This is a genomic window from Alkalicoccobacillus gibsonii (assembly GCF_016798245.1).
GTDB lineage: Bacteria > Bacillota > Bacilli > Bacillales > Bacillaceae_D > Alkalicoccobacillus > Alkalicoccobacillus gibsonii.
Genome location: NZ_JAEUZA010000002.1, coordinates 1 through 115,343, shown reverse-complemented (window position 1 = coordinate 115,343; position 115,343 = coordinate 1). Strand labels below are relative to the sequence as shown.

Below are 115,343 nucleotides of genomic sequence, written 5' to 3'. Positions count from 1 at the left end.
AGATTTTATAGGTTGATAGATGTTAAAAAAGAGGAGAATCCCCCTTGGGTCCACCAGAAAACAAATAGCTTAAAGACACAAAAAAGCCTTCCTATAAAAAGCTACTTACCGCCCTTTTTCTAGGAAAGCTCTCTGCAATTGTTTTTGTTCAATGTATGGTCTAATTCGCTATTCGTTGCTCACCCACTTCTTTTATCTCGCCTACTAGCTCCTGAAAATGCATAAATGGAGCGCCCATCCATAGATTGCGATGATACACAAAATAAATCTGCCTCTCAAGCTCTGGATTTTCAAATTCGATATAGGCTAGGTGGTCTTCCTTTTCAATTAACTTCTTAGAAATGAGAGCAACCGACTTACCATAAGAAAGCATGCGACTAATCGTTGAAACAGAATCAAGCTGGATCATTTCCATCTCTAAATTCTGTTCTCTGAGCCACGTTTCAGAGAAATGACCTGTGGAACTTGAGAGTCGATGGACGAGTAGAATCTGGCCCCTCATATCAACCTTCTCAAAGGCTCTAATGCTAGAAAAAGGATGGGATGTGCTGAATGCGAGCACAATCCTGTCATTTGCGATGGATTCATAGTGTAGCTCTGGTTCTTTTTTGCCTGTTTCCATGACTAAGCCACAATCAAGCTCCTGTAATAGGAGCTTTTTTTCAATTTCTGGTGCTGTTTGTACATCGAGTGATACTTTGATTTTAGGATAACGTTCTGCCAATTGATGAATCAGCTTAGGCATATAGATTTGTGCTGGTACACCACTTGCACCAAGCATAATTGAACCATGTCCCCCCTGCTTATAATCCTCCACACTTTTCTCCATCGCCTGATTTACCTGACGCAACTGCTGTGCGTAATGATAAAGCATTTCACCGACATCTGTTAGTTTGTAGCCGCCGGCATTGGTTCGAAAGAGTTTGACTCCGTATTCTTCTTCTAATGATTTGATGTGAAACGAGACCGTTGGAGTAGATAGTCCTAGTAGTCTTGCGGTTTGTGTCATTTTCTTCGTTTCAACTAATGAGAGAAAGACGTGCAGCTTTTGAATATTCACTAGATCCTCCTACAGTATTTTAGATATATTCTAACGATGTGTTGAGTTTATCAGAATCGTTTTAACGGATTGTTAACAATGCGTTAATCCTTTCTAAATATTTTGTCCCTAAACTATAGACGAAGAGAAAAATGAGGAGAGGGTCACATGATCATTCGTTTGAATGGGATCGAGAAACGCTTTGGCTCCGTACAAGCAGTCAAACCGATTGATCTCACAATTAAAGACAGCTTTGTCACCATCCTCGGTCAATCAGGTTGCGGAAAGACAACCTTACTTAAAATGTTGGCTGGCCTGACTGAACCAACTGCGGGCGACTTAACGTTTGATGAGCGTACAATCTTCTCTAAAACAAAGAAGATCAACGTTAAGCCAAATAAACGAGAGATCGCTATGGTCTTTCAGGACTTTGGATTGTGGCCACACATGAATGTGCTTGATAACATCGCATTTGGCCTTCGTGGCAAGGTATCTAAACGAGAGCGGCTGACTCTGGCACGTGAGGCACTGAGTCGGGTGAAGCTTGAAGCAAAAGCGAACATGTTGCCCGGTGATCTGTCTGGTGGTCAGCAACAACGTGTGGCCCTCGCGCGAGCCATTGCCATTCAGCCAAAATTGATTTTGTTTGATGAAGCATTAAGTGCCCTTGATGCGGTCCTACGTGATGAAATGCGGGAGGAAATTTTAACAATCCTTCAGTCCATCGGGTCTCAAGGGATTTTTGTTACACATGATCAATCAGAAGCAATGGCGATGTCCGATTCGATGATCGTGATGGACGCTGGTTCAGTTGTCCAAACCGGTTCTCCAGAAGAGATCTATCACACGCCAGCTAATTCCTATGTAGCAAATTTCATTGGGAAGACTAACTGGTTAGAAGGAGAAGATCAAATGATTCGCCCAGAGAATATTTCTCTACACCCTCGAAAGCACACCATTTTAAGATCGGGTATTGTGGCAAAAAGCATGTACGAGGGCGACCGCTATGTCATTTTTGTAAATACGCATGAACAGCTTTGGAAGGTTTATGATCATAAACCTCATGAAGAAGGTTCTGCGATCACACTTTATATTGACGAACAATCTATCCATTCACTAATGAAACGGGAGGCATAATGATATGAAAAAACGTAACCTATTAACTATTGCAGGGGTGTCAGCATCACTTTTCCTACTTGGAGCTTGTGGAGATAATGCGGAGGCGACAGAAAAGACAGAGAATACAAATACAGAAACAGCTTCAGCAGAAGCTGATTCAACAAGTGATACATTAACGGTTTACTCTGCAGGTCCTGAAGGATTAGCTGAGAACATTCAAGCTGCCTTTGAAGAAAAAACAGGCTTAAAGGTTGAAATGTTCCAAAGCACGACAGGGAAGATTCTTTCTCGTCTTGAAGCAGAATCGAATAACCCGATTGCTGATGTTGTTGTTCTAGCATCCATTCCTTCAATGGAAGGACTGAAATCTGAGGAGAAGCTTCAACCCTACGAGCCTGAGAATGCAGATAGTATGAATCCAGATTGGAATGATTCTGATCATTACTATTACGGCTACAGTGCCTCGGCTCTAGGTGTTGCCTACAACACAAACCAAGTTGAATCCCTTGATGCGGATTGGGAAGCATTTGGTGAAGCTGAGTGGGAAGGCCGCGTAACAATGCCAGACCCAACCTCGTCTGGCTCTGCTGTAGACTTTTTGTATGGATTAACGGATAGCGATGAAAAAGGCTGGGATGTTATTCAAAGCTGGAAGGATAATGGTCTTCTTGTTGCTGGAGCAAATAAGGAATCTCTTGATGCTGTGATTACCGGAGATAAAGACGTAGTTGTTGCAGCTGTAGACTACATGACGTACAAAGCGAAGGACAGTGGCGAACCGGTTGACATTTATTATCCTGAAAGTGGTACAGTCATCAGCCCACGTGCAGCTGGTATCATAGCTGATTCTAAAAATCTAGAAGGTGCGAAAGCCTACATGGACTTCCTTTTATCTGACGAGGCTCAGGAGCTTGTTGCCGATGCATACATCCTGCCAGGAAATGCGGATATCGAATTAAGCAATCGCGCACCTTTAGCTGATATTCCTACCCTGCCATTTGATTTTGAAGGAATTGAAGACAAGCAAGTTGAAACGCTGAATACCTTCCTATCTATGGAGTAATTCGGTACGACGCATATTGGAGGTATCCACGTGATTATACAAAAACACGCGCCTTATACGATTCTATTGATCATTGTTAGCTTGCTAGCGGTAGCACCTTTGTTTTCAGTCCTCATCTACACCTTTGTAGATGAGGGTTCTCTATCATTTGAATCTATGCAATATGTGCTATCTTCCAATCAAATTCTTCAAACGATGCAGAATTCCTTGTTGCTTGGGGTGTACGTTATTGCAGCAACAACGTTGATCGCCTTACCACTTGCTATTATTCGTACAAAAACATCCCTCGCGCGTCACAACTGGCTTGATCTAGTATTTGTGATTCCGTTTATGACCCCACCTTATATCGGGTCTATGGGATGGATCTTATTTATGCAGAACAATGGTTACTATGAGCAACTATTTGGCGGCAAATTTCCATTTACCTTTTTTAATGTTTCAGGAATGGTCTTTGTAATGAGTATGCATCTCTATCCATTTCTGTATCTGATGTTAAAAAATGCTCTTCTCAGAATGAACGGATCCTTCCTAGATGCAACCTTAATCTATGGACGTAATCCTGTCTGGAACTGGATTCGTGTGGTCATGCCTCTACTCATTTCAAGCTACGTCATGGCTAGCCTCCTTGTTTTTATTAAGACGTTAGGAGAGTTCGGCACACCAGCTACATTTGGTAAACGAATCGGCTACGACGTGCTTACAACAGATATTCATGCCTATCTATCTCGCTGGCCGATTAATATCTCAGCGGCTACCAGCCTATCACTTATTCTATTAAGTGTTTGTATGGTCATTTGGTATCTTCAAAATGTGATTAGTCGAAAGTATTCGTTCGGAATCCACTCAGGGAAATCAGGCAGTGGATCCAAGCCAAAAGACACAGGTCTTGTTCGAATACTCTCAAGTGGCTATGTTATTCTCATTCTCGCACTTTCCATTGGAATCCCTTATTTTTCAATCATTGCGACCTCATTATTAACGATTCGCGGAGACGGGCTAAGCTTAAGCAATCTGACGTTCACACATTATGCGGACCTATTTACCATTGGATCCTCGAGCTTTAAAGCATTGATGAATAGTATTAATTTTGCCTTTATCGCTGCTACCGTTGCAGCCGTAATTGGATTTTGTGCCGCACTTATTATTCGTGAAGGGCAAAAGAAATCACAGCAGGTGCTAGATTTTACAAGCATCCTGTCAAATATCGTTCCCGGCATCGTCTTTGTAGTAGGTCTCATTTTATTTTGGAACACCCCATGGTTTCCATCGACCATCTACAACACAACCTGGATGCCGATTGTCACGTACATTGTGCTCTTTCTGCCGTATTCTGTGCAATATACGAAGTCTGCCTTATCACAGCTTCATTCATCTATCCATCAATCAAATGCAGTCTTTGCCCACAACGAGTGGCTTGTCCTCATTCGAGTCTGGTTACCGCTTCTAGGGCAAGGTATTCTCGCAGGATGGGTGATGACCTTTATTATATCGATGCGTGAACTGGTTGGTTCCTTACTTATTCTTCCGCCTTCAGTTGAAACAAGTGCAACATTTATCTATAGCCAATTTGAACAAGGAGACGTCTCTAAAGGAATGGCCATGGCTGTAGTGACTGTTCTTCTGACCATCCTTTGTATCTTCGTAGTAGAGTCGCTTCAACGAAAGGCCATGAGAACAAAAACATGATGAATCTCACCACCCTTGGAGGCGTAAAAGAATACGGTCGAAATTGCTTTCTACTTACCAACCAAACAACCAACACACGCATCATGCTAGACTGCGGCGTCCGAAACGGAACACCCGAAGTGTACCCGCCGATAACTGAGGAGATCGCTCAGTCACTGCAAGCTGTTTTCATCTCGCATGTTCATAACGATCATATCGGAGCACTACCGTTACTAGCGGAAAAAGGATTCCATGGAGAGGTATGGATGTCAGAGGCAAGCCTTGCTCAGTTTCCCCATATTATCTCCTTGTCGCAGCAAAAGAACCCGGATGCTCCCCTTACTAACCTCCAGTTTCGTGCATTTCCTAAACAAACACGAGGCATGGAGGTTTCCTTAACGAAGAATTTACACGTAACCTGGGGCTATAGCGGACATATGTTAGGCAGTATCTGGTATAGCTTTCGAGTAAATGAGGAGACATTCTTTTATTCCGGTGATATGGCGCTTGATGCACCTTTGTTAGTTACAGATCGACCAGCCCTTCGTTTCTATGATCACGCATTAATTGATAGCGGTCATGCTGCCCATACCATGCCTTATAAGAAAAGTATCCGCAATATCATGGACGCACTTTCAGATCCACTCAAGCCGTACCACGTCCCGGTTAATCTCTCTGGCAAAGCATGTGACCTTTTGTTTTCACTCTATCACGCGCTACCTGATCAAATGTTCTTTATAGACCTAACGCTAAACGAACACCTTCGTGCCTATCTGCAGCACTCCGATCAAATGCGCAAAGAGCGAATGCACGAGTTTACGGACATGCTTCAAAGCGACCGATTGCAGCTCGCAACAGAAACTAAGCAGCCTGGAATCTATTTGACGAAACAAGCACCTTTTGAAATGACTAACATTCAGACGGGCATCTATCTTGATCAATCTTCTCCCTTTTATAAATCGCACCCAGATCGAGAGGACCTTTCAAGAATTCTCTCCTATATAAAGGCGACACAGATCACATTTTTTCATAGTAAAGAGCAGGACTTGGAAATCATCTTAAAAAACCAGACAAATGGAGGAATCATGTTATGAAAAAAGTGAGTTTCGTAGGCGCATTAACCCTTGCATTCTTTACAAGTTTCGCCCATCCCGCGCAAGCAGAAAGCCCCATTGAACCAGGGTATGAAGTGAAATTAAACCTAGATCTGGACTCATTCTCCAATCAAGAAGACGTTGTTCAAACGTTTAATGCTACACATGACGAAGATGTTAAAGTCTATTACTTTGATACTCCGGACCAACAATTCCGAGATCAGGGCTACATACACCGCCTCAGAATCTACGCGAGTGATAAAAAGACAAATATTACGTATAAGAAAGTCTTCCCTGGTGTTACTGTAAAAGACGCAATTGCAGAAGCAACAGCAAAAGGGTTCCACAACGACATGTCTAACTACAAATTTGAAAATGACCGCAAAGAAGGTATCGATACGTTCTCTATTAGCCGAAAAGAAACCTTTAAACAAAACAAAAAGCTAACATTTGATTCAATTGACGTAGATTATGCTATTAAGCTCTTTAAAGAAGAAGCTCCCAAGAAATATCGCACATGGGATCAAGAAGACTGGTATCAGGACACACTTAGCCAGACCATTCCATACGGACCTGCCCTTGCCGAAACCTTTGAAGGCGAATATCTAGGGGTGGACGCGGACCTTGAAATCTGGACATACAAAGGAGACACAATCGCCGAAATCTCAACAAAAGTTGCCGAAAAAGAGCAAGCTGATCAAATAGAAGAAAGCTGGTTAGACGGGTTAACTGAATCTGGTTGGTTAAGTGACGAACAAACATCGAAAACAGGATTTGTGATGGATAAATAAGAGAAAGGCTGTCTCACATACGAGGCAGCCTTTTTATGTCTTAATTGAGATCGGTTTAATGTCCCCAAATCTTGAGCTGTATTTGTGCCACCTGATTAGGAAAATTGCCGGTAATAATAAACTTAGAAAGCCAATAAATAAAGATACATAGGATGAGAGAAGCTCGGGAATCAGGCCAGCTAGAAATGTCCCCATCATTGCAAACAACCCACCAGTCACAAAGGTAGCGCTTCTAACTCTAGTTATATATTCATCTGGGGTGATCCCTTGATGTACTGAAATTTGAGCGACAAAAGCCATTGATAATGCACCATCAAAGAAGATCATCCCGGTTGATAAGATATATATATTTTCACTTACACAGATCAATAAAACTCCAAGTGAGGACGTGGCGAGTAACGAGCATAGGAGTGTAAGCCAGTTCATCGTTCTAAACCAATTCATAATCATAACACCTATTAAATTTCCAATGCCTGCACAGCTTAAAATGATTCCAATTTCACCTGCTGAAAACTGTAAGAGTGTATCTGCATGAAAAATAACCGTTAGCGGAATAAATACTGTTGCAAAACTTAAAACACAGTGGCTAAATGAGACCATTCTTTGAGTGGGGTTTGCCAAAAGGATGGTCAAGCCTACGACTGACTCCCTAGTAAACGTGTGTAGATTCACTCTTCTTTTCTCATGAGTTGGCTGGACGTTATTCACTCTTTTTATCAGAGAGAGGATCATCATTCCTGAGATCGATAATCCCCCACAAAGAACTAAAGTTGGGCTGGCACCTATCTGACTCAATAGGATTCCACCTAATATAGGGCCAATAATTGTACAAATTGCATCGGCACCTTCAAGACTCGTATGTGCTCTTAAAAGATTTTCTCTTCCTGACATTTCTGGGATCATGGCAGCAAAAGCTGTGCGACTGATTAAAGCTAACAGACCCATGATAAATAAAATCACCGCACTCAGTAAGGAATTCAGTACATCGAAGCTGAAAATATAGGCCAACAGAAATAAACAGATACCATAGAAAAAGTTACTTACAGAGGCACACAAAACTTTGTTCTTAGCTTCAAGCCAAGTACCAATTGGAATGGAGAAAAAAATAGCCCCTACCTGCTGGGAAAGTGCAACAAGAGCTGTAATGAAAGGGGACTGAGTAAATCCTAGAACAATTAGAGGGATGACTAACTCCCGAAATCGTCCATTTAAAATAGAGGTAAAGTTATAGAACCACATGAGGGAGAAATTCTTGTTTATAAACAAACTATTCACCTGCTTATCATTTCTATTTACTGGGAGCTAACATGTTATCATTGTTATAACATATAATTGTAAATAAAATGGAGGGTATGTTATGGATCTTACCAAAAGATTTGGCTTAGGAAGTTTTTCTTTGGTTCTTTTTTAGTTAGTTCCATTCTCTTATTCGCGAGCGATAAAGGCTACAACAGTGTAGGTGAGTACTTGCTTAAGCTAGTAGGTCTCAACTTGCACGAATTGGTCATTGTCGTTCCTCTTTTATTAGTAGCTGTATTCCTTGCAAGAAAGTACCCTACTCACTTATTCTCTAAGTCTGGACTGATCTCATCCTTGATTTTATTAGGTTTTATTTTAACCTTAGCTCTTATTGAGCTCATCTTAAGATTTATCGGTTTGTTTTGATTTAATAATTTGAAAGTATTCTCATTTTCTATATACGAGCATGAATTAAATTTCTAGACTCCATAAAAAGAACCCCAACATTTGCTGGAGTTCTTCTCTTTCATTCTATTCTTCCGTCTTAAATAAAATATCTCCATTGCTTTCAATTACGCTTTTATACCAGTAAAACGACTTTTTAGGGTATCTTTCTAATGTTCCGTTTCCATCTTTATCACGATCTACGTAAACAAAGCCATATCGTTTCTCCATTTGAGCTGAGGCGGCACTCACAAGGTCAATGCATCCCCATGAAGTGTATCCGATTACGTTGACACCATCTTCAATGGCATGTCCAACTTCTTTGAGATGGCCTTTGTGGAACTCAATTCGATAATCATCATTAATAATTAGTTTGCCGTCTTCCTCAATTGGCTCATCAATGGCACCCATTCCATTCTCTGAGACAAACATTGGTAGCTCATATCGTTCATAATAAAAATTTAAAATGTAACGTAAGCCTTGGGGATCGATTGGGTAATTCCACTCCGAATACGTAAGGTATGGATTACGAAGCCCTCGATAGAGATTTCCTTGTGCAAGCTCGTATTTTGATGGATCCTTGGCTACCGTTTTACTGTTGTAATAGCTGAACGAGATAAAGTCTACAGTGTGCTTTAGGTTCTGCTTATCCTCTTCTGTTATATCTAGTTTAATATTGTCACGATCAAACAAGCGTTTCGTGTAGTAAGGATACTCACCTTTTGCGTGAACGTGTACAAACAGAGTAAGCTCCTGCTGTTCTTCCATTGCATACGTAACATCATCGGGATGGCAGGTCATTGGATAGCGTGGTGCAGATGCAACCATGCAGCCTACTTGGAACTCAGGATTAATCGTTTTCGCAATCTTTGTCACAAGACCGCTCGCAACAAGCTGGTGGTGTGCTGCTTGGTACATATCTTGTTTAGTAAGCTGGTCTCTAGGCGTGAATACACCCCCTCCAAGTAAAGGAATATGAGAGGTCACGTTAACCTCATTAAAGGTCACCCAGTATTTCACTTTATCCTTGTAACGTTTAAATACAGTTTCTGCATATTTAGCAAATAAATCAATAAGCTTCCTGTTCATCCATCCATCATATTTCTTACTTAGATGGAGCGGTGATTCATAGTGTGATAACGTAACAAGCGGTTCAATATTGTGCGTGCGGCATGTATCAAATACACGATCGTAAAAGGCGAGTCCTGCTTCATTTGGTGCCTCTTCCTCACCCGTTGGGAAGATACGAGTCCAGGCAATGGACATTCGGAATACCTTAAAACCCATTTCAGCCAGTAGTTTAATATCTTCCTCGTAACGATGGTAAAAATCATTACCAACTAATTTTAAGTTGTCCTCTGTTGGTTCATCTGTAATCGGACCAAAGATGCCTTTAGGAAGGACATCCTGAACGGATAATCCCTTCCCGTCTTCATCATAAGCACCCTCGCATTGGTTAGCGGCGGTTGCACCGCCCCACAAAAAGTCCTTTGGGAATACGCTCAAGTCCTCAAATCCCTTCTTCTTTATTTTACAGCTGTTAGAATCACTGTATCATTTGTTGCTGTGTTTCCTTCTCCTTCAACTACATCAAGGTATTCGCTTGTATTTGTGACAATGACCGGTGTTGTTAATTCATACCCTTCAGCAGCAATCTTCTCTGCTTCAAACGACAGAAGAAGGTCTCCCTTGTTAACTTGATCTCCTTCTTGTACAAAGGATTTATAGTACTTCCCATCAAGCTTTACCGTATCAATCCCAACGTGAATTAATACTTCTAGTCCATCTTCACTAATAAGTCCAATGGCATGCTTTGTTTTAAAGACCATCGCCACTTTTCCATCAAATGGAGCAAATACGTTTCCATCTGATGGGGCAATCGCCATTCCTTTCCCCATTGCTTCTGTTGCAAAGGCATCATCGTTTACTTCAGATAAAGGAACAATACTTCCGTTTAGAGGACTGAACACTTCTGTACGATGATTCATCTTTTCATTAATCGTTACAGTTGATGTACCTTCTGATTTCTGGCCGTTGTCTTCAGACTTTTCTTTATCTGCCGGGTCCTTAAAGAGAACGATGGAAGCAATAAACCCAGAAACAATGGCAATAATTAATGTAATTACTGCATTATAGAAGTTCCACATGGTTTCTCCACCCATATAAATTGGTAAAGAAAAGACATTTGATGTGCCCGCAGAATACGTCTTGATTCCAGTAATACCTGCATAAAGTCCAGCAATACCGGCTCCAATCATTGTAGAAGCAAGTGTTCGTTTATGCTGCAACGTCACCCCATACAATGCTGGTTCTGTCACACCCATAAAGCAGGATAGACCTGTAGATGTTGCTAGTGATTTTAACTTTTTGTTCTTTGTGCGCAAAGCAACACCAATGACTGCTCCACCCTGTGCCATATTATAAGAAAGAGTAGCCGGTGTAAGAATGGAGCCATAACCCACGGCGGCGCGTTGAGTCGCTTGTACGGCACCTAAACTGTAGTGCATACCAGTCATGACAAGGAATGGACAGAAGGTTGCAACTAAAAACGGTACTAACCAGCTTGCTCTTTCATCTAAGAAGGTGAAGCCCTGTGCTAGATATTCACCAATAACAGCACCTATCGGACCTAACACTATAAGTCCAATTGGTCCGACGACCAAGATGACAACCATTGGCACAACAAAGATTTTAACAACGCTTGGTGTGATTTTTTGCATTAATTTTTCAACATAAGATTGAAGCAAGATAATTAAAATAATTGGTATAACGGATGATGAATAAACAGCTAATTTAATTGGAATCCCTAAAAATGAGGCATCTAATCCTTCTGTTCTAAGTGCTGTTAAATCAGGGTGAAGAAGAATACCTGCGAATACAAGTGCGAGTAATGGACTTGTATTGAACTTCTTCGCTGCGGTCGTCGCAATTAAGAAAGGTAGGAAATAAAAGACTGCATCACCCATTAAGTTTAAAATGTAATACGTATCTGATTCTGGCGACATCCACCCAAAGTTTGTACTTAATGCTAAAATCGCTTTTACCATCCCGGAACCGGCTAGAGCTCCAACAATTGGAATGAAGATGGCTGCAATGACATCAAGAAGTCTTGCAAATAAACCCTTCTTTTCTCCATCCTCTGGTTTTTCATTACTTGTCATATTTCCAAGCTTATTTACTTCATCAAACACATCTTTAACGTGAGGACCGATGATAACCTGCGTTTGTCCTCCCTTTTGAACGCAGCCAACGACTCCTTCTATTTGCTTAATTGTCTCAATATCAGCTAAGCTATCATTTTTTAAGTTAAAGCGTAAACGTGTCACACAATGAGTTAAGTTTGAAACGTTTTTCTCTCCACCAACCTGTACCAAAATCTCTTTTGCAAGATCTGTATACTTCATCGTATCCCTCCTAAAATGGTATAAAAAAACACCTAAATCATCATGCATGAAGAAGCATTACAAAATGCTCGTTTCATACAGATCATCTAGGTGTTGCCTGCTTAACAGTTACAATCCATGGTCAGATCTTATTTGGTTTTCTCTCATTGTTAATCGGTTAATATGCAGAATAAAATATAATTGCTCTTCTGTCGTCATTGATACATTCATCTTCGTCTTAAAGTAAGACTCAATCTTTACGACACACTGATAGGTTTTCGCATACTTTTTCTTTACCTGTAAAAAAAGCTGATTATCATCTTCAGAATCATAACGAACTTGACCTCGAATCCGCTGCAAGAAGTAACGGACATGGGTGACGAATCGACTATAGTTAATCGAGTCTTCCTCGATTTCAATGTTAAAATGAAATTTAATAATATTTAGGATGTCGAGAATCACTGCATTTTCGCTGCTTACTTTCATGTCTAAGGTAGAATCGAGATTTTGGCCATTCACAAAATGAAGGGCAATAAAGCTAGCTTCATCTTCTGTTAAGCGAACCTTTTCGTAATAAAAGATCGTATCAAGCGCTTTTAACGCCACCTTAAATTCTCTAGGATAAAACTTTTTAATTTCCCATAAGAATGCATTTCTCATATGTTCTCCTTGCCTGTGACGGTGGAGAGCATAATTAATGTGGTCCGTTAAGCCAATATAGATACTATCGTTGAAGGTTAGATCAAGCTCCTTCTCCGCTTCCTTTACAATATGATTCGTTAACTCCAGCTGGTTAATCGGAATCTCTCCAACTAAATGAACAAAGCTATCAACTAATTCCTTAGATTCTAGTGTAAAAATCTTGTCTATTTTCTCTTGATCGACCTCATCCCCTTCTTTCTTGCTAAAAGCTAACCCTCTTCCAAGTAACACTTTTTCAACATACTTTTCATCGTGAGCCAAAATAACATTGTTGTTAAAGATCTTTTTTATACGCACGATGTTCCCCCCTAAATAAAAAACACCCAAATAACCATAGAAGTATCCTGCGAATACTCACACTACTGGCTACTTAGGTGTTGCCTGCTCAATGCAGTTACAATCCTAATATTATTTGAGCTTATTGTAAACGCTATTATTTTATTTGTCAAACGTATTTCGACAAAATTTTTAATTACATATTACTACTGGTTAAGCCAATTTCCTAGTCACATCTATTATCATCAATAAAACCAGAAAAAAGGAAATAATGATAACGATTTCAATTGACAAACCCATTAAGAGAGAAATATAATGAAAGCGCTTCAAAAATAATGTAAAACTATGAAAAAAGGGGGAGCATTATGAAAAAGAACTTGTTTACTGCACTTATATCAGGTTTTATCATGCTTATTCTCGTTGCCTGTGGTGACTCGAGCGAGAGTGACACAGGTACGACGGATGAGAGCAATGGAAACGCTGATGGATTAGAGACGAACATTGTTACGATTGCTACTGGGGGAGCTTCTGGTCCGTACAACATCATTGGGACGACTCTAGCAGACAATTACTCTTCCATCTTTGATGTCAATTCACGAACTCAGACGACTGGAGCTTCTGCAGAGAACCTGAACTTACTGGCTGATCAAAAGGTAGAAATGGCTTTTGTTATGAGTGATGCCTTAAGTCAAGCATTGAATGGCGAAGCAAGCTTCTCAGAACCTCTAGAAGGCATCTCTCAAGTTGCCAATCTATATCCTAATGTCGTTCAAATCGTTGCAAGAGTGGATGCGGGAATTGAAACGCTCGAGGATTTAAAAGGAAAACGAATTGCCGTTGGAGATCAGGGATCTGGTGTTGAACTTAATGCTCGTGCTCTATTAAATGGGAATGATATTACGTATGACGATGTTCAAGTTGACTATCTTGGATACGCTGAAGCTGCAGATGGATTAAATGCCGGTAGAATTGATGCAGCATTTTTAACTAGTGGTTTACCTAATGCTTCTGTGTTGGAACTCTCTGAAACGTTGGATATTAATATTGTTAAGGTTCTCCCTGAACAAGTGGACGCGATCGTGGAGGAACATCCTTATTTTGTTTCTTTAGATATACCTTCTGGGACGTATGATAACGATGACGCTATTCCTACAGCAGCCGTTCCTAATGCTCTGGTTGTGCGTAGTGATCTAAGTGATGATGATGTATACAAACTAACAAAAGAGTTTTTTGAGAATTTAGATACATTAGCTAATTCACATCAAGCTGCTTCAGATATTTCGATTGATCATGCGCAGGATGGCTTAATTGCACCATTACACCCAGGTGCCGAAAAATACTTTGATGAACAATAAGAAATGGTTTATTGGGAGTGCGTTTTTACTCGCTCTCCTTTTTCTTGGTTTTTATCGTCTTCCTGTATTTGAAATTAAGGGAGAGAGCCATTCTTATTACGTTGATAAGGGTCATTTTGAACTTAAGTGGATTCATTCTATCGAAAAAGAAGAGTGGATTGAACGTTACGAGAGAAAAAATGATCAACTCATTCTTGTAGACACACATTTCAAAACATTTGGAGCGGGTACCCCCTATCAGGGCTTACGAACCTCAACAGAGGGAGGTTACATTCACGTTGAACTAAATATGGCCTACAACGAATTAAACGTAACGTCTTCCCAATCCGTACAAACCACTATTGTGTTAGAGGATCGTGATGTTCTTCTATATGAGTATTTTGATGACTATGAATTGATCACGATTAAGGCTGTTGAATTACCATTGTGGAAAATTAGAAAGGGGGATTTCTTGTGAGAAAGGAAGAAAAGCTTAAACCTACCGCGCTTGCTGAGACGGAGATTCCAGATCAAGCCGTTCAAAAAGTCTTAGAAAAATACGACATTGAGTCTAATACAAGAAATTGGAACAATAAAGGTCTTGTTTTGTTTTTTAGCCTTCTTACGATTGGATACGCACTTTTTCATTTATATGTCACTTTTTATCCATTACCTACTTTGTTACAACGCAGTTTTCACTTAACGTTTGGAATGGCACTAGTCTTCTTACTTTATCCAACGTATAAAAAACAAGATCGATCCAAAATCCCTTTTTACGATTGGTTATTATTTGCTTTGAGCATTACTTCTTGTCTCTATTTGTTCTCTATCTATCAAGAGATTGTCACGACCCGTGGTGGAGTAGCTACAACCACAGATATCATTATGGCTATTCTAACGGTTCTTCTTGTGTTCGAAGCTGCTCGTCGGGTAACGGGATGGATCCTTCCTATCTTAGCCTTTCTATTTTTAATGTACCCGTTCTTCAGTCATCAAGACTGGCTACCGAGAATGCTTTTAACAAGACCTTTTGATTTGGCAGATATTTTTGGACAAATGTACACAAAAACGGAGGGTCTATTCTCCACAGCAATTGGAGCATCCGTTCAATTTATATTCTTATTCATTTTGTTTGGAGCTTTTCTTGCAAAGTCGGGGATGGGGAAATTCTTTAATGATCTTGCTCTTGCCCTCGCTGGACATAAGCAAGGTGGACCAGCTAAAGTAGCCGTTATCTCTAGTGCTTTTATGGGATCTGTAAATGGTTCGGCCGTAGGTAACGTAGTAAGTACTGGTGCTTTTACAATTCCATTAATGAAGAAGATTGGTTATGACAAAAACTTCTCTGGGGCTGTTGAGGCTAGTTCTTCAATTGGGGGTCAAATTCTTCCACCGATCATGGGAGCCAGTGCCTTCATTATGGCAGAAACAACAGGCATTTCTTATGGAACGATCGCATTATCAGCCATCATTCCTGCTTTTCTCTTTTTCATAACAAGTATCATGCAGGTTCACTATCGAGCCGGTCGATCCAATCTTAGAGGTTTACCAAAAGCGGACCTTCCTGAAGTTAAGAAAGTCATGAAACAAGGCTGGCATCTTATGATTCCATTAATTACGTTAATTTTCATGTTGTTTGCCGGGGTACCTGTATCCTATGCTGCTTTTTACACGATCCTTGTCTCAATTGCTGCATCGTGGATTAGAAAGCACACGAGAATGTATCCTAAGGACATTATAAAAGCTTTAGAGACAGGAACAAGACAAGCGCTATCTACCATTATTGCCTGTGGTGTTGTGGGAATTGTTATTGGTGTTGTTAACTTAACGGGATTCGGCGCAACTCTTACTTCAGCAATAACGAGTTTAGGCCAGGGGTCTCTTCTTCTAACACTTCTCTTAACTATGCTCGCATCTATTGTATTAGGTATGGGATTACCTTCTATTCCAGCTTATATCATTACAGCAACTATGGCAGCACCTGCTCTAGCAACATTTGATGTTCCTATTCTAGTTGCACATCTATTCGTGTTCTACTTTGGTATCTTTGCTAATATTACACCTCCTGTTGCACTAGCATCATTCGCAGCATCTGGTCTAGCCGGTGGAGATCCAATGAGAACAAGTGTGATTTCTTTAAGGCTTTCCGTAGCTGGTTTTCTCGTACCATTCATATTCGTTTATGACCATGCAATGCTGTTAATCGATGCAACTGGACTTCCAGCTAACACAACCGAGTTTGCTTTTGCTTCTATACCTGATATAGCCATCGTGTTAGTGACTTCGACCATCGCAGTTATTGCTATAAGTGCCGCTGTTGAAGGATATATAAAAACAAACTTATCTATCTTTAATCGACTTCTTCTCGGTGCAGCTTCCATTATTGCAATCATTCCTGAAATGGTAACTAATTTTATAGGGATTGCATTAATTATTGTGATTTATGTCTTGAACTACATGCAAGCAAAGAAAAATCAGGATCCTCCTGTTAAGGCAAGTAGTACTCCCTCATTATAAATAAGAGAAAAAGCCAGATACCTTTGACGTGATCATTGGTAACTGGCTTTTTAAAATGAACTTACGGATTCGTCGACCACATACCGGCTGATTTAATGAAGATACGTGGGTGTAATTTCAGTTGCGACACGATGATTTCTGCTAAATCTTCTGGCTGCATGACTTTTTCAGGGTTGCCGTCAGTCAGGTTCTCTCTAACTGCAAGATCTGTTGCCACTGTACTTGGTGTAAGTGCTGTTACACGTACGTTATGCTTACGTACTTCAAGTGCAAGAGACTCGGTCAGACCAAGTAAGCCGAATTTAGATGCACTGTAAGCACTTGTTACAGGTGCACCTTTTTGTCCAGCTGTTGAAGAGATATTGATGATGTCTCCACCTTGTTTTTCGATCAGCTGTGGAAGCACCGCTCTTGTTACGTAGTATGTTCCTGTTAGGTTCACGTCTACGATCTTCTTCCACTCTTCTGGATCTAAGTCCATAAAGCCACCAAACTTACCGATTCCTGCATTGTTAATAAGGATATCAAATGTTCCGAGCTCGCTTGTAAGTGAGTCAACTGCTTTATTCACTTGCTCAAGTGAGGAGATATCAGCTGTAGCAATCGCTACCTTTACACCCGTTTCTTTAAGCTGCTCTGCAAGACCTGTTAAGTCTGCTTCTGTACGAGCAACAAGACCCACATTTACGCCTTCGTTTGCAAGTGCGATCGCTGTTGCTTTCCCGATTCCTTTACCAGCTCCTGTGATTAGGGCTGTTTTTCCTTTTATCGTTTGTGCCATGGAAATCCCTCTTTTCTGTATTGCTTTACTTACTTATTCTACCGAGTTTTAAAGGTGATGTGAAGCAATGACACCTATAGCTTGTGACGAAAAAACACCTTCAATTCCTGCCTTATACAGAAATCGAAGGTGCTTAAACTATTCAAGGTTGGCGTGTTTGCCATACATTTGCTTTGAATTCAGCTCTTTCTTTTCCATAAAACGCAGGATCACTGCATCGTAGAAAAGAAGCGAGGTTTGCTCAAATAATGAGCCCATTGGTTGAATGGTTTCGTATTCACTACCTTCTGCCCGATCCTTTGGTGCTCCCGGTAGGATAACGGTGTGATCTGCCAGCTTACCAATTGTAGAATCAGGAGAAAGCGTGACAGCAGCAACTGTGCCACCAAGAACTTTTGCCTTTTCAACGATTGGGATTAAGCTTTTTGTTTCACCTGACCCTGTTCCAACGATTAATAAATCATCTGGTTCAAGGTTAGCCGTAACGGTTTCCCCAACAGCATACGCATCAATACCCATATGCATCATCCGCATGACAAACGATTTACCCATGAATCCGGAACGTCCGGCTCCAACAACAAAGACTTTTTTTGCTCGAAGAATCGCTTCAACTAGCTTGTCTGCCTCTGTCTCGGAGATCGACTGTACCGTGCCTGCAAGCTCCTGAATAATCGTCTCAAGATACTCGGTTGTATTCATTGGTTACCCTTTGTTGATTAGTGCTTTGATTTCTTGTGCAGCAGTCTTTTTGTCGTCTTTAGACGTGATTCCGCCACCAACGATTACTAGGTCCGGCTTGGCTTCAATGACTTCTGGAAGCGTCTCAAGCTTGATACCGCCAGCGATCGCTGTTTTTGCATTTTTTACAACAGATTTGATCTTACGTAGATCTGCGAACGAATCTTTTCCTTCTGCTTGAAGGTCATAACCAGTGTGAACGCAGATGTAGTCTGCTCCAAGCTGATCTAATTCTTTTGCACGTGTTTCGATGTCTTTTACAGCGATCATATCAACAAGGATTTCTTTTCCTTCTTTTTTCGCTGCTTCAACCGCACCACGGATTGAGCTATCTTCAGCTGCACCAAGGATAGTGATGATGTCTGCTCCAGCATTAGAAGCTTGTTGTACTTCGTAGCCTGCAGCATCCATGATTTTAATATCAGCAAGAACGGTTAAGTTCGGGTATGCTTCTTTAACTGCACGAACAGCTTCGTGACCAAGGCTGTTAATGATTGGAGTACCAATTTCAACGATATCAATTGAATCTTGAACCTCTGCTACAAGCTCAATTGCTTCTGGAATATTGACTAAGTCTAATGCTAATTGTAATTTCATGATGAAAAAACTCCTAACTCGCTTTGGATTTGACAGTCACTATTTACGAATCTGTCTAGAACACACTATACTAAGTACGTCATCAAAATAAAAGTACGCACATTTAACACATATAGTGTGGAAAAGTATACTGTGGATGACGAAGGATGTGAACAGATGCCGAACTTAGGTGAACGGACATTTAACTGTGAGAAAGAACTAACATTGTCTGTCATAGGTGGGAAGTGGAAAATGCTCATCCTGTGGCATTTAGGAAAAGAAGGTACAAAACGATTCGGTGAACTAAAAACCCTCATGCCTGGAATCACGCAACGGATGCTCGTTAACCAATTACGTGAGCTGGAAGACCACGAGATTCTCCATCGTGAGGTCTACCCAGTGGTTCCACCCAAGGTTGAATATTCTCTAACAGAACATGGAAAAAGCCTCATGCCTATTCTAGATGCGATGTATGAATGGGGTAAGGATTATATCGAGAATGTATTAGAAAAAGAATAAGAAAGATAAAAAGCCGCGCTCGCATTGAATGTAGTCAATGCGAGCGTGGCTTTTTAATTGTATCTTTCATTCCATACTTTTCACTAAAAGCTTTATTCCTTCTTTTTTGATTGATTAAATTTAAAATACTCGTCTAATTCATTGTTCATACACTCGTATTTAGATTGATCTTGACGTTTAGGAACATCGAAGTGCTTATCGTATTTACACATCTTACACGAGCAATGTACTTTACCTTTTGAGAGTAAACCTGGTGTTTTGATAAGTGGATCATCGTTATCTGACTTCCTTACGTTTTTTAGAAAATCAAGTTTCTTCTTGATTATTCTGGAGCGATGGTGACGATAATAATTTTTATTTCTGTTTTTCATAGTGAACCCCCTTGAGAAAGAAGCCCGCCTGTAAGGGATCTCAAAGGGTAATGTTACTCCCTTACAAGCAAGCTATGATAGGGTTCACGTTCACTTGAATAAGCTGCATTTAAGCACCTCTCTGATCTGATTTTCATATATCATACAACTGATTTATTGGAATGTCACTTTAATCAGTTATTAGGACAAGTTAAAAGGCTAGAAGGGTTCCGCCACTTCTAACCTCTTATCATTATTTTACCTCGCGCGTCTCCCCACAACACTCTTCGTAATCCGCTTCTCAATCTCCACAATCACAAACACAGCTAGTCCCATTAATATCGGAATACCCCACTCTGGTAGGGTTAGTGGCGTGGTTTGGAAAATAGTATTCATGAAAGGCAGATACGTGATGGCTAGCTGCAAGACAATTAGAATGCCGGCAACTAGAAAGGCCATCCTGTTCGTAAAGAAGTCTTTGTTAAAGGCAAAACCAAGCTCACTCCGGCAGTTAAATAGATGGAATAGCTGAGCCATCACAAACATTTGCAGAATAATGGTTTGATGGGCCCCGTTGTGATAGCCTTGGTTTTGCAAAAAGGTGTTCATCCAGAGGGTTCCGATTCCAATTAATATAGAAACAAAAGCGATTCGGAATGCATAGTAAGGGGATAAAAGCCCAGCCTTTGGATCTCTTGGTGGCCGGTTCATTGCCCCTTCTTCAACTTTTTCAAAAGCAAGCCCCAGGGAGACCGTCACCGATACCACCATATTCACCCAAAGAATCTGTACGGGTGTGAGCGGCATGGTCATACCGAGAAATATACTTGCAATAATGAGTATGCCTCCTGCTCCGTTTGTCGGCAGGATAAACAGAATCGTCTTCTTAATGTTATCGTATACGCGTCGTCCTTCTTCAACTGCATGGACAATGGTCTGGAAGTTGTCGTCAGCGAGAACCATCTTCGCAGCGTCTTTCGTTACTTCAGTACCCTTAATCCCCATCGCTACACCAATATCCGCTCGTTTTAAGGCTGCTGCATCGTTCACGCCATCACCAGTCATGGCACAAATATGTCCAAGCTTCTGCAAGGCTTTTACTAGTCGTAGCTTGTTTTCTGGACTCGTTCTGGCAAACACATGGGTTGTTTCTGCTGCATGTTCCAGTTCTTCGTCAGTCATTTTATCTAATTCACGACCCGTTAAAGCGGTTTGACCATCGCCAATGCCTAATTGCTTCCCAATGGCTTTAGCTGTATCGGCATGGTCTCCCGTAATCATTTTTACTTGGATCCCTGCATTAAGACAGGTTTCCACGGCCTGCATTGCTTCCGTACGCGGCGGATCAATGATTCCTGCAATACCAAGAAAATATAACCCGTTATCTAAATCGTGATGTCCAAGCTTCTCAGTCTTAGAGTACACCTTCTTATACGCTGCACCAATGACACGTTCTCCAACACGAGCACGAAGCGACATTCGCTCCTCCCAATATGAGCGATCAAAGTCACTCTGACTATGTTTGGCTACCATCTCAAATACTCGGTCTGGCGCACCTTTTACAAAGATGTATCGTTCTTCGTTAATCTCTGCAAGCACAGCCATGTACTTATAGTCCGAATCGAATGGAATTTTAGAGATCATTTTGTAGCTTGGTAGCTCCATATCTGACTTTCGACCAAGCGTTAAAAAGCAGCCATCTGTTGGATCTCCATCAATGGTCCAATGGTTCGTTTCGTCCTGACGTAGATTTGCATCATTACATACCTGCACACATGTAAGAAAATGCTGCAGGATTTGGTCCGCATCCTCCGTCCGCTTTTGATCCTTCAGCTGAATCTCACCAGTTGGCGCATACCCTGTACCCGTTACCTTATAAAAGGCTGAGGTGGTTTCCACATTGGTTACCGTCATCTCATTTTTAGTGAGGGTACCCGTTTTGTCCGAACAGATGACTGAAACGGAGCCAAGTGTCTCTACAGAAGGAAGACTTCGAATAATGGCGTGTCTCTTCGCCATCCGCCTGACACCAATGGCGAGAATAATGGACAGAACAGCGGGCAGTCCTTCTGGTATCGCTGCAACTGCTAACGTAATAACCGATAACAACAGCTCTCCTGCCGGAAAAGACCGAACAAAGTAACCAAATAAAAACATAAGTACGGCTACACCGACCACAAAAAGGGCAATCGTGCGGCCAAACCCACCAATTTGACGCAGCAATGGGGTTTGTAGATCCTCTACCTCCGTCATGGCTTCGTTTATCTTTCCAAGCTCGGTTTTTGCACCAATGGCCGTGACAATGCCAACTCCGCTACCTGCCGCAACAGACGTACCTGAAAAGGCCATATTGATTCGGTCGTTAAGCACGGTATCTGGTTCAAGAACGGTGATCTGCTTATCTACAGCTGTTGATTCACCCGTTAAGGCAGATTCCTCTACTCGAAGGTTATGAACCTCTACAAGTCTTAGGTCAGCTGGTACCTTATCTCCAGCACTCAAGATCACAATATCTCCAACAGCTAACTCAACCCCGTCAACTTCTTGACGCTCGCCGTTACGTTTTACATTAGCCGTGGAACTAAGAAGCGCTTTAATTCCATTCAACGCTTTCTCCGCCTGATTTTCTTGAAAAAATCCAATAAATGCATTAATAATCGTTACAAGCACGATAACCGTTGTATCAATAAAGTGCCCTAAAATTGCTGTAATGACAGCCGCTGCAAGCAGCACATAGATAAGCACGTCATTAAATTGTCCCAGAAATTTTTTTAGGTTGGATTCCCTTTTCTTCTCAGGGAGCTCGTTTCGTCCTTCTGTCTCTAACCGCTTATTCGCTTCATCGCTCGTTAATCCTGATTGAACCTGAGTTTCGAGTTGACGTTCGATCTCGTCAACGTCCATGTTAAACCACTTATGTTCCATCTTCCTCACCTCTACTCGCTTCTTCTACGTTAGTATGCGCCTAGATAAAAGGAACATGCGAACAAAGAAAAGGCTGTCTCGATGGGGAGAACAGCCTTTTGGTTATTATTTGAATGCGGTGGTTTCAATGCCTTTTTCATCTAGGAACTCTTCAATTTTTGCTTGTTCTCTTCCACTAACATTGTCTGGAATGTTGAAAACGGCTGTCCAATCTTCCATTTCTTCAATCATAAATTCATTAGAACTTGATATATAAGAATACGTTCTTACCGTATCAACCTCGTACCCATCCGGTAACGTATTTTCATCAATGTAGTCAGAGAAATGGTCATCGTTTTTCTTTAGCTGGCGATTTACTTGCTTCATTAAGTCTTTTTCTTCCTTACCCGACTCCTCATACATTCTTTCCATTAATTCAAATTGAATATCCGATAACTCCCCGTATGTATCTAAATACGTTGCTAAGCTTTCCTTCATCTCATCCTCTGAAATCACTTCATCTTCTTTATCCGACTCAAACACGGTATCAGGGATCTCAACGTCTTCTAAATCAATTATTTCAATATCTTCAGCCTCAGCGTCTTCAATGGTTTCTTGATTACACCCTGTTAGAACGGCTATCCCCACAGCCAGACTAACCCACCACTTTTTCATATCACTCTCTCCCTTTTTAGTAAGGATACATTCCATTTAAGATGACGAATAAATAAGGACACCAGTGCTTTTGCGATGAGATATCCAACGACAGCAAGTGCAGAGCCTATAATCACAGCTCTGGTTACTTCTATGATTTCCTTTAACGTGATCATATCAAAGCCATAGACAAAGCCCATTACCAGTAAGATGACAGGAGAGGCAATCATGATTGGCACAGCAATGACAAATGCAAAGACAACGGGAGATACGAGCAGTAAAAGTCCAAAGCAAATAAACATCACAAATAAGTTCCACATACTCAATCCACCAATAGATACGACCGCGTTAAATAGATGAGAAAGGCTTTTCTTCTCTTCCACTCTCCGAACGGCGTGTACCGCATTTAACTCTTTGGCAAGCTCCTTTGGATCACCCAGCTGCCGGGATACTTGTTCAGCATTCTCGTTATCCTGTTCCCCTTCTTTAAAATGCATCGCATACTCACGGATAATCTCATTCTTCTCCTGCTCCGACATATACGTTAAATGCATTCGCAATGCTTTTAAAAACTCACTTTGCTTCAAATCTCCCCACTCTCCTTTATAAAAAAGTCGATAATTCCAGCAAACTCATGCCAATCACTCTTTAGTTGAATCAACTTCTCCTTACCTTCTTCCGTGATGTGATAATACTTTCGGATTGGCCCCTCCGCAGAAGGCTTTTGGTACGTCGAGACGTACTGATCCTGAACCAGTCGCTTTAAAATCGGGTATACCGTACCCTCCGAGATGCTCATTTGATTTGAAATTTTTTTGATAAGTGAATAGCCATATTCATCGTTCTGATTGATAATTAAGAGCACCAACAATTCCAGAACACCTTTTTTAAACTGTGCGTTCATTCCATACCACCAATAAGAATTTATCTTTATTTACAGTATATGGTACACTACTATATAATGCAAGGTAGTTAGGTGAATTTTCACTTAAAATGTAAAGTACGTTATCGTATAGGGGTAGTATTGATGAGAGTTAGAGGTACCCAAAGTGAAGAAGGGATCTATGCATTAGATAGGTAAAATAAGTATTTACTTTAATCGTTGTGAGGTGGTTCATATGATCAAAAGAAAACTAATCGCAGCTCTTATCACGATTGTCATATCGAATCTAATTATTTCAGTGACCCTTCCAATCTCAACACTTTTAGATGGTGAGGGAAAGTTCTTTGAAGATTTATATATAAGTGGATTTTATATATTAGGAGTTATGTTGTTTTACCTATTACCCCTCGCTTTTTTCATTGAATGGGTCACTCGCAGAGCTGGCTTTGCTCGGTTTGCTTTTGCCTTTTATCTTTACCTCTTCTTTGGCTTTATACCAATCTTTATCATTTTCTTTCTAGCTTTTTATGTCATGCTTGTGTTTATTCTTTTCTTTACGACAGATGAATGCCTAAGATGGCATCTTCAACGAACCCAAACGAGGACACCGATGATTGATTAAGAATGAAGAAGTGATTAATCAACCACCGTCTTCAACCCATCTATCATCCTCATCAAATAACTTTGATTGAGCTGGAATTCAAAGGTAAGCTTATTTTCTACACTGGGATGCTCTTGAATCGTTCCCTCTACCTGCAGCTGGCCGAGTGGGTGGAAGGTCATTTTAAGGAATAATGAATCATCGCGATTGGTCAAGACAACTGTTCCCTTTAATTCACGATGAATCTTTCTAATTTCTTTGTAAAATTGTTGAATGGCTAAAGTAGGAATAAATATCTGTGCATCTTGTACACTGTAGTGACCACTTTGGACCGAAACCACACATTCAACCTCTTCCTCCCCTTTTAAAAGCGAGATAACTAGTTCAATAAAATGATTACTGTCTCCGAGTAAAATCCGTTCTCTGTCTATGATTCATTCTCCGTTCTTTGCTTTAGTACTCCTCCAAGCTCAAGTGCTTGTTCTAATGCCATGTGATCCATTAAGATATCATTCGGTTTTGAGCCTTCACCTAAGAGAAATCCCTTGCAGTTTAACCCAATGAATCTGCAGGTGTATATGAATTATTGTACGAGTAGCATGCCTTTCTTTCGAGGGTGATCTCCGCCAACTGCGATGATATACGCATCCTTTTTGCTCATTTGCTCTTTGAATTTTGGATAGCGCTCGTCACGTACCGTTTGAGACCAACGATCAACAAATCGTTTCATCACACTGGTCATCCCGTACCAATAAATCGGCGTTGCAAACAGTAAAACGTCACACTCGAGCACTTGATCAATGATTTTGTTGTACTCATCCTCTACTGGTGAAAATCCTTTCGTATCGTGCCTTTGGTCAGTAATGTCTTTGTATTGATAGTCCAATAGATTGATTCTCGTTACATCCGGAAGCTCTTTAACAACCTCCTCCGCCAACCGTTCTGTATTTCCGTTTGCCCGCGTACTTCCATAAATAACGCCAATTTTCAACTTATCACCCCACGTATAATGTATTGTTTTTGTCGAAAAACGGAAGATAACCAGGTTTATCTAAATTTAATTACGATTTAATTGTAATAGTATGTGGGATTTAGTTCCAATGTTTTAACTTAAATATTGTTTTGGATTTTTACATTATATGTTTGGATTTTGTATTCCTTACAGAGGATTCTTCTTAGTAAAAGAGCAAATGTTCTTGATTAGCATGCCTTTCTTCTTGCTGCTCCCCTCCACGTTCTTGCTAACCGGGTGCGGTTCTTGGTGTCCCCTGCCTTCTCCTTGTTATCAGCTGCTGTTTCTTGATGGATCTCGCTCCAGGCTTGGTTCTTCTGCCGTTTTTCTTGCTAACGCTTCCGCTTTCTTGCTTAAATCCGCGAACTGCTTGATATATGGAGCTTTCTTCTTAGTAAAGGGATCTTTTGCTCTCACTCCAGCTTATATTCCTCGGTGAGTGGGTGCTTCTTGGTAAGGAGGCATAAGTTCTTGGTCAGCGTCCCTCTCTTCTTACTGCTCCCCTCCACGTTCTTGCTAACCGGGTGCGGTTCTTGGTGTGTCCCGCTTTCTCCTTGTTATCAGCTGCTGTTTCTTGATGGATCCCGCTCCAGGCTTGGTTCTTCTGCCGTTTTTCTTGCTAAGGCTTCTTTTTTCTTACTTAAATGTGCTTTTAGCTTGGTACGTGAGGCCTCCTTCTTACTAACCTCCATCCCCTCCACAAAAAAACTAGAAATCACCAAATGATCTCTAGTTTCATAAACTTATTTCGCTCCCTCAAACGTCATTTTTCCCTTAAACAGCGTCAGTACCGGCTTCACACGTCTTGCCACCATTTTGGCTGTGGACTCGGCTGGAACGAGGATCAAATTCGCTTCGTCTCCTGGTTTTAGCCACTCACCGCGGCCTTCTTCTTTTGTGATGGCTGCTCGTCGATCTGTAATGTAGTTCAAGCTTTGGGCAAGCTCCCATTCGTCTGTCCATTTTGAGGATTCGGCAAGTCGGCTGACTCTCTCAATTAGATCACCATTTCCAAACGGGGACCATAAGTCAAAGATGTTATCACACCCAACCGCCACCTTGACGCCATGCTCTTCTAAAAAGGCAACGGGTGGATAGGGTCTACTAATTGGAACACTGGTGATGATCGTGATACCAGCTCTTTTTAGCCACTCTGCTGTATCTTTTAATTGTGTTGTTGGAAGGTCTGCGAGCCCAAAGGCGTGACTAATGAATACGTCCTGTTCAAGCTCTGCTTCTAATACGAGCTGCGACAATCTTTTCATTGTAAAGGTTCCAAGGTAATCCGCGTCGTGAAGGTGCAGGTCAATCCCTACTTCGTAATCCTTTGCGAGTGTAACCATTGTCTGAAGTGATTTTTCGATATCGCCATCTACACTTGCTGGATCGACTCCACCTACATACTTTACCAGGTCATAGCTGAGTGCTTCTTTTAGGAGTTCAATCGTCTCATCTACTAAAAGTCCGTGCTGTGGAAAAGCCACGATCTCAACGTCTAATTTCCCCTTAAATGTTTCGATTGCTGCCAAGACTTCTTCCAAATTTTGAAGTCCGACCTCCGGGTAGATATCCACATGTGTACGAACATGTGTGACGCCTCCCTGCACATAGGTTTCAAGCAGTCGCTCTGCTCGCTCTTGGGTAGTAGTCTCAAGGTGCGGCAGGATGGTTTTCTCCATTTCAAATCGTTCAAATATAGATTTCACTTTTTTAACCGGACGCCATTTTTCTCCAAGTAATGTTTTATCGAGGTGGCAATGCTTCTCGATTAGTGAAGGTACTAACAGTTGCCCTCCTCCTTCTAAAATGAAATCTGTCTCATCTAGCTCCTCGTTAGCGGAGATGACCTCCTCCACCAATCCGTCTGCAATCTTCACATGAACTGCTTTTGTGTTTGTTCCGGCATAATGCGTGTCCTCTACATGAAAGCCCGTCTCAATCCTTACATCCTTTAACCACATTGGCTTCTCCCCCTAATCATTCATTGCGTTCACAGTCATATTGCCTTTAAACCAAACAGCCTTCCGCTTCGCTCGTCTTGCCACAGCTTCTGCAGTGCAGCTCGCATCTACTAAAACGATGTCAGCACGAGATCCAACATGCGGCCATACCTGATTTCCGTCTTGGTCAAGTGGGGTGATTCCACCAGTTATGAAAGTTAGTGCCTGATGCAATGACTCCTCTTCCTTGTGCCCAAATCGCTCAGCATACACTGCTGCTTTATCCAAGCTATCTCCTGTTCCAAACGGGGACCAGTGATCGGTAATACTATCCGCACCAAATGAAATGGACACACCCTCCTTATGTAAAAGGGGAATCGGAATGGTTTTTCCAGGTGAAACCGTTGAGGTCATATCAATATTCTGAGCACGTAGCATGTGAGCGGCTTCCACCACTTCCTCCGCACGTAAGTCGGCAAGCGTTAGTCCGTGACTGATCGTCACACGTCCTTGTAGCTTAGCTTCTTCGGTTAGAGCGGCCAGTCGCTTCATTGTAAATAATCCTAGATGACCACTGTCATGCAGATGCAGATCAATTCCGGCATTTGCACTGACAGCAAGCTCCACCATCGTTTGCAGCGACCGTTCAATATCGCCATCAATGCTCGCTGGATCAACGCCCCCTACATAGGCGGCACCATTATTTAACGCCTCTCTTACAAGACCTGTAGCCTCGTCTCGCAGCAAGCCCTGCTGCGGAAAGGCAACAATCTCAATGTCAGCCATCATTTGATAGGTTTCGCTTGCTGCAAGTGTCGCCTCAAGCTGATACAGTCCTTCAACCTGTCCGACATTACAATGGGTACGAATCTTTGTTGTGCCACGGCGCGCGAGCAAATCAATCAACCCCTCCGCTCGTTCCTGAGCTACTGGACGGAGTTGTGGCAGCAATACTTTTTCCTCTTCTAATCGTGTAAGGATGCCTTTCTTAGCTCGCGTCGGTGCCTTCCAAGATCCTCCGTAAAACGTTTTGTCTAAATGGATGTGCATATCTCTAAATGACGGTAGTAGTAAAAGCCCTTTTGCATCGAAAAGTGGCAGATCCTCATTTGGAGATTCCTCCTGAATGGCGACGATAGAGTCTAATTCAATTTTTACGTAAAATGATTTAGTCTCGGTACCAACTACCTCTTGATCTTCATAGATAAAACCTGTTTCAAGTGTGACTGGACCAATCCAATGTGCAGACATCTTCCGCGTCTCCCCCTTACAACTCTTTCTATAAATCGTAGCACACGTGTAAGAGATTTCATTATATGAATAAAATGGAGTAAAGTAAGGTTTAGCATATATGAAACGGTAAGGGTGATTTCATTTGGACCTTAAGCAATTACGTTACTTTAAAGAGATTGTTGAGCAAGGAAATATTTCCGCTGCCGCAGAGAAGCTATACATGTCACAGCCTCCACTCAGTCAGCAGCTGCGAGCTCTAGAGAAGGAGCTAGGTACGCTGTTATTTGACCGGAATGGCCGAAAGCTTGAACTCACAGAGGCAGGTCGCTCTCTGTACCAATATGCAGAAGAAATTTTGCAGCTTACAGAAGAGGCAAAGCAACATACGCGGGATGTGGGAGCGGGCTTAAAAGGCATATTGAGCGTGGGCGTTAATACCTTCTCGTCAAGTGAATTATTAGAGGGGCTTCAGCACTTTCACTCGCTTTATCCCAAGGTCCATTTAAAAATTCAGCAAAATGAATCTGGACACTTATGTCAGCTCGTCAAGGAACGAAAACTAGAGCTTGCGTTAATACGGCTACCACTTAACTTAAGTGAATTTGAAGTATTACATATAAAAGATGAACCGTTTTACTTTGTGACGTCGATGGACTCACCACTCGGAGAAACAACCACCTGGGACCAAATTTCGGAGTATCCATTCATGTTACCAAGCACAGAAGGACTAGGAGTCTATTCGCTTATACGTGAACGACTAGCTAAAAGAGGTGTGCACCAGCCAATTGGTGAATGCTCGGACATTCAGCTTTTAAGTCAAATGATCGCAAACAACATGACACATGCTATTGTTCCAGAGGCCTTTGTGAAACAAACTAAGGATGCGAGAATGAAGGCGGCTAGAATTGAAGATAAAGAACCGTTTCTCTCACCGATTGCGCTGATCTGGTTAAAGGGACATACGCTGTCAAAGCCTGCGGAGAGATTGGTGGAGGGACTAAAATAAAAGAAACCAAGCCCCCCTTCCTTCGTATAGTAGGTATAAGAGTTTCGTAAAGGGGCGGTTCTTACTTGGATACCTATTCATTGATTCGAAAAGGCCACGAATTTCTAGTACACGATTCAGAAGGCATTGAACTAGCAGATGTTCGCGTTTTAAAAGCAGATGCATTCGAAAAAGGACATGCATTCATTTACACACGACACTTGGACCAACAATCCATTCTTGTAGGAATCAAAAAAGGACGTCTATTGTTTGCTCAATATGACTATCAAATAGGGGACCAATCCTACTCTCTTCAGGACCATAAAGGAAAATCACTGATCTATTATGCTGTTTCAGGAATAGTAGATGGCAAGACGATATACATAGAGGAAGACTGGGATGGCGGCTTAGAGTTAAAGGTAGAGAAAGAAAAGATTGCTAAACTAAAGCCATATTCTGTGCGAAAAGGAGCAGAAATAACGTTCATATGTGGAAAAGAACAAGATCTCTATCTCCCACTCCTCTCTCTTTTTTACTTCATGTTTCAGATTTATAAGAAAGAAGTAGCATTTGTGGAGGATTTGATTGAAGAGGCGTTGCAGTAACTAAATGCTTGGAACATGCCAGGTGTTAAAGCCTTTTAAACACCTGATATGTTCCGGCATCTTTATACTATAGTAGACGCATAAATAAAAAGAGAAAAATAAATGGAGCAAGATACATTAATACAATTCCTATAATTAAGCATCGTTTAAAGCAGGCAATGACTACAAATAGTGCCCAAAATGGAATCATCCAAAAGAATTCGGGTGCTACGAACGTATCATCCGTATAATTTTCTGCAATGGTACCAGATGCAAAGAAGAGCGCGATGAGTAGCGTTAACAGACCACTGGGCACCGCATTAATTAATGCAATACTAATTCGTTTACCTTTAGTCATCTAAAGCCTCCCTTATCAAAATCATTTAAACACATCTATATTATGCATGAATTAGATAAATATTGAAATAAGTTTTCAAATAAAAACGCCCGGACCGACGTCCAAGCGTTTTTTCTTATTGTGCCAACCTGTTTGTTACACCCGCTAACGTCTCGGCATTGGCTGAGATTTCTTCCATGGATGCACTTAATTCTTCGGTTACGGCTGCTGCGTTTTGGACAGCACCATTTGATTGAACAGCGACAGAGGAGACATCCTTCATCGTGTTCGATACATTTTCCATGCTTTCTGTCAGCTCGCCGATGGAGTCGGATAGATCCTGGATGAATTCATCGACTTCTTGAGCGTTCTCATTAATCGTTTGAAAGACAGTACCAATCTCTTTGTTTAAGTTAATACCCACTTGAACAGAGCTTGCTCCTTGTTGGATCGCCTTAATAGCTTCGTGGCTTCCTTCTCTCATTTCAACGATTAGCTTTTGGACATTTTTGGTTGCTTCGTTCGTTTGCTCGGATAGCTTACGAACCTCGTCGGCTACGATTGAGAAGCCTCGACCGTGCTCTCCTGCTCGTGCTGCTTCAATGGCTGCGTTTAGCGCAAGAAGGTTTGTTTGATCGGAAATGCCTGTAATCAAGGAAAGGATTTTCTCGATTTCAGCGGTTTTTAGACCTAATGCTTCAATGCTTTCCTTAGAAGACGAAACATCCTTACCGATTTGATCCATTTGACTAATGGTCTGCTGGATCGCTGTGTTTCCTTGCTTTGCGTTGGTATATGTTGTGCTTGAAGCTTCGGCTACGAACTGCGTGCTCTCGCTAATTTCTTTTAAGTTAAAGAAGATGAACGAAATGGTTTCGTCAATCGACTTGATTGCATCCACCTGATCATTATTGTTTGTTGCTAGCTCCTGCATCATTTTCGCGATATCCTCTACACCTGCACTTGTTTCACTCGCAGATACTTGTAAAAGGTTCGCTGCCTCAGCTGATTGAGCCTTCCACTCTGCATCTTGTACGGCATCGTCCGTGATCTCCGAAGAAGGACGTTCTGGTGCTTCAGTAGTTGCAGCTATCTCAGCAAACATCTCGACCTGATCGCCATTTGACTTCGTATAAAGCTGATTTAAGAACTGAGCAAGCGCCGTGTTCTCGTTCTCTACAAGAATCGCTTCCCCAGCATGGTAATGTTCTTCTGCTTCGCGTAAAGGTTGGACAAGCTGTTTGATAAAAATAAATGCAGTTGCTAGGACAATAATCCATGTAAGAGCCAGTCCAGACCATAAGAAAACATTTCCTTCTAACCCGCCGCCAAGTATGACGGTGAGTAAAGAGATAACGAGAAGGCCGCTAGCGGCCCCGATCATTGTCCCTTGTAGCTTTTTATACACTCTATTATTCATTATATATAATCCTCCTAGCTAATCTTTGCGTCAGAGATTCCTACAAACTCAAGTGCTTGGTCCATATCTGTGAATGCACGAACGGTATCATACGTTCCAGCCGTTTTTGATAAACGGTTTAATTGCATCTTTAGTGAAGCACTTGGTGTGATTGTTGCGTTCTTCTCGATTTTAGTAGAAAGCCAGCCCATTAGTTCGCCCCAGATGGCACTTACTTCAGGATTTGCGACAGATGTTACATTACGGTTGTCATTCAAGAATTTCTTGATCCCTGGTTTGTCAATTTGACTACGTACAAAGTCAGCTTGATCCTGCGCTTCAGCTGCTGTACTTGCCATTTCTAGATATTTAAAATAAAACACGTCACCTTCAACCTTGTATTCGTACTTTGACATTGTTTATTCCCCCTGTTGTTGTTTGTTTTTCTAAATTCTCTAAGAAGTCTTTAAAAATGTGAACCGCGTGAATTGCTTTTGGAAAGCCGGCATACGCACTGCAATGGTTAATTAACTCTAGAATTTCTTCCTTTGTTACGCCAACACGTAGCGCCGCATTAAAATGGTACGTTAAGCCTCTACCAGCATCTCCTTGGGTGATAAGTGATGATAATGTGATTAATGCACGTTGCTTTAAATCAAGCGCATCATCTAAGTATACATCGCCATATCCGAACTCTACTGCAAGCTTCGCAAGTCTTGGAGAGAATTCATCTACTCCCTTCATTGCCTGAAGACCACGATCTCCACCTAACTGTTCAATCATCTTCCAACCAGCAGCTGCTTTCTCGCTCATCTGATCTCCTCCTCCTTTTTACCTGCCAATCGTTGGCGGCCATTCTTCTTTGTTGACGATGACTTCAATCACAACTGGACCTTCTACCTCTTTTGAGGCTTCGTATGCTTCGGTAATGTCCTCTTCCGTTCTGCAACGGAACCCAGTCGCACACATGGATTCGGCAAACATACTTACATTCATCCCTTGTGTATAACGAGACCCTGCTGAGTATCCAAGGTTATTCTTCATACCCTTGTCGACCATGTCGAGCATCTCATTATTAAAAACGACGAATAGTACATTCGCACCTGCATCAACAGCAGTCCCAATCTCTGTCCCATGCATAAAGAGACATCCATCACCAGTGAAGCAAACAATCGGTTCATTAGGTCTGGCAATTTTTGCGCCGATAGCGAGACCAATTCCATTTCCCATTGCGCCAAAGACATCATCAAAACGGAATGTTCCCGCAACCTGTGTGGTGAAGTGCTTAATCGTATAGAAGGAATGGCTTCCATCATCCCCGTAAACAATGGTTTCAGGTGGCAGTAAATCGCGAAGCACTTGAACAGTTCGCACTGCGGACATCCGACCAGGCTCTTCCTCTACCGGTGCTTCCACATCCTTTTTCTTGTACTCAGTAAGATCAAGAGATGGAACGTCCACATGATTCGCTTGTTTTAACACGTGTGCTAGGTTGGTTCTCGCATCCCCCTGCACTAAGATTGTATCACTTTCAAGCGTTTTTCCGACAAAATCCGCATGCCAGTCAAAATGAATAACCTTTTGTGGCTCACCGCCGGCTGTTAATCCCACGGTTGACATGTCACTTAATTTTGAACCAACAACAACTAAAAGGTCACTCTTCCGGTCCTTCACATACTCAGCAGAAGCCTTTGTTCCACCTAAACCAAGCGCCCCTAGAGATAATGGATGCGTCTCAACAAACGCTCCTTTTCCTCCTGGTGTTGTCATGACAGGAATCTGCCAACGCTCTGCAAGCTGCTGAATTTCCTCGTAGCTTCTTGAAAGATGTGCTCCCTTACCAAGTAGCATCAGTGGTCGCTCTGCAGCGTTTAACGCTTCAATCGCTTGTTCAATGTTACCGGAAATAATGGAATCGCTTGCTGGAACTGCGAACTCAAATGCCTCTAACTCGCTCGTTAAAATATCAAGCGGGATGGATAGATGAACCGGACCTTTTGACCCTGTAAGCAGCTGTTCCTCCGCATGCTGCAAGAGCTGTCTCAGCATATCCTTGTTCTCGACCTTTGCACTAAGCTTTGTGACCGGCTTAAACAATTCAACGAGATCTGTCCCAAACATACTGGAATCCTGACCAAGTGCTTTCCCAGAGGAAGCAAGCGGTGGATGACCTGTAATAAATAACACAGGCGCATGAAACGCAGCAGCCTGAGCCGCAGCTGTAATCATATTTGTCCCACCTGGACCACTCGTACCAATGGCTACACCTAGAGACTGATTCTGCATGGCGTACCCTGTTGCCATGTAGCCAGCACCGCCCTCATGGCGTGCCAGGACGAAATCCAAGCCTTCATTTTCTGCTGCAAGAATGAGCGGAGAGATTGGCTTACCGGGAATACCAAATACCTTGGTGCATCCTTTTTCTTTCATAAACTGAATCAAAATCGATGAAACGTTCGGCATTAGAAACTCCCTTCCTTTTTTAGACCCTAAAAAACTTCCTTCTTTTATATCGGTAAACAGTGAGTATTGTTTTAGGTACAAAGTATTAGTTTTACTAATTTTGTATGTAAAAATGTATGAAAAAAGCAGATCTATCTGAAAATAGATCTGCTTTACTTATCATTTTCTTTATAAAACTGTTTAAGATAGGCTTTTGCCCATTCACACCACTCTAGGTACATCTTTGAGTAACGAATACCATATTCAAGCGTTAAGATTGTACCCGTATCTGACTCTTCCCAATAGTTAGATTCATTTACCAAATTCTTTTACTGCCTTCCAGTTAATTACTGTAAGAACGAGAAAAGCCTAATGGTTCCATTTTAGAATCATTAGGCTCTTTTTCTTTATCTAATTATTGCGCTGTATATCCACCATCAACTGTTAAGCTGTTCCCAGTCATGTATGAAGAATCGTCAGAAGCCATGAACAAGACAGCTTTTGCCATTTCATCTGCTAAACCAAGACGTTTCATTGGAGTTAAACCAGCAAGTGTTTGTTTGTCTGCTTCTGGAATGATCGGTGTATCAATGAAGCCCGGGCAAAGTGAGTTTACACGGATTCCTTTATCTGCGTACTCAAGTGCAAGCGAGCGCGTTAAGTTAATGACGCCACCTTTTGCTGCGTTGTAAGCTGCAGAACCAGGTGATCCAACCCACCCGTACATGGAAGCAGTGTTGACGATCGAACCGCCTCCTGTTTTTAGCATTTCGCGGATTGATTCACGTGCTACTAAGAATACTCCATCTAAGTCGACATTTACTGTGTTGCGCCATTCAGAGTATTCAAGATCATGTGATGGATGTACACGACCAATTCCTGCATTATTGAAAACAACGTCTACTTTACCAAACGTATCAACCGTTTGTTTAAAGACATTTGCTACTTCTTCTTCACTTGTAATGTTTGCTTTTACAAAAAGAGCTTCTGCGTTTTGAGCTTTTAATTCTTCTTCAAACGCTTTACCTTTTTCTTCATTTAAATCAACAAGAACCACTTTGGCTCCTTCTGAAACGAATAATTTTGCCGTCGCTGCGCCAATGCCAGATGCACCGCCGGTAATCACTGCTACTTTATCTTGTAATTTTCCCATCGTAATGCCCCCTAGGCTTTTTCTTTATCTGCATAATCTAGACATGTATAATCAATAGTATCCAATAAAAATGTCTAATTTATGTAACTAAATTGTACTACTTTGTTCACATTAAACAATCAGTAGCTTTTCTTGAAATGTCTACTAGATAGACACATCGATGAGAAGTGTCTAGATTGAAGGAGATTCTTTTTTATGGAACAAGAACACTCGAGTCAACGACAAAATCGAACGAAAACTCATTTCAGACAAGCTTTAATTGATCTTATTAAGGAAATAGGCTATCACCATGTAACAGTCAAAGATATTGTTGATCGGGCGGCCTATAACCGCAGTACATTTTATATTCATTACAAGGATAAAATGGATCTAGCAGATGATTTGCTTAGCACGATGCTCGAGGGGTTAGAGCAATCCGTCGGGAAACCTTTTGTTCAAGGACAAAAAGTATACACCACCCATCTAAAGAACTCTTCCATTCATATTGTTTCCTACATTTACGTCAATCGAGACTTTTTTCGTTAATTAAATATGAGGATACGTTACCTGGATTACATACACGTTTTCCAAAAACATTTTTAAAAATATATCAGGAACAATTTGAATTCGAAACGATAGGCCACGCTCCTGTTAACATGGATTATTTTAAAAAGTACACGGCCTACGGATTTTATGGGCTGCTTAAATACTGGATTCTAGAGGATTTTCAAGAGGATCAGGAGACATTTATTCAAGAAGTGATTGAACTAACAAAGACACATATGTATTCGGTGAAATATGTGGGAAGAACAGAATAGAAGAGAGGCTGAGACATAACTAAAGATCAAATTAAAAATAGCGAATGATTATACGATCGAATCATTCGCCATTCATGTTTTTTGGATTATTTAGTAAGACGAACGGAGGGAGAACCCGAGACTCCCTACGGAACAGAACGCGGTGAAGACACTGTAGCGGCGCTTTTTCCGCGAAAGGGGCTGAGGCCGTTCCCGTGGAAAGCGAGGGATTCTCCTGTAGCGGTTGAAATACTATGTTCGTGTTTTGCCAACCGCATTGATGTTATGTCCCGCTCTCTTTTTTGTATCTAAAACATATGACTATACCCTAACTCTCTCAGGTGCTCTCCAGAAATCTTTAAGCATTCAAACGGGTCTCTTCCATACGTGTCATCCTGTTCGATGAAGAAATGCTCTACCCCTGCATCCAGACCGGCTTCGATGATTGCTTTTAAATCTAAGTTTCCTTCGCCAAGCTCAGCAAATTCAATCAGGTTTGTGAAGCGACCGAAGAACGCTTTCATATCCTTTAACGCCTCTTCACTTACATCTAGCTGGCCGATGCGGTAATCCTTTAAGTGGAGGAGACCAATTCGTCCTTGGTACTGTTTAATTAAGTTAATGGGATTTTCACCTGCTCGTTGAATCCAGTGAACATCGAGCTCAAACCCTAACGTTTTTGTGTTGTTTTTCATTAGGTCGAGTAGATACTCTCCGTTATACTTTTGGAATTCAATATGATGGGTATGATAGTAAAGCTGAATGCCCTCATAAGCTAGTCGTTTGGCTAGCGCCTCAGCACGATCAATAAATGCCATAATTTTCTCTTTATCTCCCATGATATGCACCGGCAGCATGCCAATTCGGAGATACATGCAGTCAAGCTCCTTACAATCGTCTACGATCTTATCAAAGTCATCTGTAAGGTTTTCCATTTGGACTCCCAGTGCCATTGGCTCGACGGGAGCGGAGAGTGCTGCAATCTTGATTGAAAAGTCGGCACTTCCCCTTTTAAGCTCCGCCACGTTTTCCTTTGTCATCGGAATCTGTGAGACCTCCACGGAGCGGTACCCTAGATTTGATAATTCTCTGAGTGTTTCATAGACTCCGTTTTCCTCTGCCTTTTGCTTTAACATCATCATTTGTACGCCAATTTTTGCTTGTGTCATATTGTAATCGATCCCTCCAGGTTTATACGTTTATTTTGTTCCGATGAATCTCGTATGGCTCGGATGAGTTCCATTGAGCTTTGCGCTTTACGGACGTGTATATACTCAGCCGAATCGGTTGCGATACATTGATAGAATTGGTGAATGAGCTTAGCATGACTAGCCCCGTAGTAGAACTTTGTGCCAGCCACCTTTTCATCTTCTACAACAAATTCCTTTTTTCCATCAGCCGATCTTTTAGTTAATATGCTGTCCTTAATCGTACATTCACCTTTTTCAAACGTGACTTGCACCTCAACGGAGTCATTGGTTGCATTGGCATTAGTTGCGAAAAATAGACCAGTCGCTCCACTTTTAAAGGAGAGATGCGCAATCGCTGTGTCTTCCACTTCATGTTTGTTCTCGGTCAAACACTCAATAGACCCTCGAATGGATTGAACGTCTCCACCAAGTAACTGCATCAAATCTAAGGTATGAATGGCTTGATTGATCATCACTCCACCACCTGACTCTTTCATCTTGCCTCGCCATGGCTTTACATCATAGTAGGATGAGGGACGATGCCAGGTAACCAGTCCCTTGATTCCAATGATCCGTCCAAGCTCCCCGCTTTTTACAATCTTTCTTAACTCTTGAACCGTTGCGTTTAAGCGATTTTGCAAGCAAATGCAGACTTTGGCTTCTTTCTGATTCTCCACTAACTCTATTAAGCTCAAGCTACTTTCTGCGTTTGTAGTGATTGGTTTTTCTAAAAAGACATGCACGCCCTTTTTAACGCAGGCTCTTGTTACCTCATCATGAAGATGATGCGGGAGACAAATGTGTACACAGTCTGGCTGCTCTTCTGATAGCAGCTCCATATAATCTGTATAAAAAGGCACGCCCTCTGCCTTGCCTTTTAAAGAGGGATCATGATCACAGACGGCCACAAGACTTGCCAGATCACTTCCTTTAATGGCTGCCAGATGTAGAGCGGAGATGTCGCCAAGTCCGATTACAGCTATTTGTAGCATCAGGGAGGCTCCTTTCTATGAATGCTGCTTTTCTTCTTCCACTTTTTTCGTTAGCTCTCTTAGGTACTGATCTTCATCGATTGGTAGCTCTACCTCTTGACCTAACCAGCTTGATAGATGAATGGCATTGGCTAGGTGCACCCCGTGAATTCCGTCAGTACCCGGAGCCACAAGCGGCGTGCCATCAAGAATGTTAGCTGCGAAGTTCTGTAATACGGCGATATGCTGCTCGCCCCACGCACTAGAGAACTCCAGCACCTCCTCGTCATACATCCCACTTGGTCCCTGGTCCTTCATCATTTCCATTACATCCTGCATGCTCATGCTGGTGCTCATCTCAGGCTCTGGCTGTTTTAATCGCTTAATCGTTACTTTGTTGCTGTTATCAACGATGATCTTTCCCTTATCTCCTAAAATTTCAAAGCGATCAGTCCCAAGTAGGTCATGAGTACACGTGATAAACATTCCGGTTGCTCCGTTTTCATATTCTAGAAGTGCCGTTACCTCATCCTCTACCGCAATATCTCTTTGAAAGCCATATTGAACCTTTGAATAGACCTTCTTTGGCATGCCACAAATCCATTGCATGAGATCCAGCTGATGTGGTGCCTGGTTTACAAGCACGCCTCCGCCTTCTCCTTCCCATGTTGCGCGCCACGCACTTTGATCGTAATAGCCTTGAGGTCTCCACCACGTGGTGATGAGCCAGTTCGTTCGGCGAATGGATCCAATATCTCCTTGATCAATCACCTCTTTTACTTTTTGATAGAGCTCATTCGTTCTTTGATTAAAAAAGATAGCGAATGTCAGCTCCGGCTTTGTTGCTGCGAACTCATTTAATTCCTTTACCTGCTTTGTATAAACTCCAGCTGGCTTTTCTACTAATGGGTGAATGTCTCTCTTTAACGCTTCTATCGCCATGGTTGGATGTAAGTAATGGGGAACCGTTGTGACAACAGCATCCACGTTTCCGCTTTCTAGCATATCGATATAATTTTCATAGAAAGGGATTTCACCTACCATCTCACTAACCGTTGCCGACTTACTCCCATCGATATCACATATAGCACCGATCTCTATATTCGGGACTCTTCCTGATGTAATAAACCCCGCATACGTACTTCCCTGCACACCTAATCCAATAATGCCTATTCTCACTTTTTTCATAAACATCCTCCTCTGCTTTAGTAAGCGCTATCAATTTTAACTACACACATCATCTTTTTTGTACTTATAGGCCTTTGGTGAGACGCCAACATACTTTTTAAAGGTTCGAATGAAATAGCTTTTACTATCAAAGGCCAAATCATAGGAGATCTGCTCCACTGTTTTTGTGCTGTTATCGAGTAGCCCCATCGCCTTTTCCATCTTTAATGTGGTGACATATTCGATAAATGTCTGCCCTGTCTCTTGTTTAAAAAGTCTACTGAAATAACTACTATTTAAATGGAGATGGGTAGAGATCTCCTTTAATGAAATTTTCTTATCAAGATTTGAATAGATGTATCGCTTAGCCTTTGCAATATCCTCATTTTGTGAGGCTGATTCCATTTGGTACACCTGTTCCATGTAGGAATGAAAGATGTCCTTCATTAGCGTTTCAAGGTCTTGAACATTCTCGGCGTCCTGAATTCGATCACTTTTTACTGAGAAGGCGCTTGAACGGTCAAAATGATGTAGGGCATTCAAACTCACCTTTAGGTCTAATGTAAGCATCGTTGCCCAATCCTTAAGTGCCTCTGGTGAATGCTGGTTTATCCTTTCCGTTTGAAACTGCTCAGCAAACCAATTATCCAGCTTGATTGGATCCTTATTTAAAATAGCCGTTTTCACCTGTTCAACATCAGCGGTATAGCTTTTAAAAACAGATCCCTTCTGGTACGTTTTCACCTGAAACTCCTCGATAGATCCGTACTCATAATGAAATCGTTGATCTTGATGATGAAGAAGCTCTTTCATTCTCTCTAGCTCCCCCCTTGGTTCAATGACGGGATGAATCGTACATGTCATGGTTGATTGAAGACAGTTCTGAAGTTTGGCTTGCATCTCTTTAAGCGCATGCTTAATGGTAGCTTGGCTTGTTCGTTCTATTAAGGGGTAAAGAATAAAAAAGCTACGATTCCAATAGATGAGGTGAACCCCTTCTTGCCTCTCTGCTAGAGCCTCTTCCATAATATTTGCTATACAATCTTTTAGTAGCGTTTCGTCCTGGAATCGATCTGCTACCATCTGATGTTGATCAATATTGCAATGAATCACAACGTAATGATCAAAAGGAAAACTCAAACCTAGCTGTTCCTCTGCCTCTACCCGCCAGTCACTGGATCGATTCGTTGACTCTCTCATCACTCTCTTAAAAAACGTAGACTTTAACACTAAGTGATTCTCAGACAAATACTTCCGAATCTTGTTTTTGCTAGTCAGCTCTTGTTTCTGTTGATCCAAATGACTTTTCAGTCTTTGAAGCATGTCGATAATATCTTCTTCATTCATGGTCTCTTTTAAAATGTAATCAAAAGTCTTAAGCTTCAATGCCTGCTGTGCATATTCAAATTCTCCATGACAGGAGATGATGATGTTACAGGAGGAAGCCTTCTCTTCTTTGATTTTTGTGATGAGTTCAATCCCATTCATCCTTGGCATCCCAATGTCCGTCATTAACACATCATACGAGTTTGATTGTAAATATTCGTACGCCTCCACACTATCCGAAAACGCAGCCTTCACTTCAAACCCGTACTGCTCCCAAGGAATCATCTTCTCAAGAAAGGTGGTAACCAGTCGATCATCATCTACTAAAACGATTTGATACATTGTGAATCTACCCCTTTTTAATCGGAATACAAAACAGATAGGATGTCCCGACAGACTCTGTACTACGAATATCCATCTTAAAATGGTCACCATAGATTAGCTTCATGCGTTGGTACACATTTTGAATACCAATGCCGTTAAAGGAATGATGATTACTTGTTTGATGGTCCACTGCCTTTTGAGTGAGCTTCTCTTTAATGTTTTGCATCTCCTCTTCTGACATTCCTCTCCCGTTGTCGGAGATATGAAGGATTAATTGTCCAGGATCGTTTATGTCTGCTTTGATAGTAATGGTTGTTTCCCCATAAGTGTGGCCATGTATGATAGCGTTTTCAACAATAGGTTGAAGGAAAAACCGAGGAACCGAAATATGTGATGCACCATCACTAAGTTCAAGGTCCAGTTTAATTGTGTGTTGATGCCGGAAATTCATTAGTTTGATATAGTGCTGATTGGTCTCAATTTCCTCTTCTAACGTGATGAACGAATTATTTCGGTTCACCGTCATTCTAAGTAAGGAAGATAGGGCATGGATTAAGTCTGCACTCTGTTTGTCTCCATTCAACATCGTTTGCATGCGTATGGTATTTAACGCATTAAACAAAAAGTGCGGGTTAATTTGTGCCTGTAGCATTTCAAGCTCCGCATTTCGTTTCGCATGCTCCTGAATACGTACTTGATCAATCATCTCCTCAACCGTATCAAGCATTTCATTAAAGGATGAGCTCAGCTGAGTGATATCGTTGTTGCCATACATCTTTGCTCGCTGACTTAAGTCTCCCTGCTCTACAGACTTCGTCACAGATTTTAGCTCCATGAGCGGTTTTGTTAGTTCGCGAACGAGAACAATAAGGCCTATCAGAAAAATGAACAACAGCACGCCTTGTGTTGTGATGGTTAGTTTGTTCATTCGATTAATATTACCAATCGTTTCGTTATATGGTACCAAATTCACTAACCGCCAGTCTGAATAGGCAACAGGGCGGGTAACTAAGAAGTACTTTTCTCCATTCCGCTCCACAATCTGTTGCTCATTTGCATTCACCTCATATGGCAACGTTCGAGTAATCATGCTTTGATCAACACTTGAGTACACCGTACCCTCGCCATCTGTTAAAAAGTACTCTGAACCATCATCTGCTTGATAATTCTCAAGTAAGGAGCTGATTTGTTGTTCGCGAATACTAATAATGAGATAGGCATTTCGGCTGTTTACCGAACGCAGATAGCTTCCGAAACTAATTAAAAAGCGATCCTTCCTTTGTCCTGATCTAATATAAGTAGGATGAGCTCCAATCCAGAGCAAGTCATAATAGCTTAATGTATCAAGCTTTTCAAACCAAGGCTCCCTTTTAAAATCCAGAGGATGAAACTCACTTAAGGGGTAATTCATGTAATAAAGATCATTGCTAAATAGAATGGTGACATACTCTGGTGACACCGTATTTGTAATAGGAGACAAATGATTTGCCACCTCAATCAAACTTAATGCAATCTCCTGACTTGCATTTGGTGCATCTGGATCAATTAGTTGATGCTCCCTCATGACTTGATTAAAACTAGAATCAAACTTTACATAATTGGACGTGTACATGACATCATCCAATATTTGTTGAAGACTCATGCCAAGAAGATTTAACGATTGCTTTGATTGGTTCACAGCAAGCTCTTCTAGTGCATCCTCAGTCAAATAATTAGAAACAAAATACGTAAGAACCCAAGGAAATAAGATACATAGAAAGGCAGCAATCATTAATCGACTACGAAAGGATAACTGGTGCAGTCGCTTCAACCAGGTCATCTTGTCACCACCACGATTAATACAAGGAATGTAATGAGAGAGGATCTTCTCTCATTACATCAATTATAGGCTCACTTATTAGAGTCCGCAATATTCTGAATTTGTGTCTCTAGATTCTCAATTGTCGTGTCGATGTCCTGATCCCCAAGGAGATATCGTTCTACTTCCGCTGCATGAGCCGTGTGTACCTCTGTGATATATGGTGCAGGCATATAACTTCTTATAGGCTCTACATCCAACGTATGAATAATTGATTCGAGGTGAAGTGCTTCTGGCTTACGTGTTCCTGCTGCAATCGATTCAACAACTTCATCTATATTGGCATCATTCCATGATGGCATCCAAATTCCTTGTTCAACGATACCTTCTGTTGTTAACCAACGAATAAAGTCATAGGCTTCTTGCTTGTGGTTGGACGACTTAGCAACGGATAGTGCGTCTCCACCTACTGCTGAGTAATTTACTCCTGTCAATTCAAGTTGTGGCCACGGCGCCCAAGCCATTTCAAACTCAGGTGTGAATTGTCCCCACTCGGAAAGCATAAATGACGCAATTGGCACCATACTCGCTTCCTCTGTAAAGAACTGCTGACGGTAATCCATTTGCTGAGAGAGGATCGATGAAAAAGGAACAGAGCTCTTATCTTCGTTTTCTAATGCATAACGCAATTCAAGTGATTCTCTCACTAAAGGATCCTTCATATTTGAATCCCCTGATTCTGTGAGTAACCCATTATCTCCTTCAATCTTACTAAATAGCTTTAAAGAGGATTGGTTATTATGCCAGGTGTGTAAATACGATCCGTAGTGATCATCAGTTGTTAACTGCTTTGCGTAATCACGATAATCATCCCATGTCCATTCAGTCGGAATATCTAGACCCGCCTCATCAAGGTGATCCTTATTTAGTAAAATCATTTGTGATACCTGCTTCATCGGAACACCATAATAGCTCCCATCTATCTCTTGATAGCTATTCGTATATTCTTCATTAATGTCTATACCTTCTTCATCAAAATAAGGATTAAGTGGTTCTAATAGCCCTGCGTTAATGCGAGAGACAAAGTCATTTGGATTACTAAACATGACAATATCTAGGTCTTCTCCTGCTGCCGCCATTAGGTCCAGCTGTTTATAATAATCCTGTGAATTCATATTCTCAACTAAAGGCATAGACTCCACTTTTATTCCTAGATTCTCTGCTTCATACCGTTCAATCAAAGGCTCCCAATTTCCATTTTCCTCATTAATCCAATGAACAAACTTGAGTGTAACATCCTCGTCTCCACTAGAATTACTCCCTGTACTACTTTCCTCCCCAGAACAAGCGGCTACACCTAACGCTAGAACGGATGCCATCCCGAATACAAACCATTTTCTATTCATGTTATCTACTCCCCTTTTTGTGCGTTTTTATAGTGAACCACTAAATGGTTGATGCCTTGTTTAGCCCTTAACGCCTCCAAGTTGTATGCCTTCAATAACCTGCTTCTGTCCGATAATAAAGACAATTAAGAGCGGTATGATGGCTGAAACAGAGGCGGCCATCATTAGCGAATAGATGCTTCCGTGTTCATCCGCAAAGCTCTGCACCCCTAGTTGAATTGTAAAAAGCTCCTTGCTTCGTAAGAAAATAAGTGGATATTGGAAATCGTTCCATGTCCAGATGAATCGTAGAATGGCGTAGGTTGCGATCGCTGGCTTCACTAAAGGAAAGGCAATGGATCTAAAGATGCGGAAGTGACCTGCACCATCCATTCTCGCTGATTCAATAATTTCATTCCCAACTCCTAAGAAGAATTGCCGAAGCATAAAGGTTCCAAAAACACTAAAGCTATTTAATAAAATTAATCCCATATGCGTATCATACAAGCCAAGCGTCCGGTACAGGATGAATTGAGTGACAAGCAAGGTTTGAGGCGGGATCATGAATGTCGCTAATACCAGCATAAAGACTAGGTTTCTACCTTTGAATTCAACCTTTGAAAATCCGTATGCAGCAAGCGCTGAAACGGCGACAGATGTAAGAGTTGTTAGAACTGAAACCTTAATTGAATTCCAATATAATAAGAAGAATGGCATCGTCCCTGTCCAGACCTCACGATAGTTTTCAATCGCATTCCATGTTGTTGGAATCCACTGAATCGGATACGTTAATACTTCTTCCTCTACCTTAAGGGAAGCTGAGATCATCCATAAGAATGGAGTCATGAAGCAGATTCCCAAAATGAACATCAACACTGTAACGAAAATCTTTTTACCATTGATTGGTTTCTTCATTTACTCACCCCTCTTAATAGTTCACCCATTTTTTCTGCCCCTTAAATTGAAGGTACGTAATGATTAAGATAATGACGAAAATGACTAATGAAATCGATGAAGCATAGCCTGCACGTAGGTCCAAGAAGGCTTTTTCATATAAGTAAACCACCGGAACCTTAGTTGAGTTCGCTGGTCCACCACCTGTTAAGACGATGATTAAGTCAAAGATTTTAAAGCTAGAAATAATTCCGGTTACAAATAAGAGAAACGTCGTAGGTGAAACAAGAGGTATCGTTATTTTCTTATATTGATACCAGGCTGATGCTCCGTCGATTTGCGCAGCCTCATACAGCTCCTTTGGAATACTTTGTAGTCCAGCAAGATAGATGATTAAGTTAAACCCAATCCCCGTCCAAATCATGATGAGCATAACCGATGGTAGAGCAAATGAGATATCTGCTATCCATCCTGGTGGGTTATCAATTCCAAGCGTCATCAACAACTGGTTGATCGGCCCTTGAGTGGGATGGAATAACACCCGGAAGACGACAGCAACTGCCACGATACTTGAGATAAAAGGCATGAAGAAGATCACTTTAAAGAAATCCTTAAAGTAAATATATTTGTTAATAATCGTAGCAAGCGTTAATGAGATGAATAACGTAATCGGTATGGCTAACAGAAGTAGAAAGTTATTCCCTAATGACTTAATGAAAAGCGGGTCATTAAACAATGCTACAAAGTTATCGAGTCCTATAAACTCCGCATTCTCATATCCCGCGACAATATTCCAGTTCGTAAAGCTTAACGTTAATGAAGAAAGAATCGGAAAGATAACGAGGATGGATGTCCCAATGAACATTGGACCAATAAAGACCCAACCTGCCACTGCGTCACGCCAACTGTTTAAAGGACTCTTACTCGTTTGTGGTTTTTTTCGTAAGAGCTTTTTTGATTGCGCTTTCATTTCACTGTTCATTCACTTCACCTCTCTAGCTGGGTTAAACCCATCTTACCTTTTTAAAGCGCTTACATAAATGAACGATCTTGACTGTTCTGCGTACAAATTTTACTTTCTTAATTGCCCACAGAATGATGCATACAAGACTTTATTGAACACGCATCAACGTCAGAAACTCAGTATAATCAACGGTTTGATCCTGATAATAAGGTACTTCCGTCAAAAGATTTGTCGACTTTTATCCAGATTGCTCGTCCAAAGAGGTGTAGATTTTTTACTTTTTAGAGATTATCTTTACCTCCCTTGCCTTTAAGTCAAAAATACACATGAAGCATGATATAGTCTATATCAAAATGCTAGATATAGGAGGAAGCTCAATGTACCTCAATGCCATTTCCGGCCCAATTTATACATTCTGTGTTTGGTTCTACCGATTAGCATTCATTAACCTACTCTGGATCCTCTTCACGATCCTGGGACTCGGACTCTTTGGGGTCTTCCCTGCAACCGTGGCATTGCTTGCAACACTCAGGCAGCTCATTAACCAAAATGAAGGATTGATCTTTAAGACTTTTTGGGGCTTTTATAAAGAGGAATTTATTAAAAGCAATGGAGTGGGTCTTTGCATTGTCCTTTTATCCCTTATCCTTATTAGTAACATTCAATTCCTCCAGACAATGAATACCGATCTCTCTCAAGCCTTTTATTTAGCAACCATCATTACAGCCTGCTTCTTTCTATTGGTTGTGTGTTACTTTCTTTCCTTATACGTTGAATTTCAAGCATCGATCAAAACGCATCTAAAAAATGCCTTCCTGCTTGCCATTTATAATCCGGTCGCAAGTCTGACAATGATCTTTGGATTTTTTGCTGTCTATCTCCTCATTACGTTTGTTTCAGGAGTTGGTCTTTTCTTTAGTATGAGTGCGCTGGGGCTAGTGGTGTTGTCGTCTGCGAGGTTAGCTTTTCGGAAGGTTGATGCATAAGAAGAACCCCCTCTATCCAATTATGAAGGAGGGGGTTCTTTAGATATGTACGACTTTCTATGAAGCTTTTTTTACTTCCGTTTCTTGATTCCAGCCCTTTAGCATGAAGATACTCAAAATGAGTGCAACAATCATAAAGCCTACCAACCACCGTAGAATCACCATATAGCCTAAGGCTGCACCTCCAAATCCCATGATGACATTTCCAGCAGGTATGCTTACAAACGTAACCAACCTTCTCAAACTAAACACCCTCACTCTGATGGAGGATGGCGTCATATCCAACCAAGCGTCATCTACAAACATAACAAGCATGATGAACAAAACACCCAACACCACACTGGATGCAATTAAGAAAATGCTACTTTGAACAACCGATTGGCTGGTTCCGCTCCGCTTGATCTTCGGCATAGTCAAGATACATCGTTACAATTCGGTTAAGTTGCTTCATTTCTTTCTCGTCTAAATAGTTCTTAGCAACTCCAATGTCTTGTTTTCGCACTTTATCACCTTTCCAAGACGTTAAACCCATATTTTTCTTTTTAGCATCCACTCTGCTAACAATTAATTCTTGAGCTGTATGACCATGGATGGCAAAGTGTAATTTATTTTGCACGGTAGCAAAGAATTTCTGTGATTGCTCAGCTTTAGAGTCATAATCAACCGCAGTAGCATAGATATCTGTAATCTTTTGATAAAACCTTTTTTCTGACGAACGAATATCTCGAATACGTTCAAATAATTCATCGAAATAATCCTTACCAAAGTTACGCATCTCTTTTAGGCGGTCATCATTCATTGTAAAGCCTTTTACTAAATATTCATTTAATCGTTCTGTTGCCCATTGACGGAATTGCGTACCTCTATGCGAACGAACCCGGTAACCAATAGCAATAATCATCTCGAGATTATAAAAGGATACCTCCCGTTCAACTTCTCGTTTTCCTTCGAATTGAACTATTCGGTTTTTCCGAATAGTTGCCGATTCATTAAGTTCGCCTTCTATGTATATGTTTTTGATATGTTCATTAATGGTATTGACACCTTTTTGGTAAAGTTCTGCTATAGCCTTTTGCGTCATCCAAACCGTTTCGTTTTCTAGTCTTACGTCTATTTTTGTATTGCCTTCTTCTGTCTGATAAATGAGAATATCTGCTTCGCTAGTCACTTGAATCCCCCTCTGATATTAAGAGATTGAACGTTCTACTAATTTCTTCTATTATATCACGAATGTTGCTATTTCCTTATATAGCAAAAAGGACATTGGAACTTCAATGTCCTTTAAAACTATCTTAAATTAGAAGGAATAATGCTCCCTACCCCCGCGCCCACGTACGAATCCCGCGAATATCCTCAGGCGTTGTCCGACAGCAGCCACCAATCACCGTTGCTCCAGCTTCAAACCATCGTTTTGTGTTCACCACAAACGGCTCAGCTGAACCTTCATTACTCCACTGCTTACTCTCTGGATCATACGTTTCTCCCAAATTGGGATACACAATAATCGGCTTCGCTGTGTGCGCTTTTGCCTCAGTAATCAACGATTCTACAAACTGCGGAGCCGTACAGTTAATGCCAACTGCCGCAATTTGTGGCTCTCCTTCAAGCCACCTTGCGCAATCGGCTATTTTTTCTCCGCTATTAATATGTTGCTCGTCCTTTGCGCTAAACGAGAGCCATGCATACACATCAGGAAAGTCCTTTAGAACACGTGCAATGGCTTTGGCCTCTACTAAACAAGGAATCGTCTCACATGCCAGTACATCCGCACCCGCTTCAATCAAGAGTCTGATTCTTTCTCTATGAAATAAAACGAGCTCCTCTTCGCATAATCCATAGTCTCCATGAAATTCAGAGCCATCCGCAAGATAGGCACCGTATGGACCAACAGATGCAGCAACAAGTGGCTTCGGACGACCATGCTGATTCGTCTCAACACGCCAAAACGCATCCCGTGCGTCCACCGCAAGCTCAACCGATTGCTTAATCAACATAGCGGCTTCAAGTTCGCTTAAGCCCCTTCTTCTGTACCCTTTTACAGTGGCCTGATAGCTTGCTGTAATCGCACAGTCAGCACCCGCTTCAAAGTAATCGGTATGAACCTGCTTGATCACTCTCGGCTTCTCGAGTAGGATCTTAGCTGACCACAATGGGTCGTTTAAGTCACAGCCATAGCGTTCGAGCTCTGTTGCCAGGGCCCCGTCTAAAATCATTAAAGGAAAGTCAGTTAAGATCTGTTCAATTGGGTTCATTTTTCTACCTTCCCTCCTTCTTCAAGAAATCGTCCTAAGAATTGTCTTGTTCTTTCCACACGTGGGTTGGTAAAGACCTGTTCCGCCGTACCTTCTTCTACAATTTTACCGTCCTCCATAAAGATGACGCGGTCAGAGATCTCTCTCGCAAACTGAAGCTCATGCGTCACAATAAACATCGTGTTGCCTTCATTCGCTACCTCTTTGATAGTTGCAAGGACCTCGTCCACAAGCTCTGGATCAAGAGAAGAGGTCGGCTCATCAAACAGCATCACCTCAGGATTCATTGCAAGCGCCCGGGCAATTCCAACCCGTTGCTGCTGTCCACCTGATAGCTGAGCAGGAAAGTGGCTTAACCGATTGGCCAGACCAACACGCTCTAAAATATTGATACTTTTTTGCTTCGCTTCATTCTTTTTCAGCTGCTTCACACTCGTTAAGCCAATCATAACGTTGTCGAGCACGGTTAGGTTCTTGAATAGGTTATATTGCTGGAACACCATGCCTGTAGACGTACGCAGTGCTAGAATATCCTTCTTACTAGCGGACTCTACATTCACTCTCTTCCCACTCACTTCAACAAAGCCACTTGTCGGCTCTTCCAGGAAATTCATGCAACGCAGGAGAGTCGATTTGCCTGACCCACTTGGGCCTAAGATCGACACAACCTCACCCTTGTTTACCTGTAGATCAATTCCTTTTAGCACGTGGTGCTTTCCAAAGTACTTATGTAGGTTCTCAAGTCCAATCATGACGCAATCCCTCTTTCATATCTGCGAGCTCGCTTCTCGATGATTACAAGTGCTCTCTCTACAATCAGGCACACGATCCAATAAATAATGGATACCGCAATATAGACCTCAAAAAAGGCTAACCCGCGTGAGCCGAGGATTTTTGCCTGGCCCATAATATCGATGACCCCAATAATAAAGACAAGTGACGTGTCCTTAATGGTTGTGATGAACATATTTCCAAGGTTCGGAATCGCCACAATTAAGGCCTGCGGGAAAATAATCTTCAGCATCATTTGAGTTGGCTTCATCCCAATCGCCTTAGCCGCCTCAAACTGCCCACGATCTACCGACTCAATGGCTGAACGAATGGTCTCAGACAAATACGCCCCTAGATTAAAGGAAAAGGCTAAGAGAGCATACACTTCAGGAGCAATCAGATTCACATCCAGTCCAAGCAGCCACCCTTGTTCCCTCTGCAGGAAGTAGATAACCTTTGGAATCCCGTAAAAAACGAGGTACAGTTGAACGAGAAGCGGTGTTCCTCTGACAAACGAAACATAGACCGAAGAGATCACCCGCAAAACAGGAACCTTATAAATTTTAATCAATGCTGTACCAAGGCCTATTATTAAACTTAAGATGAGCGACCCTACCGCAATACCAAGCGTAATCGGTAGACGCGCCAGAATATAAGGAATGCTTTCAATTAGAAATTGAAGGTCTAGTAAGTTCTCCATGATGTCTCTCCCTCTTCACTCTACTCCGGAATGTATTCCCCACCTGTCCATTTCTTTGAAAGCTTCGCTAATGTCCCGTCTTCCTTCATTTCCTTTAGAATCGGATCAATCAGCTTCTGCAGCTCTTCGCCCTCTTCAGACTTTGCAAAGACAATACCCATATTGTCATTTACTAACGACTGGCCTACAATCTCAACATCGAGATCGTATTTATCAAGTACCGTATCAATCATAATTGGATCATTTACATACGCATCCACTCGACCATTTTGTACGTCCTGCAGGATCTCAGCAGGCGTGCCACTCTCGCTGTACTCTAGTTGAATCGGGTTCTCCGCATCCTCGTTATACTCCTCAAGCAGCAGCGTATACGAATCCCCTGCGAGTGCCCCGACCTTTTTTCCCTCAAGATCCTCAATCGTTTGAATGTCCTCTTGACCCGACTTCACGACAATAACTGTCTCTGCAGCAAAGTATGACTCCTCTGAGAACAAATACTTCTCCTCACGCTCAGGCGTTTTCGCCACCTGATCCGCTACTGCTTGAATTTTATTTGATTCCAAGGCAAGGAACATACTATCCCAAGGCGTCGCCACAAAATCAAAGGCATAGCCGTCTAGACGCTTATCAATCTCCTGAACAACCTCAATATCATAGCCAGTTAACTCATTACTCTCATCCGCAAAGGCGAAAGGCGGATAATCGTTCTGCGTTCCGACTAAGATGACGTCCTCTACATATGCCGTGTTTTCAGTGGAGCACCCACTCGCAAGAACCGTTAAACCTAACAGTGCAATGATTGATTTTTTCATACTTAAACTCTCCCCCTATGTCCATTCACATTGATGCGTATCAAAAAAACAAAAAAAGCCCCTTTCATCAGAAAGAGGCTTTTCATAAAAAAACTTATCTCTCAGAATGAAACATTCTGCAGGAATTAGCACCTTTCATGTCACACATGATGGTTGCCGGACGTCATCGGGCCTGTCCCTCAGTCACTCTGGATAAGATATTCAGTTATATGTATTTCACAATGGTATGAAAGTTTTTAAGTTTTGTCAATTGGGGAAATGGGATCTCATATCATTAAAAATAGTACTGGCACCAACACAACTATAAATTATTTATATATCTAAGCATGAAACTTTAAATAAATGAAGAAAAATCATTTTCAAAAGTCTACTCATCAACTAAAATAGAATAAACACATGCTTTACTAATCTGAATTGGAGTGATGCTTAGTGGATCAATACAAATTTAGTTCAGAACATAGTAAGATGATAGTCGAGGCTATAGTAGAAGGATATCGTGAATATATTGAACACAGAAAAGACCGGAGAGACAATATGATCATTAGTTCTGCTTTTGCTTGGACAAAGGGGAACTTTATAGAGAGTAAATTAGCCGAAGAATGTAGAGATCAAGGATTTACTTATCTAAAATCAAAGGCTGGGTTAACATGGGTTTATCTTCAGTTTGTACACGGAGACTCCAAAAAACTTTTCTTAATCAAAAACGCTGCGTACTTTAATAAAGAAAATTTTTCTCAAGCTAAAGTTCCTACTGATAGTGGTAAAATTGGACGTAAGCGTACGTACCTGCATGAGTTATCCCAAATTAATAAAAATGCAACATTCTCTTCAAGCCATGAAGACACTCAAGTAGCTGAGGTTAACCACTCTGAGCAACTTTCTCTATTTGTTACAGAAAATCAAGTGAAAGATGAATTAGAGCATTCCAAATCATACTATAATGAGTTTCATATTCTCACTTACAGACTTGATGATGCATTTCAAATAGATGAAATCATGCATTATTTACCAAACCCAGCTAATAATATAGCTTATGAAGTAGAAGACCTTTCTCACTATATAGTTGGGGCAGAATTAACAGATGAAGAGCGGAAAGTCGTTGCTCCAGATGCGAGTGAAGACTTACTGGATCCCGCTGCATTCGATATTGGAATATTGGAAGAAGAAGATGAGAAGTAAATAAACCGTAATTTAGATAAGTAAAGGGAGGGCGCGCATGTTTATTGGTGAGAATCTTACAAATCTCCGTATCATGCATGGATATTCGCGAAAACAGCTCTCTGATATGATAGGTGTAACCGAACAGGCCGTTTGGCAATATGAAAACAACTATACATCACCAAAGCTGCAAGTCGTTCAAACACTAAAAGAGATCTTTAAAGTAAAGAATAAATATTTTTACTCAGACGATATCTTATCGAGAACGGCAGGGTCAGAAAACATACATGTGATGAACATTGCGTATCGTTCTAAAGTTGTGAATGTCCTATCAAAAACACAAGCAGAAGCAAAACATTTAGAGTATCTCGATACATTTGTCGACCAGATCACAGCAAGATTACGATATCCGACTATGAAGATCATACAGTTAAGAGATGAAGTCATTCGGTATTTAAATATAACAGATGATAGTAGGCCTGAACAGATTAATACAGTAGCAAAACTTGCTCGCGAAAAACTTCAGTTCAGAGACTACACCAACGAAGACTTACTTTTCTTGATTGAAAAAAGTGGCGTGTTTGTCTTTGAAAAAGCAATTGGTTATGAAATTGATGCGTATAGTCTATGGACGAACAAGGACCGTCCGTACATTATTTTAGGGAATATCAAGCGTTCTTCTGCTCGCAGAAACTTTGATATCGCTCATGAGCTAGGACATCTACTTCTTCATTATCGTACTGAATTTACTAGCTTAGACCGAAAAGAACATCGAACAATCGAAAAAGAAGCCGATCTTTTTGCCGGCATCTTTCTATTACCAGAAGATGAGTTCAGAGCTGATGTAAAAACGATCATGCATCCAACGAATCCTGATGCGTACATTGACTTAAAAGAAAAATGGAATGTATCACTACAAGTACTAGGTTATAGATCGGCGCATTTAGGCTTGATGACAAGCAAAGATCATCGTAACTTCTATGCTGCCCTTCATAGAAAAAGTTATTTAAAAAGAGAGCCTTTAGATGAGGTTATACCCATACAGAAACCAATGAAGGTGAAAACAATCATTGATTTAATCTCAAATAAAAACCTTTTAGATCTTCATCAGTTGTTGGAAAGCGATTGGAAAGTCGAGGAATCATTTCTTCATCGTTTAACTGGAATTGATGCTACATTCTTTAGTAAGTATCTAGTGCGTCAACAAGATTTTGGCTTAGAGAATTTAGTTCATCTATCTGATCGAGTGTCTGAACGGATATAGCTTATGCCCTATAGTAGAGATGAGTCTCACTATAGGGTATTTTTTGTATAGACAGTCCATAAAATCTGATTCTTTTTTTACTACCTTCTAATATCGCCACCCTGTGACGTCATCGCTTCAAAGATATCCTCATCGGTTAACATGGGTGTGTCACCTACTGTTGTATGCTTCAGCATCCCTGCTGTTGTCGCAAACGCAACGGTTGTTTCAGGTGACAGCTCCTCCAGTTCTCCATGGATAATGCCACTCGTAAAAGCATCTCCTGCCCCAATTCGATCATGCACGGTGAAGCTCAGTGTGTTCGAAAAGGTAAATTGCTTGTCCTTGTATAGATAGCCCCGTAACGAGTGTGTCTGATCCTCGTGAATTGTGCGATGAGTACCTGCAATGACACCAATAGAGTAGGCTCCGGCCACAACTGGAATGAGCTCTTTCAGCTGTTCGGTGCGATCTGTCTGATTTGTTTGCATGTTGAGCACATGCAAGGCATCCTTCTCATTCATCATCACAATGTCAGCCATTGCTAGTAGCTGTTCGTAGTAAGGCTTTGCTTTTTTATAGCCATCTTCCCCCCACAGCGAAGGGCGATAGTTACAGTCAAAGACAACGAGTCCACCACGATCCTTCACAGCTTCTGCAAACCTTCTGATATTCGTTCGAGCTGTCTCATTCATAGCAAGGGTAATCCCGCAAAAATGAACAACATCAACGCTCTCCGCTATCCCATCAAAGTCATAGATCGAGTCAGGTGCGGTGTTGAAGCTACTCTCTAGCCGGTTTGAATAGGTCACTCGACTTGGTCTTGGACCAACTCCATTCTCTAAAAAGTACTGACCAAGATACTGACCCCATCGTACAAGGTAATTCTTAGAGATGCCTAGCTTTCCCAGATAGCTCACAGCGGCATCCCCAAGTGGATTGGCAGGTAAAGCTGAAACCAAATACCCAGCATGACCATAATGAGATAAGGCAGACACAACATTCACACCCGTTCCTGAAAACGAGTAATGGAGTGTATTCGCCTGAGATAACAGCTCAAAGCCAGGAACCTGCAGTCGCATCATCACCTCACCAAAGGCTGCAATCCGCTTACTCATGTTCATCAACCAATTTTTTTATCGTGAACATCAGCTCTTTTACATCCTCAATGTTCGTGTTACCCGATTCCTTATCAATAATCGATGAATACACGTGAGGGATCACCTTTGGCACGCCTGCCTCCAGAGCAATTCTTAGGATCGCCTCGAAGTTCTGCTTATCAATGCCACCTGTTGGTTCCAGTGCGAACCCTGCTTCTCCACACGCCTTTGCCACGGCACGATATTCCTCCTCTGTCGCTAAGCCCTTCATCGGAAAATACTTTAATGCATTCCCTCCCATGTCTCGCACTAGGGCAATCGCTGCCTCAACCGGAACAATGGCCTGTTCCTTCTGCTTGGCAGAGATTGGCCCTGTTGAAAGATTCACATAATCTGGCTTACCTGTTGGAGAAACGAGCGCATTAATCCAGCTTTCGTTACCATTTAGATTCGCACGAGTAGCTCCCACAGACGGAAGCACCTGGTTAATATGACTGCCTGAGTAGTGCGTAGCAATCTCAGCCACGATCGCCGCCTGACGATTATCTCCCGCTCCAAGCCCAATGGAAACAGCATCCTCAATCGACTCACCGTACTCCTTCATAGCTGTTACCGCTTCGTCTACGGATGGGTAATTCTTAGAAAGCACCCCAACGACAACATACCCCTCTGCTGCTTGAAAAATGTCCTTCGCATTGTCTACACTGTTTGCTAGCACGTTCAGAGCCACTCTGTCTTTATAAAAGCGTTTTGATAAACTCGACATGTTACTGACCTCCAATAAGCTGACGTATTCTGGATTCCAACACCTGAAGATCATCGCCACTGAGCGGGCGAGGATCAATATCAAAAAAGCCTTCCCGCACGCCGTAATCACGTGTGTAGATCGCGATGTCTCCTGTGCGAAGGGACTCAGCAAGCTGCATGGCATTTATTCGTGCTGCGCCTTCATCTATCTTCACTCGCGCCCTAAAAATACGACGACCAGCTTCATCCTGGACTATGTCTACCGAGACACCCGCTAGCTCATTTAACGCAAGAAGGATCTGTAAGTCCTCCTTCTCCTGAGTGCTTGTATCCTGCTTTTCTCCAAATTCATCTAACGCTTGAAGTAAGCCAAAGGTCGTTTCCTTGCCAACCTTCATGCTTCTACCAATGCCTTTTAGCTGCACCTTTATCCAGTCAATGTACAGCTTTCTCCCAGCAACCAAGCCTGAAGTCGGTCCTTCAATGGCCTTTGACCCACTATAGATCACAAGGTCTGAGTAACGAACGTATTTTTGAAGATCCTCTTCTGCCGCCGCATCCACAATGAGCGGAATCCCGTTTCGCTTCGCTACGTCCCACGCGTCCTCCACTGGAATCATGTTCTTTTGCACAGCGTGATGAGACTTCACGTACACAATGGCTGCCGTCCTCTCTGTGATCGCTTCTTCAATGTGATCCGCTGTCCCCTCATTTGCATAGCCTGCCTCAACTAATCGGCCCCCACCTAAGTAGATCATCGTTTCAATAGGGGCGCCGTATTGCACATTGTGGCCTTTTAGCATAATGATTTCGTTCTGTACTAATGGCTCCTGATGAAGTCGTAAGCTTTTACGTATATTTCCCTTTGTAACAAGGGCCGCAATGGATAGAGCGATTCCACTGGAGGCCGAGTTCACCACAACGGCATCCTCTGAACCCACAATGCCTGCAACGTACTGACCAGCTCTATCCACTAGATCCGCAATCTCCACATACTGCTGTCCTCCCTGTGACATCGCCTCCATCACCGTATCTGATGCCGTCGAGGTTCCTAGAATGGTCATTCGTCCGCTTGCATTAATCACACGCTTCAACCCGTACTTAGCACTTAATGTATTCGCCACGAGCAAATACCCCCTCTGCCGTAATTGTTTTTGTTGAAACTCTTTCTTCTCCTTCAGAATCAATAAGTGTAACCTCTTGATCCTGGACCGAGAATAATGTTACGTTCGCTGGCTCTCCCACCTTGATATGAGCAAGCTCCGGCTTCCCTAGCCATCTAGCAGGATTCACAGTGACCCCGTCTATGACCTCTTGAAGGGAATAACCGAGCGTAAGAAATTTTGTTAATAGATTTGCCATACTATATACAGGCCCACCAATTCGATTCCCTCGATACATATCCGTACTGATCGTATTGAACTGGATCCCATGTTCCCGAGCGGCCTCAGCTACTTTAAATGAAAAGCTCGCTGTACCATGCCCGACATCTAGCTGAACACCTCGTGCTAACGCATCACACAAAACAGAAAGCGGTTTCATATTGTCGTTAAATAAATTATTTTTCTTACCGTTTAAATAATGAGTAATCACATCATTCGCTTCTAATAAGGGAACGATCTCTTCTATGTCCGGAGGACCCGATCCGATATGTACCATTAAAGGTTTTCCTGTTTCCACAGAGAGTTCCCGTGCTACTTGTAACGGCTCCAGACCCGACTCACCAACGACTGATCTGCTCATACGTGCCTTTAATCCAACAATGAAATCATCATATGTGCTAACCGCATCCCTCACAGCCTGACGATCAATCCAAGCTGGATTTGAAAGCTCATCCACACGCTCCAAGCCAATCCTCGAGATATTTAAGAAAGCCAACACATTGGTCTTCGCCTCTCTAGCACTCGCGAGTAATTCGTCGATTCGGTTTGCACCCGTACTCCCCGCATCAACAATCGTTGTTACACCTTGCTTCACACCGATCTCATCAACTTCATCGCCGTACGGCTCCAATTCAGGAAACGCATGAACATGTAAATCAATCCACCCACTGCATACATACATCCCTGTGCAGTCGATTACAGCTCCCTCGCCTTGACCCGGCTCTACGATCTCAACAAGTATTCCTTGATCGATCACAAAATCTATCGCTTCTCCAGTTAGCTTCATCACATTCCTCAACACGATCCGATCTTCCATGGCCTCCACCTTTCTCACTAAGCCATCTACCTCACGTTTTCAAGGTTTAACATATCATGGTATGAATTTTCTGTAAACGAATGTAGTAAAGAAAAAAACACCGCAGCGAAGGCGGTGTTTCTAGATCTTTACTGCTCTAGCAGTAACCTCGTTTTCTTCTCCAATTCTTCCTTCGCATGAGCCGTGATATGTTTACTTTGTTTATCCATCTGCGTGAGGAGCTTGTTTAGGAAATGCTCGTACTGTCCTGTTCTTCCTGCATCATAATGATGTCTGGCCTGCTTCAAGCTATTCTGAAGCTGTGACACAAGCGGCCCCGTTATGTCACCGGAAGCGATATAGCCCTCAAGCGTTTCCGATAGCTGCTCATTTAAGTCATGCTGATCGACATCACCAACACGAACGAGACTGAAATCATCGATGGTTCCCCATGCATTGGCATTTGCTGATACATTTCCTCCAATGGTTATATCTCCATCTAACACTAGAATCTCGTTTATTTCAGGCTGATCCCAGTTTTTCCAACCGCTAACTCCCGTATCCTGCCGATAATCTTCCTCTGATGTCTGTGCGTAAAGATACATATCTGATTCACTTGCATCTCCACCTTGGATAAACATAGATAAATCGTAGTATCCAGGCTCCAACCCAGTGATGTGCTGCTCTATCTTAAAATCAACTTTTTCCTCTGAGTGAAAATGTAGCGCATAGCTTCCTGTTCTCGCATCGTTTGGGTTGTTCTGAAAGCTTGTGTGTGGACGTAGCCCTTCACCATGCGTAATCTCCCACATCGTTCTCTCACTATCTTCAAAACTAAAATTCTTCACAAAATTCTCTTGGTTGATTTCGAGATATGCTTTTACTTGTTGTCCGTCTTCTACTGTTCCATTGATGACATATGACCCGATCCCATTTTCTAGAGCCTGCTGGAATGCATCCTCGTCCCAGCTTACTGGTACCTCCTGAGTGCTTCGATCATTAAAGCTGACTATTACCGTTGCAGGTAATGTGGCCGTTTGACCAAGGTTCATTTGGAGATAAACATCGTGTATTCGATCAATCTTTAATTCTGCCACAGCTCCAGTGTAGACATCTTTGAATACATTGATTGATGGTAACGGATGGCCATGATAATCAAACAATCCTTCGTCATCAGCTGACGTCCCACCATAATATTTGCCCGCATCCTCTGGATCGTAGGCAGCTGCGTAGCTTGATGCCCAACCAGAGCCATGGATTTCCCGAATATCGTATAGCTCGTCCTCCGTATATCCAGCAGGATCAATCCAAGCTGGCTCCCAGTAAAACACACCGATACCCGCATCTCCAATACTCGCCACTGCATCAATTGCATCTCTGATCACATTTGCTTGTCCTTGTACGGAGATTGAATAACCCGGGACTTCCTCCGTACCTATCGGATCTCCATTCCGGTCTTCGTTTGTATACGAATACGAAACCTCTGCCATCATTACTTTTTTATCATAGGTATCCGCGATCTCATTAAAAATGGTCGTCAGGTTCTCTAATGTTCCGTGCCAATTCGGGTACCACGAGCTTGCAAAGACATCATAGTCTACATTCTGCTCGTCTAATGTTTGAGCAAAGAATGCGTATCTTCCTTCTCTTTCAGGGTTCGTAAAATGTAAGGCAATCAGAATATCCTCGTCCACTTCCCTTACCGCCTTACTTCCCTCATCCATCAACGAAGTGATATTAGACCAATCATATTCACCAGCCAGCCCATTTGTTGTTTCATTCCCAATCTGAACCATCCCAATGTCTATTCCTTCAGCAAGCATTTCCTCTAAACTATCCTTCGTAAAGTCATATAGCTCAGCTTTTTTCTCTTCGAAACTTAGATCCTCCCATACTTTAGGTGGGAACTGTTTACCTGGATCCGCCCAAAAGTCAGAGTAATGGAAGTCTACTAATACCTTCATTCCATTTTCTGTGGCTCGTTTTCCAATTTCAATCGCCGTTTCTAGATCATTATTCCCTCCGCCATAGCTGTTCCCTTCCGCATCGTATGGATCATTCCATACACGCACTCGCACGTAATTGGCTCCTGCCTCCTTGAAGGTCTGAAACACATCCTGTTCTTCCCCGTCTTCGTTGTAATAGACCGTTCCGCTATTTTCCATAGCAATCACACTCGATATATCGACACCTCTAATAAAATCCTCATCTAGTCCCTCTACCTTCTCTACGAATAGTTCAGATTGTACCGGTTCAGAGGCTGCGTTTGCTATGCCAGCCTGTCCAGCTAAAGTCGGTATCCCTAAGACTGCAACAGCTAAACAAGTACCAAACATTCTCTTGAATTGAATCATCATTCACTCTCCTCGTTTCTTTTTTTGCGGTCATTCTTTTGAATTCACCCTAATTATAAGCGCTTACATTAATGTGCGAGTACGAAATTCTTCTAAGAACATATGAAAATTTGAAACCTCCATGAGAAAGAACCCAGTCATTCCAAGGAATGCTACTGGGTTCTGTTTAACCTAGCTTAGGCTGATCGACTAAGGTGATCTCCTCCGTCGTCGTGCCCTCAAGCTCTAGTATGGTAATCGTATTGTCTTTTTCCTTTAGTAACGGCCCAGGTACGTATAAGGTCCGCTGTGGTCCCATCGCGTTCCAGTACCGACCTAAGTTAAACCCGTTGATAAATACATTCCCTTTTATAAAGCCTTCCGTGTCCACAAACGTATCGTGACATTCACCCGCATCAAAGGTTCCCTGATAGAACTTAGGAAAACGTTCCTCTTTCCCTCCTGCATAGTCACTAGGAAGGACATCTAGCTCAATCACATGCATCTTCCAATCAAACCAATATTGCTCCCCTAGCCAAAGGTTACGAGTGATTCCTTTTTTGTCTGTTAGATGCTTACCATAATTAGCTCGCCCCATGTTCTCAACAAGGATTTCCAGCGTGTTCACTTCATTCGGAAAGTGTAGCTGCACGGTTTTCTCTTGATCGTTAATGTAGATCGTCTTCTCCAGCTTCCCGTTTATATACACATAGGCACGGTCCCGGATCGGCTCTGTATCTAACGTTAATTCCCCTTTTCGGTTCACTTCCGTTTGATATAAAATAAGCCCGTATGCTTGTCCGGCATCCTCCATGGATAGCGGAACCAAGTGTTCTTTCACAGAGCTAATTTCCTGTAAGGTATCGAATAAACTGACGGACTCCTGTAGTTTTACAGAACCATAGCTTTTTGTTGGGATCTCATTTTCGACGTCTTCCGGTACATCTACGTATTTCCGTAAGACAGCTTTCACATCTCTGTACTTCTGAGTGATGTCTCCGCTCTCCGTTAACAAGCTGTCATAGTCATAGCTTGTGATGGTTGGATAATACTCGTCATAGTGATTCGCACCATTCATGAAGCCAAAATTCGTGCCCCCGTGGAACATATAGACATTCAGTGAAGCATTGATCTTCATTAAGTCCTCGAACACATTCGCAGCATCTTTCGGATCTCTTGTATGATGCTCGCCTCCCCAATGATCAAACCAGCCGATCCAGAATTCAGCGACCATTTTCGGAGAGCCAGGCTTATATTGTTCTAACGTATGAAAGGCTTCCTCTACCCTTGAACCAAAATTTAACGTCGTTGTTACATCTGGTAACGAGCCTTGTTCGATAAACACCGGCCCATCCGAAGTAAACAGAAACGTATCGATTCCATGCTTTTTGTACTGCCCTTTGAAAAATTCAAGGTACGCTTGATCATTTCCATACGCCCCATACTCATTTTCAATTTGCATCGCAATAACCGGTCCCCCGTGCTTACTTAAATGCTTCTCAATCTTTGGAAGAAGTACATTAAAGTACTCTTCAATATGACGCAAAAACGCTGGATGACTGGAGCGAAGCACCATATCTCCTTCTGCTAATAACCACGCAGGCAATCCACCCATTTCCCACTCTGCACAAATGTATGGAGACGGCCTGACTATTACGTACAATTCTAGCTTATGAGCCGTTTCAATAAACGTCTCAAGATCTGCGAGACCGGAGAAATGAAACTCTCCTTTTTTAGGCTCATGGACATTCCAAGCAACATAGGTCTCCACCGTATTCAAACCAAGTGCCTTCAGCTTGCGGAGGCGGTCCTCCCAATACTCAGGCACCGTTCGAAAGTAATGAATGGCTCCAGACAGCACCTGAAAAGGCTTGCCATCTAACATAAATTCTCCGTTTTTAGCTTGCAACATAATCATAACCTCCTACGATCACTAACTAAGTGGATACAGCTAATATTAACCGCTTTCATTGTATTATAGTATGAATATTTTCCATAGTTATATGAAAATATGAAAGCAATGATCATAATCGCGGATCAACCAAAAAAGACTACCCCTCACTCGGCAGTCTTCCTGATTGATGCTGATAGCTTTGGCGATAGACTTTCGGTGTCATCCCTTCGATTTTCTTAAAGGTCGCAACAAAATTACTGACATCATTAAAGCCTACAAGAAAGGCGATATTCTTTAGCGGCACATCCGCATTCTGAATTAAAATCTCCTTTGCCTTCCGAATCCGAAGCTGAATCAAAAAGGAATAGGGACTCATGGTAAACGTATGATGAAACAACCGATTCAAATATTGCGAGCTTACATTCAAATACGCAGCCATATCATTCAGACCAATATCCTCCGCATACGCCCACTCAAGCCACTCCACCAATGGCCGAAGCTTGTCGTAGTTATTCGATAACGAGGGCTGATTATTCACTTTGCCGTGCTTCCGTAGATGAATCAGAAAATCATATAAATGACTAGATAAGTCTAGCTTCGAAAACTCCGCATCCTCTTTAATCTTCTCTAGCATCCCCTCAAGAATCGAAGCAAACCGCTGGTCCTCCAGATCCGTATACAAGGAAGACTCATTTAACGTTAACGCATCCAGAATGGAGACCACCGATGCCCCGCCAAACGTCACATAAACCGTCGACCACTTCTTCCCCAACGTAATATACTCATGAGGCGTATAAGGCTTCAACAACACCCCACGCCCCCGAGACAGCCGATGCTCCTGCCCATTAAAGGAAAACATTCCTTCCCCCTCAATCGTCTGCAGCCAATGATACTGCGGATACCCATCCGGCCGCGACCAATCCTGCTCCCACGGATTGTAGCCGATACTCTCAACGAATAAGGGGAACGTGTCTACGATTGTGGAGTAGGTGTATCGTAATTTTTCGTTGTGCATGTTTGGACCTCCTTGGTGGGAAGCTTGCTTTGTGGTTTTATTTTATCACTTCTTTTTATTTTTGGAATTTCGAGAGGTCAGGATGGGCTCGGAGTACATCAAGTTCTTTTAATGCTTTTCTACCAATTCACAGTTTCAATATAAAAAAGGAACCAATCGTGTATCTGATTGACTCCCCCTTAAACTATAACTTTAATTAAAATACCTTTCAGCAAACCCTATCAACTCGTCCTTAATCCCACTAAACTCCTGATTCAAATCAAGCGACACCACAAAAATCTGGTTCCCCATCATCGAATACGTATGGTCCGGCTGGTTTAAGGCATTCGTCTTTGCATATAACAGCATACCGCCTACTGTTTCCTCATCAGACGTCCTCTCCCAGTTCATCACATATGAAAAGATCTGATAGAGATTACCTGTTTTCTGCTTCGCTGCGCCACCTTCAAAACGCGCGACCATGTTATCGGTATAAAACTTCGTATCAATAATTAACGTTTGGTTACCCTTCTTCAAAACCACATCCGTCCGCATAATGGGCAACGCGTCATAATACTCGTCATCTACCTTCCAACGAAATTGTGGACTTGATACGTGATAATTTGTTTCACGCTTGTAAAAGGCAAAAACAAACTTCTCATACAACGCAGCAAGCCTCTGCTCATCCTGGATCTGCCTCATCGACTCCGAAGTTGAACTCTCATCCAGTAACAGCTCCTCATAAAGATATCTGCACACATCCAGCACAAACTGATAACGAATGTTCTGCCGGTTGTACTGGATCAGACTCCATAATGAGAGTTTTAGCTCTACATCAGAAACTTCAGAGAAGTAAGGGAGCAACCCATGAAAAGCTCGCCGCTTTTGCTTGTCTATGTGAGAGGAACGCGCTAAGTAAACCAACGTCGCTTTGATCATCTGGTTAAAGAGAATATCCTCAGAAAACTCATCGTAGACAACAATTAGCTTCTTATTAACTAACGCGTTCTTCTTGATCGTCGCGTTCAGATCAATCTTGCCCTTCACCACATTGGACGCTTCCTCAAACCGCACATAATCCTTTAACAAGCCCCCACGGATTAATACAGGAATACCAATTAATAAGATTTCCGCATAGAGGTCCTTCACATGCTCAAACGACTCAGAACCGACATCCTTGTACTCACAGAGATGTAGTGTCTGATAGGCGTAGGAAAGCATATGGTAGATGTTACGAATGGAGATGTTCTCATTCCGCTCCATGGATCGAATCTCTCAATCGTTTTGCCCAACCATTTGCCTTCTGCTCATCATCAAACCAATACTCAAGAAGCTGAGGAATAATCTCAAACTCAATGACTTCCTCCACACGACTTAACGAATTCACCTTATACGCATCTCCTACAAAGTAGCTATGTCCAATCTGGAAGCCTGTCCCGAGTTCACTCACAATCTGTTGATTTAAAAGCTTCACTTCCTCAATGACGCGCAACAGCCCCATTGGATCATCCAGTTCATTCACATACGACTGGAATGTCTCGTTCTCAAAGGCCGGCTTCATTTCAATAAAGGAAAAACGTCGTCTAAGCGCATAGTCAAGCAACGCTAGGCTTCGATCCGCTGTGTTCATCATGCCAATGATGTATAAGTTAGGCGGAACCGAGAACTTCTCGTTTGAATACAGAAGATTCACCTGCTCTCCTCGCTTATCTGTTTCAATTAACATCATCAACTCACCGAAGATCTTACTCATATTCCCCCGATTAATTTCATCGATAATAAAGAAATACTCACGTTCAGGATCACGCGCAGCCTTCCTTGCAAACTTCACAAATGGCCCTTGTTTCAGCTCAAATCCATCTCCATCTGCTTTAGGACGGAAGCCTTCAATAAAATCTTCATAGCTGTAGCTTTGGTGGAATTGAACCATATTAACGCGGCTCTCATCCTTTTCTTCCATCATCACGTAAGCTAGACGCTTGGCGATAAAGGTTTTCCCGACTCCTGGAGCACCCTTCATGATCAGGTTCTTTTTATTCTCAAGAACAGAAATCGTTCGTTTTAATTCCTCTTCATTAATAAAAACCTCTGAAAGGAATTCCTCGGTCGAATAAGGATCGTTCTCGAGTATCGTAGGTTTTGATTCGATGTAACGAATATAGTAATCAATCGCACTTCCAGAAACCCCTTTATAGCGTTGATACGACTCATTAGCAATCACAACATCTCTTAATTGCTTCAGTTGATCCGTATCTTCTTCTCCAAAAATAGACGTTTCAAAATAAGATTCAATATCTTGGAGAGCGTTGATTTTATGTGAGATGGTCTTTTCATTTAAGCTCATTCCAGTATCAGTCACTTGATTCGTTAACCAATTCCGGAACTCATTCACTTCAATTGTTTTTGAATCAACCACTGTATCATCAAGCACCTGTTCAATCTCTTGAATCAGATCTGGGTATCTATTAATGTTGGTCACTGTTTTCTGAGGCATATTATGACGCAGGTTCCATCGACCGACTTGCTTCCAATCTACGTCTCTACGGTGCTTGTACTCATCTTGGTCCTCATCAAACTGATATTCACCAACAATCACACCACTAGCGACAATTTGATTCATTCCCGCTATCACATAAACAAGATCGCCAACCTGCATTTCATGGTAAAAGTCCCAAACCGCTCTCGTATCATGAGTAGGATATTTCCCATTGTCACGATGCTGCGTGAGAACTGCTGCAACTCGTTCCTTACTCTCATACTCTTTGAGATCACCAAGATAATCCCAACCAATCGCAATCACATTCTCAGAGTGAAAAATCTCCCGTAACCTTGCCTGGTCTCCCGAAGAGATCAACCAGTAATTAATGCTGTCATCAATGCCTTCTATATCCGCCTTTTTCTTTTTCGGATAGCTTAAATTAGGATTTTCGCTATAATATAAGTAAATTAAATACGATCGTAACAACACGCCCCAATCAGGAATACCTCCTAGATTCGTAGGCTTGCTTCTCACACCACGTTCAAATTCATCTTCAGCAAATTTCTTCCTAAACTGAATACGCTTTGCACCAAAGTCTTTAGGGTAACGAGGCACTTTCCCTTTCACAATGCGCTCAACATCATTGTCTGTTTGTTCTGTCATTTGTTGATAAACTTCTTTGAACTCATCATAAGATTGGTAGTCGAAGAAGTTATCCTTGTATCCAGATGCAAGGTCAAATTGATTGAGTAAGGTACCCAGCTTTTCTAGATAAGGAGAATACCACATTCCGGTTTTCTCACCTAGGTTTTCGGTGACCCAGGATTTGTAGTTTTGTTTCTGAGTGTAATTAAGCTTGTCCAAGGTAAGCCTCCTATGCAATTAGTTATTTATATTTCTCTACTTCCAGAAAATAAATTTAGAGTAATAACGTCACTTATATAATAGAACTATTTATCTACTGAACTAATAAACAGGGATGAAAAATATGACACAAAAAAGCCAATAACAATCACATTAATTATAAAACCAACTCCGTATTCAAATAGAATAATAAAGCTCTCTGGTTGAGCTAAAGTTACTAATTCCATACTTGAAGAATTATAAAATGGAATCAAGCCTTTGGAAATTAACAAAAGAAAATGTATCCAAGTTATAACTGTATTATCATTTGATAGATTCACAATATCCTCTTGAGTGAAAAATCCAAAAACATCATTATGTGTAAAATAATAAGAGCCAAAAGATATTCCAGTAACACATAGAATTAAACTTACACCAAAAATGATATTAAATAATTGAAACCATTTATTTTTAAAATCCCTTAATACACTTATTATTAATAGCAAACTGTAAAAACTTGTGAATAAAACTGTAATTATTATAAGTAAGTAATTTTCAGGTTGTTCTAAGACAACTACTAAAAAAGATGATGAGAATTGAATTAGAATTGTTAACTTTAAAATATATGGAGATATACTATCATACTGATTGCTAGACCTAAACAATAAGAACAGACCAAAGAAAAACATTAATAGTATGACAACAGTATATTTAGAAGGGATTTTTGAACCAATCTCCGAACTGTTTACGAAAGCAATAAGGGTAATGGGTAAAAGAATAATTAGTAATTGACTTTTAATTTTATTTTCCTTCTTAATGTATCCCCATATTGTTGATATGTTTAAATTAAGACTAAATACAAACGTTTTTCTTTCTTTTTTTTCCTTGTTTTTGCTTTTTATTTTGTTAAGTTTGTCTTTAAACCGCTTAAACCAACTAAGTATATTTATAAAATAAGGGATAACTAACAACAGAAACAAGATAATAATTATTATTCCTAAGATAAAGTCTAAGATCATATATACCCCATCCTTATAAGAAAACTTATGTTGACTAATTAAATTCTTCTAAAATGAAAATAATTTTTATCCATTCAATTTACTTAAACTCTTAGGAATATGAGTTATTTTTTATTTTACGGCACTCTAAAAATAACTTAAGTAGATTTTTTTAGCATCTAAAGTAACTCAAAACTCATTTATTAGAGATATCTTTTTAAAATCTTTTTGTTTCTCTTAAGTTGTTGTGCAACGTAGTGAGTCTCCGTACACTAACTTCTTAAACTATGAATCTCATTATTGATATGTTTAAATATATCAATATTCCACCTAATTATACATAATTTTCATATTAAAATCAAAAAAGTCTAACTAATATCATCAGTTAGACTTTCTATTGAAATTTCAATTTTCATTATTTATGATACGGTTCCCCCCGATTAATCCTAAACCCCCGATAAACCTGTTCCACCAATATCAACCGCATAAGCTGATGAGGAAATGTCATCTTCGAAAAAGACAGCTTCTCATTGGCTCTCTTCAGCACTTCGTCAGACAATCCCAGCGATCCTCCAATGACATAACAAATCTTACTCTTCCCATGCAGGGCGAGCTGGTTGAGGTTGGCTGCTAGTTGTTCGGATGTTTGCATCTGGCCGTCGATGGCGAGTGCGATGACGTGGGCGTCTTGTGGGATTTTGGCTAGGAGGCGTTCGCCTTCTTTTTGTTTGATGATGCGCATGTCTTCTTGGCTTAGGTTCTCGGGTGCTTTTTCGTCGGGGACTTCGGTGATGGTGATCTTGGCGTAGGCACCGAGTCGTTTGGTGTATTCGTCGATGCCTTGCTTGAGGTATTTTTCTTTTAGTTTTCCGACCGTTAGAATGGAGATATTCACAGTGTTGATGGCTCCTTTTTCATTTATTATCCACAGAAGTTATCCACATATCAACATTGTGGGTATCTGATTATTTTGTCACGGAGTAAATGGCTTGATTTTTGCAGAAGCTGCAGGCTGTGGATAAGGCTTGTTCTTGTGTAAGCTTTTCCATGACCGGGAAGACTTCATTTTCATCAACAACAACGTCGAGGGCAAGCTCAATATGCTCGTCGCATGCGTAATACATAAGATATCCGTCCTTTCGTTTTCAACGATATTATACCACAGGTTAGGAGCTGATCCTAACGATTGTGGATAGGTGTGGATAACCTTTTACACAGGAAAAAAGCAGTGCCGGCGATCGGTCACTGCTTTTTTGTGGATATCTAAAATTAGAAGCTTTGTGGCTCTTGTAGCTGCACGTCGATGTCTTGTTTGTTACCGTCTCTGTAAAGAGTGACAGTTACGGTGTCGCCGACTTTTCTATCTGTGTAAAGGAAGCGGCGGAGGTCTGCGCCTTCGTTCAGATCTTCCCCATCAATTTGAACAATCACATCATATTCCTGTAGTCCGGCTTTTTGTGCAGAAGAGTTTGGAGCAACGCTTGTCACTACCACTCCATTTTCAATGTCTTCCGGCAGGTTCAATGTGCCTGTACGGTGCTGAACTGGAATATCTGCTAGAGAGCGGATCCCTACGCCAAGCTGAGGGCGTTTGACTTCACCGAATGTTTCTAGATCGCTAATGATTGGTTCAGCGACTGCAGTTGGGATCGAGAAGCCGATTCCTTCTACTGCGCTTTGTGCAATTTTCATGGAGTTAATTCCAATCACTTCACCATTTATATTAATCAGTGCGCCACCACTGTTACCTGGGTTAATCGCTGCATCGGTTTGAAGAACCTCAGCGTTCCAGTCTGGTTGTCCGTCACCATCAAGGTCTACAGGAATGCTGCGTTCTGTAGCAGAGATAATTCCTTGTGTTACGGAGCTTGCAAAGCTTTGACCAAGTGGATTCCCGATTGCAATTGCAGGTTCACCGGCACGTAGGTTTTCTGAGTTACCGAATGTTGCAACGGTATCAACGTGCTCGTCATCGATTTCAAGAACAGCAAGGTCCGTAATTAGGTCTGCGCCAAGTAGAGTGGCTGGGACGTCTGTTCCGTCTGTTAGTGTGACGGTTAGTTCGTTTGCGCCTTCAACAACGTGGTTATTCGTAACCACATATGCTTTGCCGCCTTCTTTTTTATAAATGACACCTGAGCCCGTTCCTTCAGCGGCCTCTTGTTGAGAGAAGATATCGCTCTGCTGCATGTTTGTTACACCAACCACGGCGTCTGATACTTTTTCAACGGCATCTGTGATACCAGAGCTAACATTTAAGTTAACGGCTTGGGATGGTTCTGAATTGTCGATCTGCGTGCTATTCACCTGTTCGTTTGGTGTATTGCCATCAATTTCGTAAGGAAGCCAGCCTAAGCTTGAAAGGGCAGGTGTTGACATCACCACGATGAGTCCACCGAGTACGGCCCCTCCGAATGCAGAAAGTGCGGTGCGTCCTTTGCCCTTCTTCTTGCGGTAACGTTCCTGTGGTTCTGTATGTCTTGGTTCCGATGAATACTGTCCTTGCTGTGTTGATTTGTTATTTGGGTCTTGAGAATCATAATAGCCCATCTTGTCTTACCCCTCTCTGTCTCCTTGGGAGTATAATGTCTTGCTTTGATCCTATTATAACGCTAGATTCAGCGGGGTCTAGTTCTGCGAATTGTTTTTGTACATTTTTGACAATGCTCAGATAGTTTGCAACAAAGATGACGCGAACTTATGCAAATAGACGCAAATTGCGGTGAGACTTTTAGCCTAACTGCACATGTATAGGATCATGTTTCCACATTCGAGAGGGCGTTAAACCTGATTACGATTCTGTTTTTAAATTAGAATACATGAGCACGTCCTGGTACGCACCGGCAAAGTATTCGTATTGGCGCAGCCGACCTTCTTCAATGAAGCCATGCTTTTGTAGGATCTGTCTGGAGCCAGTGTTTGCTGGATCAACAATCGCCTCAATTCGTTGCAGCTCGTATGTATGAAAGCCATAGGAGAGGACTGCCTGGATCGCTTCACTAGCAATCCCTTTTCGCCAATGAGCGGGATGTAGCTCAAATCCGATCTCGGCACGACTGTGTTGCTTTGCTCGGTTTAGAAACCCACAGCTGCCAATGACGATGTTCTCGTCCTTTAATGTGATTCCCCAGCGGATGCCCTTCCCTTTTTCACGAATGGAGTGATACCAACGGATCTCCTCATCTGCAATTGCCTTGGGTGATTCATAAGGATCAAGAGCCATTTGCTTGGTGACCTCTGGATCGGATAGGTATTCGTACATAGCTGTCGCATCAGCTGGTGTGATTTCTCTTAAAATCAGTCGTTCAGTTGTGATCGTTGGAAATGGTGTCATATGCTCGGCTCCGTTCGTTGGTTTGATTTTATTCATAAGTTGGTGAAACAATGCCGGGTGATTGGGTGGTAACCCATGCTCCCGCTTGAAGCGTTTGGATCTCGTTTCCTTTGATTTGAAATGGATAGTCGGTTTGTTGATACGTGAGTGTGCCTTTGATTGTGCGCACGGACATACCGACAATAGAGATTGATTGATCTGCATTGTTTAGGATGAAACGGATGCCAGCAGGAAATGTGGCTAGCTCCTCGCGATCCTTGTACAGGGTGCAGGTTTCGTTTATGTGTGTCAGCGTATATTCGTGATCGTTGTGATGTCTGCTGTATGCCACCGTATGTTGTTCGTGTTCCTGATGGAATGGATACGGCGTCAAGCCAGTGATCCACAGCTCCCCATCTGGTCGAGGCAGGATGCCAGAGAGGCGCTCGATGTAATCAAGCAGGCACAGGATCGACGGTGAATAGATGTCGGTAAAACCAGCTTCACCTGTCCACGGATGGAGCGTTTGTGGGAAGCGATCCATGTGCGCGAACGCCGTTAAAATTGGCTGTAGCACCCACGAGAGTTCCACGTAATGCCCATGTGCTTCAAAGGCATGTGGAGCACGGATCAAACTTAGGAAATTACTTGTGCCAGACCAGCTGTTGTACGCCGTTGATGTCGGGTCAAATCTCGGATCATCAAGTGCAATGGACGTGAATGGATAAGCTGAGAAAAACTTTTTTGTATTGAGGAGATAGCGGCTGAGTGCTTGTTTGAAAAAGGCATCATCTCCGACTTCGCAGGCAAGCACACGCAGCAGCACATCCGATTGAACTTTTACATGCTGATGGTTTCGGTCGAGATCATAGAAAAAGTGATCGTCTTTATGATAGCAATGCTCCATCAGACTGTGGAGGCTTTGATCGGCGAGAGTGAGCCAGTCGTGAGTCTTATCTTCGAGCTCAGCTGCTATTTTTGCTAGATATAGCCTTTGGCAATACACATTCGCCGTGAGATCCGGTGCAAGAAACGGGAGATGCGGTGAATCCGGGTGGCACTGGGTTGCATTACCTGTGTGCGGCACATCAGGTGCATGCCAGAAGCGAGGCGAGCGATCATGCCCGGTATCAAACGTTGAAAAAGCTTCGACGCAGCCGGTTTGGCGAGTGTTCCGGTATGTGGTGAGCCACGTGTCATACTGAGCCATGGCATCATACATCTTTTTCAGGAATGCTGTGTCGCGGCCGTTGAGCTGGTAGTGTGACCAGACACTTCGTGCGAGCGGTGAAACAAGCTGGATTTGGCGGTAATTCGGTCCGTCCGGCGTTACTTTATACGGGATGAGGCCGTCTGCGCTTTGATGGGTGGCGAACTGCTCGAATGTGTGTTGTGCGATGTCGGGTAAAAAGCGCGAGAGGATCTCAGCATTAATGGTGCCGGTGCTCTCAAGCCAGGTTCCGTGATAGATTCCACCTTCATGTAGCACGGGTTTGCCATTGCCGTGGTCTTTAATACATTGATTGAGCTGAACGTGCGCCTTCGTTACCATCGCTTCAAGCTGGTTGTTGGTTGACACAAAGTGTGTCGTGCGGTCAGTGGTTTGGTCGATCTGATCATATAAACGAGATAGGATAGCCTGCGTCATCGTATTCTCCCCTTGTATGATAGGTTTGAGATTAGTGTACCTGTTTATGAGGGTGAAGGGGGATGTAATTTTGGTTTGAACGGATGTATTTTGTGTGGGACGTGATGTATTTTCTGTTTTCTCGATGTATTTGGGCTCCAACGTGATGTATTCACCTTTTTCCTGATGTATTTTCCCTCAATCGCGATGTATTCACCCCATTCTTCTTACTAATGCTCCTTCCCTTCTTGCTAAATCTGCGTAACAAAAAAAGACCCAGCATCAGCTGGATCTCCTCATCTCTAAACCACCGTTAAAGCGGTAGGCTTTAATGGATCGGTATCATATAATTCAAATTGCTCGCCAACGCCCATGCCTTGTTCACGCAGGCTCTGCTCAACGGTGAGTCGGGCGAGGTCCTTCATGTTGTTATCAAGGCTAAGGTGCGCGAGGTAGATTCGGCTTGTTGTATCGCCGATCACGTCTGTGAGAGCAAGTGCTGCATCTTCGTTGGACACGTGGCCAACATCACTTAGGATGCGACGCTTCACGTTCCAAGGATAACGGCCAATACGCAGCATGTTTAAGTCATGGTTCGATTCAAAGACAAACATGTCTGCTCCTTTGATCGTTCCTTTAATCCGGTCACTCACATAGCCCATGTCAGTCGCAATGACTAGCTTGCGACCGTTGTGACGAAACACATAAAACATCGGCTCAGCCGCATCATGGGATACGCCAAAGGATTCTACTTCCAGATCACCGAAGCTACGTACGGTTTCCATATTAAAATGGAACTTTTGATCAACTGGAATGGTGCCAAGATTACTTTCCATGGCGTTCCATGTTTTTTCGTTGGCATAGATCGGTAGTTTGTGGCGTCTGGCAAAGATACCGACACCTTTTATATGATCACTGTGTTCATGGGTAACCAGGATCCCGTCAAGCTCCTTGGGATCACGATCAATTTCCTGAAACAGCTCGTCCATCTTTTTTCCGCTGAGGCCAGCATCGACCAGCAAACGCTGTGTGGGTGTTTCCACATACATGGCGTTTCCTGTACTGCCACTAGCCAATACACTAAATCGCAAGGCCATAAGTGGCCTCCTTTCCGGTTAATCCTCTATCATCTCTTCTTCATCAGACTCACGTTCCTCATCAGGCTCTACAAGGTCAAGATCAAGAGATTCTTCCTCTTCATCGAGGATTCCTTGTTCTTGGACAGTCCCTTCAAAGGCATTAACGAGATACGTAACCTCGCCCAGGTCCTCGCCTTTATCGACGACGATTCGCATAATTGGAGCAAAGACTCGAGACTCTTTAAAAAAGCTGTAATAGCCTAGCTGAAAGTCTGTGACCCGTTGATTCATCGTTATATATTGTTGATTAAATAACGTTTCAATGGCACGTAAGTTTATGAGTGTATCCTTTGGATCTCCTTGCTTCTCGAAATTCCAATACTCCTGCTCATAGGCATACACTTCATTGTCCGTGTTCACAAGTAATCTTAAGGGCTCATTCTGGTTCGTGAACACAGGCAATTCATCGAATATCTGATCAAGGTAGATCACGTTATTCTCTTCTCGAACAAATTGATATTCATCCCCGTTTGTTACATAGGCGGTTAGAAACTGATTAAGGGTTTCTCGTTCTTCGCCAATCGGAAACGGATCATCTAGCGTTGAGACGATGGTTTGCTCATCTTTGAGCTCTGCCGTTTGCCCGTTTAGAGCAAGTGCATCAACGTCCGTAGAATTTCTTTTTTCCTTTTCGCCAACCAGATATTCGACTTCTTCTAAGTCATCTGGAAGTTCGACATCAATACTAATTTTGTTTTCTCTCAACCGATCCTGTGTGCTATTCCCACTGATCAGGCTCAGTTGATTTTCGTCATTCACTTCGTAAAGCTGATAGCCAAGAAAAAGGTTTAAGAGAAGAAAGGTCATAATGAATACCGTTTTGGTTCTACTCCAATTCATTTGCTCCTCCTTCTGCCGGAACCTTCTGCCAACCATTACTGTTAGACGTAAAGACATACCATGCTGGTTCAAACGTGACCAGTCCACGCTGGTTGTCTTGATCAATCATTTCATATCCAACTCGTACATCCTGAACATTCGTCAGATCAAGGTTCTCTGCTGCCTCAAGCTTTTCTAACACACTCACACCCGATTGTAGCTCTATATTCTGTTCATCAATTGGCGTAGGGTCAAGCTTGAGGAGCGGTCGTTCGTAGCTTGTAGTCTGCGTGCCTGACTTTTCAACCTGAATGGTCATGCTATCCCGACTGTTTTTAAAATTAAAGACAGGTAGATTGTTCACGAATAGACGGTACACCGCCGATTCTCGCTCGTTTGATTCTCTCCACCTGCTTAAGACGTAATCATTGGTCCAGCCATGATGATTATTAATGTAATCAAAGCTTGTTTGTGGAATGCTGCTTGTTGATGAATTCGTTGAATCTGAGATAGAAGAGTTTCGATAAGTCATGAAGTTCTCATTATCTCGCAAATTCAAGATTCGAGTCCCATCAGTATAGGTAAATTCCCCGTTACTTTGACGATAGTTTCGAACCGTTTGTGGGTCAGGGAACAAGGTCTTTGTAATGTCATCTGCCGGTACTCGTTCGGTTGAGTACTGCTGACGTGCATACGCAATCTCACCAGACGGGATATAGATATTTTCTTGATTTAAGATATATGAATCTGTATTTGGCTCATTCACTGTAATCGCAGGAACGGCAGTATCATCATCAAGAAATCGTTGGAGATCAGATGCTTGAAAGCTAGTCGGAATCTCAAACGGCGCCTTATCCCCCGAAGAGTAGACCTGTAGCTTTACTCCATTGTCAGGTTCGTCTTCGTACAGAAGAACCCGATCGACTCCACGGAGAGGAAACTCATCCTCCTGGCGATCCTGAGAGAACAGACTCATAAACATACCCATAGGAATACGATCTGGAAATACAAACTCAATGCCTGTTGTTACATCCGTTTGTGGAAAAGCATTGGTCTCATATAGATCAGCATTTAAAAGAGTTTGATAGATCTCATCGAATAGCTCATCTGTTTCAAGCACCATAAAGCTTTCTCCAAATTGATGCTTCACAATTTTACTTGGTCGAATCACGTCCTGAATCGACTTTTCCTCACCAATTTCGTTTACTTCTACTGCTTCGGAATCCTGTTCCATTAAATCCGGCTTATAGGTCCAGAGAAAGTAAGTTAAGACTAAGCTTAAAAGGACCAAAAATACGAGTAACCATGTTTTAAGTCGTTCATAATATAGCCCTCTCACGTTCACATGTCTCCTCCCTTAGATGTTGAGTAGGGTAATGTGAAGTAGATGGTTGTTCCTTCGCCGTACTCACTATGCACCCAAATGTCTCCACCGTGGGCTTGTACCAATTCTTTTGCAATCGCCAAACCTAGACCTGTTCCACCGATATTACGCGCTCTGGCACGATCGACACGGTAGAATCTGTCGAATATTTTCAGCTGACTTTCCCGGGGAATACCCATCCCTTGGTCAGCGATACTTACGCGCACATGATTTCCCTGATGGAGCAGGGTGGTTGTAATGTTTGCGCCCTCAGCTGAATATTTTAAGGCGTTAGAAATAATATTGTCCAATACTTGAATCAGCTTATCCTGATCCATTTCGACATAGCTTGGTTTTTTCGAGATATGTCGATTTAATTCGATATTCTTTTCCTGGGCAATAATTTCAAAACGATCGAGTACTTCATGCAAAAATTGTCCAAAATCAATCCATTGTAGATTAAACTGATAATCTTCGCTGTCGATTTTTGAAAGCTGAAGCAAATCATTTACGAGTCGAATCATACGTTCCGTCTCATTTTGCGTCACCTTTAAGAAGCGAGGACCCATTTCCTCGTCTCGCATCACGCCATCCTCTAATGCTTCAAGATAGCTCTTCATCGTTGTCAGTGGTGTACGTAGCTCGTGTGACACGTTCGCTACAAACTCACGTCGTTCCTGTTCAATCTTTTCTTTTTCTGTAACATCATGAAGAACGGTGATGAGTCCATTGATTGGCCCCTCATCCTCTTGTATCACAGAGAAATTGGCTTCAAGTAGGTATTGCCCTTCTTCATTACTAAAATCAAGTAGAAGGGAGCCTGAGTGATCATAGAGGTCATATACCCCATACGTATCTGTCAGCTGAAGCACATCTGTTAACGGCTGACGCATCACTTGCTTACTAGAAACACCTAATAGCTCTTCTGCGCGTTTATTTAAAAGAATGACTCGTCCATTTTGATCGGTCGCAACCACACCATCAGTCATATTTGAAAGCACAGAGCTTAGTCGCTTTTGCTCACGATCACGAGTTAATGTCGCATCATGAAGCTTCATTGTCAGCTGGTTAAAGGATGTTGCCAGCTGTCCGATCTCATCTGTACTATATACCTTTACCTGGCGCGAGAAGTCCCCGTGACTCATACGTAAGGTTTGCTTCCGCATCTCCAAAATCGGCACAATAATCGTACGCGCAAGTAAAATAACGAGAATCGCCGATATGATAAGAGCAATTGTCGTTCCTTTAAAGAGAATGCTATTAATCTCACTAATTTGCGTATAGATATCCTCAAGTGATGCCTGAATGTAAATGACCCCAAGCACCGTTTCATTGTCCTGCATGATCGGAACAGCCATAATACGGAAACGCTCATTATTCGAGTCTTTTACCTCACCCTCCTCGGTTGAACCAAGTAAGGCACGTTTGACTCGAATCTCATTATTCCGCATTCCAATCTGATCCCGAGCGCCAGTATTTGACGTTCCGAGAATCACTTCATTCTTATCAATTACTTGTACAGTTGCATTATCAATCGTAAAGAAATCACGCAGAAGCGCATTAATTTTATCGGTAAGCTCATCACGCTCTTCAGGTGGGTTACCCATCAACTGAGTCAACTGATAGTTTAACAGCGTAGAGCGCTCGCTCAGTACATCAAAATGGTTCTCTAAAAGATCCTGCTCAAGCTGCCTCGAAAAGTACACACCAATCACTTGAACAGCCACAAGGATTAAAAGAACATAGGCGATAATCAGCTTAAACTGAATCGATTTAAAGAAGCCAATCCTTCTATCCATCAGGACTTCTCCTGCTCCTCTGGCTCTGGTTCATTTAAGAAATATCCGACTCCACGACGGGTAATAATCCACGCAGGAAAGCTTGGATTGTCTTCTACTTTTTCACGCAAACGTCGTACGGTTACATCGACGGTCCGTACATCTCCAAAGTAATCATAGCCCCATACAGCCTGAAGCAAATGCTCTCTGGTCATGACTTGGCCGAGATGCTTGGCGAGATAGTGGATCAATTCAAACTCACGGTGAGTCAGCTCAATTGGCTCCCCACGTCTCTTAACCTGGTATGCATCGGGATAGATCACTAGACTTCCAATAACAAGCTCTTTCTGAGCCGGCGCTTCCTCCGTTGTCTTTTGACGACGTAGGTTTGCTTTCACACGTGCAAGAAGCTCTCTAGTACTGAATGGTTTTGTTACATAATCATCCGCGCCAAGCTCCAGCCCTAGCACTTTATCAATCTCCGAATCCTTAGCGGTTAGCATAATGATCGGAATATCATAGCTTTTTCGTACTTCTCTACATACTTCCATTCCATCTTTATGAGGAAGCATAATATCCAATAAAATTAAATCAGGCTTTTCCTGTTTAACTTGTTCCATAGCCTCAACGCCGTCATAGGCACAGACGACCTCAAATCCCTCTTTTTCGAGGTTAAATTTTAAGATATCTGCAATGGGACGTTCGTCATCCACAACGAGAATTCGTTTATCCATTAACAAGTCTCTCCTATTCTGTTCTAGCTTCTTTTAGTTTAACACAAATAAACCCGTGACCAAACGACATCCATATGTACCGTTGCACGGGAAAGCTCATCTATATACGTTCGTTCAAGATCATTACATGCCACTCGTACAAAAAGAACCCTCAATCAAGTATTCATGATGAGGGTTCTCTAGCGAATGAATGCCGGCCAGAGGACTTGAACCCCCAACCTACTGATTACAAGTCAGTTGCTCTACCAATTGAGCTAGGCCGGCAAATGGTGGCTCAGGACAGAATCGAACTGCCGACACACGGATTTTCAGTCCGTTGCTCTACCAACTGAGCTACTAAGCCACACTACTATTCAAATAAAATGGCGGTCTGGACGGGACTCGAACCCGCGACCTCCTGCGTGACAGGCAGGCATTCTAACCAACTGAACTACCAGACCGAATAAATGGTGACCCGTACGGGACTCGAACCCGTGATACCGCCGTGAAAGGGCGGTGTCTTAACCGCTTGACCAACGGGCCACTATGTAAAGATTTTTCAAAGAAGTGAGCCATGAAGGATTCGAACCTTCGACCCTCTGATTAAAAGTCAGATGCTCTACCAACTGAGCTAATGGCTCATGTTTTTAACATGTTGTCTTTGACGACAAGATTTATCTTAGCATATATGCTTGTCCTGTGCAACGTTTTTTATAAAAAAACTTGTGATTTCTTGTACTTTTTTCTCTTCATCAAGAATATAGGATAAAACAGGGGAATGCAAGGAGCAATTTCGCTCCTTGCGCCTTCTGTTTCTTAAGCAAATACTCCACGAACAAGATTCGTTTGATCACGATCTGGTCCAACAGAGAAGATTGTTAACGGAATACCTGTTAATTGAGATACACGCTCAATGTAGTGACGTGCATTTTCAGGTAGATCAGACAAGCTTTTCGCTCCTGTAATGTCCTCAGTCCAGCCTGGAAGCTCTTCGAATACAGGCTCACATTCAGCAAGGACCTTTAAGCTAGCTGGGAACTCTTCCATCACTTCTCCACGGTATTTGTATGATGTACAGATCTTTAATGTCTCAATTCCAGTTAATACATCAATGGAGTTTAGAGATAGATCTGTAATCCCACTTACACGACGAGCATGACGCACAACAACACTATCAAACCAGCCCACACGACGCGGACGGCCAGTCGTTGTTCCGTACTCATTCCCTACATCACGGATCAAGTCACCGATTTCATCATGAAGCTCAGTTGGGAATGGACCATCTCCAACACGAGTGGTATACGCTTTGGATACCCCAACTACATGATTAATCTTTGAAGGACCAACACCAGAACCAATCGTTACTCCACCTGCAATTGGGTTAGAAGACGTAACAAATGGATACGTACCTTGATCAATATCAAGCATAACGCCTTGTGCACCTTCAAATAGAACACGACGTCCATCGTCTAATGCATCGTTTAACACTACAGATGTGTCACACACGTATTTAGCGATTTGCTGCCCGTACTCATAGTACTCTTCAAAAATCTCTTCTTTTGTGAATCCTTCTGTCTCATAATATTTCTCAAACAGACGGTTTTTCTCTTTAAGATTCAGCTCAAGCTTCTCTTCAAATGTTTCTTTATCCAATAAGTCAGCGATACGAATCCCGATACGTGCTGCCTTATCCATATATGCAGGGCCAATCCCTTTTTTGGTTGTCCCAATTTTATTTTCGCCTTTACGATCCTCTTCCACAATATCAAGCTTTAAGTGATAAGGAAGAATCACATGTGCACGATTACTAATTTTAAGGTTACTTGTGTCTACATCACGATCATGTAGATATTTTAATTCTTCAAGAAGTGCTTTCGGATCAATCACCATTCCGTTTCCAATCACGCAATCCTTCTCTTTATAGAAGATTCCGGATGGGATAAGGTGAAGCTTGTACTTCGTTCCACCAAACACAATCGTATGTCCCGCGTTATTTCCACCTTGGTAACGTGCGACAACCTCTGCTTTTTCAGAAAGATAATCGGTAATTTTTCCTTTTCCTTCGTCGCCCCACTGTGTTCCTACAACAACAACTGATGACATTTGTTGCACCTCCAACTCTCTTCTAAAAACCCTTGATAAGTATATCAGCTAGAGAAGGCATCGTCAAACAAAACACGAACATTCTTATTCGTAAATTCTACATTTGTTCGTATAAAAAGAGCTTACTAGAGTTGTTTTGGGGGTGACTGGGTCAAAATAGTAGGTTTTCTTAATAAAATTGGGATGGGTTCTTGGTTGGGTGGGCTATTTTCTTAGTATGGTGTTGCGCGGGCTTGGTATCGTTAATTGATTTCTTGGTATCGAGGGGTGTGGCTTGGTTTTTGATCGTTTCTTCTTAGTATCAGGGGGCTTTTCTTGATTGGTACCCCTGTTTAGCTTGCTCCACTCTCCATTCTTCTTGGTAACGTCTCTACGCTCTTGATTAAAATGCCTTTCTCCTTAGTACTGTCTCCTATGTTCTTGGTTTTAGCACTTTCCTACATAAGAATCGCCTTTCTTAAACGTGGATACGTTTATTCCTTATTGGGTTGTACGATCTTGGTTGATTGGGCTTTTCTCTTGGTTTTACATTCTGCGGGCTTGCTAAGACTGCTCCACTTCTTGGTATCGATTGCTCCAGCTTGGTTCTCGGTCGGTTCTTCTTGCTATCGATGCTCTCTTCTTGATTGTCCCCCCTTCTAGCTTGCTCCACTCTCCATTCTTCTTGGTAACGCCTCCAAGTTCTTGCTTCATCTGCCTTTCTTCTTTGTTCCGGCATCAACGTTCTTGGTATCAGCTTTTTATTTATAAAAAATCTGTAATAAAGGTTTTACCGTGCATGAAAGAAGGGACAGAGGAATAGGGTTGTACAAGGAGATACGAGAGGAGTGAATGGATGCGAGCGTTTAGTAATAAGCTATGGGCGTTTTCAGTCTTTTTATTACTATTGGCCATTTCGTTGTACGTCATTACAGCTAATATACATAGTTACTATTTATTTATCGGTATGATTTTAGTGACAACTTTGTTTGTGTTAAATGTTGTGCTTGCTCTTGTTGTTGAGATGATTAAATGGGTGTTCAAACCCGTTGGAAAACATGCAAGATAAGCTATATAAAAAAGCAGAGCACACACATGCTCTGCTTTTTCCTTATGCGCCTGGTGGCATGTCGCGTTCGTCGTGTCTCCTGTCGAGGTTTACGAATTTGTTATATTCCTTAACGAAAGCGAGCTCGACGGTTCCGACTGGGCCGTTCCGCTGTTTAGCGATGATAATTTCAATGATGTTTTGGTTTTCCGATTCTTTGTCGTAGTAATCGTCACGATACAGGAACGCAACGATATCGGCATCCTGCTCGATACTTCCTGATTCCCGGATATCAGACATCATTGGACGTTTGTCTTGTCTCTGCTCTACGCCACGTGATAGCTGGGATAAAGCGATAACCGGAACTTCAAGCTCCCTTGCAATGGCTTTTAGCGTACGCGAAATTTCTGATACTTCTTGCTGACGGTTCTCGCCGCTTCGGCCATTTCCTTGGATGAGCTGCAGGTAATCAATCATAATCATACCGAGTCCATTTTCTTGCTTCAGACGGCGGCATTTGGCACGAATGTCGTTTACTTTCACACCTGGTGTATCGTCTATATAGATACCGGCCTTTGATAGTGAGCCCATGGCCATGGTCAGCTTCTGCCAATCCTCGTCATTTAGAGCACCGGTTCTCATGCGCTGGGCATCGATATTGCCCTCGGCACAAAGCATCCGCTGTACAAGCTGACTGGCTCCCATCTCTAAGCTGAAGATAGCGACACTTTCCTCTGTTTTTGTGGCAACGTTTTGCGCAATGTTTAAGGCAAAGGCGGTTTTACCTACTGATGGACGAGCAGCCACGATAATCAAATCATTGCGCTGGAATCCAGCGGTCATCTTATCAAGCTCGGTAAATCCAGTGGCAATCCCGGTAATATCACCCGTTTGGTTTTGAAGCATCTCAATCCGGTCATAGGTTTCCACAAGCACATCTTTAATCGAGATAAAGGCGCTTGTATTCTGACGGTGTGAGACTTCGAGAATCGTCTTCTCTGCTTCGTTTAAGATGGTGTCGACTTCTTCCTCGTTGGCGTATCCCTCTGCTGCAATATCCGTTGCCACGCGAATGAGTCGTCTTAGTACAGACTTTTCTTCCACGATCCGGCTATAGTATTCAACGTTAGCAGCAGTTGGGACGGCATTTGCGATATCCCCTAGGTATGCAACACCGCCAATTTCCTCAAGCCATTTGCGATCCTGCAGATCAGAGGTTACGGTGACTAAGTCAACGGGCTCACCTTTTTCAGCAAGCTCCACCATAACCTGATAGATGCGTTGATGCGCAGCCCGGTAAAAGTCTTCGGGCATCAGCTTCTCCGTTGCAGTAATTAAGGCTGCATCCGAGAGAAAAATCGCACCTAAAACGGCTTGCTCTGCTTCTATATTTTGTGGAGGGGTTCTGTCTGAAAACAACTCACTCACGATTACTCTTCCTTTCGCAAAAAAACAACCGCCTCCAGCTTGGAGGACAGCTGCTTTTCCAGGTCTCTCTTATTCTTCAACCACATGTACTTTAACAGTTGCTGTTACTTCAGGGTGAATCTTGATCGGTACTTTAGTTACGCCAAGTGAACGGATTGGCTCATCCAGACCGATTTTACGCTTATCGACTTTCTTTTTCATTTTCTTTAATGTCTCAGCAATTTGCTTTGTAGAGATTGCTCCGAATAAACGTCCGCCTTCTCCTGATTTTGCTTTGATTTCAACAGTTAGAGCCTCTAGCTCATCTTTATATGCTTTCGCATCGGCTAGTTCCTCTTCTTGTTTCTTATCTGCGCTTTTTTGCTTCGCTTCAAGGTCCTTTACGTTCCCTTTTGTTGCAGCGACAGCTAAGTTATTTGGGAGAAGGTAGTTACGAGCGTACCCTTCAGATACATTCTTCTTCTCGCCTTTTTTTCCTTTTCCTTTAACGTCTTCTAAGAAAATAACTTCCATTATTCGTCTCCCCCTATCACTTCATCAATGGCCTCTTGAAGCGCTTCTTTTGCTTCTTCCACGCTTACCCCCTCAAGCTGGGTAGCCGCATTGGACAAGTGTCCTCCGCCATTTAGTCTCTCCATTATAACCTGAACGTTTATTTCACCCAACGATCGTGCACTAATACTGACCAATCCATCTTCTCGCTGTGAGATCACAAAGGATGCAACCACTTGCTTCATGGTTAGAAGCGTATCTGCAGCCTGGGCAATGATCAGCTGTGTGTACGTCTCTGATGGATCAGCTGTGGCAATCATATAGCCTTCGCGGTACATATCTCCTGATTCCACAAGCTTAGCACGCTTCTTATAGTGTTCCAAGTCTTCCTTCAGGAGCTTTTGAACAAGCACCGTATCAGCTCCATTTGAACGTAGGAACGATGCAGCATCAAAGGTTCTGGCACCCGTTCGTACGGCGAAGCTCTTCGTATCAACGATAATCCCAGCAAGGAGCGCTGTGGCTTCAAGTCGATCCATGTTTAATTGCTTTGGCTGATATTCAAGCAGCTCTGTGACAAGCTCAGCTGTAGATGAAGCGTAAGGCTCCATATACACAAGAACAGGATCGTTAATAAAGTCTTCCCCACGTCTATGATGATCAAGTACTACGACTCGGTCAACCATATCAAGTAGTCTCGGTTCAATAACCATCGAAGGCTTGTGTGTATCCACAATCACGAGCAGCGTTTCTTTATCAATTAAAGAGACGGCTTCTTCTGGTGAAATAAATTGTGACCAAAGGTGATCGTGCGTTTCCACTTCTTCCATCAATCTTTGTACATCTGCATTCATATCACTTTGATCAAGAACAATGTATCCTTCTCGATCATTTACATCTGCAATTTTAAGTACACCGATTGAGGCACCAATTGCATCCATATCTGGACGCGAATGCCCCATTACAATCACACGTTCACTTTCTGTCACAAAGTCACGTAATGCATGGGAAATGACTCGTGCTCGCACACGTGTACGTTTCTCCATTGCATTGGTTTTGCCTCCGTAGAACCGGACACGACCATTCTTTCGTTTGATCGCTACCTGGTCTCCACCACGACCCAAAGCAAGGTCTAAGCTTGATTGTGCGACTTGTCCGAGCTCTCTAAGAGAGGACTCATCCGTCCCCACACCAATACTTAATGTAATGGATGCTTTTTCTCTACTTGTCGCCTCTCGAATCTCATCCACAATTGCGAACTTATTTTCTTCGAGCAACAGAAGTGACTTATAATTCATCACAGCTAGAAACCGATCTGAAGCCGTTCGTCTTAGGAAAATATCGTAGTCATTCGCCCATTGATTTAACGTAGACGTAATCGTACTCATCATCCGACTTCTGACTTGCTCTTCCATGCCCTGTGTGACTTCATCATAGTTATCTAAGTAAATCAATGAAACAACAGTCTGAGTATCTTCGTACAGCTCTTTTGTCTCTTCCTTTTCGGTTACATCCGTTAAGTAAATGAGTCGTTCATTGCGTTCAACCTCTACGTGATAAAACACCGAATCAACTTGAATCGTCTCAGACGTAGAGCCCTCATCAAGAATCACAAGAAGATCTTCACTAATCACAGAGAGATTCTCTCCAATCAGATCGCCCTCAATTCGATTATTTACAAAAGGATTGACCCACTGAATCACATGATTCTCATTATACAAAATGATGCCAACTGGGAGATTGGCTACGGCACCCTCTCCAGCCTTATTCACTCGATAGGAGAGAGTAGAAAGATACGCTTCCAAGTCTTGTTCAAACCCCTGTTTGGCGAAAACCGAATAAAGGGCTACAAGAATGACAGCAGCAAAGCTTACGAGACCCAGTTGCCAATGCCAAAATGTAATCAACGTGCTTAACACAATCGCCACAGCAAACAATGCAATGACATGATAGCCGTGCCATCGTTTCATTATAGACTTCGGCATTCTTGTCAACTCCTACTTTCTCTGGCTTCCCAGCCTACTTTTCAAATCAAGAACGAGATCAGCGATACCGACCAGTCTAACAATTTGTTGAAGCGGCGCAAGTACTAGTGTTACAACCACAGCAAGAATCCCAACAATCTTAGGAAGCTTCTTCAAATGGAAGAAGAATAAGATAAAGGATAGTCCTTGAATAGTCATAATGGTTTCTATTAATAAAAACACATTGGTTACTGCGATAAAAAGAGTGCTTCCCTCTTCTGGTTGCGTGGTAAGTAGTAAGATAAACGCAATCAAATAGTACCAAATAAAGGCCTTCGGAAATCCCCATTCACGTAAAGGTGGTACTCGGTTTGCCTCTAGATTACAGCGTCTTAACAAGATACCCGCTAGCCAGACTGTTATAACTCCCATAACAGTTCCAGTTAGAACTAAGATAAATGGGATGATATAAGGAATAAAGGTTAAGCTCTCCGTTACCGATTCAATTTGTCCTGACGAGGTTCCTGCTTGTTCCAGTAAGGATGTTACTTGATCACGCTGTGTAGCAATCATCTCTCGCAAGCTTTGGTCTGATAGTAGCGTTAACAACACATATCCAATTAATAGATGGAATATGTACGTTAAGCTCGCTCCAATCAATACAGCAAACCCATCGGCCTTTCTACGATGAAGCTCACCAATCACAATACCAACAGATGCCCACACAAAGGTTAGAATAAACGCTTCAACAAATAGAGCTGTTAGTATACAGAGAATTCCAAAGAGAAGGAGTGAAGGCTTGATTCCATGACGCGCTGCAAAATAAACAAGTGGTAGTGGCAGAGTCCAAAGGACAACCACATTCAAAATCGGAACAAGAAGTGTAGCAAGTAATAGTAAAACATATAATCCAACAATCAAAATGCCATCTTTCCAAGCACTTTTTTGATTCACGATGTCACCTCTTTTTACAAGAAACACATACCCTTTTTCACAAGAAAAAAGGTCTACTTCCATCTCAATATATACCTGTCTATTTTATCGTAATTGCCTACAGAATTAAAGGTTTCCTTTTAGTGTACACTCTTTCTGTAAAAAAAATAAATCGACGAGGAACGGATTCCTCGTCGACCTATTTAATCAACATTAGTTTACTTCGTTAACATAAGGAAGTAATGCGATTTGACGTGAACGCTTGATAGCGATAGTCAATTTACGTTGGTACTTAGCAGACGTTCCAGTCACACGACGAGGCAAGATTTTGCCACGTTCTGAGATAAAACGTTTAAGAAGCTCAGTATCCTTATAGTCAATGTGCGTAATTTTGTTTACAGTGAAGAAACAAACTTTCCGGCGTTTAGGACGACCACGACGAGCCATAACGGAACAACTCCTTTCTTATAATTGATCAGGCAGAAAACTTAAAACGGTAGATCATCGTCCGAGATATCAATGGGTTTCCCATCATTTGCAAATGGGTCATCCTTGTATCCACCCTGCTGCTGTCCGCGGTTATCGTTCTGGTTTGGAGCGTAACCACCTTGAGCATAGTTATTGTTAGACTGTGAACCACTGTTTTGTTGGTTGTTCTGACTGTTACGCGGTTCCAGGAACTGGACGCTTTCGGCAACGATTTCGGTCACATAGACGCGACGGCCTTCATTGTTGTCGTAGCTTCTTGTTTGTACACGGCCATCGACGCCTGCCAAGCTGCCTTTAGTTAAAAAGTTAGCTACATTTTCAGCTGGTTTACGCCATACGACGCAGTTGATGAAGTCAGCTTCACGATCTCCCTGTTGATTCGAAAATGGACGATTCACAGCAAGTGTAAAGTTAGCAACAGCCACTCCGCTTGGTGTATAACGTAATTCAGGATCTTTTGTCAGGCGACCAACTAGGACAACACGATTGAGCATCCAAATCCCTCCCGCTTCTAAAAGTATTAAGACGGTCCCCGAGAGGATGTCCAAAAGCAAGATTAAGCGAGACTGCTTAACCTCTGGTTTTAATTATTGTTCGTCTTTAGTTACTAGGACACGAATAACGTTGTCGTTGATTTTGATTAAGCGATTAAATTCATTAAGCGCATCAGAATCAGCAGCAGCGTTTACGTTTAGCAATACGTAGAAACCTTCAGTGAAATCATTGATTTCATAAGCTAAACGACGTTTACCCATTTCATTAACCTTTTCGATCTCAGCACCATTCGTTGTTAATACGTTGTTAAAACGTTCAACGATTTCTTTATAAGCTGATTCTTCCAGGTTTGGAGCGATGATGTACATAATTTCGTACTTACGCATTCCGGCCACCTCCTTTTGGTCTAAGCGGCTCCGATAAACAGAGCAAGGAGCAAAACTCATCGACAGAGTCATTTTACTCACAACAATTAATGATAGCAGATAAGGACGATAAAATCAACAAGCACTAATGACTTTATTTAGGTGCTTTAGCTGTCGCTACAGAGAAGGGGCACGCTTTCCTGTGGAGGGCGTTGAACTAAATTGGCTGCGCCAATCCATTTCAACCTTGCCCTTTTCTCCACTAGGAGTCGACCCCTTCTCTTTCGCTGGTTTTGGGTGGGTTATGTGCTGGGATTTGAATTTGTGAGTATTGATGGAAATTTTCGCGTGTTTTTCTTTTCGCGCGCGCATTTCGGCCTCATTCTCGCGCACTTTCCTCTCCTCTCGCGCACCTCACCTTCATTCTCACGCACTTTTCTCCCCGCTCGCGCACCTCACCTTCATCCTCGCGCACTTTTCTCTCCTCCCACGCACCTCAGCCTCATTCTCGCGCACTTCCCTCTCCTCCCGCGCATCTCACCTTCATCCTCGCTCCTATTCCACATAAGAAAACCCCGAGCGCTCTCTTGAACGCTCGGGGTTTATTCTTACTATTGTATTCTACTGCTTACACGTTAAAGCGGAAGTGGATGACGTCTCCGTCTTGGACGATGTATTCTTTTCCTTCTAAGCGGACTTTTCCGCGTTCTTTGGCGACTGCCATCGATTTGGCATCGACTAGGTCTTCGTAGGAAACGATTTCAGCACGGATGAAGCCACGCTCGAAGTCAGTGTGGATGATTCCAGCTGCTTGTGGTGCTTTGATGCCTTTTTTGAATGTCCACGCACGTACTTCTTGTACGCCTGCTGTGAAGTAGGTTTGTAGGCCAAGCAATTGATAAGCGGCACGGATCAGTTGGTCCAATCCTGATTCAGCGATTCCTAAATCATCAAGGAATTCTTGTTTTTCATCGCCTTCAAGCTCCGCAATTTCTTCCTCAATCTTCGCACAAACAACGATGACTTCACTGTTTTCTTCAGCTGCAAAAGCTTTAACCTTTGCTACGTAATCGTTTTGTTCTGGATCCATGATGTCTTCTTCACTTACGTTTGCTGCATACAGAACAGGTTTACTTGTTAATAGGTGAAGTCCTTTAACAATTTTCTCTTCGTCTTCTGTAAACTCTACGCTACGAGCCGGCTTTTCTTCTTCAAAGGCATCACGTAGTTTTTCAAGAACTGCAAGCTCTGCTACCGCTTCTTTATCCTTTGTACGAGCAAGCTTTGATACACGTGCAATACGCTTGTCCACTGATTCAAAGTCTGCAAGGATTAGCTCAAGGTTGATCACTTGGATGTCACGAATCGGATCTACACTTCCGTTTACGTGTGTGATGTTATCATCTGCGAAGCATCGTACAACGTGAGAGATCGCATCTACTTGGCGAATGTGAGATAAGAATTTGTTTCCAAGTCCTTCCCCTTTACTTGCACCCTCTACAATTCCAGCGATATCTGTGAATTCAAATGCAGTTGGAATAGTTTTTTTCGGTTCAACAAGCTCTGTTAATACGTTTAAACGGTGATCAGGTACTTCAACGATCCCCACATTTGGATCAATAGTACAGAACGGATAGTTTGCAGATTCCGCTCCAGCTTGTGTGATTGCATTAAATAACGTGGATTTCCCTACGTTTGGTAGACCCACAATTCCTGTTGTTAAAGCCACTTCAGTCACGTCCTTTTCTGTCTTCTCTATTTTGGCACAAGAAAACAAGGCAACGGATCAGGCTCCCCTCACCTTGTTTCACTCACTACGTTCTGCAGGTTCTAAAATCTTTTTAAGCTTGCGGGTGAATTCCTTACGTGGAAGCATAACGCTGTGCTGGCAATTCATACATTTAATGCGTACATCCATCCCTACGCGAATAATCTTCCACTGATTGGCTCCACAAGGATGCGGCTTCCTCATCTCAACAATATCGTTAAGGAAGAATTCCTTATCTGCCATTCAATTCGACCTCCTTGAAGCATACTGCCTCTATTATACACGATACCATAGTGAAAAGGGAAACCGTCTCGTATGCTTTACAAGGTCTTTTTTGACATCGGATGACGAAAGAATGGATATAAAATGATTGCAACCAATAAATAAAGGTTAACAGCCCCATATAACGGATATAACACAGCAATCATTGATGAGAACCCAAAGGTTGTAAGTGGAGCCATGATAGCAAGCAACAGCATGGCCACTAACCAGGTCTCCCCTTTTAATACGCCTCTTAATCTCGAAATCAAGCCAAAGATCCCTGCTCCGGCTGTTGTATAGATTGCAAGCCAAAGTAAAACGGACATCGCTACAACCATCACAGACGGATATTGTTTAAGAATAACAAACAAGGGAATTTCGTAAAACATAATCTCATTTGCAATTTGTAAGAGAGATTCATTATATAAGTACGAAATGGACCCCATTAATAGGCCGCTCCCAATCGTTGCAATCCAAATTTCTCCGCGATGGGAAATCTGATTCCCAATGGCTGAGACCACAGCTACAATCGGTAATATATTTAATGCAGTAAATGTGATAGCAGACGGCCAATTTGATTGATGAGATACATCAAAGCTGAAGGAAAATCCAAGCGAAGATTGAAAGACTAATAAGATACTAACTAAAGAAAGAATTAATATTGGAATCAGAAAGGCATTAATGGTGGTCATACCCTGGGTATCACGTAAAAATAAAAGCACGACAAACGCTGCAGTACCAACCATTCCGAGCCAAAATGGAATGTTATATACCTCAAGTGTGGCTCCTGCACCGGCAAGCATAATTGTTGTTGTCGAGAACAAATAAGACAAAATAATCCAATCATAAAACCGTGCTAGCTTCGGTCCAACCAGTGTTGTTAACAATGGAACATACTGCGTACTCTTTTGTTTATACGCTAGATTTAAAATCACAAAACATGAAACCGTAAACAGTCCAGTAAATAAAAGAATGGCTACATTACTCTCTGCGCCAAAGAACTGCCAAAGCTCACGTCCGGAAGCATAACCTGCACCTATTAGTGTTCCTACAATTAAGAACATCCATTTCAACCCATTTGCCCACATTGAAGCTCGCTCCCTTTTTTGTCTACATGTATAAAAATGGCCTTAACCTACTATACTGTTACTACTATGGCAAAGGAGTACAAGTTATGAGTCCAAACCTATGGCGTTTTAATAAAAAGAAACCAAAGCCGTTTCGTGTTCCTTATGATCAGATTCATTCTCATGATGCATTTGCTCGGAAACTTGTCTCTTATTGCAATGCGGTAGAAAAACGAGATCTTGTTATCTTATGTGTAGGAACCGATCGTTCAACGGGCGATTCTCTTGGGCCTTTAATTGGCTCAAAGCTTGAAGCAATGTCACTTAACCACTTTCATGTCTATGGGACACTGGCCTACCCTGCCCATGCAATGAATCTAGCAGAACGCGTTTCGGAGATTGCTGCCAATCATCTTAACCCCTTTGTTATTGCGATCGACGCGTGCCTCGGGCAAGAGAGCAATGTGGGATCCCTAACGATTCAAGACGGACCACTTCATCCAGGAGCAGCTGTACACAAAAATCTTCCAAAGGTTGGAGATATCCATATTACTGGCATCGTGAATGTTGGTGGCTCTATGGAATTTTACGTTCTTCAAAATACAAGACTCCATGTTGTCATGTCTATGGCTGAAAGTATTGCCCAGTCCATTCATCTGGCTGATCAACAGCTACACCATGTTTCCACTCAAAGACCTGCCATTCAAGCAATGATTCAATATAAACCGACAGATATCAAACAATAGTCTGCATAAATAGAAAGAGGAATGCCACCGCTACGGGGCATTCCTCTTTCTATGTTAAAACAAGGACAGCATCAAAATGACTAGCGCCAGCACTGGTAACGCAGGTAATAAATTCGCTACCCGGATGGTTGTGAGTCCTAATATATTTAATCCAATGGCAACAACCATCACTCCACCTACTGCGGTCATTTCTAAAATAAACTGCTCGAGTAACACATCTGGCACAAATGCTGCGATATATGTCGCTAAAAGGGCAATCGTCCCTTGATAGAGCATAACAGGGATTGCCGATAGTAACACACCAAACCCCATGGTCGACGCAAAGATAATAGCAGATAGTCCATCTAGCATCGCCTTTGTATAAAGCAATGAGTGATCTGCTCGAAGCCCACTATCAATCGAACCAAGCACAGCCATCGCTCCTACGACATAGATCAGTGAGGTCGTTACAAAGGCTTGGGCTACTTTTCCAGACTCCCCTGATTTAGCTGGCTTTAATTTGGATTCAATCCATTTTCCTAGCTTATTTAAGTAGGAATCAATCCCTATCCATTCTCCTAGTACGGCTCCTACTGCTAAACAACCAATGACTAGTAAGAAGTCTTCTGTTTGGAGTCCCATTTGCAAACCTAATAAGATGATCGCAAGTCCAATTGCCTGTAGAACGGTTGTTTTCATCTTCTCAGGAATGTTTTGTACCATGAGTCCAATGAAGCCTGCCACAATAATGGCCAATCCATTTACTAATGTACCTGTTAATACCATAAAAGAGTACGTCCTATTCTTTAATTTTGCTTATTCGATAAAAGCCTCTACGATGTCATTTATTGCATTAATTAACGTTTGTACTTCTTCTACTGTATTGTATGGACCAAAGCTAACTCTCACTAATCCTTCATCAGCCGTTTGTAATTGGTGATGTGTTTTAGGTGAGCAATGTAATCCTGCTCGTACAGCAATTTGATAATGATTATCTAAGATCATAGCGAGTTCATGACTAGCAAGATGTTTCACGTGAAACGAAATAACAGCCACTCGCTTTTGGAGGTCAGTTGGTCCAAAGCATGTCACAGCTTCAATTGTGGACATTCCCTCTAAAAACACCTGCATGAGTGCTTCTTCGTGAGATTGGATCGTTTGAATGCCTCGCTCTTTGATTGCTTGAACGCCAGCTAATAGCCCTGCAATTCCAGGCGTATTGAGCGTTCCTGATTCGTAACGCTCTGGCCAATTCGGTGGCTGTGTTTCAAGCTCAGAATACGCTCCGGTTCCGCCTAAAATGAGTGGCTTTAGGTCATAATCACTGTAACTAATGAGTGCCCCCGTTCCTTGAGGTCCGAGTAACCCTTTGTGACCCGCAACTGCTAATAAATCAATATGATCTCTCTTCATTTGTATATCTACTTTTCCAGCTGTTTGCGACGCATCAACAACTACCGTAATGGAGCGATCCTTTAATTGCTCTCCTAATTCCTTCACTGGGAAAATTGCACCGGTTACATTTGATGCGTGAGAAATAACAATCATTTTCGTTTGATCAGTGATTTGTTCAAGAACATCTTCAACTTGAAAAAGCTCCGAATCATCCGGTGTGAGATATGTCACTTGGACATTCATTTCTTGTTGGAGCCTATGTAATGGACGTAATACTGAATTATGCTCATATGCAGTTGTGATAATATGATCTCCTGAGCTAAAAGGAAAACCAAGAATCGCTTGATTTAATGCCATCGTTGCATTTTGATAAAACCAGACATGATTTGCATGAGGTGCTTCAAAAAACTGAGCGATTTCGCTTCTCGCTTGTTTTACAATGGATCCCGCCTTTTGTGACAAGGCATGTCCTCCGCGACCAGGATTCGCCGCAAACTCATCTACAGCTTGCTTCATTGCCTCCCCTACTTGAGCTGGCTTTGGAAATGATGATGCTGCATGATCAAAATAAAGCATAGAACCGACCCTTTCATTAAAAAAAGAAGCCACCTTAAATGGATGACCTCACCTTTTTTCATTTTTAGATCATTATTTCTGAGTTTCCTCAATGGATAGGATCTGAAGAATTCTTTCAAGGTCGTCTTCAGAGAAGTAATCAATTTCGATTTTCCCTTTTTTCTTACCAGGTTTAATCGCTACAGATGTTCCAAGTGTTGAACGTAAGAGATCCTGTCTCTCTTTAAGAAAAGGTGAAAGATTAATCTTTCTTTTCTTTGTTTCACGTGAAACACGTTCATTAACTTGTTGGATTAAAAGCTCCAATTCTCTTACACTTAGCTTATCATGTAGGACTTTCTCCAATAATGATGAGATTTTATTCTTATCATTTAAACCAAGTAGCGCACGACCATGTCCCATCGAGATCTTGCCATCTTGAATAAACTCTTGAACCACAGTTGGCAGTTGCAGCAAACGAATATGGTTAGCGATATGCGGTCTACTTTTACCAAGGCGCTTAGCTAGTTGCTCCTGTGTCACATTTAAATGGCTCATAAGCTTCTGGTAAGCAAAACCTTCTTCAATTGGATTTAAATCCTCACGCTGAAGGTTCTCAATTAACGCTAATTCCATCATTTCGTCTTCCGTATACTCTTTCACAATCGCTGGAATTGTCTCAAGCTTCGCATGCTGAGCCGCTCGGAAACGACGTTCTCCGACCACTATTTCAAACCCTTTTATACTCTTACGGACAGTGATTGGCTGCAGCAAGCCATGTGTTTGGATGGAATGTGCTAGCTCACTAATTGCTTCCTCCGTAAAGGTTTTACGAGGCTGATATGGATTGGGACGGATTTGCTTAAGAGCAATTTGTTCAATTTGTTCTTGTTTCTCATCAGAGTGTTCTGGAAAAAATGCCTGAAGACCCTTCCCTAAACCTTTAGCCATTTGTAACCACTTCCTTCGCTAAATCTACGTAAACCTCAGCTCCACGTGACTTTGCATCATAGACAATGATTGGTTTCCCGTGACTTGGTGCTTCTCCAAGACGAACATTACGAGGAATGATGGTATCAAACACTTTTTCTCTGAAATACTTTTTCACTTCATCAATCACTTGTATACCAAGATTGGTTCGGGCATCAAGCATTGTTAGCAAGACACCTTCTATAGCTAAATCTGTATTTAAATGTTTCTGTACTAAACGAACCGTATTTAATAGCTGGCTTAATCCTTCTAATGCATAATACTCACATTGAACAGGAATTAAAACCGAGTCTGATGCAGTTAACGCATTGATCGTTAACAATCCTAAAGACGGTGGGCAATCAATAAAAATATACTCATACTCATCAGCAACCTCAGATAACGCTCGTTTTAAACGAACCTCTCTAGAAATTGTTGATACTAGCTCAATTTCTGCACCTGAAAGCTGAATAGTAGAAGGAATGACAGATAAGTTTTCAACCGTTGTTTCACGTATAACGGACTTTGTTTCTATATCTTCAACAAGCAGATCGTACACACACTCGTCTACGTCTCCTTTTTCTACCCCTACTCCACTTGATGCATTTCCTTGCGGGTCTATATCAACCAAAAGGACTCGATGTCCCAGAAAAGCAAGACATGCGCTTAAGTTCACGGCTGTGGTTGTTTTACCCACGCCTCCTTTTTGATTGGCAATCGAAATAATCTTGGCCACTTAGCCACCTACTTTCCCTCAAAAAAGAACTAACATAAGTCGTTATTATTCTATCATAGTTTGAGAGAAAACATTTTAGAAAGTTGTGTGAGATCAAAAATCTCTTCAAAAAGATGGGTAAAAAAAGAACCTATCTTTCAAAAGATAGATTACTTCTTAGGGATGCGAATGGTAAATTGATAGAATTCGTCGTTTTCCTCTTCGTCTGTATCTATATTTAGCCCACTTTGAAGAACCATGTCTACGGACTGCCTAATGGTATTCATCGCAATTCTCATATCCTTTGAATACGCTTTACGAGTTGGCTTCTTTTTCTTCTCTTCCTCGGGAGCTTGACCTGCCTCCAATAAGGCTTTCACGCGTTCTTCTGTTTGTTTGACATTTAGTGAATGTTCAATGATCTCATTTAAAATGAGTTCTTGCTTCTCTGCATCTTTCAAAACAAGTAAGGAACGAGCATGTCTCTCCGATATTTTACGATCCAAGATGGATTGTTGTACAAAATCAGGTAGATGAAGCAACCTTAGCTTATTTGCAATGGTTGACTGACCTCTTCCAAGTCTTTGTGCTAAGCTCTCCTGCGTTAATCCGTGAATCTCAATCAGCTTTGCGTACGCTACAGCTTCTTCAATTGCTGTTAATCCTTCACGTTGAAGATTTTCAATAAGTGCAATGGAAGCAGTCTGCGAGTCATTAAATTCCTTTACAAGCGCAGGGATCTTCTCCCATCCCAGATGTGTAACTGCACGCCAACGTCGCTCACCAGCAATGATTTCGTACTTGTCGTCGCGCTTACGGACAACAATTGGTTGAATGACACCATGTGTACGAATGGTTTGTGCAAGCTCTTCAATTTTCTCTTCATCAAATACGGTCCGTGGCTGAAAACGATTGGGTACAATTTCTGCTAGATCGAGTTGTTGTACTTCCTCATTCTCTTTTATCACTGCTGTTTCATCCTGTTTGTCACTAAAGCCAAATAGGCGTGAAAACGGCTGCTTCATCGCCCTGACACCACCTTCTGTTTATAAACCTCAATGTCCTATCTATCTATTCGACACTATGGTCTATAATCCCTTTTTATCTCTAACTCTTTTATATCCAACCTGCGTAAGGTCGTCAAGATATTGTTTTATTCTTATCAACTACGTATGTAAGATTGGCAGTGTTCCACGTGAAACACTGCCTGTAACATTTAGAGAGGCTGCTTAGCAGGAACGCCTGCCTTGCGTGGGTATTTCTTTGGTGTAGATCGTGTTTTTTGGAGTATATAAATGGTTCGTTCACTTTCTTCTTCAGGCAACGTAAACGAGAATGTCTCACCAACTGCACCACCTAAAATATCAAGTGCTTTTTTGGCGTCCTTCAATTCTTCTTCCGCGCCTGCTCCTTTCATTGCTAAAAACTCTCCTCCTGTTTTGGCAAAAGGTAAGCAAAGCTCTGAAAGAACAGATAACCTGGCAACCGCACGCGCTGTTACGACATCAAAGCGAGCACGGTATGCCGGATCCTGCCCAGCAATTTCAGCGCGGTTATGATGAAAATGGACATTCTCAAGCTTAAGTTCCGACGCTAAATGTTCAAGAAAGCCAATTCGCTTTTTTAAGGAATCAATAATGGTTACGTGAATATCTGGAAACACAATTTTAATGGGTAAGCTCGGAAAACCTGCTCCTGCTCCCACATCTAAGATTGATTTTTGCTCATTAAAGGAATAGTAAAATCCTGCACTAATGGAGTCATAAAAATGTTTAAGGTACACATCTGACTCAGACGTTAGTGCCGTTAAGTTCATCTTTTCATTCCACTCAACGAGGAGTTCAAAATATCGTTCAAACTGCCATTGTTGATGCTCAGATAAGTCAATTCCTTTTTTTGATAAAGCTAGAACAAATTCACTTTTATTCATAGTTCCCTCTTTCTATCATTTCACTTTTGCTAGTTTTCCTTGTTCTAAATAAACAAGAAGAATCGAGATATCCGCAGGGTTTACGCCAGATACACGAGATGCTTGACCAAGGGAGATTGGGCGTACCTCAGCTAGCTTTTGTTTCGCCTCTGTGGCCAATCCGTTTATAGCCATGTAATCAAGATCTTCTGGAAGCTTTTTGTTTTCCATTTTCTTCGAGCGTTCAACCTGTTGTAGCTGTTTACCAATATATCCCTCATATTTCACTTGGATCTCAACCTGCTCCGCTACATCCTCTGCAATATGTGTGTCAGCTGCCGGAATAATAGAAGCGATATGCTGATACGTTAACTCAGGACGGCGTAATAAGCCGGCTGCATGCATCGCCTCTGCTAAAGGTGACGAACCTGCTTCAGCTAGCACCTTATCCACATCTGCAGATGGTTTGATAATAATTTTTTCAATTCGTTTCTTCTCTGCTTCAATCTGCTCTTTCTTCTTCATGAAACGAGCGTATCGATCCTCTTTAATTAAGCCAATTTCATGACCGATTTCCGTTAGACGTAAGTCAGCATTGTCGTGGCGTAGAAGGAGTCTAAATTCGGCTCTAGAGGTCAGGAGACGATATGGCTCATTTGTACCCTTTGTGACGAGGTCATCAATTAATACGCCAATATAGGCTTGTGAGCGATCAAGGATTAAACCTTCATCTCCTCTAGCTTTAAGAGCAGCATTAATTCCAGCCATTACTCCTTGCCCTGCTGCTTCCTCATAACCTGATGTTCCGTTGATTTGACCAGCCGTAAATAGTCCTTCGACTTTTTTCGTTTCAAGTGTTGGCCATAGCTGTGTTGGCACAATGGCATCGTACTCGATGGCATAACCAGGTCTCATCATTTTAACATTCTCAAGTCCAGGGATTGTTTTTAACATATTCAATTGAACGTCTTCTGGAAGGCTTGTTGATAGCCCTTGTACGTAGACCTCCGTTGTATTACGGCCTTCAGGCTCAAGGAAGATCTGGTGACGCGGCTTATCATTAAAACGAACAATCTTATCCTCAATGGATGGGCAATAACGCGGACCTGTTCCTTCAATCATTCCAGAGTACATTGGCGAACGCGTTAGGTTCTGATTAATCATCATATGCGTCTCTGTAGACGTATACGTGAGCCAGCACGGTAGTTGATCCGTAATGTACTTCGTCGTCTCATATGAGAAAGCACGAGGAACATCATCACCAGGTTGAATCTCTGTCTTATCATAATCAATTGTGTTTCCATTTACACGAGGTGGTGTGCCTGTTTTAAAGCGAACCATCTCAAAGCCAAGCTCCTGCAGGTGGTAAGAAAGCTGCACAGATGGCTGCATGTTATTTGGACCACTCTCATAAGCCAATTCACCAAGAATGATTTTTCCACGTAAGTACGTACCTGTCGTGATGATAACTGACTTACTGCGGTACTCTGCACCTGTATTAGTGATGACACCTTTACAGATTCCATCCTCAACAATCAGCTTCTCCACCATTCCTTGGCGAAGGAGAAGATTCTCTTGTTCTTCAATTGTTTTCTTCATTTCATGCTGATATAGGAATTTGTCAGCCTGCGCACGCAGTGCACGCACAGCTGGTCCTTTCCCTGTGTTCAGCATTCTCATTTGGATATGCGTCTTGTCAATGTTACGGGCCATCTCGCCGCCTAATGCATCAAGTTCTCGTACGACAATCCCTTTTGCCGGTCCTCCAACGGATGGATTACACGGCATAAACGCAACGGCATCGAGGTTCAGTGTCAGCATAAGTGTGTTTGCACCCATGCGTGCAGAAGCAAGTCCTGCTTCTACTCCTGCATGACCTGCCCCAATCACAATGACATCAAATTCTCCACCTTGATAGCTCATCGTTCATCCTTCTTTCTATTTTTACTCTCATTTACATGAAATGAGGTTGTTATTTTCCTAAACAGAACTGTGAGAATAACTGATCGATCAGACTATCCTGCACACTGTCACCAATAATCTCGCCAAGCAGCTCCCACGTTCTTGTTACATCAATTTGAATCAAATCAATTGGCATTCCTATATCAGTTGCTTCAAGAGCATCCTGCGCCGTCTGCTTCGCCTGTTCGAGTAAAGCGATATGTCTGGTGTTTGATACATACGTTGCATCTTCACCTTCAATGGCTCCTTCAAAAAACAGAGCTGCAATGGCTTCTTCTAAGTCTTCCAATCCTTTATCTTCTATAAATGCAGTGGTCACAACAGGACGTCCGGCTGCAAGCTCGTTCACTCTCTCCAAATTAATGGCAAGAGGTACATCTACCTTATTGACAATCACAACTGCATTCATATCTGCAGTCGCTTCAAACAAGGCTTCGTCCTCAGGTGAAAGCTCTTCCCCATGGTTGACCACAAGTAATATTAAATCTGCCTCGCGTAGAGCCTTACGCGACCGTTCCACACCTAATCGTTCAACAATGTCTTCCGTCTCACGAATTCCTGCCGTATCGACTAATCGTAATGGAACTCCACGGACATTCACGTACTCTTCAAGTGTATCACGCGTTGTACCCGGAATGTCTGTCACAATGGCTTTATTTTCATGAACGAGGCTGTTCATAAGAGATGACTTCCCGACATTCGGCCTACCGATGATAGCAGTTGCAAGCCCTTCTCGAAGAATCTTCCCTTGTCCAGCTGTTCTTAACAGCTTATCCACTTCTTCGATCACAAACCCTACTTTTTCAACCATAATGTCATGAGTCATTGCTTCTGCATCATATTCAGGGTAGTCGATGTTCACTTCTACTTGAGCGACCGTTTCGAGAAGCTCTTGGCGTAGCTGTTTAATCTTACCCGATAAACGCCCTTCAAGCTGTCCGAGTGCCACATTCATTGCTCGATCCGTTTTTGCACGGATTAAGTCCATAACACCTTCTGCTTGAGATAAGTCAATTCGTCCATTTAAAAAGGCTCGTTTCGTGAATTCTCCAGGTTCCGCCAGCCTCGCTCCATGTTTTAGCGCAAGCTGAAGAACTCGGTTAACAGATACTAACCCACCATGACAGTTGATTTCAACGACATCCTCCCTTGTAAATGTACGAGGAGCCCGCATCACGCTAATCATCGCTTCTTCTACCTTGCTTGTACCGTCCGTAATGTGACCGTAGACAATGGAATGAGACGCTACGTCCTGAAGTGGATTTTTTCCTTCATATAAATGAGACGCAATGGAAATCGCTTCGTCACCGCTTAGTCTTACAATTCCAATCGCTCCTTCTCCTTGAGCCGTTGAAATCGCTGCAATGGTGTCAAATTCTGTTATCATCGTCGTCACCTCCTACTTTGTTTTCATGTAATCTATTTGTTCATACGTTACCTTATCAGTCCGCTTCTAATGTAATAGAATAGCACAGACCTAGCTGAAAAGCTACGAACCAGCAAGCCCTCATTAGTGGGAATATGAGGGTAATTCTTCGTTCTTATTCTACTTTTCGACTTCTTTTTTGAGTAAAGACGAAGAACAGACAATCCAAGATCCAAGTAAATGATTGTCCGCTTTTTATTCATTCAATTTAATTTTTTTGATAAGCTCTACGATTTCATCATTTGAAAATGGTTTGATCGAGACTTTCTTTGTATCTTTGGCAATCATTTCAGTAGATTCTTTGATTTCAACCTTATCCACTTTTGCACCAAGCTTATCATCCCAACGAGCGGGCACCTTGTACACATTAATCGTACCGTCTCCATTTCCACTATACGTGACAGCTCCATCTACCACTCGGGTCCCCTGCAGCATGATCACGTCTTCAGGATATTTTGCACTAGCATCCTCGTGGTTGGGATTAATCGAAGTACCTGCAGAAATTTTCGCTACGTATAGTGAATCAATTTCTTGGTTTGGACCTAGTTGTTGCCAAACTCTCGCATATTCAATTTCCTCTGAAGAATAGGCTGATAAATCTACTCCGTCATCTTGTGATACCTCATCATCTAACTGATCGTCTTTTGAACTGCTTGATGTATGATCACGTACTTCATCTTGATCTGAATCGTTCGGTTCATCTGACTCTAATTGTTCCTTGTCTTTATCCTCTTTATCTCCCTGATCTTTATCTGAAGAAGCTTCGTCCACTTCTGAACCTACTACAGATGTGTCTTCTTTACTTACTTCTTTGTCCCCTGAACTGCACCCAGTGATTGCTAACGCGATTAGAAACAGAACTGCATAGTAGAAAAGCACCCTAAATATTCTCAAGTTAACCTTCCTTTCTATCTCTCTAAACATTTATTATGCGAATCATGAAATACTATTTCTCTCTATGCTAGTATTTACGGAAAAATATTATAAAGATATTATGTTATTTATTTGAAATGCGCAATACATATAGCCACTTTTTATACGGATTCTAAATTCCTGAGGCTTTAGGAGCTTTCTTTCACCTCTCACAACATTCCTGAACAAAAATAGTGGATAAAACCATCCATCGATGATCTTACCCACTAATCTTTGTGTGTTTATCGTTACGATCGCTTAGTCATTCGACTTTTTGACAATTACGTGTCGGTTGGTACCTTTTCCTTTTGAAACCGTTGTGACACCTTTTTTCTTATATAAAATCTGGTGCACAATTTTTCGGTCACGTGCGTTCATCGGCTCAAGTGGAATCCCTTCCTCTTGATTAGCTGCTTTGCTCGCCACGCGGTGAGCAAGCTCACGTAAAAGCTCGTATCTCTTTGATCGATAGTCACCAACATCAACCTGAAATGCTTGATACTTTACTTTGTTTCGGTTTGCCGCTAGTTCGACTAGATACTCTAGAGAATCTAACGTTTGTCCACGTTTCCCAATCAATCTGGCAGCATCTCGTTCCTCTGCACATTGAATAGAAAGGAGACAACCTTCACTCGTATTCTTTTGCTCAATTGACGCATCAATTCCCATTTCACTAACCGTTTTCGTCAAAAAAGAATGCGCAACTTCAATAGGATCAGGAATAGCAACTGCTTCAAGAAGCGCTTTTTTGGCTCCGAATCCTAGAAATCCTTTTCGAGGTTCTTCTAGAACTTCATAGGACAGACGCTCTTTTGGAACATCCAGCTCTTTGAGCGCCTCTTCAATGGCTTCATCTACGCTTCTTCCTGTTACCCTTATTTTTAGCTTTAGGCTTTGGCTTTGGTTTTGACTGAGATTGAGGTGCTTTGACATCTGATTTCCCTCCAACGCCCGCTTTCGCAGCCTTCCGTTGTTCTACGTTCGGGCCCGTAATAAAGTACGTTTGAGCAATCATAAATACGTTACCAACAACCCAGTAAAGAATAACGGCTGATGGTAGGAAGAACCCAAATACCGTAATCATAATTGGCATGAGGTAAAGCAAGATTTTCATCTGCGGGTTATTTTGAACCATCATCATTTTCTGTTGAATGAATGTAGCCCCACCCGCGATAATTGGTAAAAGAAAGATTGGATCAGGTACATCTAACGTAAACCATAAGAATGTATTGCCTTTAATCTCGGTTGTTCTCATAATTGCGTGGTAAAGCGCCAATAAGATTGGCATCTGAATGACAAGTGGCAAACATCCAGCAAACGGATTCACGCCTTTTTCTTGATAAAGACCCATTAATTCTTTTTGTAGCTTCTGTTGAGTTACCTGATCTTTTGCGCTATGTTTCTCGCGCAAACGCTGCATCTCAGGCTGTAATAATTGCATAGCCTTCATACTTTTTGTTTGCTTAATCATTAGTGGCATAATCACCAAACGAATAAGCACGGTTAAGGCAATAATTGCGATTCCGTAACTGTTAAAGAAATCAGCAAATCGAATAATGAGCCAGGAAACCGGATACACAAAGAAGCTATTCCAAATTCCCTCACTATTACTAGTAATCGGTTCATTTACACTGAAACATCCGGTTAGAAGAAATAGCAGACCAAATGAAACAATGAATAACCCAAACTTATTCTTCACTCTTTCACACCCTCTGCACAACTTAATCTTTCTTTGATGCATGCTCGGAGCTTCTTCTGCTGACACCTGCTTTTTTCATTACATGTGCTAGGCTTGCATGAAACTCATAATAGTCCATAGTAGCTGTAGGTTTTCTTGCTATCACCACATAATCGCAATGAGGCAGTAGAATTTCCTGCTTTTCTTGAAAAACGGTACGAATTAACCGCTTAATGCGATTACGCACAACAGCATTCCCAACCTTCTTGCTCACAGATAATCCTAAACGGAATTGCTCTTGTTCTTCTTTTTGTAGCACATAAAGAACAAACTGACGGTTCGCTACGGAACGACCATGATTAAATACAGCCGAAAATTCCTCATTCTTTTTGATCCGCTGTTCTTTTCTCATATTCCCGCCCCTTATCTTCTCTTTGAAGCAAAAAAGACCACTGTCTGCCAGTGGTCTCAGATGTCGATACTTGCCGCGATTCGCTCATAAGCCCTTCTTATATAAAAAGGATCCAGCTTGCGCAAAGCAAGTCCAATAATCTGAAGTTGCTTATCACTGGCTTATCAGTGGTTTTATGCGGACAATACTTTTCTTCCTTTTTGACGACGACGAGCTAGAACTTTACGACCGTTCTTAGTGCTCATTCTTGCACGAAAACCATGCTTCTTTTTACGCTTACGGTTGTTTGGCTGAAAGGTTGGTTTACCCATTTATTACACCCCCTGCGGATTGCTCATTAAAAAATTCTGGCTGTAAGACAGTCTTGTAAATTATAAAGAAAAAGAACATCAATTGTCAAGGCGAATTTAGAAAACATCTTTTCTTCCTCTTCTCCCTCTTTTTGAACCTCATCTGTGGAAAACTATAATAGACAGGTTTCGACTTATCCTACGACTCATCGACAGCTTACTCACATATCTTGTGTTGTGGACAAAAATAAAACACAACATCGTGTGCTGTGTGGATAAATACAACAAACCATTGCGACAAAGGGATTATTTTGCTATGATTATATTGTTTTTACTCGTGGACAGCTTATCCACCCGTTTATATTGTCCACAGCCTGTGGGTAACTTTGTGGACAGGATATTTTTCTATGAATTGTTTTGTCCACAGGGATGTTTACTATTTCTTTTTTTACGTTTTTCTACTATACTATTATCTTTCCACAATTTATTCGTTGATGAATATTTATTCATCGTTAACATAAGTGTTGTACAAAACCTATACAAGCAAACAATTAAAAGGCCGTATAGGTCTTTTCTGTGTCTACACTACTTGTAACACTAGGGAAAAAGGAGGTTTAATCTTGGAGAACATTCACGACCTATGGGAACGGGTCCTCTCTGAAATGGAGACAAAGGTGAGCAAACCAAGCTTTGAAACGTGGTTAAAATCCACGAAAGCAACGGCTATACAAAATGATGTGATTACAGTTACCGCTCCGAATGAATTTGCTCGTGATTGGTTAGAGGATCATTATGCGGGATTAACTTCGGATACGATTGAGCATTTAACGGGATCACGACTCACGCCAAAATTCGTCATTCCTCAAAATGAAAACGAGGACGATCTATTGGTAGAGCAACCACCAAAAAAAATTCCTCAAGCAGATGCAACCGATGATATATCGACTCGCACCATGCTTAACGGAAAATATACGTTTAACACCTTTGTCATTGGTTCTGGGAATCGATTCGCTCACGCCGCATCCCTTGCAGTAGCTGAGGCACCAGCAAAGGCTTATAACCCTTTATTTATCTATGGTGGAGTTGGACTTGGTAAAACCCACTTAATGCACGCAATTGGTCATTATGTAATGGAACATAACCCAAAAGCAAAAGTGGTGTATCTATCATCTGAGAAATTTACAAATGAGTTTATTAACTCGATTCGAGATAACAAAGCCGTAAATTTCCGCAATAAATATCGAAATGTAGATGTTCTATTAATCGATGATATTCAATTCCTAGCGGGAAAAGAACAAACGCAGGAAGAATTTTTCCATACATTTAACGCGTTACACGAAGAATCAAAACAGATTGTCATCTCAAGTGACCGTCCACCTAAGGAGATTCCTACTCTTGAGGATCGACTCCGTTCTAGGTTTGAGTGGGGGCTAATTACAGACATTACTCCGCCTGATCTTGAAACAAGGATTGCCATTTTAAGAAAAAAGGCGAAAGCAGAGAATTTAGATATACCGAATGAAGTGATGCTTTATATTGCAAATCAAATTGATACTAATATACGTGAACTAGAAGGTGCGCTGATCCGTGTTGTTGCGTACTCATCTCTTATTAATAAAGATATGAACGCGGATCTCGCAGCTGAAGCATTAAAAGATATTATTCCAAACTCAAAGCCTAAAATGCTGACGATTGCAGATATTCAAAAGCTTGTAGGTGACTACTATCAAGTAAAGCTTGATGATTTTAAAGCTAAAAAACGAACAAAGTCCGTTGCGTTCCCTCGCCAAATTGCGATGTATCTCTCTCGGGAATTAACAGATTCATCCTTACCTAAGATAGGAAGTGAATTTGGAGGACGCGATCACACAACCGTCATACACGCACACGAAAAAATCTCCAAGTTACTTGGCACGGATGAGGATTTACAGCAAAAGGTCCAAGCCATTACAGAACAGCTTCGCGGCTCATGAATGTGCACATGTGGGTAAAGTAGTCAGCGCTATACACAGCTTACCCACATGTGCATAACTTGTGCCAGCTAGAGAAAGCGCACTTATCCACAAATTCACAGTCCCTATTACTATTATTACGAGTTTTTAAAACATAAATAATGATTTAAAGGAGCTATTTGTCATGCATTTTGTTATCGAAAGAAATCGTTTTGTTCACGATGTTCAAAACGTAGCGAAGGCCGTTTCATCTAGAACGACGATTCCAATTCTTACTGGAATGAAACTAGTTGCTACAAACGAAGGAATCACTCTTACTGGTAGTGACTCTGATATCTCGATTGAAACCTTTATCCCCACCGAGGAAGAAGATCGTCATCTCGTTGAAATCAAACAAGAGGGAAGCATCGTATTACAGGCGCGTTTCTTTGCAGAGATCGTAAAAAAGCTGCCAGGCGAACAAATTGAAATTATTGTTCAAGACCAACTAAGCGCAACAATCAAATCAGGTTCATCTGTTTTCACCTTAAACGGATTAGATCCAGAGGAATATCCTAGACTTCCTCAGCTTGAAGAAGATCGTGTGTTCCGATTACCACAGGACATGCTAAAAAACATCATCCGCCAAACGGTATTCGCGGTGTCCACTCAGGAAACACGCCCAGTGTTGACAGGTGTAAACCTAGAAATCGAAAACGGTGAGTTAATCTGTACTGCAACAGACAGTAGACGTTTAGCCATGAGAAAATCATCGGTGGAACGAAATGATCAGGAGCTGTCGTTCGAGAATGTGGTGATTCCAGGAAAGAGTTTAACGGAGCTAAGCCGGATCTTAGAAGAGAATGATACGTTAATAGAGGTAGTCGTGACCGAGAACCAAATTCTCTTTAAGTTAGGTCATACGTTGTTCTTCTCTAGATTGCTTGACGGAAAATATCCTGTGACAAGCAGTATGATCCCGACGCAATCAAAAACGTCATTCTCTGTGCAGACTAAGTCTCTGCTGCAAACACTTGAGCGGGCGCTATTACTTTCCGATGGAAAGAATAACGTCGTCACACTTAAGACGTTAGATGATCAGCAGATTGAAATTACATCTGTATCGCCGGAGATTGGAAAAGTAACTGAGGATCTTTCTACCACGGAGCAAGAGGGAGAAGAGATGCGAATTTCTTTTAACGGGAAGATTGTCATTGATGCATTAAAAGTAATCGACAGTGAAAAAGTAAATATTATGTTCACAGGAGCAATGAGTGCGTTTGTGATTAGACCAACGGATCATGAACATTATCTCCACCTATTCTCACCAGTGCGTACTTACTAGGTCTAAGTGGCTTTCTTTTAAGATTGGACTTGGCTAGAAGACGCTGGTCTAGTACAATAGACAATAGAGAATGTATGCAAATTGAACGGAACAAGAAGACAGCAGCTCTCCATGACTTGCTGTCTTCCCTTTCTTATGACCCTTAAAAAAGGGAGGAAAAGAGGTACAAGATGGACGTGCTAAAAATCTCAACGCCTTATATCACGTTAGGACAATTGCTAAAGGAATCTGGGGCAATTGATACTGGTGGGATGGCGAAATGGTATTTAAGTGAATATGAAGTGATTGTGAATGGAGAACCCGAGAACAGACGAGGCAAGAAATTACGTGCGGGTGACGTGATCCGGCTTCATGATGGCACATCGATCGAAGTTGCATGGTCTGAGGAGAAGGAAGATGAGGGTCAATAAGCTATCCCTGATCAACTATCGAAACTATGCAAAGGCAGAGCTTGAATTTACTAAACAAGTACATGTGTTTATTGGCGATAACGCTCAAGGGAAAACAAATGTCTTAGAAGCGATCTATGTCTTAGCTATGGCAAAGTCACACCGCACCTCTAAAGATAAAGAGTTAATTAACTGGAGCGAGGAATACGCGGGGATTTATGGCGAAGCCCAAACTCGTCATAACAAGCTAACCCTTGATCTACGTATCTCGGACAAAGGAAAAAAAGTAAAGCTTAACGGGTTGGAGCAACGACGCCTCAGTGAGTACGTCGGGGCTCTTAATGTCGTTATGTTCGCTCCTGAGGATCTCCATCTTGTAAAAGGTAGTCCTCAAGGACGCAGACGCTTTATGGACATGGAGCTTGGTCAAATTAGTCCTGTCTACCTTCATCACAGCAGTCGTTATCAAAAGATCCTTGTGCAACGTAATTCTCTTTTAAGAGATTGGCACAGGAAACCCGCTCCTGACATGCTTGATATTTTAACAGATCAGTTGATTGATACGGCTGCAGAACTCATTAAACGCCGTGCAGAATTTCTAAAAAAGCTCCAAAAATGGGCTGAATCAATCCATTACGATATTTCCCGAGGTACTGAACAACTAAAGCTAACATATCTTTCCACGATAGAGGTATCAGAAGACATAAACTTGTCGAACCTAAAAGAAAAACTATATACGGTATATCAACAGAAAAAAGAAAAAGAACAGATGCGAGGAACAACCTTATTTGGACCTCATCGTGAAGATATTGGATTTCTAGTAAATGAAAAAGATGTGCAAAGCTTCGGTTCACAAGGACAACAACGAACAACCGCTCTCGCTCTTAAGCTTGCTGAGATTGAGCTCATCAAAGAAGAGGTAGGAGAATACCCAGTACTGTTACTCGATGATGTACTTTCAGAGCTAGATGATTATCGGCAATCTCATCTACTAGAAACGATTCAACAAAAAGTACAGACATTTGTGACAACCACTGGACTTGCGGGTGTTCATCAAGATGCCCTGGAGAATGCCGAAGTTTTTGAAGTGAAATCAGGCCATATCCAAAAGCGGCCAAACACGTAAGGCCTAATAGAGGCAGCAGTGAGGTGAAGTGATGTTTATTCATTTAGGTGGAGATGTCATGATTCGGGCTACTGAGATCATCGCCATCCTACAATATGAAGACAGCGAAGCGCCAGAGCAGAAGAATCCCTTTATCACATTAGCTGGCGCAAAAGAGTCGGTGACAATTACACCGGATCTCGTGAAATCTGTCATTATTACAGATCATATTATCTATTACTCTCCAGTATCATCAATCACGTTAAATAGACGAGCACAAACAGATCAAGGTTTCAAAGAAGAAGTAGTGTAAACCACTTAGCTGATATAAAAAAGTTTAAGATCATTGGGAATGAAGGTGAAGCAAGTGAGTAATGAACAACAAATGGAACAATCGTATGATGAAAGCCAGATACAGGTACTCGAGGGTCTAGAAGCTGTTCGTAAACGACCTGGTATGTATATTGGATCAACGAGTGTACGTGGTCTCCATCACTTAGTCTGGGAGATTGTCGATAACAGTATTGATGAGGCAATGGCTGGATACTGTGACACGATCACCGTGACGATTGAAGAAGACAATAGTATCACCGTTGAAGATAATGGGCGTGGAATTCCAGTAGGGATTCAAGAGAAAATGGGACGTCCAGCTGTAGAAGTAATCATGACGGTTCTTCACGCCGGAGGTAAGTTCGGTGGCGGCGGATACAAGGTGTCCGGGGGACTTCACGGGGTTGGAGCCTCTGTTGTTAATGCGTTATCCACTTATCTAGAAGTGAATGTTCACCTAGGTGGAAGCATTCATTATCAAAAGTATGAGCGTGGAGTACCAGTCTCTGATTTAACCGTTACTGGTGAAACAGATAAAACAGGTACGGTGATTCGCTTTAAGCCCGATGCTGAGATTTTCAAAGAAACGCAAGTATATGATTTTGATACATTAGCTTCTCGCTTACGTGAGCTTGCTTTCCTGAATAAAGGATTAACCATTCATATTAATGATGTACGAGCTGAAAAAGAACAACAATCTACCTACTATTACGAGGGTGGAATTGGGTCCTTTGTTGAGCATTTAAACCGTACAAAAGAAGTACTTCATCCTGAGCCGATTCATATTGAAAGTGAAAAAGACGGACTGACTGTTGAAGTCGCTGTTCAATATAACGATGGCTTTGTAAGTAACATCTATTCATTTGCTAATAACATTAATACACATGAGGGTGGAACACACGAATCAGGCTTCAAAACAGGTCTTACACGTGTAATTAATGACTACGCACGTAAGAACAGTCTTTTCAAAGAAAGTGATCCAAACCTAACAGGTGAAGACGTTCGTGAAGGCTTAACAGCGATTGTCTCTGTTAAAATTCCGGATCCACAATTTGAAGGACAAACAAAAACAAAGCTTGGTAATAGTGAAGCACGTACAATTACGGATTCATTATTTAGTGAGCATTTTGCCAGATTTATGATTGAAAATCCTCAAGTTGCTCGTAAAGTGGTTGAAAAAGGCTTAATGGCATCAAGAGCAAGAGAAGCAGCAAAAAAAGCAAGAGAACTAACACGTCGTAAAAGTGCGCTTGAAGTAAGCTCCCTACCTGGGAAACTAGCTGACTGTGCATCAAAGGACGCAACAATTAGTGAATTGTATATCGTTGAGGGTGACTCTGCGGGTGGTTCTGCAAAACAAGGTCGAAGCCGTCATTTCCAGGCGATCTTGCCACTACGCGGAAAAATTATAAACGTTGAGAAAGCACGTTTAGATAAAATTCTAGCAAATAATGAAATCAGAACCATCATTACTGCACTGGGAACAGGGATTGGTGACGAGTTCGATATTACAAAAGCCCGTTATCACAAATTAATCCTAATGACGGATGCCGATGTAGATGGTGCGCACATTCGTACACTACTTCTAACTTTTTTATATCGTTATATGCGTCCAGTTATTGAACATGGTTACGTATATATTGCTCAACCACCGTTATATAAGGTTTCACAAGGTAAACAGGTTACGTACACGTACAACGACCGCGAGCTAGATGAACTACTCAAAACCATGTCAGATCGTTCTAAAGTTGGAATTCAACGCTATAAGGGTCTTGGTGAGATGAATCCGGAGCAGTTGTGGGATACAACGATGAACCCTGACACACGCAGCATGATGCAAGTTACTCTTGCAGATGCAATTAAAGCTGATGAGATTTTTGATGTGTTAATGGGTGACCGAGTCGAACCAAGACGTGATTTTATACAGGAAAATGCCCAATACGTAAAAAATCTTGATGTGTAAACGGGTAGAAAAATGCAACAGCTCTGATGGAGGGGTAACAAATGGCTGAGGAGAATCGTTCAAACATTACTGAAATAAATATAGGCCAGGAAATGCAAACATCCTTTATGGATTATGCAATGAGTGTAATTGTCAGCCGGGCACTTCCTGATGCAAGAGATGGTCTAAAGCCAGTTCATCGCCGGATCTTATATGCGATGAACGATTTAGGCATGACTCCGGACAAAGCGTACAAAAAATCAGCCCGTATCGTTGGAGATGTTATTGGTAAGTATCACCCTCATGGTGATTCAGCTGTATATGAAACCATGGTACGTATGGCTCAGGATTTTAGCTATCGTTATATGCTTGTTGATGGGCATGGAAACTTTGGTTCGGTTGATGGTGATTCAGCAGCTGCCATGCGTTATACAGAAGCAAAGATGTCAAAGATTTCAATGGAGCTTGTCCGAGACATCAATAAAGACACAATCGATTTCCAAGATAACTATGACGGATCAGAGCAAGAACCAGTTGTGATGCCTGCCAGGTTCCCGAATCTATTAGTTAACGGAGCCTCAGGAATTGCTGTAGGAATGGCTACAAACATTCCGCCACATCAGTTAGGTGAGGTCATTGACGGAGTTCTTGCTCTATCAGAAAACCGCGAAATTGATATTCCAGAACTGATGGAATACATTCCGGGTCCAGATTTTCCTACCGGTGCTGAAATCTTAGGACGTTCAGGTATTCGTCGTGCCTATCAAACGGGCCGCGGATCGATTACGTTACGTGCAAAAACAGAGATTGAAGAGAACAATGGAAAACAACGCATTATTGTTACGGAACTTCCGTATCAAGTCAACAAAGCCCGACTAATCGAAAAGATTGCAGAGCTTGTACGTGATAAGAAGATTGAGGGTATTACGGATCTGCGTGATGAATCAGATCGTACTGGTATGCGTATCGTGATTGAAGTGCGTAGAGATGCTAATGCCAATGTCTTGTTGAACAATTTGCACAAGCAAACGGCTCTTCAATCAAGCTTTGGTATTAACCTGCTAGCATTGGTTGGAGGACGTCCAAAGGTTCTTAACTTAAAAGAATGCTTAGAAGAATACTTGGATCATCAAATTGTCGTGACGCGCAGACGTACTGCATTTGAACTTAAGAAAGCGGAAGCTCGAGCACATATTTTAGAAGGCTTACGTATTGCGTTAGATCATTTGGATGAAGTGATTAGCCTAATCCGTGCATCACAAACAACGGAAATTGCTAGAAATGGTTTAATGGAGCGCTTTGATCTCAGCTATGATCAATCACAAGCGATACTAGATATGCGTTTGCAACGTCTGACAGGACTCGAACGTGATAAGATCGAAGGCGAATACAATGAGTTGCAGCAGCGAATTGCAGAGCTAAAAGAGATCCTTGCTAATGAAGAAAAGGTACTTGAAATCATTCGTGAGGAACTGACTGCAGTGAAAGAGCGCTATAACGATGAGCGTCGTACAGTCATTTCGATGAGTGAAGATCATTTAGAAGACGAAGATCTAATAGAGCGACAAAATGTAATTATTACATTAAGTCACAATGGGTATATCAAACGTCTACCGATTTCCACATATAAGAGTCAAAAACGTGGTGGTAAAGGAATTCAAGCGATGGGGACAAATGATAATGATTTTGTCTCACATCTCTTTACGACAAACACACACCATACCATTCTCTTTTTCACGAACAAAGGGAAGGTTTATCGTCTAAAAGGCTATGAAATCCCTGAACTCGGCCGCACGGCTAAAGGAATACCGATTATCAACCTTCTTCAGATTGAACAAGGTGAATACATTAGTACGGTGATTCCGATTGAAGAGTTTAACGATGATTCGTACCTATTCTTCTTAACAAAAGAAGGAATTGCGAAGCGAACGCAGCTATCAGCCTTTGCTAACATTAGAAAAGGCGGCTTGTTTGCCATTAATCTACGTGGTGAAGATGAATTACACGGTGTTAGACTAACTGGTGGAGATGAAGAGATTATAATCGGTACGCGCCAAGGTATGGCCATCCGTTTCCACGAAGAGGATGTAAGACTGATGGGTCGTACCGCTGGTGGAGTAAAGGGAATTACCCTCTCAGAGGAAGATCATGTGGTTGGAATGGATGTTGTTCATTCTGATCAGGACGTATTGATTGTATCTGAAAAAGGTTACGGTAAACGTACGCCGATGGAAGAGTACCGTATTCAAAATCGTGGCGGAAAAGGAATCAAAACGTCAAATATCACAGATAAAACAGGTGCGCTAGTTTCATTAAAAGTTGTTTCCTTAGAAAGTGATATTATGATCATCACAGCAAGTGGCGTCATTATTCGTACTCAAGTCGAACCAATTTCGCAAACGGGTCGTAACACTCAAGGGGTTAAACTGATTCGTGTAGATGAAGGCGAAGAAGTAGCAACAGTTGCGCGTGTGGACATTGAAGACGATGAGGTAGAAGAGCTTCTTGAAGAAGAAGCAGCAAAAGAAGCAATAGAGCAGATACAAGAAGACCAAGACACAGAAGAATAAAAAGAACTGTCGATCTATCCCTTCATTGAGGGAGGTCGACAGTTTTTTTGTATTTTCTATAAATGGTTGGTGTTACATAAGATTCATATTTCCCAATTTCAGAAAGTCCGATATAATAAAGGATAATAGATCTAGTTCGAAAGTAATATTATTAGTTAGGGGAGAAGGTATATGATCGTTCCAGTGCGTTCATTAAGAGAAGGATATGTTTTAAAAAAGGACGTTTATAGTTTAGCGACTACACCTTTAATTAAAAGCCGTACAGTACTTAAGGAAGACCATTTAACATTTCTTCGTGCTTTTTCTATTAAAGAAGTAGAGATTGATTCTATGAATGAAGCAGATCTAGTTGAGACTTTCGATTCTGAAGAGGTCGCAGAAGAAGCGCGCCACACAGATCAGTCCTTTTTTTATCGCTATAATGAAGCCGTTCAAACATTTAAAAGGCAATTTGAGTCATGGCAAGCAGGTATGCCTGTAGCTATTCATGATATACGAAATATGATTGTTCCTTTATTTGAAGATGTGATCGGTGCACCTGTTTATTTATTAGCTCTCCATGAATATAATCATCCAAAGGATTACCGTTATCATCATGCGATATCTGTTGGTTTGTTTTCCGCATCACTCGCTCATAAATTGAATTATGAAGCAAAAGATTGGATTCAAATCGGTTTAGCTGGAGTACTAGCTGATATAGGGATGGCCAAAGTTTCTCCTACCTTACTTGATAAAAGTGGCCCTCTAACAGCAGCAGAATATAATGAGATCAAACAACATCCAGTTCATAGCTATCATATGATTAAAGCGGTAGCGAGCTTAAACGATGCAGTAAAGCTAGCTGTCTTGCAGCATCATGAACGTTTAGATGGAGAGGGTTATCCCTTTGGTAGTAATCAATCTAAAATACATCCCTATAGCGAAATTATTGCGATAGCTGATGTTTATCATGCAATGTCTTCTGAAAGAGAATATAGAGCCAAGCATTCAATCTTCTTCATATTAGAAGAAATGCGGAGACAACGTTTTGGGTTACTTAATGTGTCAATTGTTCTTACGTTAACAGAATTACTACTTCAGCACTCAAATGGAGCAACTGTGCGTTTGAGCTCAGGAGAGACTGGTGAGATTGTCTTTATTAATCCTCAGGATCTAACCAGACCGATGATTAAACTGACAGACTCAAATGAGATTATGAACCTTCAACAGGCACCACATCTGCACATCGAAGATCTTTTAAAAATAAACAAAAAAATGCTTGTCTAATTTCTGTAACGTGTGCTATACTAGTTCTTGTCTTAAACGACGTAAACACTTTTCGGATAACAATTAATTTTAAAAAGTAATTGACTTATCTGAATGGAAATGGTATATTAATTAAGTCGCCAACGCGACACTAAGTTCTTTGAAAACTGAACAAAAGCCAAGCGTACGAAGAGATACAAGATATCTCATAAGTATAAAAAAGTCGTAGCTTATGCTACGCAATTGGAAAGTTGATGGAGACATCAACGCCAGCAGTTGAGCAATCAACTCACCACTTTTATGGAGAGTTTGATCCTGGCTCAGGACGAACGCTGGCGGCGTGCCTAATACATG

Annotated in this window: 109 protein-coding genes, 5 tRNA genes, 2 pseudogenes and 1 riboswitch; of the genes and pseudogenes, 27 read left to right on the top strand and 89 right to left on the bottom strand. The window is 42.0% G+C overall.

What is annotated here, in order from left to right; translation table 11 throughout:
* Positions 1-160: 160 nt before the first annotated feature.
* The gene (locus JNO66_RS07460) at positions 161-1,060 is read right to left on the bottom strand and encodes a LysR family transcriptional regulator (protein WP_203087642.1); all 900 of its coding nucleotides are present in this window, start codon (positions 1,058-1,060) and stop codon (positions 161-163) included.
* A 147-nt stretch (positions 1,061-1,207) separates the two neighbouring features.
* Between JNO66_RS07460 and JNO66_RS07455 the strand changes: the two genes are divergently transcribed.
* Genes JNO66_RS07455 through JNO66_RS07435 form a run of 5 tightly spaced genes read left to right on the top strand, consistent with a single transcriptional unit; the run spans position 1,208 to position 6,771 of the window.
* Positions 1,208-2,176, top strand: a complete 969-nt coding sequence (locus JNO66_RS07455) for an ABC transporter ATP-binding protein (RefSeq protein WP_203087641.1) — start codon at positions 1,208-1,210, stop codon at positions 2,174-2,176.
* A gap of 4 nt (positions 2,177-2,180) precedes the next feature.
* Positions 2,181-3,221 carry an ABC transporter substrate-binding protein gene (locus tag JNO66_RS07450; RefSeq protein WP_203087640.1) on the top strand — a complete coding sequence of 347 codons (1,041 nt, stop codon included), beginning with the start codon at positions 2,181-2,183 and terminating at the stop codon, positions 3,219-3,221.
* A 30-nt stretch (positions 3,222-3,251) separates the two neighbouring features.
* Entirely contained in the window at positions 3,252-4,907 is a 1,656-nt protein-coding gene (locus JNO66_RS07445; protein WP_203087639.1) for an ABC transporter permease, read from the top strand.
* Positions 4,904-5,980 (top strand): MBL fold metallo-hydrolase, encoded by a 1,077-nt coding sequence (locus tag JNO66_RS07440; RefSeq protein WP_203087638.1) that lies wholly within the window; start codon positions 4,904-4,906, stop codon positions 5,978-5,980. The genes JNO66_RS07445 and JNO66_RS07440 overlap by 4 nt, the downstream gene beginning before the upstream one ends.
* Positions 5,977-6,771 carry a CYTH domain-containing protein gene (locus JNO66_RS07435; RefSeq protein ID WP_203087637.1) on the top strand — a complete coding sequence of 265 codons (795 nt, stop codon included), beginning with the start codon at positions 5,977-5,979 and terminating at the stop codon, positions 6,769-6,771. The genes JNO66_RS07440 and JNO66_RS07435 overlap by 4 nt, the downstream gene beginning before the upstream one ends.
* A gap of 33 nt (positions 6,772-6,804) precedes the next feature.
* Here the strand turns inward: JNO66_RS07435 and JNO66_RS07430 are convergent, their stop codons facing one another.
* Positions 6,805-8,046, bottom strand: coding sequence for an MFS transporter (locus JNO66_RS07430; protein WP_273753216.1), 1,242 nt, complete (start codon positions 8,044-8,046; stop codon positions 6,805-6,807).
* A 216-nt stretch (positions 8,047-8,262) separates the two neighbouring features.
* Here JNO66_RS07430 and JNO66_RS07425 point away from each other — a divergent pair, with 216 nt between their 5' ends.
* Complete coding sequence (locus JNO66_RS07425; protein ID WP_203087635.1) at positions 8,263-8,436, top strand: hypothetical protein; 174 nt, start codon at positions 8,263-8,265, stop codon at positions 8,434-8,436.
* 105 nt (positions 8,437-8,541) lie between these two features.
* Here JNO66_RS07425 and JNO66_RS07420 read toward each other — a convergent pair whose 3' ends face one another.
* From JNO66_RS07420 to licT, 3 genes are all read right to left on the bottom strand, one after another.
* Complete coding sequence (locus JNO66_RS07420) at positions 8,542-9,960, bottom strand: glycoside hydrolase family 1 protein (protein ID WP_203087634.1); 1,419 nt, start codon at positions 9,958-9,960, stop codon at positions 8,542-8,544.
* Between the two features lie 20 nt (positions 9,961-9,980).
* The gene (locus tag JNO66_RS07415) at positions 9,981-11,858 is read right to left on the bottom strand and encodes a beta-glucoside-specific PTS transporter subunit IIABC (protein ID WP_203087633.1); all 1,878 of its coding nucleotides are present in this window, start codon (positions 11,856-11,858) and stop codon (positions 9,981-9,983) included.
* Between the two features lie 108 nt (positions 11,859-11,966).
* Entirely contained in the window at positions 11,967-12,836 is an 870-nt protein-coding gene (gene licT, locus JNO66_RS07410) for a BglG family transcription antiterminator LicT (protein WP_203087632.1), read from the bottom strand.
* Between the two features lie 344 nt (positions 12,837-13,180).
* Between licT and JNO66_RS07405 the strand changes: the two genes are divergently transcribed.
* From JNO66_RS07405 to JNO66_RS07395, 3 genes are read left to right on the top strand one after another with little or no spacing between them, the layout of a single operon-like run.
* Positions 13,181-14,170: a TAXI family TRAP transporter solute-binding subunit gene (locus JNO66_RS07405; RefSeq protein WP_203087631.1), complete on the top strand. Its 990-nt coding sequence runs from the start codon at positions 13,181-13,183 to the stop codon at positions 14,168-14,170.
* Positions 14,160-14,627, top strand: coding sequence for a DUF1850 domain-containing protein (locus tag JNO66_RS07400; RefSeq protein ID WP_203087630.1), 468 nt, complete (start codon positions 14,160-14,162; stop codon positions 14,625-14,627). The genes JNO66_RS07405 and JNO66_RS07400 overlap by 11 nt, the downstream gene beginning before the upstream one ends.
* Positions 14,624-16,666, top strand: coding sequence for a TRAP transporter permease (locus JNO66_RS07395; RefSeq protein WP_203087629.1), 2,043 nt, complete (start codon positions 14,624-14,626; stop codon positions 16,664-16,666). The genes JNO66_RS07400 and JNO66_RS07395 overlap by 4 nt, the downstream gene beginning before the upstream one ends.
* A 61-nt stretch (positions 16,667-16,727) precedes the next feature.
* Here JNO66_RS07395 and JNO66_RS07390 read toward each other — a convergent pair whose 3' ends face one another.
* The 3 genes from JNO66_RS07390 to hxlA all read right to left on the bottom strand — a co-directional run bounded on the left by JNO66_RS07390 (position 16,728) and on the right by hxlA (position 18,782).
* Positions 16,728-17,447: a 3-ketoacyl-ACP reductase gene (locus JNO66_RS07390; RefSeq protein WP_203087628.1), complete on the bottom strand. Its 720-nt coding sequence runs from the start codon at positions 17,445-17,447 to the stop codon at positions 16,728-16,730.
* A gap of 138 nt (positions 17,448-17,585) precedes the next feature.
* Complete coding sequence (gene hxlB / locus JNO66_RS07385; RefSeq protein ID WP_203087627.1) at positions 17,586-18,146, bottom strand: 6-phospho-3-hexuloisomerase; 561 nt, start codon at positions 18,144-18,146, stop codon at positions 17,586-17,588.
* Between the two features lie 3 nt (positions 18,147-18,149).
* A complete protein-coding gene (gene hxlA / locus JNO66_RS07380) occupies positions 18,150-18,782 on the bottom strand; it encodes a 3-hexulose-6-phosphate synthase (RefSeq protein WP_203087626.1) in 633 nt (210 codons plus the stop codon).
* 156 nt (positions 18,783-18,938) lie between these two features.
* On the opposite strand from hxlA, the gene JNO66_RS07375 reads away from it, so the two are divergent.
* Positions 18,939-19,280, top strand: a complete 342-nt coding sequence (locus JNO66_RS07375; RefSeq protein ID WP_203087625.1) for a winged helix-turn-helix transcriptional regulator — start codon at positions 18,939-18,941, stop codon at positions 19,278-19,280.
* Positions 19,281-19,372: 92 nt separating this feature from the next.
* On the opposite strand, the gene JNO66_RS07370 is transcribed toward JNO66_RS07375, so the two are convergent.
* From JNO66_RS07370 to JNO66_RS07350, 5 genes are all read right to left on the bottom strand, one after another.
* A complete protein-coding gene (locus JNO66_RS07370) occupies positions 19,373-19,651 on the bottom strand; it encodes a hypothetical protein (protein ID WP_203087624.1) in 279 nt (92 codons plus the stop codon).
* A 237-nt stretch (positions 19,652-19,888) separates the two neighbouring features.
* A complete protein-coding gene (locus JNO66_RS07365; RefSeq protein ID WP_203087623.1) occupies positions 19,889-22,555 on the bottom strand; it encodes a cation-transporting P-type ATPase in 2,667 nt (888 codons plus the stop codon).
* A 105-nt stretch (positions 22,556-22,660) separates the two neighbouring features.
* Positions 22,661-23,209, bottom strand: coding sequence for an NDxxF motif lipoprotein (locus JNO66_RS07360; RefSeq protein WP_203087622.1), 549 nt, complete (start codon positions 23,207-23,209; stop codon positions 22,661-22,663).
* Positions 23,206-23,775 (bottom strand): HAAS signaling domain-containing protein, encoded by a 570-nt coding sequence (locus JNO66_RS07355; protein ID WP_203087621.1) that lies wholly within the window; start codon positions 23,773-23,775, stop codon positions 23,206-23,208. The genes JNO66_RS07360 and JNO66_RS07355 overlap by 4 nt, the downstream gene beginning before the upstream one ends.
* A complete protein-coding gene (locus tag JNO66_RS07350) occupies positions 23,772-24,092 on the bottom strand; it encodes a PadR family transcriptional regulator (protein ID WP_203087620.1) in 321 nt (106 codons plus the stop codon). The genes JNO66_RS07355 and JNO66_RS07350 overlap by 4 nt, the downstream gene beginning before the upstream one ends.
* Before the next feature lie 214 nt (positions 24,093-24,306).
* On the opposite strand from JNO66_RS07350, the gene JNO66_RS07345 reads away from it, so the two are divergent.
* A complete protein-coding gene (locus tag JNO66_RS07345; protein ID WP_203087619.1) occupies positions 24,307-24,693 on the top strand; it encodes a hypothetical protein in 387 nt (128 codons plus the stop codon).
* A 14-nt stretch (positions 24,694-24,707) separates the two neighbouring features.
* Here the strand turns inward: JNO66_RS07345 and JNO66_RS07340 are convergent, their stop codons facing one another.
* The 5 genes and pseudogenes from JNO66_RS07340 to JNO66_RS07325 form a co-directional block, all read right to left on the bottom strand.
* A complete protein-coding gene (locus JNO66_RS07340) occupies positions 24,708-25,013 on the bottom strand; it encodes a WapI family immunity protein (RefSeq protein ID WP_203087618.1) in 306 nt (101 codons plus the stop codon).
* An 86-nt stretch (positions 25,014-25,099) separates the two neighbouring features.
* Positions 25,100-25,663: pseudogene (locus JNO66_RS07335) on the bottom strand (flavodoxin family protein).
* Between the two features lie 581 nt (positions 25,664-26,244).
* Entirely contained in the window at positions 26,245-26,403 is a 159-nt protein-coding gene (locus JNO66_RS20420; RefSeq protein WP_210340812.1) for a hypothetical protein, read from the bottom strand.
* 24 nt (positions 26,404-26,427) lie between these two features.
* Positions 26,428-27,645, bottom strand: a complete 1,218-nt coding sequence (locus tag JNO66_RS07330; protein ID WP_203087617.1) for an amidohydrolase — start codon at positions 27,643-27,645, stop codon at positions 26,428-26,430.
* Positions 27,646-27,657: 12 nt separating this feature from the next.
* On the bottom strand, positions 27,658-28,875 hold the full coding sequence (locus JNO66_RS07325) for an amidohydrolase (RefSeq protein ID WP_203087616.1): 1,218 nt from the start codon (positions 28,873-28,875) through the stop codon (positions 27,658-27,660).
* A 124-nt stretch (positions 28,876-28,999) separates the two neighbouring features.
* Here JNO66_RS07325 and JNO66_RS07320 point away from each other — a divergent pair, with 124 nt between their 5' ends.
* Together JNO66_RS07320 and JNO66_RS07315 are read left to right on the top strand one after the other, a co-directional pair.
* Positions 29,000-29,863 (top strand): LysR family transcriptional regulator, encoded by an 864-nt coding sequence (locus JNO66_RS07320; RefSeq protein WP_203087615.1) that lies wholly within the window; start codon positions 29,000-29,002, stop codon positions 29,861-29,863.
* Between the two features lie 65 nt (positions 29,864-29,928).
* Complete coding sequence (locus JNO66_RS07315; protein WP_203087614.1) at positions 29,929-30,447, top strand: hypothetical protein; 519 nt, start codon at positions 29,929-29,931, stop codon at positions 30,445-30,447.
* Positions 30,448-30,514: 67 nt separating this feature from the next.
* Here JNO66_RS07315 and JNO66_RS07310 read toward each other — a convergent pair whose 3' ends face one another.
* The 7 genes from JNO66_RS07310 to JNO66_RS07280 form a co-directional block, all read right to left on the bottom strand.
* A complete protein-coding gene (locus JNO66_RS07310; protein WP_203087613.1) occupies positions 30,515-30,784 on the bottom strand; it encodes a hypothetical protein in 270 nt (89 codons plus the stop codon).
* A 115-nt stretch (positions 30,785-30,899) separates the two neighbouring features.
* Positions 30,900-32,183, bottom strand: coding sequence for a methyl-accepting chemotaxis protein (locus tag JNO66_RS07305; RefSeq protein WP_203087612.1), 1,284 nt, complete (start codon positions 32,181-32,183; stop codon positions 30,900-30,902).
* 14 nt (positions 32,184-32,197) lie between these two features.
* Positions 32,198-32,578 carry a hypothetical protein gene (locus tag JNO66_RS07300; protein ID WP_203087611.1) on the bottom strand — a complete coding sequence of 127 codons (381 nt, stop codon included), beginning with the start codon at positions 32,576-32,578 and terminating at the stop codon, positions 32,198-32,200.
* Entirely contained in the window at positions 32,553-32,975 is a 423-nt protein-coding gene (locus tag JNO66_RS07295; protein WP_203087610.1) for a carboxymuconolactone decarboxylase family protein, read from the bottom strand. Before JNO66_RS07295 ends, JNO66_RS07300 begins: the two co-directional genes overlap by 26 nt.
* Positions 32,976-32,993: 18 nt before the next feature.
* Complete coding sequence (locus JNO66_RS07290; protein ID WP_203087609.1) at positions 32,994-34,625, bottom strand: thiamine pyrophosphate-binding protein; 1,632 nt, start codon at positions 34,623-34,625, stop codon at positions 32,994-32,996.
* A gap of 152 nt (positions 34,626-34,777) precedes the next feature.
* A complete protein-coding gene (locus JNO66_RS07285) occupies positions 34,778-34,927 on the bottom strand; it encodes a hypothetical protein (RefSeq protein WP_203087608.1) in 150 nt (49 codons plus the stop codon).
* A 92-nt stretch (positions 34,928-35,019) separates the two neighbouring features.
* Positions 35,020-35,757, bottom strand: a complete 738-nt coding sequence (locus tag JNO66_RS07280; protein WP_203087607.1) for an SDR family NAD(P)-dependent oxidoreductase — start codon at positions 35,755-35,757, stop codon at positions 35,020-35,022.
* A gap of 195 nt (positions 35,758-35,952) precedes the next feature.
* On the opposite strand from JNO66_RS07280, the pseudogene JNO66_RS07275 reads away from it, so the two are divergent.
* A pseudogene (locus JNO66_RS07275) lies at positions 35,953-36,554 on the top strand (TetR/AcrR family transcriptional regulator).
* Positions 36,555-36,841: 287 nt separating this feature from the next.
* On the opposite strand, the gene JNO66_RS07270 reads toward JNO66_RS07275, so the two are convergent.
* The 8 genes from JNO66_RS07270 to JNO66_RS07235 all read right to left on the bottom strand — a co-directional run bounded on the left by JNO66_RS07270 (position 36,842) and on the right by JNO66_RS07235 (position 46,570).
* Positions 36,842-37,702, bottom strand: a complete 861-nt coding sequence (locus tag JNO66_RS07270; RefSeq protein WP_203087606.1) for a sugar phosphate isomerase/epimerase family protein — start codon at positions 37,700-37,702, stop codon at positions 36,842-36,844.
* Positions 37,699-38,715 (bottom strand): Gfo/Idh/MocA family protein, encoded by a 1,017-nt coding sequence (locus JNO66_RS07265; protein WP_203087605.1) that lies wholly within the window; start codon positions 38,713-38,715, stop codon positions 37,699-37,701. The genes JNO66_RS07270 and JNO66_RS07265 overlap by 4 nt, the downstream gene beginning before the upstream one ends.
* Before the next feature lie 15 nt (positions 38,716-38,730).
* On the bottom strand, positions 38,731-39,882 hold the full coding sequence (locus tag JNO66_RS07260) for a Gfo/Idh/MocA family protein (protein WP_203087604.1): 1,152 nt from the start codon (positions 39,880-39,882) through the stop codon (positions 38,731-38,733).
* A gap of 36 nt (positions 39,883-39,918) precedes the next feature.
* Entirely contained in the window at positions 39,919-41,529 is a 1,611-nt protein-coding gene (locus tag JNO66_RS07255; protein ID WP_203087603.1) for a response regulator transcription factor, read from the bottom strand.
* A 7-nt stretch (positions 41,530-41,536) separates the two neighbouring features.
* The gene (locus JNO66_RS07250) at positions 41,537-43,330 is read right to left on the bottom strand and encodes a cache domain-containing sensor histidine kinase (protein WP_203087602.1); all 1,794 of its coding nucleotides are present in this window, start codon (positions 43,328-43,330) and stop codon (positions 41,537-41,539) included.
* Positions 43,331-43,401: 71 nt separating this feature from the next.
* The gene (locus JNO66_RS07245) at positions 43,402-44,715 is read right to left on the bottom strand and encodes an ABC transporter substrate-binding protein (RefSeq protein WP_203087601.1); all 1,314 of its coding nucleotides are present in this window, start codon (positions 44,713-44,715) and stop codon (positions 43,402-43,404) included.
* Between the two features lie 60 nt (positions 44,716-44,775).
* Positions 44,776-45,609: a carbohydrate ABC transporter permease gene (locus JNO66_RS07240; protein ID WP_203087600.1), complete on the bottom strand. Its 834-nt coding sequence runs from the start codon at positions 45,607-45,609 to the stop codon at positions 44,776-44,778.
* A gap of 13 nt (positions 45,610-45,622) precedes the next feature.
* Entirely contained in the window at positions 45,623-46,570 is a 948-nt protein-coding gene (locus tag JNO66_RS07235; protein WP_203087599.1) for a carbohydrate ABC transporter permease, read from the bottom strand.
* A gap of 359 nt (positions 46,571-46,929) precedes the next feature.
* Between JNO66_RS07235 and JNO66_RS07230 the strand changes: the two genes are divergently transcribed.
* Positions 46,930-47,538 carry a YesL family protein gene (locus tag JNO66_RS07230; RefSeq protein ID WP_203087598.1) on the top strand — a complete coding sequence of 203 codons (609 nt, stop codon included), beginning with the start codon at positions 46,930-46,932 and terminating at the stop codon, positions 47,536-47,538.
* A gap of 57 nt (positions 47,539-47,595) precedes the next feature.
* Here JNO66_RS07230 and JNO66_RS07225 read toward each other — a convergent pair whose 3' ends face one another.
* From JNO66_RS07225 to JNO66_RS07200, 6 genes are all read right to left on the bottom strand, one after another.
* Complete coding sequence (locus tag JNO66_RS07225) at positions 47,596-47,949, bottom strand: hypothetical protein (RefSeq protein ID WP_210340811.1); 354 nt, start codon at positions 47,947-47,949, stop codon at positions 47,596-47,598.
* On the bottom strand, positions 47,900-48,706 hold the full coding sequence (locus JNO66_RS07220; protein WP_273753214.1) for a virulence RhuM family protein: 807 nt from the start codon (positions 48,704-48,706) through the stop codon (positions 47,900-47,902). Before JNO66_RS07220 ends, JNO66_RS07225 begins: the two co-directional genes overlap by 50 nt.
* 148 nt (positions 48,707-48,854) lie before the next feature.
* A complete protein-coding gene (gene mmuM / locus JNO66_RS07215; protein WP_203087596.1) occupies positions 48,855-49,790 on the bottom strand; it encodes a homocysteine S-methyltransferase in 936 nt (311 codons plus the stop codon).
* Positions 49,787-50,542 carry an amino acid ABC transporter ATP-binding protein gene (locus tag JNO66_RS07210; RefSeq protein WP_203087595.1) on the bottom strand — a complete coding sequence of 252 codons (756 nt, stop codon included), beginning with the start codon at positions 50,540-50,542 and terminating at the stop codon, positions 49,787-49,789. Before JNO66_RS07210 ends, mmuM begins: the two co-directional genes overlap by 4 nt.
* On the bottom strand, positions 50,539-51,261 hold the full coding sequence (locus JNO66_RS07205) for an amino acid ABC transporter permease (protein WP_203087594.1): 723 nt from the start codon (positions 51,259-51,261) through the stop codon (positions 50,539-50,541). Before JNO66_RS07205 ends, JNO66_RS07210 begins: the two co-directional genes overlap by 4 nt.
* Before the next feature lie 20 nt (positions 51,262-51,281).
* On the bottom strand, positions 51,282-52,073 hold the full coding sequence (locus tag JNO66_RS07200; protein WP_203087593.1) for a transporter substrate-binding domain-containing protein: 792 nt from the start codon (positions 52,071-52,073) through the stop codon (positions 51,282-51,284).
* A 91-nt stretch (positions 52,074-52,164) separates the two neighbouring features.
* Positions 52,165-52,272: riboswitch (SAM riboswitch) on the bottom strand.
* Between the two features lie 230 nt (positions 52,273-52,502).
* On the opposite strand from JNO66_RS07200, the gene JNO66_RS07195 reads away from it, so the two are divergent.
* Positions 52,503-53,252: a spr1630 family ClpXP-sensitive toxin gene (locus JNO66_RS07195; RefSeq protein WP_203087592.1), complete on the top strand. Its 750-nt coding sequence runs from the start codon at positions 52,503-52,505 to the stop codon at positions 53,250-53,252.
* 37 nt (positions 53,253-53,289) lie between these two features.
* A complete protein-coding gene (locus tag JNO66_RS07190; RefSeq protein WP_203087591.1) occupies positions 53,290-54,495 on the top strand; it encodes a spr1629 family repressor/antitoxin in 1,206 nt (401 codons plus the stop codon).
* Between the two features lie 80 nt (positions 54,496-54,575).
* Here JNO66_RS07190 and JNO66_RS07185 read toward each other — a convergent pair whose 3' ends face one another.
* The 27 genes from JNO66_RS07185 to JNO66_RS07055 form a co-directional block, all read right to left on the bottom strand.
* The gene (locus tag JNO66_RS07185) at positions 54,576-55,592 is read right to left on the bottom strand and encodes a sugar kinase (RefSeq protein ID WP_203087590.1); all 1,017 of its coding nucleotides are present in this window, start codon (positions 55,590-55,592) and stop codon (positions 54,576-54,578) included.
* Positions 55,585-56,340, bottom strand: a complete 756-nt coding sequence (gene dagF, locus JNO66_RS07180) for a 2-dehydro-3-deoxy-phosphogluconate aldolase (protein WP_203087589.1) — start codon at positions 56,338-56,340, stop codon at positions 55,585-55,587. Before dagF ends, JNO66_RS07185 begins: the two co-directional genes overlap by 8 nt.
* Position 56,341: 1 nt before the next feature.
* Complete coding sequence (locus JNO66_RS07175) at positions 56,342-57,445, bottom strand: DgaE family pyridoxal phosphate-dependent ammonia lyase (RefSeq protein WP_203087588.1); 1,104 nt, start codon at positions 57,443-57,445, stop codon at positions 56,342-56,344.
* Positions 57,423-58,520, bottom strand: coding sequence for an amidohydrolase/deacetylase family metallohydrolase (locus JNO66_RS07170; protein WP_203087587.1), 1,098 nt, complete (start codon positions 58,518-58,520; stop codon positions 57,423-57,425). Before JNO66_RS07170 ends, JNO66_RS07175 begins: the two co-directional genes overlap by 23 nt.
* Positions 58,521-58,648: 128 nt before the next feature.
* Complete coding sequence (locus JNO66_RS20760) at positions 58,649-60,853, bottom strand: glycosyl hydrolase 53 family protein (RefSeq protein ID WP_273753213.1); 2,205 nt, start codon at positions 60,851-60,853, stop codon at positions 58,649-58,651.
* 166 nt (positions 60,854-61,019) lie between these two features.
* Entirely contained in the window at positions 61,020-62,744 is a 1,725-nt protein-coding gene (locus tag JNO66_RS07160; RefSeq protein WP_246483205.1) for a glycoside hydrolase family 35 protein, read from the bottom strand.
* 139 nt (positions 62,745-62,883) lie between these two features.
* On the bottom strand, positions 62,884-63,741 hold the full coding sequence (locus tag JNO66_RS07155) for an AraC family transcriptional regulator (protein ID WP_203087584.1): 858 nt from the start codon (positions 63,739-63,741) through the stop codon (positions 62,884-62,886).
* 192 nt (positions 63,742-63,933) lie between these two features.
* Positions 63,934-64,983: a 5-methylcytosine restriction system specificity protein McrC gene (locus tag JNO66_RS07150; RefSeq protein WP_203087583.1), complete on the bottom strand. Its 1,050-nt coding sequence runs from the start codon at positions 64,981-64,983 to the stop codon at positions 63,934-63,936.
* On the bottom strand, positions 64,970-67,063 hold the full coding sequence (locus JNO66_RS07145) for an AAA family ATPase (protein WP_246483204.1): 2,094 nt from the start codon (positions 67,061-67,063) through the stop codon (positions 64,970-64,972). Before JNO66_RS07145 ends, JNO66_RS07150 begins: the two co-directional genes overlap by 14 nt.
* An 86-nt stretch (positions 67,064-67,149) precedes the next feature.
* Positions 67,150-68,061 (bottom strand): hypothetical protein, encoded by a 912-nt coding sequence (locus tag JNO66_RS07140; protein WP_203087582.1) that lies wholly within the window; start codon positions 68,059-68,061, stop codon positions 67,150-67,152.
* A gap of 394 nt (positions 68,062-68,455) precedes the next feature.
* Positions 68,456-68,935, bottom strand: coding sequence for a 23S rRNA (pseudouridine(1915)-N(3))-methyltransferase RlmH (gene rlmH, locus JNO66_RS07135; protein WP_203087581.1), 480 nt, complete (start codon positions 68,933-68,935; stop codon positions 68,456-68,458).
* Positions 68,936-69,005: 70 nt separating this feature from the next.
* Positions 69,006-69,164, bottom strand: coding sequence for a CxxH/CxxC protein (locus JNO66_RS07130; RefSeq protein WP_203087580.1), 159 nt, complete (start codon positions 69,162-69,164; stop codon positions 69,006-69,008).
* Positions 69,165-69,309: 145 nt separating this feature from the next.
* A complete protein-coding gene (locus tag JNO66_RS07125; protein ID WP_203087579.1) occupies positions 69,310-70,590 on the bottom strand; it encodes a S1C family serine protease in 1,281 nt (426 codons plus the stop codon).
* Between the two features lie 241 nt (positions 70,591-70,831).
* Complete coding sequence (locus JNO66_RS07120) at positions 70,832-71,374, bottom strand: GNAT family N-acetyltransferase (RefSeq protein ID WP_203087578.1); 543 nt, start codon at positions 71,372-71,374, stop codon at positions 70,832-70,834.
* Positions 71,375-71,402: 28 nt separating this feature from the next.
* Positions 71,403-73,001, bottom strand: a complete 1,599-nt coding sequence (locus JNO66_RS07115) for an MGH1-like glycoside hydrolase domain-containing protein (protein WP_203087577.1) — start codon at positions 72,999-73,001, stop codon at positions 71,403-71,405.
* Positions 73,002-73,282: 281 nt separating this feature from the next.
* A complete protein-coding gene (locus JNO66_RS07110; protein WP_203087576.1) occupies positions 73,283-74,077 on the bottom strand; it encodes an MBL fold metallo-hydrolase in 795 nt (264 codons plus the stop codon).
* An 18-nt stretch (positions 74,078-74,095) separates the two neighbouring features.
* Positions 74,096-74,959 (bottom strand): two-component system regulatory protein YycI, encoded by an 864-nt coding sequence (locus tag JNO66_RS07105; RefSeq protein WP_203087575.1) that lies wholly within the window; start codon positions 74,957-74,959, stop codon positions 74,096-74,098.
* Entirely contained in the window at positions 74,946-76,277 is a 1,332-nt protein-coding gene (locus JNO66_RS07100; RefSeq protein WP_203087574.1) for a YycH family regulatory protein, read from the bottom strand. The genes JNO66_RS07105 and JNO66_RS07100 overlap by 14 nt, the downstream gene beginning before the upstream one ends.
* Positions 76,278-76,279: 2 nt before the next feature.
* Complete coding sequence (gene walK, locus JNO66_RS07095) at positions 76,280-78,100, bottom strand: cell wall metabolism sensor histidine kinase WalK (RefSeq protein WP_203087573.1); 1,821 nt, start codon at positions 78,098-78,100, stop codon at positions 76,280-76,282.
* Positions 78,100-78,813 carry a response regulator YycF gene (gene yycF, locus JNO66_RS07090; RefSeq protein WP_203087572.1) on the bottom strand — a complete coding sequence of 238 codons (714 nt, stop codon included), beginning with the start codon at positions 78,811-78,813 and terminating at the stop codon, positions 78,100-78,102. The genes walK and yycF overlap by 1 nt, the downstream gene beginning before the upstream one ends.
* 191 nt (positions 78,814-79,004) lie before the next feature.
* Positions 79,005-79,077, bottom strand: a tRNA-Thr gene (locus tag JNO66_RS07085).
* 3 nt (positions 79,078-79,080) lie between these two features.
* Positions 79,081-79,156 (bottom strand) — tRNA-Phe (locus JNO66_RS07080).
* 20 nt (positions 79,157-79,176) lie between these two features.
* A tRNA-Asp gene (locus JNO66_RS07075) sits at positions 79,177-79,253 on the bottom strand.
* A 7-nt stretch (positions 79,254-79,260) separates the two neighbouring features.
* Positions 79,261-79,335 (bottom strand) — tRNA-Glu (locus JNO66_RS07070).
* Positions 79,336-79,360: 25 nt separating this feature from the next.
* Positions 79,361-79,433 (bottom strand) — tRNA-Lys (locus tag JNO66_RS07065).
* Positions 79,434-79,608: 175 nt separating this feature from the next.
* On the bottom strand, positions 79,609-80,895 hold the full coding sequence (locus JNO66_RS07060) for an adenylosuccinate synthase (RefSeq protein WP_203087571.1): 1,287 nt from the start codon (positions 80,893-80,895) through the stop codon (positions 79,609-79,611).
* A 543-nt stretch (positions 80,896-81,438) separates the two neighbouring features.
* Entirely contained in the window at positions 81,439-81,588 is a 150-nt protein-coding gene (locus JNO66_RS07055; RefSeq protein WP_203087570.1) for a hypothetical protein, read from the bottom strand.
* 142 nt (positions 81,589-81,730) lie between these two features.
* On the opposite strand from JNO66_RS07055, the gene JNO66_RS07050 reads away from it, so the two are divergent.
* Positions 81,731-81,943 carry a hypothetical protein gene (locus JNO66_RS07050; RefSeq protein WP_203087569.1) on the top strand — a complete coding sequence of 71 codons (213 nt, stop codon included), beginning with the start codon at positions 81,731-81,733 and terminating at the stop codon, positions 81,941-81,943.
* A 42-nt stretch (positions 81,944-81,985) separates the two neighbouring features.
* Here JNO66_RS07050 and dnaB read toward each other — a convergent pair whose 3' ends face one another.
* The 10 genes from dnaB to JNO66_RS07000 form a co-directional block, all read right to left on the bottom strand.
* Entirely contained in the window at positions 81,986-83,350 is a 1,365-nt protein-coding gene (gene dnaB, locus JNO66_RS07045) for a replicative DNA helicase (RefSeq protein ID WP_203087568.1), read from the bottom strand.
* Positions 83,351-83,419: 69 nt separating this feature from the next.
* Complete coding sequence (gene rplI / locus JNO66_RS07040; RefSeq protein ID WP_203087567.1) at positions 83,420-83,863, bottom strand: 50S ribosomal protein L9; 444 nt, start codon at positions 83,861-83,863, stop codon at positions 83,420-83,422.
* Positions 83,863-85,827, bottom strand: coding sequence for a DHH family phosphoesterase (locus JNO66_RS07035; RefSeq protein WP_203087566.1), 1,965 nt, complete (start codon positions 85,825-85,827; stop codon positions 83,863-83,865). Before JNO66_RS07035 ends, rplI begins: the two co-directional genes overlap by 1 nt.
* Positions 85,828-85,839: 12 nt before the next feature.
* The gene (locus JNO66_RS07030) at positions 85,840-86,760 is read right to left on the bottom strand and encodes a YybS family protein (protein WP_203087565.1); all 921 of its coding nucleotides are present in this window, start codon (positions 86,758-86,760) and stop codon (positions 85,840-85,842) included.
* Between the two features lie 192 nt (positions 86,761-86,952).
* On the bottom strand, positions 86,953-87,186 hold the full coding sequence (gene rpsR, locus JNO66_RS07025; RefSeq protein WP_143848023.1) for a 30S ribosomal protein S18: 234 nt from the start codon (positions 87,184-87,186) through the stop codon (positions 86,953-86,955).
* A 41-nt stretch (positions 87,187-87,227) separates the two neighbouring features.
* Positions 87,228-87,722 carry a single-stranded DNA-binding protein gene (gene ssb / locus JNO66_RS07020; RefSeq protein ID WP_203087564.1) on the bottom strand — a complete coding sequence of 165 codons (495 nt, stop codon included), beginning with the start codon at positions 87,720-87,722 and terminating at the stop codon, positions 87,228-87,230.
* Positions 87,723-87,815: 93 nt separating this feature from the next.
* Positions 87,816-88,109 carry a 30S ribosomal protein S6 gene (gene rpsF / locus JNO66_RS07015; RefSeq protein WP_203087563.1) on the bottom strand — a complete coding sequence of 98 codons (294 nt, stop codon included), beginning with the start codon at positions 88,107-88,109 and terminating at the stop codon, positions 87,816-87,818.
* 607 nt (positions 88,110-88,716) lie between these two features.
* Positions 88,717-89,817 carry a redox-regulated ATPase YchF gene (ychF, locus tag JNO66_RS07010; RefSeq protein WP_203087562.1) on the bottom strand — a complete coding sequence of 367 codons (1,101 nt, stop codon included), beginning with the start codon at positions 89,815-89,817 and terminating at the stop codon, positions 88,717-88,719.
* Between the two features lie 78 nt (positions 89,818-89,895).
* On the bottom strand, positions 89,896-90,099 hold the full coding sequence (locus JNO66_RS07005) for a DUF951 domain-containing protein (protein WP_203087561.1): 204 nt from the start codon (positions 90,097-90,099) through the stop codon (positions 89,896-89,898).
* Between the two features lie 77 nt (positions 90,100-90,176).
* Positions 90,177-91,205 (bottom strand): YkvI family membrane protein, encoded by a 1,029-nt coding sequence (locus JNO66_RS07000; protein WP_203087560.1) that lies wholly within the window; start codon positions 91,203-91,205, stop codon positions 90,177-90,179.
* A gap of 86 nt (positions 91,206-91,291) precedes the next feature.
* On the opposite strand from JNO66_RS07000, the gene yyaC reads away from it, so the two are divergent.
* Positions 91,292-91,930 (top strand): spore protease YyaC, encoded by a 639-nt coding sequence (yyaC, locus tag JNO66_RS06995; RefSeq protein WP_203087559.1) that lies wholly within the window; start codon positions 91,292-91,294, stop codon positions 91,928-91,930.
* A gap of 54 nt (positions 91,931-91,984) precedes the next feature.
* Here the strand turns inward: yyaC and JNO66_RS06990 are convergent, their stop codons facing one another.
* The 13 genes from JNO66_RS06990 to rpmH all read right to left on the bottom strand — a co-directional run bounded on the left by JNO66_RS06990 (position 91,985) and on the right by rpmH (position 104,153).
* Positions 91,985-92,695, bottom strand: a complete 711-nt coding sequence (locus JNO66_RS06990) for a DUF554 domain-containing protein (protein WP_203087558.1) — start codon at positions 92,693-92,695, stop codon at positions 91,985-91,987.
* A 30-nt stretch (positions 92,696-92,725) separates the two neighbouring features.
* On the bottom strand, positions 92,726-93,913 hold the full coding sequence (locus tag JNO66_RS06985) for an aminotransferase class V-fold PLP-dependent enzyme (protein WP_308807433.1): 1,188 nt from the start codon (positions 93,911-93,913) through the stop codon (positions 92,726-92,728).
* Between the two features lie 39 nt (positions 93,914-93,952).
* Complete coding sequence (locus tag JNO66_RS06980; protein ID WP_203087556.1) at positions 93,953-94,810, bottom strand: ParB/RepB/Spo0J family partition protein; 858 nt, start codon at positions 94,808-94,810, stop codon at positions 93,953-93,955.
* Positions 94,803-95,564, bottom strand: coding sequence for a ParA family protein (locus JNO66_RS06975; protein WP_203087555.1), 762 nt, complete (start codon positions 95,562-95,564; stop codon positions 94,803-94,805). The genes JNO66_RS06980 and JNO66_RS06975 overlap by 8 nt, the downstream gene beginning before the upstream one ends.
* A gap of 149 nt (positions 95,565-95,713) precedes the next feature.
* Positions 95,714-96,568, bottom strand: a complete 855-nt coding sequence (gene noc, locus JNO66_RS06970) for a nucleoid occlusion protein (RefSeq protein WP_203087554.1) — start codon at positions 96,566-96,568, stop codon at positions 95,714-95,716.
* 191 nt (positions 96,569-96,759) lie between these two features.
* The gene (gene rsmG / locus JNO66_RS06965; RefSeq protein WP_203087553.1) at positions 96,760-97,473 is read right to left on the bottom strand and encodes a 16S rRNA (guanine(527)-N(7))-methyltransferase RsmG; all 714 of its coding nucleotides are present in this window, start codon (positions 97,471-97,473) and stop codon (positions 96,760-96,762) included.
* A gap of 15 nt (positions 97,474-97,488) precedes the next feature.
* Entirely contained in the window at positions 97,489-99,375 is a 1,887-nt protein-coding gene (mnmG, locus tag JNO66_RS06960; RefSeq protein ID WP_203087552.1) for a tRNA uridine-5-carboxymethylaminomethyl(34) synthesis enzyme MnmG, read from the bottom strand.
* Between the two features lie 49 nt (positions 99,376-99,424).
* Positions 99,425-100,801: a tRNA uridine-5-carboxymethylaminomethyl(34) synthesis GTPase MnmE gene (gene mnmE / locus JNO66_RS06955; protein WP_203087551.1), complete on the bottom strand. Its 1,377-nt coding sequence runs from the start codon at positions 100,799-100,801 to the stop codon at positions 99,425-99,427.
* 234 nt (positions 100,802-101,035) lie between these two features.
* On the bottom strand, positions 101,036-101,719 hold the full coding sequence (locus tag JNO66_RS06950; protein ID WP_308807431.1) for a hypothetical protein: 684 nt from the start codon (positions 101,717-101,719) through the stop codon (positions 101,036-101,038).
* Between the two features lie 291 nt (positions 101,720-102,010).
* Complete coding sequence (gene jag, locus JNO66_RS06945; RefSeq protein ID WP_203087549.1) at positions 102,011-102,685, bottom strand: RNA-binding cell elongation regulator Jag/EloR; 675 nt, start codon at positions 102,683-102,685, stop codon at positions 102,011-102,013.
* A complete protein-coding gene (spoIIIJ, locus tag JNO66_RS06940; RefSeq protein WP_273753212.1) occupies positions 102,603-103,451 on the bottom strand; it encodes a YidC family membrane integrase SpoIIIJ in 849 nt (282 codons plus the stop codon). Before spoIIIJ ends, jag begins: the two co-directional genes overlap by 83 nt.
* A 22-nt stretch (positions 103,452-103,473) precedes the next feature.
* A complete protein-coding gene (rnpA, locus tag JNO66_RS06935) occupies positions 103,474-103,842 on the bottom strand; it encodes a ribonuclease P protein component (protein WP_203087547.1) in 369 nt (122 codons plus the stop codon).
* A 173-nt stretch (positions 103,843-104,015) separates the two neighbouring features.
* The gene (gene rpmH / locus JNO66_RS06930) at positions 104,016-104,153 is read right to left on the bottom strand and encodes a 50S ribosomal protein L34 (RefSeq protein ID WP_203087546.1); all 138 of its coding nucleotides are present in this window, start codon (positions 104,151-104,153) and stop codon (positions 104,016-104,018) included.
* A gap of 599 nt (positions 104,154-104,752) precedes the next feature.
* On the opposite strand from rpmH, the gene dnaA reads away from it, so the two are divergent.
* The 8 genes from dnaA (at position 104,753) to JNO66_RS06890 (ending at position 115,010) form a co-directional block, all read left to right on the top strand.
* Positions 104,753-106,105, top strand: a complete 1,353-nt coding sequence (dnaA, locus tag JNO66_RS06925) for a chromosomal replication initiator protein DnaA (protein WP_203087545.1) — start codon at positions 104,753-104,755, stop codon at positions 106,103-106,105.
* A gap of 163 nt (positions 106,106-106,268) precedes the next feature.
* Positions 106,269-107,408, top strand: coding sequence for a DNA polymerase III subunit beta (gene dnaN / locus JNO66_RS06920; protein WP_203087544.1), 1,140 nt, complete (start codon positions 106,269-106,271; stop codon positions 107,406-107,408).
* A 170-nt stretch (positions 107,409-107,578) separates the two neighbouring features.
* Positions 107,579-107,818 carry a S4 domain-containing protein YaaA gene (gene yaaA, locus JNO66_RS06915; RefSeq protein ID WP_203087543.1) on the top strand — a complete coding sequence of 80 codons (240 nt, stop codon included), beginning with the start codon at positions 107,579-107,581 and terminating at the stop codon, positions 107,816-107,818.
* Entirely contained in the window at positions 107,805-108,923 is a 1,119-nt protein-coding gene (gene recF, locus JNO66_RS06910; RefSeq protein WP_203087542.1) for a DNA replication/repair protein RecF, read from the top strand. The genes yaaA and recF overlap by 14 nt, the downstream gene beginning before the upstream one ends.
* Positions 108,924-108,954: 31 nt before the next feature.
* Positions 108,955-109,215 (top strand): extracellular matrix regulator RemB, encoded by a 261-nt coding sequence (gene remB / locus JNO66_RS06905; protein ID WP_203087541.1) that lies wholly within the window; start codon positions 108,955-108,957, stop codon positions 109,213-109,215.
* A gap of 39 nt (positions 109,216-109,254) precedes the next feature.
* Positions 109,255-111,195 (top strand): DNA topoisomerase (ATP-hydrolyzing) subunit B, encoded by a 1,941-nt coding sequence (gyrB, locus tag JNO66_RS06900; RefSeq protein ID WP_203087540.1) that lies wholly within the window; start codon positions 109,255-109,257, stop codon positions 111,193-111,195.
* Between the two features lie 41 nt (positions 111,196-111,236).
* The gene (gene gyrA, locus JNO66_RS06895; RefSeq protein ID WP_203087539.1) at positions 111,237-113,744 is read left to right on the top strand and encodes a DNA gyrase subunit A; all 2,508 of its coding nucleotides are present in this window, start codon (positions 111,237-111,239) and stop codon (positions 113,742-113,744) included.
* A 171-nt stretch (positions 113,745-113,915) separates the two neighbouring features.
* Positions 113,916-115,010, top strand: a complete 1,095-nt coding sequence (locus tag JNO66_RS06890; RefSeq protein WP_203087538.1) for an HD-GYP domain-containing protein — start codon at positions 113,916-113,918, stop codon at positions 115,008-115,010.
* The last annotated feature ends 333 nt before the right edge of the window (positions 115,011-115,343 follow it).

What these genes read in the sequence shown, in the direction of transcription:
- JNO66_RS07205 (WP_203087594.1), bottom strand. Translation starts at nt 51,261, where the DNA reads ATGGAGAACTTACTAGACCTTCAATTTCTAATTGAAAGCATTCCTTAT.
- JNO66_RS07435 (WP_203087637.1), top strand. Translation starts at nt 5,977, where the DNA reads ATGAAAAAAGTGAGTTTCGTAGGCGCATTAACCCTTGCATTCTTTACA.
- JNO66_RS07455 (WP_203087641.1), top strand. Translation starts at nt 1,208, where the DNA reads ATGATCATTCGTTTGAATGGGATCGAGAAACGCTTTGGCTCCGTACAA.
- rpsR (WP_143848023.1), bottom strand. Translation starts at nt 87,186, where the DNA reads ATGGCTCGTCGTGGTCGTCCTAAACGCCGGAAAGTTTGTTTCTTCACT.
- JNO66_RS07290 (WP_203087609.1), bottom strand. Translation starts at nt 34,625, where the DNA reads ATGCCGAACGTTTCATCGATTTTGATTCAGTTTATGAAAGAAAAAGGA.
- JNO66_RS06980 (WP_203087556.1), bottom strand. Translation starts at nt 94,810, where the DNA reads ATGGCTAAAGGTTTAGGGAAGGGTCTTCAGGCATTTTTTCCAGAACAC.
- JNO66_RS06890 (WP_203087538.1), top strand. Translation starts at nt 113,916, where the DNA reads ATGATCGTTCCAGTGCGTTCATTAAGAGAAGGATATGTTTTAAAAAAG.
- JNO66_RS07235 (WP_203087599.1), bottom strand. Translation starts at nt 46,570, where the DNA reads ATGAACAGTGAAATGAAAGCGCAATCAAAAAAGCTCTTACGAAAAAAA.
- JNO66_RS07250 (WP_203087602.1), bottom strand. Translation starts at nt 43,330, where the DNA reads ATGACCTGGTTGAAGCGACTGCACCAGTTATCCTTTCGTAGTCGATTA.
- JNO66_RS07185 (WP_203087590.1), bottom strand. Translation starts at nt 55,592, where the DNA reads ATGAGTAAGCGGATTGCAGCCTTTGGTGAGGTGATGATGCGACTGCAG.
- JNO66_RS07115 (WP_203087577.1), bottom strand. Translation starts at nt 73,001, where the DNA reads ATGACGCAGGCTATCCTATCTCGTTTATATGATCAGATCGACCAAACC.
- JNO66_RS07370 (WP_203087624.1), bottom strand. Translation starts at nt 19,651, where the DNA reads ATGAAAAACAGAAATAAAAATTATTATCGTCACCATCGCTCCAGAATA.
- rsmG (WP_203087553.1), bottom strand. Translation starts at nt 97,473, where the DNA reads ATGAATAAAAGTGAATTTGTTCTAGCTTTATCAAAAAAAGGAATTGAC.
- JNO66_RS07005 (WP_203087561.1), bottom strand. Translation starts at nt 90,099, where the DNA reads ATGGCAGATAAGGAATTCTTCCTTAACGATATTGTTGAGATGAGGAAG.
- rpmH (WP_203087546.1), bottom strand. Translation starts at nt 104,153, where the DNA reads ATGGGTAAACCAACCTTTCAGCCAAACAACCGTAAGCGTAAAAAGAAG.
- JNO66_RS07280 (WP_203087607.1), bottom strand. Translation starts at nt 35,757, where the DNA reads ATGGGAAAATTACAAGATAAAGTAGCAGTGATTACCGGCGGTGCATCT.
- recF (WP_203087542.1), top strand. Translation starts at nt 107,805, where the DNA reads ATGAGGGTCAATAAGCTATCCCTGATCAACTATCGAAACTATGCAAAG.
- JNO66_RS07155 (WP_203087584.1), bottom strand. Translation starts at nt 63,741, where the DNA reads ATGCACAACGAAAAATTACGATACACCTACTCCACAATCGTAGACACG.
- JNO66_RS07130 (WP_203087580.1), bottom strand. Translation starts at nt 69,164, where the DNA reads ATGTATTACGCATGCGACGAGCATATTGAGCTTGCCCTCGACGTTGTT.
- JNO66_RS07245 (WP_203087601.1), bottom strand. Translation starts at nt 44,715, where the DNA reads ATGAATAGAAAATGGTTTGTATTCGGGATGGCATCCGTTCTAGCGTTA.
- rpsF (WP_203087563.1), bottom strand. Translation starts at nt 88,109, where the DNA reads ATGCGTAAGTACGAAATTATGTACATCATCGCTCCAAACCTGGAAGAA.
- hxlB (WP_203087627.1), bottom strand. Translation starts at nt 18,146, where the DNA reads ATGAATACAACCGAGTATCTTGAGACGATTATTCAGGAGCTTGCAGGC.
- rnpA (WP_203087547.1), bottom strand. Translation starts at nt 103,842, where the DNA reads ATGAGAAAAGAACAGCGGATCAAAAAGAATGAGGAATTTTCGGCTGTA.
- yyaC (WP_203087559.1), top strand. Translation starts at nt 91,292, where the DNA reads ATGAGTCCAAACCTATGGCGTTTTAATAAAAAGAAACCAAAGCCGTTT.
- JNO66_RS07000 (WP_203087560.1), bottom strand. Translation starts at nt 91,205, where the DNA reads ATGTGGGCAAATGGGTTGAAATGGATGTTCTTAATTGTAGGAACACTA.
- hxlA (WP_203087626.1), bottom strand. Translation starts at nt 18,782, where the DNA reads ATGAAATTACAATTAGCATTAGACTTAGTCAATATTCCAGAAGCAATT.
- JNO66_RS07415 (WP_203087633.1), bottom strand. Translation starts at nt 11,858, where the DNA reads ATGAAGTATACAGATCTTGCAAAAGAGATTTTGGTACAGGTTGGTGGA.
- JNO66_RS07160 (WP_246483205.1), bottom strand. Translation starts at nt 62,744, where the DNA reads ATGTTGCAAGCTAAAAACGGAGAATTTATGTTAGATGGCAAGCCTTTT.
- JNO66_RS07265 (WP_203087605.1), bottom strand. Translation starts at nt 38,715, where the DNA reads ATGCTACAAATAGCTGTAATCGGACTTGGCGACATCTCCGCTCTACAT.
- JNO66_RS07390 (WP_203087628.1), bottom strand. Translation starts at nt 17,447, where the DNA reads ATGGCACAAACGATAAAAGGAAAAACAGCCCTAATCACAGGAGCTGGT.
- JNO66_RS07190 (WP_203087591.1), top strand. Translation starts at nt 53,290, where the DNA reads ATGTTTATTGGTGAGAATCTTACAAATCTCCGTATCATGCATGGATAT.
- JNO66_RS07260 (WP_203087604.1), bottom strand. Translation starts at nt 39,882, where the DNA reads ATGAAAAAAGTGAGAATAGGCATTATTGGATTAGGTGTGCAGGGAAGT.
- gyrB (WP_203087540.1), top strand. Translation starts at nt 109,255, where the DNA reads ATGAAGGTGAAGCAAGTGAGTAATGAACAACAAATGGAACAATCGTAT.
- JNO66_RS07360 (WP_203087622.1), bottom strand. Translation starts at nt 23,209, where the DNA reads ATGAAAAAGTGGTGGGTTAGTCTGGCTGTGGGGATAGCCGTTCTAACA.
- JNO66_RS07125 (WP_203087579.1), bottom strand. Translation starts at nt 70,590, where the DNA reads ATGGGCTATTATGATTCTCAAGACCCAAATAACAAATCAACACAGCAA.
- JNO66_RS07345 (WP_203087619.1), top strand. Translation starts at nt 24,307, where the DNA reads ATGATCAAAAGAAAACTAATCGCAGCTCTTATCACGATTGTCATATCG.
- JNO66_RS06990 (WP_203087558.1), bottom strand. Translation starts at nt 92,695, where the DNA reads ATGGTATTAACAGGTACATTAGTAAATGGATTGGCCATTATTGTGGCA.
- jag (WP_203087549.1), bottom strand. Translation starts at nt 102,685, where the DNA reads ATGTCAAAGCACCTCAATCTCAGTCAAAACCAAAGCCAAAGCCTAAAG.
- dnaN (WP_203087544.1), top strand. Translation starts at nt 106,269, where the DNA reads ATGCATTTTGTTATCGAAAGAAATCGTTTTGTTCACGATGTTCAAAAC.
- JNO66_RS20760 (WP_273753213.1), bottom strand. Translation starts at nt 60,853, where the DNA reads ATGATTCAATTCAAGAGAATGTTTGGTACTTGTTTAGCTGTTGCAGTC.
- ssb (WP_203087564.1), bottom strand. Translation starts at nt 87,722, where the DNA reads ATGCTCAATCGTGTTGTCCTAGTTGGTCGCCTGACAAAAGATCCTGAA.
- JNO66_RS07440 (WP_203087638.1), top strand. Translation starts at nt 4,904, where the DNA reads ATGATGAATCTCACCACCCTTGGAGGCGTAAAAGAATACGGTCGAAAT.
- JNO66_RS07140 (WP_203087582.1), bottom strand. Translation starts at nt 68,061, where the DNA reads ATGATCTTAGACTTTATCTTAGGAATAATAATTATTATCTTGTTTCTG.
- JNO66_RS07375 (WP_203087625.1), top strand. Translation starts at nt 18,939, where the DNA reads ATGCCGAACTTAGGTGAACGGACATTTAACTGTGAGAAAGAACTAACA.
- JNO66_RS07035 (WP_203087566.1), bottom strand. Translation starts at nt 85,827, where the DNA reads ATGCCGAAGTCTATAATGAAACGATGGCACGGCTATCATGTCATTGCA.
- yaaA (WP_203087543.1), top strand. Translation starts at nt 107,579, where the DNA reads ATGGACGTGCTAAAAATCTCAACGCCTTATATCACGTTAGGACAATTG.
- mnmE (WP_203087551.1), bottom strand. Translation starts at nt 100,801, where the DNA reads ATGATAACAGAATTTGACACCATTGCAGCGATTTCAACGGCTCAAGGA.
- JNO66_RS07110 (WP_203087576.1), bottom strand. Translation starts at nt 74,077, where the DNA reads ATGGCCTTGCGATTTAGTGTATTGGCTAGTGGCAGTACAGGAAACGCC.
- mmuM (WP_203087596.1), bottom strand. Translation starts at nt 49,790, where the DNA reads ATGAACCCAATTGAACAGATCTTAACTGACTTTCCTTTAATGATTTTA.
- JNO66_RS07240 (WP_203087600.1), bottom strand. Translation starts at nt 45,609, where the DNA reads ATGAAGAAACCAATCAATGGTAAAAAGATTTTCGTTACAGTGTTGATG.
- JNO66_RS07295 (WP_203087610.1), bottom strand. Translation starts at nt 32,975, where the DNA reads ATGAGCGAGAAAGCAGCTGCTGGTTGGAAGATGATTGAACAGTTAGGT.
- remB (WP_203087541.1), top strand. Translation starts at nt 108,955, where the DNA reads ATGTTTATTCATTTAGGTGGAGATGTCATGATTCGGGCTACTGAGATC.
- JNO66_RS07225 (WP_210340811.1), bottom strand. Translation starts at nt 47,949, where the DNA reads ATGCCGAAGATCAAGCGGAGCGGAACCAGCCAATCGGTTGTTCAAAGT.
- JNO66_RS07305 (WP_203087612.1), bottom strand. Translation starts at nt 32,183, where the DNA reads ATGAATAATAGAGTGTATAAAAAGCTACAAGGGACAATGATCGGGGCC.
- gyrA (WP_203087539.1), top strand. Translation starts at nt 111,237, where the DNA reads ATGGCTGAGGAGAATCGTTCAAACATTACTGAAATAAATATAGGCCAG.
- rplI (WP_203087567.1), bottom strand. Translation starts at nt 83,863, where the DNA reads ATGGAAGTTATTTTCTTAGAAGACGTTAAAGGAAAAGGAAAAAAAGGC.
- mnmG (WP_203087552.1), bottom strand. Translation starts at nt 99,375, where the DNA reads ATGAGCTATCAAGGTGGAGAATTTGATGTCATTGTGATTGGGGCAGGT.
- JNO66_RS07105 (WP_203087575.1), bottom strand. Translation starts at nt 74,959, where the DNA reads ATGAATTGGAGTAGAACCAAAACGGTATTCATTATGACCTTTCTTCTC.
- JNO66_RS07200 (WP_203087593.1), bottom strand. Translation starts at nt 52,073, where the DNA reads ATGAAAAAATCAATCATTGCACTGTTAGGTTTAACGGTTCTTGCGAGT.
- yycF (WP_203087572.1), bottom strand. Translation starts at nt 78,813, where the DNA reads ATGGATAAACGAATTCTCGTTGTGGATGACGAACGTCCCATTGCAGAT.
- JNO66_RS07060 (WP_203087571.1), bottom strand. Translation starts at nt 80,895, where the DNA reads ATGTCATCAGTTGTTGTTGTAGGAACACAGTGGGGCGACGAAGGAAAA.
- JNO66_RS07325 (WP_203087616.1), bottom strand. Translation starts at nt 28,875, where the DNA reads ATGTCTGCACATTGGATTGGTCCAGTCACACTTGAAACAGGTTTTATC.
- JNO66_RS07120 (WP_203087578.1), bottom strand. Translation starts at nt 71,374, where the DNA reads ATGACACCATTTCCAACGATCACAACTGAACGACTGATTTTAAGAGAA.
- walK (WP_203087573.1), bottom strand. Translation starts at nt 78,100, where the DNA reads ATGGATAGAAGGATTGGCTTCTTTAAATCGATTCAGTTTAAGCTGATT.
- JNO66_RS07170 (WP_203087587.1), bottom strand. Translation starts at nt 58,520, where the DNA reads ATGGAAGATCGGATCGTGTTGAGGAATGTGATGAAGCTAACTGGAGAA.
- JNO66_RS07400 (WP_203087630.1), top strand. Translation starts at nt 14,160, where the DNA reads ATGAACAATAAGAAATGGTTTATTGGGAGTGCGTTTTTACTCGCTCTC.
- JNO66_RS07210 (WP_203087595.1), bottom strand. Translation starts at nt 50,542, where the DNA reads ATGATTGGACTTGAGAACCTACATAAGTACTTTGGAAAGCACCACGTG.
- JNO66_RS07230 (WP_203087598.1), top strand. Translation starts at nt 46,930, where the DNA reads ATGTACCTCAATGCCATTTCCGGCCCAATTTATACATTCTGTGTTTGG.
- JNO66_RS07365 (WP_203087623.1), bottom strand. Translation starts at nt 22,555, where the DNA reads ATGGAACATAAGTGGTTTAACATGGACGTTGACGAGATCGAACGTCAA.
- JNO66_RS07055 (WP_203087570.1), bottom strand. Translation starts at nt 81,588, where the DNA reads ATGAAGCAAGAACTTGGAGGCGTTACCAAGAAGAATGGAGAGTGGAGC.
- JNO66_RS07405 (WP_203087631.1), top strand. Translation starts at nt 13,181, where the DNA reads ATGAAAAAGAACTTGTTTACTGCACTTATATCAGGTTTTATCATGCTT.
- JNO66_RS07050 (WP_203087569.1), top strand. Translation starts at nt 81,731, where the DNA reads ATGCGAGCGTTTAGTAATAAGCTATGGGCGTTTTCAGTCTTTTTATTA.
- JNO66_RS07270 (WP_203087606.1), bottom strand. Translation starts at nt 37,702, where the DNA reads ATGACACAAGCAAAAATTGGCGTACAAATGATGATGTTAAAGCAAAAG.
- JNO66_RS07300 (WP_203087611.1), bottom strand. Translation starts at nt 32,578, where the DNA reads ATGTCAAAGTACGAATACAAGGTTGAAGGTGACGTGTTTTATTTTAAA.
- JNO66_RS07450 (WP_203087640.1), top strand. Translation starts at nt 2,181, where the DNA reads ATGAAAAAACGTAACCTATTAACTATTGCAGGGGTGTCAGCATCACTT.
- JNO66_RS07330 (WP_203087617.1), bottom strand. Translation starts at nt 27,645, where the DNA reads ATGTGGTTAAAGGATGTAAGGATTGAGACGGGCTTTCATGTAGAGGAC.
- JNO66_RS07310 (WP_203087613.1), bottom strand. Translation starts at nt 30,784, where the DNA reads ATGACTAAAGGTAAACGAATTAGTATTGCATTAATTAATGCGGTGCCC.
- dagF (WP_203087589.1), bottom strand. Translation starts at nt 56,340, where the DNA reads ATGTCGAGTTTATCAAAACGCTTTTATAAAGACAGAGTGGCTCTGAAC.
- JNO66_RS07150 (WP_203087583.1), bottom strand. Translation starts at nt 64,983, where the DNA reads ATGGAGCGGAATGAGAACATCTCCATTCGTAACATCTACCATATGCTT.
- JNO66_RS07350 (WP_203087620.1), bottom strand. Translation starts at nt 24,092, where the DNA reads ATGAACGCACAGTTTAAAAAAGGTGTTCTGGAATTGTTGGTGCTCTTA.
- noc (WP_203087554.1), bottom strand. Translation starts at nt 96,568, where the DNA reads ATGAAGCAGCCGTTTTCACGCCTATTTGGCTTTAGTGACAAACAGGAT.
- JNO66_RS07255 (WP_203087603.1), bottom strand. Translation starts at nt 41,529, where the DNA reads ATGTATCAAATCGTTTTAGTAGATGATGATCGACTGGTTACCACCTTT.